Here is a 115,343-nt window from a genome sequence, read left to right as displayed (position 1 = left end):
CGCTCAAACGCCTGGCAGTGAAAATGTCGAAGATCTGTAACGACCTTCGCCTGCTCTCTTCCGGCCCGCGTTCCGGCCTGAACGAAATCAACCTGCCAGAGCTGCAAGCCGGTTCTTCTATTATGCCAGCCAAAGTGAACCCGGTAATTCCAGAAGTCGTTAACCAGGTTTGCTTCAAAGTGATTGGCAACGATATTACCGTCACCATGGCTTCCGAAGCTGGTCAGTTGCAGTTGAACGTGATGGAGCCAGTGATTGGCCAGGCGATGTTTGAGTCCATCCACATCCTGACCAACGCCTGCTACAACCTGCTGGAAAAATGCATCAACGGCATCACCGCTAATAAAGAAGTGTGTGAGAACTACGTCTACAACTCGATTGGTATCGTCACTTATCTGAACCCGTTTATTGGCCACCACAACGGTGACATCGTCGGCAAGATTTGTGCTGAAACCGGCAAGAGCGTGCGTGAAGTTGTCCTGGAGCGCGGCCTGCTGACTGAAGCTGAGCTGGACGATATCTTCTCCATCAATAACCTGATGCACCCGGTCTACAAAGCGAAACGCTATACCGATGAAAATGAACAGTAATCGACCTCGGTAGTTTATAAAAGGCACGTCCATTGGACGTGCCTTTTTCATTTGCACTCACAACAAAAACACAACAAATAATTTTCAAATAATCAAACACAAGGAAGGAAATCATGTTTGGAGCAGAACTTGTTATCGTGCTACTCGCGATATATTTAGGGGCCAGGCTTGGCGGCATAGGCATTGGCTTTGCTGGCGGCTTTGGTGTGTTGGTTTTAACGCTATTCTTCCAGGTCAAACCCGGCGCAATTCCGTTCGATGTTATTGAAATCATCATGGCTGTTATCGCCGCGATTGCTGCCATGCAGGTGGCAGGCGGAATGGACTACCTGGTGAGCCTCGCCGAAAAGCTGCTGCGTCGCCATCCAAAATACATCACATTCCTGGCGCCGCTGGTGACCTGGTTTATGACCATTCTGGCCGGAACGGGGCACACCGCGTTCTCCACGTTGCCGGTGATTACCGAAGTGGCGAAAGAGCAAGGCATTCGCCCGTCTCGCCCACTTTCCATCGCCGTTGTCGCCTCGCAAATCGCGATTACCGCCTCACCGATTTCTGCGGCGGTGGTGTTCTTCGCCGGTATCCTGGAGCCTTTGGGCGTTAGCTACCTGACGCTGCTTGGCATCTGTATTCCAGTCACGCTGGTTGCAGTAATGCTGACCGCTATCGTCTGTAACTTCCTCGGCTGCGAACTAAAAGACGATCCTGTTTACCAGGAACGCCTCGCCAAAGGTGAAGTGAAACTGCGTGGCAGCAGCGTGTTCGAGCTTAAGCCTCACGCTAAACGCTCCCTGCTGCTGTTCCTGGTAGGTATCGTGGCGGTGATGTTCTACGCCACCGCCATCAGCGACACCGTGGGCCTGATCCAAAACCCAATTCTGCCGCGTAACGAAGCGATTGTGGTCTTCATGCTGACTATCGCCACGTTGATTTGCCTGACTTGTAAAATCGACACCGGTGAAATCCTCAATGCCAGCACCTTCAAATCCGGCATGAGCGCCTGCGTTTGTGTGCTGGGCGTGGCATGGCTGGGCGATACCTTCGTCAAAAACCACATTCAGGATATCCAGGCGGTTGCTGGCGACCTGCTGCAAAGCTATCCGTGGATGTTAGCGGTAGTGCTGTTCTTCGCCGCGACGCTGCTGTACTCCCAGGCGGCAACCACCAAAGCGCTGATGCCAGCGGCTCTGATGCTGGGTGTTAGCCCACTCACCGCTATCGCCTCTTTTGCTGCGGTTTCTGCGTTGTTCGTATTGCCAACCTACCCAACTCTGTTGGCAGCGGTGGAAATGGACGACACCGGTTCAACCCGTATTGGTAAGTACGTGTTTAACCATGCGTTCTTGATTCCTGGCGTGATTGCGATTTCGCTATGCGTGATCCTCGGCTTTGTTGTCGGCGGTCTGGTTCTGTAAATCTTTCAAAACACGGGTCGCCTCGCGGCCCGTTTAACACCTCCCCTCGCTCCTCCATGCTATAGTCAACCGCACTTCCCCAGAGACGAGGTTAGCTATGCCAACTACCCAGGCTGTTGTCATCCTTTGTACTGCCCCGGACGAAGCCACCGCTCAGGAACTTGCCGCCCTTGTATTGGCTGAAAAGCTCGCGGCCTGCGTCACCTTGCTGCCCGGTGCTACTTCGCTCTATTACTGGGAAGGGAAAATGGAACAGGAGTATGAGGTGCAGATGCTGCTCAAAAGCGACATCGAGCACCAGGAAGCCCTGCTGGCTTGCCTGAAATCGCATCACCCATACCAAACCCCTGAACTACTGGTTCTGCCAGTTACCCACGGAGATAGTGAATACCTCTCATGGCTCTACGCATCTTTGCGCTAATCTTTGCGCTCTTCAGTTCACACGCTTTCGCCGGTCTGTTCGACAACCAGAGCAAACCTCAGTTTGTTCCCGTCGACCAGGCTTTTGCCTTTGATTTTCAGCAATCGGAAAACCAGCTCAACCTGAACTGGCAGATAAAACCGGGCTACTACCTTTATCGTCAGCAAATCAAAATTAATCCGTCGCAGACCGAACTGGCACCGCTGGAATTGCCGAAAGGCACCTGGCATGAAGACGAGTTCTACGGCAAAACCGAGATTTACACGGAGCGGCTGAATTTGCCGGTGACGGTGAAATCTGCGGCTAAAGGCGCGACGGTGAGCGTGACGTATCAGGGCTGCGCCGAGGCGGGGTTCTGTTATCCGCCAGAGACGCGCGTGGTGCCGCTGAGTGAATTTGTGGCGGTGGATGAGGGTCGCCCTCACCCTAACCCTCTCCCCCAGGAGAGGGAACAAACATCATCCTCCCCCTCCCCTGAGCTGACCGCGACGCCATCCCTCCCCCTCTCCCCTGGGGAGAGGGGCGCTGACAACACCGAACCCACTCAACTCCCGTTCTCCGCACTTTGGGCATTCTTAATCGGCATCGGCATCGCCTTCACGCCTTGCGTCCTGCCGATGTACCCGCTGATTTCCGGCATCGTGCTCGGCGGCAAACAGCGTTTATCCACCGCCCGCGCCCTGCTTCTGACCTTCGTCTACGTGCAAGGCATGGCATTGACCTACACCGCGCTCGGCCTTGTGGTCGCGGCGGCTGGCCTGCAATTCCAGGCCGCGCTGCAACACCCATACGTGCTGATCGGCCTGTCAGCGCTGTTTGTGCTGCTCGCCGCTTCCATGTTTGGCCTGTTCACCCTGCAATTGCCATCGTCGATACAAACGCGTCTTACGTTGATGAGCAACCGCCAGCAAGGGGGTTCCGCAGGCGGCGTATTTGCCATGGGCGCACTGGCCGGGTTGATTTGCTCGCCGTGCACCACCGCGCCGCTGAGCGCCATCCTGCTGTACATCGCCCAGAGTGGAAACATGTGGCTGGGCGGCGGCACCTTGTATTTGTACGCACTGGGTATGGGCCTGCCGCTGATGCTGATCACCGTATTCGGCAACCGCTTGCTGCCAAAAAGTGGCCCGTGGATGGAAACCGTCAAAATCGCCTTCGGTTTTGTGATCCTCGCCCTGCCGGTTTTCCTGCTGGAACGCATACTTGGAGACTCGTGGGGCATTCGGTTGTGGGGATTGCTTGGCGTGGCGTTCTTCGGCTGGGCATTTATTACCAGCCTCGGGGCGACAAAATCGTGGATGCGCGTGGTGCAAATAATCCTGCTGGGTGCGGCGTTAGTATCAGCAAAACCGCTGCAAGACTGGGCGTTTGGTGCGCCCGTCGCCACCAGCCAGGCGCATCTTAACTTCACCAGAATTGCCAACGTTGAGCAGCTCGACAAAGCGCTTGCTGATGCCAAAGGCAAACCGGTGATGCTCGATTTGTACGCCGACTGGTGCGTGGCCTGTAAAGAGTTCGAGAAATACACGTTTAGCGACCCGCAGGTGCAGCAGCAACTGGCCAATACAGTGCTATTGCAGGCCGATGTCACCGCCAACAATGCGCAAGATGTCGCATTGTTAAAGCATTTACAGGTTTTAGGGCTGCCAACGATTCTGTTCTTTGATACAACTGGGCAGGAACATTCTCAAGCTCGCGTTACCGGTTTTATGAATGCCGAAGCTTTCCGTACGCATTTGCAGAAACACGCGCAGTAAACAACACTAATGTGGGACAAACCGTTGAACGACGGAGGAGAATACCGTGCAACGCGAAGACGTACTTGAGCACGCCCTACACGTCCTTGAACGTGAAGGCATTGCCAGCACCACCCTTGAGATGGTCGCAACTGAAGCAGACTATCCCGTTAATGAGATCAGGAATTTCTGGCCCAACAGCGAAGCGTTGCTTTATGACGCCCTGCGCTATCTGAGTCAGCAAGTGGATATCTGGCGTCGTCAGCTGGTGCTTAACGATGAGCTGTCCAACGAGCAAAAGATTCTCAAGCGTTACGAAGCATTGACCGAATGTGTCAGCAACCATCGCTATCCTGGCTGCCTGTTTATCGCCGCCTGCACGTTCTACCCCGATGCATCGCACCCGATTCATCAGTTGGCGGATCAGCAGAAAAAGGCTGCCTGGGAATTCACCCATGAAATGCTGATGCAAATGGAAGTGGACGACCCAACGATGGTGGCGCATCAAATGGAACTGGTGCTGGAAGGTTGCCTGAGCCGTTTGCTGGTGAAACGCAGCCAGGCAGATATCGACACCGCTCGTCATCTGGCCGAAGACATTCTGCGCTTTGCACAGTGCCGACAAGGTGGTGCATTAACCTGATGAATGCTTTTCTCACCAATCTGAATGAAAAGCAGGCAGTTAAACGCATTTAACACCTTTTTTATGACAAAGCCGTTGACGCCAAACGGCCTTTACGGTTTAATGCGCCCCGTTGCCCGGATAGCTCAGTCGGTAGAGCAGGGGATTGAAAATCCCCGTGTCCTTGGTTCGATTCCGAGTCCGGGCACCACTATTTAAAGAAACCAGCCTAAGGGCTGGTTTTTTGCTTTCTGGGATTCGGACTCTCCACCGAACTTGCCAAGAAAACGTCGGGTGACGCTACGCTTACCCGACCTACGAAATACTCACAAAACCAGCGTCATAAATCGGCTGTTCGGGTCGAGTTGATAATCCGCGAACGGTTCGCAATCGACAAAGCCATGCTTGAGATACAGATGATGGCAGGCCGCAAACCCTGGCTGAGTACCTGTTTCTAAGCTGATGCGCTGGAAACCCCGTTCACGCGCCACGTCCAGAATATGCAGCAAAAACTGATTCGCCACGCCACGGCGTAAAAACTCCGTCGCGGTGCGCATGGATTTCAGCTCGCAATGCCCATCGTCCAGCATTTTCAACGCACCAATTCCAGCTAATTGCTCCCCTTCCCATGCCGACCAAAATGTCACGGTCGGGTCACGGAGTTTTTGTACATCCAAAGCGTGGCTGCTTTCTGGCGGAGATTGTTCCAGCATGCCTGAAATGTGATAGGCCACTAATGCCTGCACCGCCGGGTGCGAAAGGTCGTCGGTTTTGATGGTGAACATGCTCGGCTTCCTGGTTGTGAGTTACATATTTGTAACATCAAATCGAACAACCGCATGCCAGTCCAATAACGATTACTTATGACGCAGATTTTTAAATACGATCAAAAACTCATTTTTTGAAATGAGCATAAGCAGGAAAATGACAACGCCCTTTTCCTGCTTAATTGAAGTTCAGTTTGGTTATTACTTCACGATCAGATCGTTCTCAACGGCCTTCACGCCTTTAACCGATTTGGTGACTGAAACGGTTTTATTGGCTTCTGCCGCAGAAGAGACGAAACCGCTAAGCTGTACGCGGCCTTTAAAGGTTTCAACGCCAATAGCTGTGGATTTAATGGATTTTTCAGCAAGTAATGCAGATTTCACTTTTGTGGTGATCACGCTGTCGTCAATGTAACCGCCGGTGCTTTCTTGTTTTGATGAACCCGCGCAAGCTGTTAATAGAGTCGCCGCCACGGCTAACGCACAAATATTAAAAAACGTGTTTTTATTTTTCACAATTAATACCTCACATTGAGTCCAACGAATATATTACCCTACAGATGCCCGGTAGGCATTAGCCCTACCCGGCAGTCATTTCTTATTTTGCACAAATAGACTTATTTCTTCATCCGCTCAAGCTGTATCTGGTCGGCATATTTTGCTTGTTCCGCCAACGCCGGGAATTGTGCCGGAAGGTAAAAACTTTCTGGAGCTTTCAGGCCACGCATATCGCTGCCAGTGTGGATTTGCAGTTCGCCAAGCTGGCTGAGCGTAAACCCGGCAACCGCCTCAGGCATCCTTAAAAAGTAGCGCTGCGCTTTTTCAAACGGGACTTCGGTTGGATAACGGTTTTCGCTTAAATCGTAGTTACGATTGAGCACCAAAAACTTATCCGGCACCCGGCGTTTGCTGTTCCACCAGTCACCGTCAACTTCACGGAATTTTCTTTCCGTTTCCGTTTGAGTCACCGCCCCCAGTTGCACCAGCGCTTTGTGCAATGCTTTATCCATGGCGGCGTTGTAGGCATCAACCGAACGGCCATGACCCTGCAAAATCACATTGATCGCCAGTCGTGCGCCCAATAAGTTGGAGTAGAGATCTTCTGGCGAGAACGCGGATATTTCCTCAGAAAACCCAGGCACGGACTGGAACCCATACCATTGAGCAATTTCATGCCATTGCGCCAGTTGAAACGCGAGATGCCCCGCAAGCCAGGCCGCAATCGTGTAGCGTTCCGGCATTGATGCAGGCGGCGTGAAAGCGTGAAGCTGAATACGCCGCACGCCCAACTCTTCGCTGTAAAACAGACGCCAGTCCTGGCCGAGGCGGGAATAAATCTGCGTAAAAAGATAGAAGGTGTTATCGGCGGTATCACGGACGTGGGCGATATCAATAAAGCCCCCGCGATGGGTATAAATCAGGCCGCTTTTCTCTTCGCTCAGGCCGACGATATTTTTTACCGCACCCAGCGCGCTGTCGTTATAACGATGCTTGCCGAGCGTCGAGAGCGTCAGGATATTACCAATCTGATACACCGGAATCGGCACGCCGACTGCGCGAACTTGTAAGTCATAACCAAAGGCACAGCACGGGCGCAGCGACTCAGGAGCGGTGAGTTCTTGCGCCACAGGCCACACGCGTCTTGCCTGTTCGAAAGGCAAGATATCCGCTGACTTCGGCGGTGCGCCAATACTTTGAAATGCCACGCCCAACAGCGCTGCCAAAAGCCAAACCCGCATTAAAATGCCTCCGCAACTTGAAAGTAGAACCCGGCGCTTTCTTTTCCAAATCCCAGGTCGAGGCGAATATTCATGTCTGGTTTCACCTCAAAACGATAGCCTGCGCCCACAGTGGGCAGCAGCGGGTTATCTGACAAATGTTGCGGGCTGTCTCCCAACGCGCCAGCACCAATCCACAAAACGTAACCATGTCGCCAGTTGAGCTTTTTGCGGTATTCCAGTTGCGTGCTCACCACGTCTTTATCGCGATAGCGCCCCTGATAATAACCGCGCATCCGGTTGTCATCACCGGCTTGCGATAAACGATCCCAGGGCACATCGCCGCGTGCAAAACGCCCCCAAAGATCAAACGCTAAAACATCCTGATCGTTGAGCGGATAGTAATAATTATATTGCAGCTGCAAAACGGTGAAGTGGCTGTCCGAGCCAACGGAGGGATCAAACAGGCTGTATTCGGCACTGAAAAACTGGCCATGCAACGGCCGGGTGATCACATCCCGCGTATCGTAGTTAATCGCGGCGGTCACGCCCGAACTGGTCGAGTTACCGCCCGCGTCATAGCGCGAAAACACATCGCCAGGATGCGGATCATCAATATTTTCCGCGTCATAAGTTGAGAAATCCCAACCTACGCCCGCATAAAGATGATCAACCACCTGGCGCATAATCTGCGGATGAAAACTCAACGACTGCTGAGTGTATTTTTGTTCGTTACCTTGCGCGGCATCGTAGCCAATCCCCCAGAATCCGGTGGGGATTTTCGCCAGCGACCCATCCACAAAAAACCGCCATTCGTCGCCACTAAAGAACGTGTAGTTTTTCATCCCCATTCCCAGCGCGCCGCTGGTGCTGACAAAACCGGTAAACGATATCGACGAGTTTTGAGTGGTGTGATCGTTGGGATCAAGGCGATAAATCCCGGCGATCGCCGTTCCTAATCCCAGTTTCAGTTCTGGGGTATAAAATGGCCCAGGCAGCACGCTCCAGTTGATGCCTTTGCTGGCGTCATACTGGTTATCGGCACCCAACTTTCCCAGAAAACCGTCTATTTCTTCGCGCGTCATAGCGTCCGCGGTGGCCGGTAGCATCATGAGGCTTAACAAACTCAAAAATAGCGCGCCACTTGTGTTCATCAGAATCGATATTCGCCTGCAATAAAGAAGCTATTACGCTCGTTAAAACCAATCTCAGTCAGCACATTAAAGTTTTGCGTGAGTTCATATTGCGCGCCAATCAGCGTGTTCCACGGCGAACTCAAGTGCTGCTTAACGTCAAAGCGCCCTTCGTTATCCTGATTCACTGCCGCAATCAACGGCTGAAGTTCGGCGGGCATTTTTAAGTCAGACAGGCTGCCCTTAAACTCTTGCTGCACGTCCTGATACATCGCCCCCACCCACACGCTCAAATGCGACGGGCCAGAAATAGACGGCATATCAAAGCGATAACCCACGCGCGGTGAAATAGTTACCGCAGAGATTTTGCCATCCAGAATATCGAAATCGGTGCGCGTGTAGTTGGTATCCACCAGCGTAAACCAGTTTTTGTAGCCGCCCGCCAGCGTAAAACCGGTGCCGTAAGTGCGCCCTTCAAAATCGAGCGTGAAATCAATGTCCTGTAAATCGCCACTTTGATTCAGGTGATGCACCGACGAGGCAATAATGCGGTCGATGCCGGTATACAGCGACGGATCGGTATCCACCGAAACGTTCGAAACCGACGATCCTTTGGTGTAGCCCACAATCCCATAAATATTCAAAAACGGGAAAACCCACATATCGAGACGCAAGTTTTCAGATTTACTGCGCTCGCGCGTATGAGCAACATCGATATTAAACATATCGCTGGGAATGGGATGCGCGCCGAGTTTCAGGCCGGAAAACGTAATGCTGTCGACGTCGACATTCTGGCGCATGTTCATATAGCTAAGATTCACGCCAAAAGGCAGCGGAATGGAATACCCGCGCGCGCGCGCTTCATCTCCCCAGATAGGAAACGTGCTGCTTTGCGTCGAATTATCTGTCGCTGTCTCCGTTGCCGCACCAAACGCCGCCCCCGACAAAAAAAGTAACGGCAGAGCAATCACTCGACACTGTTGCACACCCCTTAGCATTGTTTTCATGACGTTCTCTTTTAATCTCTGCGTTGTCAGTCAGGCGGCAAATTCCCTCTACAGCCCCGCCCCTACGTTGAAATAGACCGCTTGTTCATTGTCGCTAAACGCAACATCAATCCCGGTATGCAAACCAAACTCGCGGGCAATCAGGTAACGGAACCCGCCGCCATACGCCACTTCAGTTTGCTCATACAGATCATCAGCCTCTTTACTGGCGCTTCCCGCGCCGACAAATCCCTGCAAGACCCAGCGCGGCGTCATCTGCCATTCGAGCTGCGCTTGCATGGTGCCGACATAATCCCCTTGATAACGATAGCGCGAGATCCCGCGCAAATTAATGTAAGGCCGCGCCATCGGGGGCAAATGTTTATCGTGACGTGAAAGCGACTGGTAATTTGCCGCCAGCGCCAGGGTGAAATCGGTACTCAGCGGCTGGAAGTATTTCCCGTCGAGCGTCAGCGTGTCGTAGCGATAATCGCCGCCGAGGAAACTGGTGTAAAACTGGTATTCCGCAGTCACGGATAGCCCGTTACGCGGGTAGAAAAAGTTGTCTGTGGTGTCGTATTCCGCCAATAAACCCACACCGGATGTGGAGCTTTCGTCGCCCAACACACGTTGTAACCCACGGTTAATAAAGGCGTTATCGGCAGAGATTTCCATGTTCGCATAAAACTGCGACGCGCCGACAAAAAATGGCGTATCGGCGACGCGAAACAGCAATTTTTGTATTCCGCCGTAACCTTTCGTTTGGGTGCTAACGCCTTTACCCCGGTCAAACCCGGCGATATCGCCGGAATAGATATCGAGATTAATATCCGCATAACCGAGTGCGACCAGATAGCGAATGCCGTCATTGTTCCACGTATGGCGATGCCCGCCGCCAACAAACCAGGTGCCATTTTGTGTCGCCCCGCCGCCAAATGCCGACATCGCAGGCGGGATTTTTCGCCCGTCGGTGCGGTGTTTTCCCGCTTCGCTATCGGCGGTGTCGTGCAGGAACAGGCCAAATACCCCGCCGCCGTAGCCAATTGCCGGTTCGGTGATCACCACCGGAATAGGCAAGAAGCCGTAGCGGTTTTCACTCAGATACTGGCTCATGTCCAGCATGCCGTCGGAGTCGTCAATAAACCCGCTGGCGCTGGCAATCATCGGCTGCCATAGCCCCGCGCAAAGGGCAATTGAAAAGCCACGAGTGAGATTATTCATGGTGCTTTATCTGGCTGGATCGCCGGTGCCGTAAACCAGTTATCCCGCGTCACCATCACCGCGTTTTCCGGCTGATTCACAAAGTTTGGCGACATAATCTGCACGTTGAATTCGTTAAACACATCCTGAATATGGCTGTGCAATTCACTTTTCACCCCCGCCAAAGACTCGCCAGGACGCAGTTTGACCTGCAATTCATAGGCGATATACCAGTCCATCAAGTTAAGTTGGCGCACCAGCGGCGGCGTATTTTGTTCAATGCCTTTGGTGCGTTTCGCCGCCAGCTCCAGCATCGCGTGAACTTGCCGCCACGGCGTGTCGTAGCCGATGGTGACGCTGGTCGTCAGGTTCACACCGCCACCGGGATTTTGCGAGCTGAGGTTAGTAATTTTGCCGCTGACCACCACGGCATTGGGCACCGTCACAATGTAGTTTTCGCGGGTCACGATTTTGGTCGCCAACATGCCGACTTCATTCACCAGCCCTTCGTTATCACCAATGCGAATCACGTCACCTTTGCGCAGCGCGCGGGAATAAGTCAGCACCAGGCCGCTCATCGCGTGGTTCATCACCCCCGCCGAGCCGAGCGTCAACATCAAACCGAAGAACACGCTGATGCCTTTAAACGCCACAGAATCAGCACCGGGCAGGAACGGATAAGCGGCAGAAAGTGCAAACAGCCACACCATCACGGAGATCAGCTTGCGTGTCGCACCCACCGTTTCCGGGTGCAGGCCTGGCAGCGTCAACTTGCCGCTCTCAACGCGCTTGAGCAGAATTTTCAGGAGCTTGAGGATAAATGCCGTGATTAAAAAGATAATCAAAACAATCATTAAACCGGGGAATGCGGAAACAATCGACAAGGCGATTTTCTGGATAACATTAATCGACCAGTCACCTAAAGATTCCCCCCAGACGCGCGTCCATGGGAAAAGACGGAAGACCCAGCTTAGCCAGACATAAAATGCAGCAATCCCTAGCAAAATCATCAACAAACCGTAAAGATATCCTTCTACCGCGCCAACCAACTCCCGCCATTTAGCCGGAATAATTCCCTTTTTATGACTGACTCGCGCTTCAAAGTAACGCTTCACTCTTCTCCAGGATCGGAACGCAGCGTAAAACAGCAGCCCTAAAGCGAGGGTGCCGATCGCCGTTTTTACCGTCGCGAGGGCCAGATAAGACGAAGAATACTGATCCCGTAGCGAGGTGCGCTGTTCATCCATGCGTGTTAAAACACGCTGCGCGGCCTGGTCGAGCGTTAAATCATCACCTTCATCCAGATCGCCCTCGGCCAGCAACATCAACGGCTTACCGTTAATCGTAAACAGTCTCGCCTGCTGGTTGTAACGCTTAACCGTGAGAATTTGCACCGGCTGGCGAATATCTTCTTCGCTGAGTGAGCGCAGCGTCTGACGAATACGCAACACGCGTTCTTCCGGCGTCGTCAGGCCGAATTTGGCCTGCAACATAACAATCGGATGATGAAAAATATAAACCGTGCGTGCTTTATCTTGCTCGGAGGGAAGTTGGCGTGGTTCAGCCGCTTGTAGCGCACAAGAAGTATACAGAGTGGTCCATGCCAAAAAAATCAGCAGCGCCCTAATCATATTCATCACCCGGAAAGGAAAGAATTTTGTTTTATTATTCAATCACACGAGATCATTCACACTCGTCTAATATCTGCTTTGAGCATAGACCAGCATTAAGCATATTCAAGAAAATGGAGAGATGTTAAAGGGTTACCTGACACGGACTTCACCAGGTGGCATCTGCCGGTGACGCAGGGTATCATTTATTAAATTGATTAAAGGAGCGTTATGAGTGGACATTAATCACAGCACGGGCGAAAACGTGATTACCAGCACCAAAGGTTACATGTGGTTTTTGTCGGTTAATATTATATTTTGCGGCTGGTTATTATTGCGTGGAACGCATCGTAGCGATGTCGAATCACTTCCCCCGGCATTACAAATTCTTTGCGGCTGTATCATTGCACTGTCATTAATCAACCTCGTTATTACGCTAAAAATAAAGAAGAACATTAACGATGGTTTCTACCACCAACTGCTGCCCTTCGTGGTTCTGGCGTTTGGGCTATTGTGGTCAGTGTTATTTTTGAACTTCACTCTTTATTATCAAAATCCGCTGATCACGCTGATGTTAACCATCTCAGTATTATTACCGGCCACCATTACCTTTTACATCTCTGGCCGCTTGCTGCTGCTGTTCTCTGCGCCATTGGTTATCTGCTTACTGTATGTCGAATTCTTTTTGCAGGATAAATTCAGCGTCGCACAGGTTGGCGGAGCCATTATCTTGCTGCTGGTTATCTACTCCGCGCGCTACATTTTGCTCGAGTGGTATCAGCGTGTGCAGCGCAGTGAATATGAAAAGAACATACTCATCAAAAAACTGGTGCAGCAGGCGCACTATGACGCTTTAACCGGTTTATATAACCGCCTGAGCCTGGCACGTTTCTTTGAAGAGTGCGTTAGCGCACTTTCAGGGAACAAAAAGAAGCTGTTTATGATTGTGTTGGATATTGATTTCTTCAAACAATACAACGATATGTACGGCCATGTTGCCGGTGATAAATGCCTGATTAAAGTCTCGCAATGTATTGAGCAATCACTGCGTAAAGACAGCGACAGTGCATTCCGTTTTGGTGGTGAAGAGTTCGTGGTATTAACCGTTTGCGATGATATCTCCCAGGCCAAAGCGATCAGCCAGAGAATACAGCACAATATCGCTCATGCGCATATCCCACACAAAGGATCGGGTATTTCTTCGGTACTGACTATCAGCCAGGGAATTGCGCAGTGGCAAGAAGGAATGACGCTCGAAGCGCTGGTTGAAAAGGCTGATAAGCAACTTTACAAAGCCAAAGAAAACGGTAGAAACCGCGTAAATTATTAATCATCCATCCCTCAAAATCATGACAGCCGGGCAAAACCTTTTTTGCTCGGTTATTCCTTCCTGTTTCCCTTGTTCTGCTGAAAAACTTTTCTTTATATCGTTTAAATTTAAATGACTTACTTAAGCGTTCCTTGAGTTCAAATGCTACCGTATATACAGTCATTTATTTAAATTCAAGCAGTTAGCTATTAAACCTCGATTTTTTTGTTTAAGAACAATCACATCCCCTTTATTCAGCAACTTTTCATATGAATTCAAAATGTAATGGCGAGTTTCAGCCCTTGACTATACTCACTAAGTCCCTTAAACGACCGGAGTTCCACAGATGCTTAACAACGTCCCTTTCAAAAGGACAATGATAGCCAGTATGTTGACATTAATGTCTGGCGCCGTGTCCGTTGCTAATGCAGCACCCGCTACTGCCTCACCTGAAAATGCACCGAAACAAGACGCTTCAAAACCTAATATCGTGGTTATTTTCGGTGATGATATTGGCTACTGGAATATCAGCTCCTATAACCAAGGAACCATGGGTTATAAAACGCCGAACATTGACAGCATTGCCAATGAAGGTGCCAAGTTTACTTCCTATTACGCAGAACAAAGCTCGACGGCTGGGCGTTCTTCTTTCATTACCGGGCAAATGCCATTCCGTACCGGGATGAGTAAAGTCGGTATGCCAGGTGCTCCGCAAGGCCTGAGTAAAGAAGACCCGACCATCGCCAACGTCCTTAAACAACTCGGTTACGCCACCGGCCAGTTTGGTAAAAACCACCTCGGCGACCGCGATGAATTCCTGCCTACCGCACACGGTTTCGATGAATTCCTCGGCAACCTTTACCACCTGAATGCTGAAGAAGAACCCGAAAACCCGGACTACCCGAAAGATCCTGAATTCCGTAAAGAATTTGGCCCACGCGGCGTCATCAAGAGCACCGCCGACGGCAAAATTGAAGATACCGGCCCGCTTACGGTTAAACGTATGGGTACCGTTGACGAAGAAACCATGGCCGCCAACAACGACTTCATGGAGCGCCAGACCAAAGCCGGTAAGCCATTCTTTACCTGGTTTAACACCACGCGGATGCACAACAAAACCCACCTCAAGGACGGCAGCATTGGCGCAACCGGGCTTGGGACGTATGCCGACGGCATGGTAGAGCACGACAAAATGATCGGCGAAGTGCTGCAGAAGATTAAAGATCTGGGCATTGAAGATAACACCATCGTGGTTTACACCACCGACAACGGCCCGATGACGGCGACCTGGCCTGATGCGGGTGAAACCCCGTTCCGTGGTGAGAAAAACACCGGCTGGGAAGGCGGTTTCCGCGTACCAGCGATGATCAAATGGCCGGGCCACATCAAACCGGGCACCTTGATTAATGACATCTTCGGCAGTAACGACTGGTTCCCAACCCTGGTTGCAGCAGCGGGCGTTCCGGACATCAAAGAACAGCTGCTGAAAGGCTACAAAACCACGTCAATGACCTACAAAGTCCATCTTGACGGTTACAACCAGCTCGATTTCCTGCAAGGCAAAGGTGAAGACCCGCGTAAAGAGTTCTTCTACTGGAGCGATGACGGCGACTTGCTGGCCATCCGCTACGGCCGCTGGAAAGCGCACTTCATGATCCAGGAACACACCGGCATTGATGTCTGGAAATATCCATTCACCAAACTACGTGCACCGATGATCTTCGACCTGGAGATCGACCCGCTGGAGAAAGGCTCAGACGGTATGGGTTACAACACCTGGTTCTACGACCGTATGTTCCTAATGGGCGGCGCGCAGAAATACGTGAAAGAAATGCTGGCGACCTTTAAAGATTTCCCACCACGCCAGAAACCAGGCTCATTCACCATCACCGATGCTGCGGCGATGATCGAACAGGGTTCTAGTATCAATAAATAATGACCATCAACCGGGTGGGAAACTGCCCGGTTTTTTAGGGGATAGCCATGAAATACAGCACCACATTGCCGGTTAAAGCGTTACCGTCAGCTGAAAAATACGATGGCAAAGGCCCTGAATATAAGCGTCGTTTTCACGTTATGGCGAAGCCGAGCGGCTCCACCTGTAACCTCGATTGCACCTACTGTTTTTACCTGAGCAAAGAAGATCTGCTGCATCAAGACCGCCACACCGGCATGAGCGACGAAGTGCTGGAAAACTTTATTCGCCAGTACATCGACGGGCAAGATGGCGAGCAAGTAGTTTTCTCCTGGCAAGGCGGCGAGCCGACCTTGATGGGACTGGAGTTTTTCGAAAAAGTCGTCAAATTCCAGAAGCAGTACCAAAAGCCCGGTCAACGCGTCGAAAACGACCTCCAAACCAATGGCGTGCTGATTAACGATAAATGGGCTGAATTTCTCAAAGAACACCGTTTTCTGGTTGGCCTGTCGATTGACGGCCCACGAGAATTGCACGACCGCTATCGCGTGACGCGCAGCGGCAAACCGACTTTCGACAAAGTAATGAAAGGCGTCGAAGCGCTCAAAAAATATCAAGTTCCTTTCAATGCGCTCGTCACTGTCAACCGCACCAATGCTCGATTCCCGCTGGAAGTTTACCGTTTCGTCACTAAAGAACTGGGCGCAACCTACGTGCAATTTAACCCGTGCGTAGAAGCGGTAGATTTCAAAGTCACCGCCCCGCAATTCTGGCGCGATGAAACCATCCCGATTACTGGAACACGCCGCGCAAAACCGGGCGACCTGGATTCCATCGTCACCGACTGGTCCGTTGACCCGGACGACTGGGGCACCTTCCTGAAAACTGTGTTTGAAGAGTGGGTGAATAACGATTTAGGCCGCGTGCAGGTTAACCTGTTCGAAACCGCCGTGGCGCAAACCATGGGCATGCCCGCGCAGATTTGTACCGCGTCTGAGTTTTGCGGCAAAGGTCTGGCAATCGAAAAAAATGGCGATATCTATTCCTGCGACCACTACGTTTATCCCGAATACCAGATAGGCAATATCGAAAACACCAAGCTCGCCCATCTGGCCTTTTCCGAACGCCAGAAAGCCTTTGGCATGGGGAAAAAAGACACCCTGCCGGAATACTGCAAGCAGTGCCCGTACCTGAAATTATGCTGGGGTGAATGCCCGAAAAACCGCCTTGTGCGCACACCAGACGGCGAACCAGGCCTGAACTATCTGTGCCCCGGCATCAAAGCTTTCTTCAATTACGCCGAGCCGATTCTTGTCGGTCTCGCTACGCTTTTGAAACGTGACTTTGCAGGATTGCGCAAATGACAAACAGAGAGAAACTGCTCGAACTTGAGCAGCGTATGAACCAACAAGTTTTGGGTCAGGAATCGCTGGTACGCATGTTGATTGTCGCCTTACTGTGCGACGGGCACGTGCTACTCGAAGGCTTGCCAGGTCTGGCTAAAACCCGTGCGGTGCGTGAACTCGCTAAACACGTCGAAGGTGAATTCCGCCGCATTCAGTTCACGCCGGATCTACTGCCGTCTGACATTACCGGCAGCGAGATTTACCAGCAAAACGCCACGCGGGAAGAAGACCAGTTCCGCTTCCGCCCAGGCCCGGTGTTCGGCAATATTATTCTGGCCGATGAAATCAACCGCGCCTCGGCTCGCGTGCAGTCGGCTTTGCTCGAAGCGATGGAAGAACGCCACGTCACTGTCGCCGGGAAAACCTGGCCGCTGCCGGGCATTTTCATGGTGCTGGCGACGCAAAACCCGGTGGATCAAGAAGGCACCTGGCCTTTGCCAGAAGCCCAGCTTGACCGCTTCCTGATGAAAGTTCTGGTGGATTACCCGTCCAAAGAGAACGAGCAAAAAGTAATGCAACTGGTGCGCTCCGAGCAGCAGCAAAAATACCTTGCAAGCTCCAAGGAACAGCCAGAAAAATTGCCTGAAACCCTGATGCTCTCGCAACAAGATATCGCGACCTGCTGGCAGGAAATCTCGGCGGTTTACGTCGCACCAACCATTGAAAACTACATCGTGAACCTGGTGGAGATGACCCGCCATCCGCAGGGCGCTAGCGACACGCTCGCCAGTTATATTACCTTTGGCGTCAGCCCGCGTGGCACCTTAGCGCTCGACCGTTGTGGACGCGCACTGGCGTGGCTCGAAGGCCGCGATGCCGTGTTGCCAGAAGATATTAAGCTCGTCGCCCCAGCTGTGCTGCGCCACCGCCTGATGCTCAGTTACCAGGCCAACGCCGATAACGTTTCCGCAGACGACGTGATTCGGATGTTGCTCGACGCAGTGGTGGCGTAATGAATAGCGCCGCACTGGAGGTGGATCGCCAGACTCTGATGGCGCTGGCAGGTGAAGCGCGGCTGCTGTCGAACCCGCCGGGGCAAATTCCACCGGGTGCGCTGGCGGGTGAACGCGTGTCGCGCCAGCAAGGGCGTGGACTTAATTTTGATAGCCTGCGCCGCTACCAACCCGGCGATGACGTGCGGTTGATCGACTGGCAAGCTACTGCGCGCCTGCGATCGCCGTGGATCCGCCTGTACAACGAAGAGCGCGAGCGCCCGGTGTTTTTGATTGTCGATCAACGGCTTGACATGTTTTTTGCCACCCGTGGGCAAACTAAGTCCGTCGCCGCCGCCAAAATTGCGGCCTTGCTCGCATGGCGCAGTTGGCACGATGGCGACCGTATCGGCAGCGCGGTGTTCAGCGACTCGAATTACAGCCTGCAAAAATGCCGCGCCCCCAGAACCAACTTGCCCGCCGTGCTCGACGACGTGCTGCAATACAACCAACAACTACCCCAACGTTATCCTGACGAAACGCCCGCCACAGTTTCGCTTTCTGGCGTGTTGCAACACGCTATCCATCTGATCCCCAGCGGATCGTGGGTGGCGGTGATCAGCGATTTCCACGATCTTGATGCGCCAACTGAAGCCTTGCTCGCCGCAATCCGGCGGCGCTGCGAAATCAGCGCGTTTGTCACCCTCGACGATCTCCATTTGACGCTTCCTACGCAGGGCAATCTGGCCGCCAGTTATCAGGGCCACGAAGCGGCATTTTCGCTTTCGCCACGGCTAAAAGATGAGATTCAACAAAGCGTCACGGCGCGGTTATCGGGCTTACAAAATCGACTGACACGGCTTGGCATTCGCGTGAATCAAATAGTGGTCGCGCAGGATCTTCTCAAACAGCTACAAAAGGGAGTCTGAATGCTGGAGAAAGGATTTAGCGTGCCGGAGCTGTTAAGCCCGGCACTTCCACAAAGTCTCTCCTGGTTCCCGCTGCCGCCAGGCTGGTTTGTACTGGGCGGCGTGTTGCTTATCGCGCTGATTATTTTCGGGTTATTTCGCCTGGCACGCTGGCGGCGCAATGTGTGGCGTCGTGAAGCACTGGCTTCTTTGCAACAACCCCACAGCGCCGATAGCTGGCTGGAACTGATAAAACGCATTCTGCTGATACACCAGCCGCGCAGCCTTATAAGCCACACGCTTTCTCCCGAACAACTCCTTCAGCAGGTGGAAATCGACACCGATTTGCGCCAGCAACTGAGCGCCAAATATTGCCAGCCGGATAACCAACTCGACGCAAACCAAAACGCCCGCCTGCAAACCCAACTGAAAAACTGGCTGGAGAAACTGCCTTATGTCTGAGTTTCTGAGCCGCCTGGATTTCGCCTGGCCGTGGGCGTGGCTACTCATTTTCCTGCCGCTGATTGGCCGTTACTTTTTACCGCAGGATCGCGAACTCAAAGAGCACGTGCGCGTGCCGTTTTTGCCGGAATTAATCGATGAACTGAAGCTCAACAGCCAGCCGGTACGCAGCAGCAAACTCGCCAGCATCATGTTCTGGCTGGTGTGGATTTTGTTGGTCGCCGCCCTTTCGCGCCCGGAATACCTGACGCCGCCGCAGCATATTCAAAAACCGATGCGCGATGTGGTGCTGATTCTTGATGTCTCGGGTTCGATGGGCAAAAACGATGTGCAGGGCGGGATCACCCGTTTGCAGGCGGTTCAGGATTCGGTGCGCAAATTCGTCGCGGCGCGTAAAACTGACCGCATCGGGCTGGTGATTTTTGCCAGTTCCGCCTGGCCGTTTGCGCCAGTCAGCGAAGATAAACAGGCGCTGCAAACGCGCATCAACCAACTCGCACCCGGCATGATTGGCGAGCAAACCGCCATCGGTGACGCATTAGGCGTGGGCGTGAAACTGCTCGACAGCACCACCAATAAAGACGCCAGCAAACTGGCGATTTTACTCACCGACGGCAACGACACCGCGTCGCAGTTAGCGCCCGCACTCGCCGCGCAACTGGCGGCATCGCACCACGTTCAGGTGCATACCATCGCTTTTGGCGACCTGAACAGCACGGGTGATGACAAAGTCGATTTGCCGCTGATGCAGGATATTGCGCGCATTACCGGGGGCAAATCCTGGACGGCGGCAGGCTCTGGCGCGGCACTCGATAGCGTCTGGAAAGAGATCGACGCCATCACGCCGGTACAGGTGAAATCTATCGGCTGGTCGTGGCACATTCCGCTGTTCCAGTGGCCGCTGCTTCTGGCGCTGGTGCTGCTGATTTTACTCGCGGTCACACGCTTTGTGCGGGAGAAAACAGCATGAGCGACTTCCATTTTGTTTACCCGTGGCGACTGCTCGGCCTGCTGATTTGCGCCCTGCTGTGGTTTGTTGCAAGCAGCCAACGCAGCGCCTGGCACCAGATTATGGATAAACCGTTCGCCAAAGCGCTGATTATCGGGCGGCAAAAAAAGCTGACTCAGGTTTTACCGTGGCTTTGTGCGCTGGGCGTGTTCGCGCTGGCTGGCCCCACCTGGCAACGTGAATTGCCCGCAGCCCTGACGCAGCAAAGCAATATGATGGTGGTCTTACAGCAAGATCCGGCGATGTACGCCCAGGATCTTGCGCCGAGTCGCCATCAGCGGATGCAAAGCAAAATCATGGACTTGATGAATCGCTCAACCGGCACGCATTTTGGCCTGGTGGTGTACAACAGCCATGCGTATCTGACGACGCCATTAACCTCCGACCCGACGTTTTACTCGCTGTTTTTACACGCGCAAAGCCCGAATTTACTGCCGGAAGGTGAAGGTTCGGGTCTGAAACAGGCCATCGACCTGGCGCTGAAAAACATGCCAGAAACGCCGAATATGCCGCGCAATATTATATTGATTGCCGATACCGTTTCCGCACAAGACGCCACCTGGCTTACGCAACTTAAAGCGCCGATTCAAATCTGGGTTCCGGGGACGGCGCGCGGTGGCGAATTGCCAGAAAGCTACGCCCAGCGCGGCATTGATACCCGCCTCAACGTCGAACGCTTTAGCCAGATTCGTGACGGCGGCATTCCGGTGACGCTGGTCACCAGCGATGACAGCGATTTGTCGGTGCTCGCCAGCCATATCCAACAATCGGTAAGTGCGCAAAACAATGCGCGTGGCGATCTGCACTGGAAAAACAGCGGCTATCTGCTGGTGATCCCGATGCTTTTATTGTTGCTGCTCGGACGGCGTCAGTTGATTTGCTGGCTGGTTGTTTTGGTGCCGCTGCTCTACATGCCGCAAAGCCAGGCCGCCTGGCAGGATGCGTGGGTTAGCCCGGATATGCAGGGGCAAATCGCGTTCAATAAAGGCGACTATAAAAAGGCGGCGGAACGTTTCCAGGACCCGCTGTGGCAAGGCATCGCGTATTACCGGGCGGGAGATTTTGTCGCCGCCACTTCGGCATTTCGCCAGGCTCCGCAAACCGCGGAATCGCTGTTATGGACGGGCAACAGCTACGCCCAACAAAAACAGTGGCAGCAGGCGATCAACAGCTACGACCGCGCTTTAAGCCTGCGCCCGGATTGGGAGATGGCGCAGAAAAACCGCGCCGCCATCGCCAAAATCATCATGGAGTTGCGCCAAAAAGAGCGTGACCGCCAGGCCGCCCAGGGCAAAGAACAAGACTATAAACCGGACGAAATTAAGCACGATCTCAAGAAAGATCAGGGCGTGAATCAGAAGGATATTGAACAGACCGCCAGCAGCAGCCCGCAGGTAAATCAGTGGTTTGAAAATCTGGAAGTTTCCCCCTCCGGCCTGCTGGAAAACCTCTATCGCGCCAACACGGAGGAGACGCCATGAAAGCCTGGCTGATTTTGCTTTTGCTGGCGGTGCTGCCTGCCCAGGCGGCGATGGACATCACGCGTGAGCTGGAAGCGCCAGAGCATGTCGCGCCCGGCCAGCCGGTGAAAGTTGCGATCACTTTCTGGACAGATAGCTGGTTCAACCCGCCGCCAGAATGGCCGGATTTTAAAATTGAGAATGGCTCGTTGCTCACCACGCCGTTGCCAAACCAACTGCTGAGTCGCCAGAAAAATGGCATTAGCTGGAGCGGCGTGCGTCTTGAACGGCAAATCACCGCGTGGGATCAGGGCGAGCTGCGCATGCCAGCGGTGGAAATCACACTCACATCACCCAATCAGCCGCCAGTCACCGTGCCATTGCCGGAGCTGAAAAAAGAAGTCATCTGGCCGAAAGGCGTGGAACAGCCCGATCGCTTCCTGCCCGCCAGCAACTTAACGCTGAGCCAGAAAATCACCCAGTATCACGCCAGCAAAGACGACAAGCTTCATGCGGGTGATGTGGTGGAACGCACCGTGACCGTCAAAGCCAACGGCATTGTTGCGACGCAAATTCCACAATTGCTGTATGCGATTCCAGGCACCGACACCCAGCGGCTGACGCCCGTGAACACGATGCTGAAAACGGGACGGGGAGAAATCGAAGGGGCGCAGCGCGTAGAAACCCTGCGTTATCTGCCATCCCAGGCAGGCACCATCACCATTCCGCCGGTTAAATTACGTTGGTGGGACACGGCGACTCAGCAGTGGCAATTAGCTGAACTGCCTGGCTCAACCCTGCAAGTGCTGGATGCTCGCGCCGCAGGCGGTGAATCCGCACTGCGCGGCACCACTGATGACGGCCAATGGCGCACCGTTTTAATTATCGGCTCCATCGTACTGATGGCGCTACTCATCTGGTTTACACGACGCCTGCTGTGGCGCAGCGTGCTATATCTGCACCACGTCTGGCAGCGCTTCTGGAATCCTGTCCCATTGCCCGAACTAACTCCCACCAAAAGGGGTGAACGATGAAACAAAAACTCTTACTCACGGCTCTGTTACTCGGCGCTGTGGGCGCAGCGCACGCCGCTGACCCGCTTTCGACGTGGAAAGATACTGCCGCAAAGCAGTCCATTGAGCAGTGGGTGCAAAACGCCACAAACCAGGACCGCTCGACCTATATTCCGCCTGCAAAACGCTACGTGGTGTTTGATAACGACGGCACGTTGTGGCCGGAAGCGCCGCTGACTTTCCAGCTCCAGTTTGCGGTGGATGAAGTGAAACGCCTGGCACCGGAACACCCGGAATGGAAGAACGACCCGATTGTTAGCGCAGTGCTCAACAATGATTTAAAAACCGTGGCTGCCGCTGGTGAAAAAGGGCTGATGCAGCTTTTAGAACTGACGCACAGCAACATCACCACCGACGAATTCGACCAGCGCGTCGCCAACTGGGTTGATAGCCATCGCGATAACCGTTTTGGCTGCCGTTATAACCAAATGGGCTACCAGCCGATGCGCCAGTTGCTCGATTACCTGCGTGAGAATGGCTTTAAAACGTGGATTGTTTCCGGCGGCGGCATTGATTTTATGCGCGTGATTGCAGAGAAAATGTACGGTATCCCCCCTGAGCAAGTGATCGGCTCCTTCTCGCTCAGCGAGTTTTCCCTGACCGACAACGGCACGCAGTTGCGTAAAACCATGAAAGGCGCGTTTAACGACGACGCAGCCGCCAAGCCCGTCGCCATCCACCTGTTTATGGGCCAGCGCCCGGTTGCGGCGTTTGGTAACAGTGACGGCGATTTAGCGATGATGCAGTACACCGCTTCTAATCCGGACTATAAAACCTTCGGTTTACTGGTTCACCACACCGATGCCGAGCGTGAATATGCCTACGACAGCCATCCACCCGCGAGCGGTAAACTGGTTGAAGGATTGACGATGGCGAAGGAAAAAGGCTGGACGGTGGTGGATATGAAGCAGGACTGGAGAACGGTGTTTGACCCGAAATCGTGCGTTCCAGAAACCGCGAAACCGTAGAATCCAAAGCTTCGTAGGTCGGATACCAATCACAAGCCCCTTCGTAGGTCGGATAAGCGGTAGCGTCATCCGACAACAACCTGTTTCAACAACAGATCTCGATACCAAGCGATGCCGGACAAAAACGAAAAAACCCGCCGAAGCGGGTTTTTAAATTCTTTAGAGCTTAGTTAACGCTAACCTTACAGGCTAGTTACGTTACCAGCTGCTGGGCCTTTAGCGCCGTTCTCGATGGTGAAGGAAACTTTCTGGCCTTCATCAAGAGATTTGTAACCGTCGTTCTGGATTGCAGAGAAGTGAACGAACAGGTCTTTTGAACCGTCGTCTGGAGTGATGAAGCCGAAACCTTTATCAGCGTTGAACCATTTTACCAGACCAGTCATTTTGTTAGACATGTGTATTACCTTTTGATTTAAGTGTGCCTTACGGCGATTTGGTATGCTTTACAGATTTTATGAAGCGGTAGAGGAGCACACGACAAAGGGTATCCAGGGATGACTCTTGAAGGACTGCTTTACTAAGTTGCTTTAAAGGTCTGTACGTCAAACCGATGGGGCGTATTAACTCATGCTTAGGCGATGAATGACAAGGATTATTTTAGCCGTCCACAGCTCCGAACCTAAATTACGTCTCATTTCGCGCTTCGCTTAGCGGGTATAAACCGACCTAAACCCCACCCGCCTCGCTTTACCCTAATGTATTGTTAATAATCTATTTTTGCCACTTTTCGCAGCGTTTCTGGCGTCACTTCTGGCAGGCCAAAAAACTCCATGTAAGCAGGAATCATCTCAAATAACATATCTGTTCCAGGTTGTATCTGGCAGTCTCTTTTCATTGCAGCGCGCAAAAATGGCGTGATTTCGCTCTTCATTACCACTTCTCCGACGAAACTTCCTGGCGTCAGCGCGTCAACATCCACAGGAAGTTCGTCGCCCGCGTTCATCCCCAGCGGCGTTGCGTTCACGACGATGGAAAAACCCTGCGGGTTGCGCAAACCGGTTTGCACCGTCAGCGCCGGGTAATGCTTGCGCAGGCGAGTTGCCAGCTCTTCGCTGCTCGCCGCACGATTATCATAGAGCGCGAGCGTTTCAACGCCCGCCGCAGCCAGCGAGGCGGCAATCGCCGATCCCACCCCGCCGCTGCCGACCACTAACGCACGCGCGCCCTGCACCGGAATCCCTTTGCGCAACACGCCGCGCACAAACCCGTCACCGTCAAACATATCGCCACGCAACGTGCCGTCCGGTTCCAGACGAATGGCGTTACAGGCTCCAGCAATTTGCGCCGTCGGGCTGAGGCTATGCACTAAATCGCAGGTCGAGACTTTGTGCGGCATCGTCACCAACGCGCCAATAATGTTGGTCATACGGAATAAAGAAGGAATCAGTTGCGCGTAATCCTCGGCCCTGACCCCCATCGGCACCACTTTGATGTCGATTCCCTGCGCTTCAAACCACGGGTTGTAAATCATCGGCGCTTTAAACGTGGTGGTCGGGTAGCCCAGATGCGCGATTAAACGGGTGTTGCCACTGATTTCCATGATTAATCTTCCATCTCGATACGTTTGATGTCGCCAAGAATAAAGACGTAAGCGAATACGCCCAGCAGCGCCGCGCCGCCGATGTACACCAGCGCGTAGAAGAAGTTGCCAGTTGCCGCGACGATAAAGCCGACGATTAATGGCGTGATAATCGAAGCCAGGTTGGAGCAGAAGTTAAACAGGCCGCCGGTTAAGCCCGCCAGATTCTTCGGTGCCATATCAGAAATCAGCGTCCAGCCCAGCCCGACCATGCCCTGGCCGAAGAACGCCACCGACATCACCGTAATCACCAGCGCATCGGTTGGCATCCAGTTCGCCGAGATAATCAGGCTCGCCATCAGCAGGCCAGAAATAATCGGCAGCTTACGGGCGATGTTCACCGAACCGGTGCGTTTCAGGATTTGGTCGGATACCCAGCCGCCAAACATCACGCCCACGGCGGCGGCAAGGAACGGCAGAATGGCGAAGAAACCCACTTTCAGCCACGGCATGTGGCGCTCAGTGGCGAGATACGTCGGGAACCAGGTGAGGAAGAACACCAGCGTGGTGTTCCCGGCAAATTGCCCAATCCCCGCGCCGAGGATTTGGCGGCATTTCACCAGTTTTGCGACGTTCGCCCAGCTAAAGTTCATTTTCGGTTCTGGCTCAGCCGCTTTCTGATCGTGGCCGATGTATTCCAGTTCAAGCTGGTTAGCGGTTTTCGACTCATGCGGCTCGTGATAATAACGCCACCACACCAGCACGAATAAAATGCCCACGACGCCCACGGTGATAAACAGCGCGCGCCAGCCGAAGGTTTCCATAATAAAGAATAAAAGTGGCGCAAACGCCGCCAGCCCGACGTATTCCCCAACGGTATACACCGCCGTGGCGCGGGCGCGTTCATGTTGCGGGAACCATTTACCCACCACTCGACTGTTCACCGGGAAACACGGCGCTTCACTAATACCCAATCCTAAGCGGCACAGCAGCAGCGTTTTCAGCCCCATCGTTAAACCGTGGAATAAAGTGAATGCCGACCAGAAAAACAGTGCCAGCGCGTAGGTCACTTTGTTGCCGAAGCGGTCGAGGAAAATGCCGCCGGGAATTTGCATTGCTGCGTATGTCCACGCAAATGCCGAGAAAACAATGCCCATTGTTGCGGCACCGATTCCAAGATCGGCGCTCAATTGCGGCGCGGCAATCCCTAACACCGTACGGTCGAGATAGTTGATCATGGTTCCGATAGCCAGAAGCGTCAGGATAACCATGCGCGTGCGGGATCGTTTTTCAACAGCCGTTTTCGGGGCGGCGATATCGCCCTGTTCGTAGCTTGCCATCAATTATTCCTTCTTGTGTCGTAGGTTACAGGTGTCTTTTTTGAACCTTAAGGTTCATTTATTGTTTTAAACCTCATTAACGCATTTGCATGGCAGCCAGGCGAACCGCGGCATTGGTTGCCCCATACTGTTGATAATCCCCCCGCCGCTCGACCAGTTCAAAGAAGAAACGATCCGGGCGGAATGGCGGCGTGTAGGCATGTAAAAATTCATGCTGCTGGGCGTCACGTTCATAAAGAATATCCAGACGCTCAAGCCCTTGTAATAACGCGTTGTTGACCCCGTAACGCGCCAATAAGTCGCCGTAATAATTCGACGGAATGGGGAGTAATTTCAACCCTTTAGATTGCAGGCTTTCTACCGTTGACGGTAAATCATCACAGGCAAAGGCCGCATGTTGCAGGCCGGTTCCCTGGTAACTCGCCACCGACCGGGCGATTTGCGTGTCCAGACTGTGCGACATATTCAGCGGCAGGCGAATGGAATGACACGGGCTGTGCATCACCTGGCTTCGGACCAGGCCGTACGGGTCAGGCACGCTGAGTTCGGTATCCAACTCGAAACCAAACACCGCGCGGAAGAACATAATCCAGTTGTCGCGACTGCCTTCCACCAGGCCGAGCGCAAGGTGATCAATGCCGCGCAAAGTGCCTGCGGCGGCGGTTTGCGAGAGTGTGAAATCGGTCTGATAAATGTCGTTTTCGCCTTGCTCCGGCGCTTCAATTAAATAAATTAAACTGCCATCTGGCGCGCAAACTGCCGCCAGCGCACGTTCATCCGGGCCATGTTTTTCATGCCAGACCGGATAACCATAATCCTGCGCGCGCTGCAAAACATTCGCCGCGCCTTTCACTCGCCACGCCATCGCACAAAGCGAAACCCCATGGCGGCGATGGAATTCATCCGCCCAACTGTGCGATTGATGATTGATAATCACGTTCACGCCGCCGTTGCGCCACAGCGAAACGTCTTTGGAACGGTGCTCTCCGGCATGGTCAAAACCAAGCGGTTGCAGGGCTTCACCCAATGCGACGGCATCTTTAGCGTCGGTGGCAAACTCTAAAAACTCAATGCCCTGATAACTGGCCTGCGGAGCACTGTGAAACAGCGGCGCGTCAATTTGCGGATTTGTTTGCCAGACCTGTTCTTCCAGCCACAGCAACGAGCGATAGCCATCTTTAGCGGTTGGCGCGTTCGGCGTGGCGCGGAAACTGTCGTTGAAGATCTCCAGCGACCACGGGCCGCGAAAGCCTTTTTCGGTAAGCAAACGGGTGAATTCCACCACCGGCAACTCGCCCTGGCCTGGGAAGCAACGGAAATGGCGGCTCCATTCGAGCACATCCATTTTCATCAGCGGCGCATCGGCCAGTTGCAGGAAGGTGATTTTATCGACCGGGATATCGTCGAGATTAATCAATTGGTCGCCAAGGGAAAGCACATGGAAGCTGTCGAGCACCAGCCCCAGCGCCGGGCTGTTGACCTGTTTTACCCGCTCCCACGCCTGGCGATAACGGTTCACATGCGTGCCCCACGCCAGCGCTTCATAGCCGACGGTGATTTCATTTTGCTTTGCTAATTCAGCCAGATGCGCGAGGTCACTGACCTGCAAATCAATATTAGAAGAGCAATCTGGCGCGACATTACTGCACAGCAGCATGGTGTCGCAGCCCAGTTCGTGCATCAGGTCAAACTTGCGACGCGCACGCTCCAGGTTGCTGGCAAACTGCGGGCGCGATGCCCCTTCAAAATCGCGGAACGGCTGGAAAAGCGTGATGGTCAGCCCCAAATCCGCCGCCATTTTTCGCACATCGGCGGGTTTGCCTGGGTAATAAAGCAGGTCATTTTCGAAGATTTCAACACCGTCAAAACCAGCAGCCGAGATTGCGGCCAGTTTTTCAGGCAACGTGCCAGAGATAGATACGGTTGCAATAGAACGCTGCATGATAGCTCCTGGTCTGTCGGGATAAGTCGGTTAATGTTGTATCATTTGGTTCATATTGCAAATTTATAGTTAATTAATTGTTACCCCAGATCACACCCCCGGAAGTTAAAAAAAATAGCGGGCGATTACCGAACAAAACAAAGTCGCGTTACACTTTCCAGTCACTCCCTGGCAACTCAAAGGCAAACACAACATGTCGGATAACAACTATCAGCCACCAAAAGTCTGGACGTGGATTAAAGGCGAAGGCGGCACTTTCTCTAATATCAACCGCCCCATTGCAGGCCCGACTCACGAACGCACGCTGCCGATTGGCAAGCACCCGTTGCAGCTTTATTCGCTAGGCACACCGAACGGGCAGAAGGTCACTATTCTGCTTGAGGAGTTGCTGGCGCTGGGCGTGAGCGAGGCAGAGTACGACGCGCATTTGATTCGTATCGGCGAAGGAGATCAGTTCTCAAGCGGCTTTGTGGACGTGAACCCGAACTCGAAAATTCCGGCGTTGATGGACCATTCGGTGACACCGCCGGTTCGCGTGTTTGAGTCTGGCGCTATCCTGCTTTACCTGGCGGAGAAGTTTGGTCATTTCCTGCCAAAAGAGCTTGCGGCACGTACCGAAACATTGAACTGGCTGTTCTGGCTGCAAGGCTCCGCACCGTATCTGGGCGGCGGTTTCGGCCATTTCTATAATTACGCGCCGATGAAAATCGAGTACGCGATCAACCGCTTTGCCATGGAAGCCAAGCGCCAGTTAGATGTGCTCGACAGACAACTGGCGAATCATCGCTTTATTGCCGGGGATGAATATACGATTGCGGATATCGCGATTTGGCCGTGGTACGGCAGCCTCGCAAAAGGCGGGTTGTATGATGCGGCGGAATTCCTCGATGTGGCTTCGTATAAAAACTTTGTGCGTTGGGCTGATGAAGTCGCCAACCGCCCGGCGGTAAAACGTGGGCGTATTGTGAATCGCACCTTTGGTGAGCCATCACAACAGTTGCATGAACGCCATGATGCATCGGACTTTGAGTTACGCACGCAAGATAAGCTGGCGTAATAGATTTTCCGGCGGGCTGGATCATTAGCCCGCCACTCAAAATTTAAAATTAAACAAACTATTGATGTTACCCGCTAATCCTTGCAGGTAATTTGCCGTCTGAATTTTCAGCCAGCAAACTGCAAGGTAATATCGTGTTCAAAAAGTGCATATTAATACTCACCGTCGTTCTCGTTGGATGTGCAAATCCGGAGGATGAAACGATTAAAGCTTTAAATACTATTAATTTCCAGCCAGTTACCACTTCCCCTGCTGAAAGTCAGAACCCGGTAGAATTAAAAAGCCTTCACAATAAAAACAAGCAGACCATTGCTAACCTGACGGCCAACATCAAATCAGCACGCGTCGATAACCTGAGAAGTGTTGATGTTTTTGATAATCGTTATGGGATTAATACTGTTTTCCAGGCATTAACCAAGCTTGAGGAAATAAATGAGCTGAATGATATTTATCTTCATGACGAAAATAAGAATGGTTTGATGCAGATTAGCAGCCTATTAAAACCGATATCTGATACAACATCGTAGGTCGGATAAGCGGCAGCGTCGTCCGACACTGTCAAGAATGGTGGATGACGCTATCGCTTATCCACCCTACAAAACCCGTTTATCCATCTTTGTCTGCAATGGCAAATACCACACTATGTTGCCATAGTGTGGTATTTGCGACGTACTATTTGCGACTTACTATTTGATGATTGCTTACATATCCCACTTCCGTATGGGATAAATGAATAATATGGCTAACGAGCCTCGCATTCAAATCCCCTTTTGTTTAAAAATAAACTTCCATTTTTATACCCAAAATAATTCGAGTTGCATCGCGGCGGCAAGAGAACGCAGCCAACAAAGAGGCAACTTGAAGTATGAAGGGGATATAAAAAAAACCCGCCGGACAGGCGGGCATACTGCATAGGCAAATTATTCTGCGCTAACAATATTAAAGGATCGATTGCTCGAGGTTGATATTAGCAATGAGACTCAGTGCATCAACATAATAATTTTAACCGGATGCTTATTAGCCAGCAATTCTATAAATGTACAAAAATAAATAGATCAGAAATTGAAATTAACCCCGGCGTATCCACCGTCTGCCAGAGTGTGATCCTCGCGCCCATCTTTCCCTTCCATGCCCAAATAGCGATATCCGGCATCAACCGAGAACACCGGGTTCACATTCCAGCGCAAACCTGCGTTTGCTTCGCCATATTGTTTTACGCCGCTTGAGAGGGAATCAGGTGAAAAATAGGCTTCACCAAACAAGGTAAAATGCTCGCCAAGAGGGAGTTGCGCCCCGCCACCCACGGCAACGGCGTACCCTTCATCGTTATCATCAGGGTTGAGATAAAGCGTCTTGCCGCCCAACGTCACGAGCACCGAACCCAGCGGGATGTTCCAACCCATTCCCAGGCTGGCAACATCTCCATCATTATCGTTGTGCGCCCAATTTCCGTTGAAAGTTAAACCCGGTTCATTAGCGCCAAAGCTCATGCCGAGATTGGTCCATTTGTCCCCCGCTTCACCATGAAAAGAGACTGCATTCGCTGAATTTGCGGCACATACCGCACTCAACAGAAAAACCATTTTTGATAATTTCATCGCGTTCCTTATTTTATTTGTGGGTTTGCAGATAAAAAAATGCCCGACAGGCACAAATGCATCGGGCAAAACGGACATCACTGCTTTTTTTAATAACTACCTGAGAGATGACTCACTAGCATGAGTATTTCAGCAACGAATGGTATGCAGAGTCTTAAGCGGGGGGAATTTCAATGTTGTTTATTTTTGTACTAAAAAAGCCTGATTGAAATATATCTACGGCCTCCAGGACTCAGAACCTTTCGGGTAAATTAATGACTTCAATTAAATATCCACCGCGTTTAATTTCTATGTAGCCACCGCTCTTTAAGGCAAACATCACGTTCAAGATACTGCTACGGGATAAATGTGTTCTTTCCTGAATATAATCAAGAATAGAAACTCTGGAACGTAACTCCGCTGACAAACGATTCATTTCAAGCAGATGCCCACGAATAATAGAGTATGTCCGCTGCTGTACTATCACTGAATCACGGTAAAAGAGATAGGTGGTGTAATAAGCCAGAATGATGGCAATATCTTTCCATAATCCTTTCTCGGTGATTAATTCATGCCCCAGACTGGCATCCAGACGCAGCATTGTGCATTCCGTTTCGGCACGCAGAATATGGCTGCGCAGCGGCTGAATGCTCTCGGCAATCCCGAACAAATTCTGATCGTAAACGGTGGTGATCACCAGGCCATCAGCGGCGCGAAGGACAGAAAGTTCTCCACTTTTAAACAGATAGAACTGGGGAATTTCTTTATGCTCCCAATTTATCCTTTTGCGTGGAATCACCTCCATAGGCGTGCCATAAGGTTCAAGAGCGGTAATAATATTTTGAATAGCAGCTTCCGGCCGCGATGGAGGGGGTATGATCATTTTTAATCCTAAGATGACTCATCTCTACCTAAAGACTACTAGAAGTATAAACCATGCCAACGATCTGGCTGGGAGCCATACCTTGCGGTGTTTAGCTAATATATTCAACTGTCCATAATAAAACTTAAACAATATGTAGCAATTTTCCCATAACTGTTTCAACGATGAAAAGAAGTGTAATTTTCTGATTTTTCTATTGCACATTATTAACGCTTTGTGCAATTAAAAACTGGCTGATTATTTATTTTTAAACAAAATAAAAGTGGTGCCATTCACCCCTTCTCATTAATGTCTCCTGAAATTTCTTCATCAGGTTTCAAGTATGTTTCTCGATTACGTCGCTCTGGCGGCACTTATCTTTGTTGGGCTGACGCTATTTTATGGCGTAATTGTGGTACACGATATTCCCTATGAAATCGCCGTACATCGTAATCATCCTCACCAGGATGCGATTCACGCTGCGGGTTGGGTCAGTTTATTCACCTTACATGTTTTATGGCCATTCCTGTGGATCTGGGCGATGTTATATCGTGAAGACCGAGGCTGGGGCTTTGCGGTTAAAAATAATGAAATGGATGCCTTACGCGAAAGAATAGCGATGCTCGAAGCTCAGCATGAGAAAACGCCAACAAAGTCATCAGCGACCGACTAATTGATCAGGATTTATTGTGGACTTATTACTTATTCTCACTTATACCGCGATCTGCTTCGGTATATTTAAATTCTTCAAAATCCCGTTAAATAAATGGACGGTTCCCACCGCCGTTTTGGGCGGTGTTATTCTGATTGGCTCACTGCTGTTATTAATGAATTACAACCATCCTTATTCTGAACGCGCTCAGATGGTGACCGTCACGCTACCTATTATTCCTGAAGTGGAAGGCGTGGTGGTTGAAGTCACGCCTCATGCCAATCAGAAACTGAAAAAAGGTGATTTCCTGTTCCGTATCGACCCGACGGCATACGAGTCAAAAGTCGAAGCGCTGAAAGGTGAGATTGAAACCGCCCAGCAAAACGTGGAAATGCTCAAAGCGCGGCTCGCCTCCGAAAATGCCGATATCGCCCAGGCAAAAGCCGTCCGCGATTTAGCGTTGAAAGATGCCAATCGTTACCAGAACGGCAGCAAAGACAAAATGAAAAGCCCGTTTACCGACCAGGAAGTGGTTCGCGCACAGCAAAACTACCTGGCAGCGCATGCTCAGTGGCGCTCGGTTCTCTCTAAACGCGATGCCACGGCTGCCCAGTTGAGCGCCATGATCAACGGCGAAAACGCCGCTGTGTACCAATTGAAATCAAAACTTAAAGAAGCGGAATACTTCCTCGCAAGAACGGTTATTTACGCGCCGAGCGATGGCTACGCCACGCAACTTCTGCTCAAACCCGGCATGTTCGTGCGCCCGCTGCCGCTGCGCCCGGTGATGGTTTTTGTTCCCGAGCAGAAAAACAGCGTGTATGCCGTATTCCGCCAGAACTCGGCCCTGCGTTTAACGGCGGGCGATGAAGCCGAAGTGGTATTTAACGGCCTGCCAGGCAGCGTGGTGAAAGGGAAAGTGAAACAAATCCTGCCTGTGGTCGCGAGCAGCAGCTACCAGGCGCAAGGCCATCTACAAGGCTTAAGTCTCGACCCGAAACTCGACGGCATTTATGCGGAAATCGAGCTGAACAATATGGCCGACATGAAGAACCTCCCCGCCGGAACGATGGGCCAGGTGGCGATTTACTCAGATTATTTCAAGCACGTTTCGTTTATCCGCAAAATCCTGCTGCGCATGACCAGCTGGATGCACTATCTGTATATCGACCACTAACGAGTTCCTGATCCCAACTTAACTCAAATTAAAACGATTTTTTCACGACCATATTTACAACCAATTAATAGCTGTTAAGAATGGATATTATTTGAACATAACTATGGTCAATGTCAGAAGAGATCCTCAGGCAACAGATCCAGAACCTCAAGAAGCACAATGCCCGTCTGAAAAGAATCGCACACGACTCGCGTAACAAGCTGAGTGCGGCTCTGGACGGGACGGGTTTGTGCTTATGGCAGCTCGATGTGCCAAGCGGGAAGTTGATTATTTTTAACCGCCGTTGGGGTTCCATGCTGGGTTTTCAGCCCAAAGAACTTAGCGCTCATTTTGATGTGTGGCGTGAGCATTTGCATCCTGAAGACAAGGAAATGGTGCTGTCGGCGTTTTATAACCATCTAGAGGGAAATACCCCGTTTTATGAGGCGCTGCACCGCATGCAGGCCAAAAATGGCACTATCACCTGGGTGCTCGACCGGGGGCGCGTTTCGGAATGGAGCGATGACGGAAAGCCGCTGAAAGTCACCGGCACGCACATCGACATGACTAAAGAAAAACAGTATGAACAGCAGCTTGCGAAACTGGCTAATCACGACCCGCTGACCGGGCTTGCCAACCGCCACGCGCTACACGCGCAGTTCGATTTGCTGAAAAACCTCGGCTCGCTGTCGGTGGCGTTTATCGATCTGGATGATTTCAAAAACGTGAATGATACCCTGGGGCATCGCAGCGGCGACGAAGTGCTGTTGCAACTCAGCCAGCGCCTGCGTGATGCCTGCCCGCCGGAAGTGACAATTGGCCGTATCGGCGGCGATGAATTTATTCTACTGCTGCCGTGGACGCTGGATAATCCGGAAATCCACAACATCGCGATGCGCTGCCTGGATGCGGCGATCACACCGTTTGAATTGAGCAACGGCGCGGCAAAAGTCGGCGCTTCGATTGGCGTGAACGAATCCTGGGCCAGCGATAATTTTAACGATGCGGTGATTCGTGCCGATGAGTCGATGTATATGATTAAACGCACCGGCAAAAATGGGGTGGCGCTGGGGGCCAGGATCCTGATTCAAAGCTAAACCAGATATTTATTAAACCAGTCGATCGTCCGCTTCCACGCCAGCTCCGCCGCCGCTTTGTCATAACGCGGCGTCGAATCGTTATGGAACCCGTGGTTCACACCGGGATAAATATAACCTTCGTAAACCTTATTATTCGCCTTCAAAGCCGCTTCATACGCGGGCCAGCCTTCGTTGATACGCGAGTCCAGCTCGCCAAAATGCAGCAATAATGGCGCTTTGATACGCGGCACATCTTCCACTTTTGCCTGGCGACCATAAAACGGCACGGCTGCGGCGAGTTCCGGATAAGCGACCGCCGCCGCATTCGCCACGCCTCCGCCATAGCAAAAACCGGTGATGCCGACCTTGCCCGTCACCGCCTCGTGGTGCATCAAAAACTCAATCGCGGCGAAGAAATCATTCATCAGTTTGGTGGGATCGACCTGCGATTGCAGCTCGCGGCCTTTTTCGTCATTGCCCGGATAACCGCCCACCGAGCTTAAACCGTCCGGTGCAAGGGCAATAAATCCGGCTTTGGCAACGCGGCGCGCCACATCTTCAATGTACGGATTCAGACCACGGTTTTCATGCACCACCACCACGCCCGGCACTTTGCCCGTCGCTTTCGCCGGGCGCACCATGTAGGCCCGCACTTTGCCGTGGCCTTGCGGGCTTGGGTATTCGATATATTCCGCCACGATATCCGGGTCGGTAAATTCCACCTGCGTGGCGAAGGCGTAATTCGGCGTTAACAAGGTGCCGAGCGCCACCGCCGACAGCCCGCCGACGACAAACTTGCCTGCGATATCGAGAAATTCACGTTTGCTGATTTTGCCGTGGACGTAGAAATCGAAGTATTCGAGTAATTCAGGAGGGAAATCTTTCGCGGTCAGTCTGGTCATTTGCAGGCCCTTTATCGATAAAAGATCGGATAGCCGACAAGGTTTTGTAGGGTGGATAAGCGCTTACCCGACCTACAAATCCCCTGCCGCCAACCTTCTAAATAATGGCCTGTATTTGATGATTTTGTAAACTATCTGCGTACCACGTTCACCCGCCAGATACCAAAGCACACCAGCACCAGGGCTAACGCATAACGCCATTCGAGAATGCTTTCTTGCAGGAAAATCGCCGAAAGCACCGCGCCAGATACCGGGATCAGGAAGTTAAACGGCGCAATCATACCCACTCGGTTGTGCTTTAACAGCAGGCTCCAGAGGGCAAACGCCACCGATGAAAGCAGTGCCAAATACCCGAGGATCGCCACCGATTCCCAGCCATGAAACGCCAGTGTGCCGCCGCTGGCATAGCCGCCAATCGTCAGCACCAGGCCGCCGATAGCCAGTTGCCAGCCGGTCATAATGGTCGCGTCCATGGTTTGCGAAATACGCTTACCATACAGCGACGCGGCGGAAAGAATAAACGCCGCCAACACCACGAACCCGTCGCCCATCAGGCTAAAGCTGAAGTCCATCAACTGGCTGTTGAAGTTCACCACCATCACCCCGGCGAAACCGAGCACACAGCCCACCACTTTATTAATGCTGAGCTTGTCGTTCTGGTAGATAAAGTGCGCCAGCAACACGCTAAAGAAGGTGCCGGTGGCGTTCATAATTGAGCCTTTCACACCTGTGGTATAGGCCAGCCCAATATAAAAGAAGATGTATTGAATCGCGGTTTGCGTCACGCCAAGTAGCGCGAGTTGTGAGAATTGCTGCCGTGATAAACGAACAACCGACTTGCCTTGCAAAGAAGCAAACACCAGCAACAGCAGGCCCGCTATCACAAAACGGTAACCGGCAAAGACAATTTTCCCAGCCAGATCGTCCGTCGCTATCTGAAATATTTCATAGCCGTTTTTTATTGCCGGGTAAGCGCTACCCCATAACAGGCAACAAAAAGCGGCCCCCATCCATGCGATTTTCTTATTAGTAAACAGCGAAACGTTGTTGTTCACGCCTCTTCCCTTAACCAAAATTAAACTGTCGTTTCAGAATCGACCATTATCCTTCAATGTAGAAAAATAGCGATAGCGCCATCCACACTTTGCGCGGTGGATGGCACGACGGTATTTTGGAGGAAGTGCGGGAACAATCTTAAGCGTCAGCCAGTTGCTTAGCCTTCTCTTCTTCTTGTTGCTGCTGCTGAGTTTCCAGCATCTTTTTCTCGTAGACCTTGAAGAACGGGTAATAAATTGCCAGAGAGATAAAGAAGCAAATAAACACCAGCCCGCAGGCAATCAAGTTCCAGTTGGTGGTAATTAACGCGCCGAGCGGAGCCGGAATAGTGAACGGCGGCTTCACCATCATGCGGGGAATAAGTCCGGTTATGGTAAACAGATAAACCACCACGGTGTTCACCATCGGAGCCAGAATAAACGGCACCGCCAGAATCGGGTTCATGACTATCGGCGCACCAAATATCATTGGCTCGTTGATATTAAATAACCCAGGAATAAACGACAATTTCCCCAACTGCTTCAGATAAATCGCTTTCGAACGTATAAACAACACCACTAACGCCAGTGTCGAACCCGTGCCGCCCATCTGCGCATACCACTGGAAGAATTGCTCGGTGAAGATATTCGGTAATTCATAGGCGCTGGTTCCCGCCTGGAACATCTCCATATTTTGCACAATCGCCTGATCCCACAGCGGGCGAATCAGCGGCCCCATCACGGCATGGCCGTGAATACCAAACACCCAGAACAGGTCGATAAAGAACTGAGTCACAATGCCGCCAAACAGATTCGTGCCGGTCATAAATCCTTTGAGCGGCATAATAATAAAGCTGATGATGGCGTTGATATCGATATTAAAGAAGTGGCGCGGGATCCAGAAAACCAGCACTACGGCGAGCGTCGGGAACAGCGCTGAAAACGAACTGGCGACCACTGGCGGCACGCCTTCAGGCATCTTAATTTCGATATTTCGGACTTTAATAAAACGGTAAATTTCGATGGCGATCAGTGAGGAAATAATCGCGCCAAATAGCCCCTGCGAACTTAGCGAGGTGATGGGAATATAACGCCCTGATACCGCTTCTCCGGCAACCGTAATCCCTTGTTTAATGTTGACGGGCACAATCATCAACAAGGTCGCCAGCATCGCTAATAGCCCGCTAGTAATATCATTGAGCTTGTAACTTTTCCCGAGGAAAGAGCCGATAGTAAAGGCGGCATACAGCGACATCAGCCCGACGGTGAAGCGGAACGGCACATCCAGCATATCGCGCCACGGCGCGATAAAATCCATATAACCTTTGATGGGAATATTGAGCAAAATAACGAAAAACGATCCGACAATCGTCAGCGGCAAAATAGAAATTAACCCGTTGCGAATTGCCTGCATATGACGCTGATTGCCGATAGCATTCGCCACCGGCAGCATCTTTTCAGCCAGTCTTTCAAAGTAAGACATGTTATGCCCTCTCGAATCCGTTATTTTCAATGACCGAACGGAACCACTGTCCCGACTTTTTCAATGAGCGTTGCTGCGTTTCTAAATCCAGGCGGTAAAAACCGTAGCGGTTTTTATAAGCATTTTGCCAGGACCAACAGTCGATGAACGTCCACATTTGATAGCCCAGACAGTTGCTGCCATCGGCCATCGCTTTATGCAAATAGCTCAGATGTTCCTGAAGAAATTCAATTCGATAATCATCCTGAACCTGGCCGTTAACCACGAACTGTTCTTCGTCAGAAATACCGATGCCGTTTTCAGAAACAAACCACGGTAAATTGCCGTAGCGTTCTTTCACTACCATTGCAATGTCGTAAAGCGCGGCGGGATAAATCTCAATGCCACGGGAAGTATTCATCCTGCGCCCCGGCATAATGTATTCCTCGAAGAAACGTTCCGGCACAAAACCGTGCGGTTCTTCGAGCAAGGTTTCACGTGCTTTTACGCGGCGCGGACGGTAGTAATTGATTCCCAGTAAATCAATTTTGGTTTTAGCAATCAGCTCGCAATCACTTGGTAAACTTTGCGGCAACTGTTCGTGTTCTTTCAGCAGAGCAATTAATTCGTCCGGGTAACGCCCTAATAAAATGGGTTCGTTAATACTGCGGGTATAAAACAGATCCGCCATTTCTGCGGCCAGTAAATCCTCCGGGGAATCACTGCGCGGATAAACCGGGATCACATCCATGATGATGCCAATCTTCCCCGGCAACTTCATGCGTCGCCAGGCCGCAACGGCTTTACAGTGTGCCAGCACAATATGGTGAAGCACCTGGGCTGCTCGACGGAAATTAGTCACATACGGGTAATGGCGAGGATGCAAATATCCCGCTTCAGCCGGAATCAACGGTTCGTTAAACGTGAACCAATAACGCACGCGGTCGCCAAACAGGTCGAAACAAATCTCCGCATAACGGGCGAATGCATCCACCACTTCACGATTTTCAAAGCCGCCTTTTTCCTGAAGCGCCATCGGCATATCAAAGTGGTAAAGATTAATAAACGGTTCAATACCCTGGGCATGCAGTTCGTTAATCACGGAATTGTAAAAATCGACCGCCTGCGGGTTAATTTCCCCATCACCGTCAGGGATTAATCGTGACCAGGAAATAGAAGTGCGAAACGAGTTCAGACCGATATTTTTAGCAAGCTGAATATCTTCCCGATAATTCTGGTAAAACGTCGAGGTCTGGTCTGCGGTAACACCATTAAAAAAGCGCTGATTATAATGATGCGAGGCATAGTCCCAGATATTTTCCCCTTTGCCATCACCGGGTTGATGCCCTTCAGATTGTGTTGCGCTGGTAGCGGTTCCCCACCAGAAATTATCAGGAAAACGGGTATTCATCGCCTGCCCTTATTGTGGGTTGTTAAGTAATGACAGGGCGTGATCCAGCACTTTATCGCCTTGCATCGAGCCATACTGCATCATATCAATGGCATCGACAGGCACGCCGTGAGCCGCGGCGGCGCTGGATAAACTCTTCAGTTGGAATTTCACTTGCGGGCCGAGCAGAATAACATCGGCTTCGGTAATAATTTGGTCAAAATCAGAGACTGGCACTGCCGTAATTTCAACGGCAATATCGCGATGAGTGGCGGACTGCTTCATTTTTTCCACTAACATGCTGGTAGACATTCCGGCTGCACAGCATAAAAAGATCTTCTTCATCACATCCCCTTTTTATATGTTCTATTCTCCGCGATATGCGGTAAATAGATTCTGCGGTGCGGTGTAAAAAGCAGCAAGTGAGGGACAACACAGAATGAATTTTAACAATTGGTACTTTTGACAGAGATGATGGTACTTATGATTTTTTACTTATAATAAACAGCGAGATAGTGCTGTTACTTAGGCTGAAATTATTATTCATTTTTGCGAGGTTATAGGATGATTCGCTGAGAATAATTATTTCTGGAATATAAATATATCCCAGAAATAATTAAGGTTAATTGCGACTTTTAATTAAAAATCTCATCCACCATCGCACTACCCAAACGCATGGCCGAGCAAATACGCGGCATACCCAGCGAAACGCCCTGATGGGTTTGCGTGGTGGCAAAACTAACCGGGTGTTTATCACCGTCGCAATCGTCTCCAAGCCAGGCCAGCGCTTCTTTGCTTTCCATCATTTCAGGCGTTGAGGGGAACATAAGCCATTCATAATAGTAATGACGAGTGCGAACGGACGCATTCACATCGTCGGCCAATTGGCTGATGGCGCGGCCTCTGGCTTGTTCAATTAATTCAGTAACCTGCAATGAATTACCGAAGCGCAACGCATCGCCAAACGTGCCCCAATAAAGCTCCTGCAACGCAATATAACAACGCCCGGCGGGGGAAAAACTAACGTAATTCCCGGCCTGCCAGCGGGCAAAAACCTGCTCGCAATGCACGATTCCCAGATGGGTTAAATCGTTGCCTTGTAGTTGGGTTTCCAGCTTGCCGACTCGCTGCGCCAATTGCTGCTGCACCTGCGAGAGCTGCTGGCGAATATCCGTGGAATCGTGCGTTATGCGGGCCGAAGCGGCAGCCAGCGCGGTGACGCTTTCATAAACTTTCACCATCGCCCGGTGCTTTTTGGCGACACGCTGGCAAAGCTGCCCAAGCATCGCCAGCATGACTTCTGGCGTGTCCACTAACACCTCGTTCAGCGCCCATTTTTGTAGCTGGCTCTGGCCGATAAATTCCCCGGTCAGGCGTTGATAAAAGGCTTTGCTTTGCGGGCTACGCCACGGTTCACGCGTGACGGCACTGTTCCTGGCAAAGTCGACGACAAATTTCTCGGCAACACATTCCAGAGCGCGGGTTTGAATACCAGGTAATAAACTACTCATTGCTGTTCTACCGTAAAAAGCGTCTGAATATCATCCCGTAACAGGCGGGTGTCCTCGTGAATATAGCGCGTGGTTCTGACACATTGCTGTAGCTGCTGATGCAAAGCAGCCACCGCGTCTTCATTTTGCTGACGCGCCAACAGGCTCTGTTGCAGGTTCAGGCGTATCGCTTCCAGCGCCTGGGAAAAATCAGCAAAGAAGGCCATCATTCCCTCCGTCACCGCAATTTCAATTTGCGCCGCCATGGTTTGATTGAGCTGCAACAGGAAATCGGCGACGTGCTGGCACAATTTGCTTTGCACGTCGGCCAGGGAAATCACGTAGCGACTTTGCATCACGGTGTAACCTTCCCAACCCCAGTCGTCGCTGTTAAGCCAGCGAGCCACCGTGCCACGCATTCCCGCCGGACGGCGTAATTGCGCGACCGGAATATCCTGCTCTTCAATTAATTCGTTAAACGCCTGATTCGCATTGAAGTTTAATAAACCAACGTGAAATACCGGCAGGCTAATATTGGTGCGAAATCCCGATTGCGTAAGCCCTTGCGCGACGCGAGCCTCAATGGGTTTTAGGGTATTTCGCAGCGTATCCGCCAGTTCGACCTCCAGATAGCTGAAAAGGTGAGTTAACTCCTCAGTCATCTTTTCCTGCGCGGCGGTCAGAATGATTTCGCAGGAAGCGCGGATGCGGTGCAAAGCGATTTGTGCCGAAGGTTCATCGTCAAAACTGAGCGTCGCCTGGCGGGCGTCAAAGTCGCTGCCCCGTTGGGTTCCAAACGACATCGCCTGGCGCGTGAGTTTTTCAGGTATGGTGCCGTTCAGGAAATAATCCTGAATATGCGCCTGAATTTGCTGCTCGTAGCGACGAAGAAAATCCCCCATCGCTTCAACCGCTTGCTTCACATTATTCTGCGCCACGATGTTTGCCGACTGCTGGCTGGATGCCGCCAGATGCATGTCATCTTCCAGTGCGGCGATATTATGCTGCAACTGTTCGCTGGCAATTTGCAGGCCCTGGCAGCGGAAACTCAGATAATCTTCCGCGCCCTGAGTGTAGTTGAGCAATTTCTGGCAGGCCGAGCGCAGCGCGTACATCGACGCGTTGGCATGTGCGGCATGCAGCACCGTTTTGACCGGCGCTTCAAACATCGAATCTTCCCACAGCAATTCAGCCGCCTGGCGTAATGCATCACCATCGGCCAGATCTTCGTAACGCCAGCGGCGGCCCAGCGCGGCATCAGCAAAATCCTGCACCCAGCGTTGCTGCTCTGGGTTTGGCAATTTTCCATGGAGATTCAGCTCATGTCGCGCTCGATTGGCAAGGTATCCCCACATTGACGACACCGGGAAGACATGGCTCGGATCAAGCGTGCCTTTCATTAATGTGCCGGAAATTAAGGCTTTAACCTGTTCTTCATCGTCGCTATTACGGTCTTTCTGGTCGAACTTATTCACCAGCGCGTACAGCGGAACGGAGGTTCCCGTGCCCAAAATTGCTTTACGCACATCTTCGTCAGAAACCGATTTTAATTGGGTGTAATCCAGCACCGCCAGCACGGCGGAGGCCTGCGACAGTTGTTCCTGAAGCATTTTTTGCAGATGCGGTTGCCCGGCTTCATTCGGCCCTGGGGTATCTAATAACGTCAGTTGGCCGTGGCTTTCATCCATTCCCGCAAGGTGGACAAACTCCACTTCAATCACCGGCACATGTTCAATCGCGGCATACGCTTTAAAGGGAAAAGGCACATCCAGCGCTTTGGATAAACGCACCAGGTCATTCAAGCTTTTCAGGCAATGAAATATCGGCTGCGCACCAAGATAATGCTTAGCGAATGAATTTCCCTCGGCAATGCGGGTTAATAACCCCGCCATATCCCTGTCCATATCCAGATGTTTGGTCAGCGTTTCACGGTCGGTTTGTTGCAAACGAGTTTGCAAGGTTTCCATCAATTTTTCGATGGGCTGAACATAGGGAAAATGCAGCACCGGTTCACGCTGGCCGGGCGTATGGCGAATTAACGTCGGTAATGCCGTCATCGGGCGATTGCGATTCGGCAAAACCTCAGTGCCGATAATGGCATTAATGGTGGTGGATTTTCCCGCTTTTACCGTGCCGACAATCGCCAGCACCATTTCATGCTGGGTTATCTTACGCAGCTCGTTTTGCAGCAGCGCTTGCTGCGCCTGAATACTGGCAGGGGAAAACTTCGCAGTCGTTGCCGTTCGCGCCTGGTCGAAATAATGATTGTTATGCTGTGACGTAAAAGAGGTCGTTTTTAATATATTCAGGTTTTGCAACGCGAGCTGTAACAACCGTTCAGCTTCCTGACTTAACTCAAATATTGCTTGTGTGTGCATAAAAAATCCTTACTTAAATCAAATTACGCGGATTTTTAAAAGTCTTTATATTTTTGTGGTCATTCTGTACCGGTAATTATAATTACGTGCGGAAATCATTTATTCGTTAATATTATAATTAAGGTTTTATTTTCATATGAAAGGTGCCCAGACAAATAGCCGGGAGGAAATACAATAACGCATTTCAATAATCCAATTCTGTATTTTCGTCGCGAATTTAGCAATTAAATAAGATTTTAAAATAGCACTTTCTTATTGCTGCTTTCCTTACGCCAATAAGTGCCACGCCATTTCTCCCCACAAAAGTAAGGTTTTAATGTATAATCGCGCCACTTTTGGCGGTAACCCGCTATTTTTAAATTTTAATGTTCGAGACGACTAACATGACCCTTCCTCATTGCCCTAAATGCAGTTCCGAGTACACCTACGAAGACAACGGTATGTTTATTTGCCCGGAATGTGCGCATGAATGGAATGATGCCGAACCGGCGCAAGATAGCGACCAACTGATTGTTAAAGATGCCAATGGCAACCTGCTGGCGGACGGCGATAACGTCACCGTGGTGAAAGATTTGAAGGTAAAAGGCAGCTCTTCAATGCTGAAGATTGGGACTAAAGTGAAAGGTATCCGTCTGGTTGAAGGCGACCATAACATTGATTGCAAGATTGATGGTTTTGGCCCGATGAAGTTGAAGTCTGAGTTTGTGAAGAAGAACTGAGTCAGCGTCGGATGACGCTTCGCTTATCCGACCGACAAAAGCTCACGCCAGGCGAGGGTGAAAAGCACTTCCCCCGCCTGGCTTGCCCCTCCCCCCACGACTACACTTCTTGTGCATCCGCATTTAAGAGGATTAAGTCATGTCTATTGGCCCCTACATCTTTTTCGACGGCACCTGCGAAGAAGCCATCGCGTTCTATAAGCAGGCCGTTGGTGCTGAGTTACTGTTTAAAATGACTTTTGGCGAAATGCCGAAAGATGAAGCGAGCGACACCGCCGAAGGTTGCGGCAGCGGATTTAACTGGCCCGACGATAAAATCATGCACGCCAATGTGCGTATCGGCGGCGGCGAAGTGATGATGAGCGACGGCAATATGTGCGCCGATAAAGTGAAACACACGGGCTACGCGCTGAGTCTGACCAGTAAAGATGTCGACGAAGGCAAACGCTGGTTTGATAATCTCGCCGCCGGTGGCGATATCACCATGCCGTACGGTGAAACTTTCTGGGCGAAAGGTTTCGGAATGTTGACCGATAAATTCGGTATTCCGTGGATGGTGAATGTCGAAAAGCCGATGTAACAGATTCCCCTTTGTGTAGGTCGGATAAATGCAGCGTCATCCGACAAAACGGGGTTATAGGGTTCCACCCTCTAGCCCCGCTCGCCACCGTTTTAGCGCGCAATCGCCCAGTTAATGGGAATCACATTTCCCCCAGGCAGATAATCCAACAACGGCTGCGGAACATACGGCCCGGCCTGCCATTCCCCGCTTATCGCCGACTGCTGTAGCAACGATTTCCCGCCATTTAACCGCTCAATCACCGACTGATGCACCATCATCGACGAACTCACGGGCGCGGGAAGTTGGCGCGGCATAATGCGCAAATAGCGCGTGGGCGGATACCATTCGCAGTGCATCGGCCCCAGCGCGTCAGACACCACTTCGCCACGCGCCAGATGAATTCCCAAATCGTCGAGCGCATCGTGCATCCACAAATACGCGCCATTCGACAAACAACGATCTTCGTCAGTGCCCTTGTAATAACCGCCCACATCGTGATGAATCCCCGGAAACATCACCTGCAAAATACGGTCACGGTTGTCCCACAAAACGGGGGATAAATCGACGCGCTGCTCGTCAATCGCAATCGCCTGTAAGCCATATTTCACCCGCGAATGCAGCTCCGTGCTGTTAAAACGGAAAATACCGTAGCGCTTGTCATTGAAATATTTAGGAATACCCATTTGCCCGACGGTTTCCCATACGGCAACGGCTTCAATCGACGCCGGGCGCGTAATACAGGTAGGATCGACGCTGTCGCAGAAAAAACCCGGCAGTTCGCGTAATACGCTCCCCAAAATACTCGGGCTCATATCGGGCGCGTGGGCCAGATATTGCGCCCAAATCGACGAGGCAAAACGCCAGGCTTCCTCTTTATCGCGCACGCTTAAATGCAGCCGTTCGCGGTTGAGCAGGCCACGGTCGATGATCATTTCCGCCAGCATCCGCACGGTGTATGCACCGTGGCTAAATCCCACCAGATAAATTCGGTCACCCGGTTGCCAGTGGCGGCTAATAAAGGTGTAACCGCGAATAATCGGGATAATTAAACTCGCGCCAAATGCACCGCCGAGGCGTTTCACCAGCCCGTTATGCGGGTCGCCCATGCCATGAATATATTTCGCCACTTGCAGCACATTGCCGCTGTTATCGGTAAGCGTCTTTTCTTGTTCATTCGCCAGCAATAAACTTTGCTGGTCGACAACGCCTTTTAAATCAATGAATAACTGATAAACATTACTGGCGACGGCTTCATCATCCGCTTGTTCTTCAACACCAGGAGCTGTCCATGTGCCATCGGCACAAAAAATAATATTCTTGCTCATTGCTGCGATCCCAGAGACCGAGGGGTATCTGTAAGCAAAGACAAAAACGAAACGCGAAACAATACGACAAATAGTTGATTTGCCTGATGACTTCCAGGCACCCGCTCACTCTTCATCATAACGAAACTTATCCTTAACAAAATCGTCACAATTCATCGTCACCATGAGGCAACTTTTTAAGGAGCCCGTGTGATGCAAACAATTATTCGCGTCAACAAACTGAGCAAAACCTTCAACAACCATCAGGCGTTGAATGCGGTTGATTTGGAAGTGAATAAAGGTGAGATGGTCGCTCTGCTGGGGCCGTCAGGCTCAGGCAAATCCACCCTCTTACGCCACCTGAGCGGGCTGATCACGTCTGATAAATCCGCCGATTGCCACGTTGAATTACTGGGCCGCACCGTACAAAAAGCTGGCCGCCTGGCGAGCGACATTCGCAAGAGCCGTGCTCACACCGGTTACATCTTCCAGCAGTTCAACCTGGTCAACCGCCTGACGGTGCTCGAAAACGTGCTGATTGGCGCGCTCGGTGCCACGCCGTTCTGGCGCACCTGTTTTAACTGGTTTACCCGCGAACAAAAGCAACGTGCATTGCAGGCGCTGATCCGCGTCGGCATGGCGCAATTTGCTTATCAACGCGTCTCCACCCTGTCCGGTGGGCAACAGCAGCGCGTGGCGATTGCCCGGGCGCTGATGCAGCAGGCGAAAGTGATTCTGGCCGATGAGCCGATTGCCTCACTCGACCCGGAATCCGCACGCATCGTGATGGAAACGCTGCACGACATTAACCGTCTGGACGGCATCACCGTGGTGGTGACGCTGCATCAGGTGGATTACGCCCTGCGCTACTGCGAACGCATTGTCGCATTGCGCCAGGGCCATGTGTTTTACGACGGAAGCAGCTCGGCGTTCGACAACGAACGGCTGGGAAATCTCTACCGCAGCATTAATCGCGTTGATGCGGTTGCTGCCTAACCACTTTGCTATCTACTTCAAGGAACAGTCATGAGCTACAAAGCCGTAAAAGCACTCGCCTTTACCAGCCTGCTAAGCGTTAGCGCCCTGTTCAACGCAGCCCATGCGGATGAGCAAGAAAAATCCCTGAACTTCGGCATTATCTCCACCGAATCCCAGCAAAACCTGAAACCCCAGTGGGACCCGTTCCTGAAGGATATGGAGAAGAAACTGGGCGTGAAAGTGAATGCGTTCTTCGCGCCGGATTACGCCGGGATCATTCAGGGCATGCGCTTTAACAAAGTGGATATCGCCTGGTACGGCAACCTTTCGGCGATGGAAGCGGTGGATCGCGCCAACGGCCAGGTGTTTGCTCAAACGGTGGCGGCAGATGGTTCTCCGGGTTACTGGAGCGTGCTGATCGTGAACAAAGACAGCTCAATCAATAACCTGCAAGACATGCTGGCAAAACGCAAAGAGCTGACGTTTGGCAATGGCGATCCTAACTCGACTTCCGGTTATCTCGTCCCTGGATATTACGTTTTCGCCAAGAACAACGCGGCACCGAACGAATTTAAGCGTTCAGTGAACGCCAACCACGAAACCAACGCGCTGGCGGTGGCGAACAAACAAGTGGACGTGGCGACCAACAACACTGAAAACCTCGATCGTTTGAAGCAAACCGCCCCTGAAAAATTCAAAGATCTGAAAGTCATCTGGAAATCCCCGTTGATCCCAGGCGATCCGATCGTGTGGCGTAAAAACCTTTCTGAAAACACCAAAGACAAAATCTACGACTTCTTTATGACTTACGGCAAAACGCCGGAAGAAGCCGCTGTATTGAAGGGCCTGACCTGGGCGCCGTTCCGCCCGTCCAGCGACCTGCAACTGGTGCCGATTCGCCAGCTCGCCCTGTTCAAACAGATGCAAGGCGTGAAGGACAACAAAGGGTTAGCCGAACCTGAGAAAGCCACCAAAGTCACGGCGCTGCAAAACCAGTTGAGTGATTTGGATCGCCTCACCGCCGCGCTGTCGGCGATGAGCAACGTGAATAAAGCGGTTCAGTAATCCACATCCCCTCACCCCGGCCCTCTCCCCCAGGAGAGGGGGAAAATCGGTCAATCCCCTCTCCCTCAGGAAAGGTGGAAATCCGGTCAATACCCTCTCCCTCAGGAAAGGTGGAAATCCGGTCAATCCCCTCTCCCTCGGGAAAGGTGGAAATCCGGTCAATCCCCTCTCCCTCAGGGAGAGGGTTAGGGTGAGGGTGAAAACCCAAACACGGAGCACTCCATGCAACAAACCATTCAAGTCGCCGCCCCCAAACGTAGCTGGTTCTCGCTACTGGCCTGGGCGATTTTGCTGGCGGTCCTCGTTGCCTCCTGGCAAGGCGCGGAAATGGCTCCGCTAACGCTGTTCCGCGATGCGGGCAACATGGCGACTTTCGCCGCCGACTTCTTCCCGCCGGACTTCAGCCAGTGGCAGCAATACCTCGGTGAAATGGGCGTCACGCTGCAAATCGCCGTCTGGGGAACCGCACTTTCCATCGTTCTTTCAATCCCTTGCGGCCTGATGTGCGCCGACAATTTAGTGCCGTGGTGGGTTTACCAACCGATGCGCCGCCTGATGGATGCCTGCCGCGCCATCAACGAAATGGTGTTCGCCATGCTGTTCGTGGTCGCCGTCGGCCTCGGCCCTTTTGCTGGCGTATTAGCACTGTTTATTCACACCACCGGCGTGCTCTCCAAACTGCTTTCCGAAGCGGTGGAAGCCATCGAACCCGGCCCGGTAGAAGGCATTCGCGCCACCGGTGCCAACAAACTTGAAGAAATTATCTACGGCGTGCTGCCACAAGTGATGCCCCTGCTGATTTCCTACTCGCTGTACCGTTTTGAGTCGAACGTCCGTTCGGCAACGGTGGTCGGCATGGTGGGCGCAGGCGGGATTGGCGTAACGCTTTGGGAAGCGATTCGTGGATTCCAGTTCCAGCAAACCTGCGCGCTGATGATTGTCATCATCATCACCGTCAGCCTGCTGGATTTCATGTCGCAACGGTTACGTAAGCATTTCATTTAACGAGGCTTTGTTGAAAATGCACTTATCCAGACATCCGACCAGTTACCCGACGCGTTACCAGGAAATCGCCGCCCTGCTCGAAGTGGAGCTACGTAAAAACTACCGCTGTGGCGACTACTTGCCCGCCGAAAGCCAACTGGCAGCGCGTTATGAGGTGAACCGCCACACGCTGCGCCGCGCCATCGACCAGCTCGTCGAAAAAGGCTGGGTGCAGCGCCGCCAGGGCGTCGGTGTGTTAGTGCTGATGCGCCCCTTCGATTATCCGTTAAATTCGCAGGCCCGTTTTAGCCAGAACCTGCTCGACCAGGGAAGCCACCCCACCAGCGAGCGTTTACTCGCGGTATTGCGCCCGGCCTCAAATAGTGTGGCGGAAGCGCTCGGCGTCACTGAAGGCGAGAACATTATTCACCTGCGCACGCTGCGCCGCGTTAACGGCATCGCGGTGTGCCTGATTGACCATTATTTTGCCGAACTGGCCTGGTGGCCGACGCTGCAACAATTCAACAGCGGTTCGCTGCACGAGGTGATTCAAAACCAGCTCGGAATCCGCCTCAAACGCACCCAAACACGCATCAGCGCCCGCCGCGCTCAGGCCAAAGAAAGCCGCCTGCTGGAGATCCCAAATATGGCTCCGCTGCTGTGCGTGCGCACTCTTAACCACGATGAAGGTGACGCAGCGCCAGCGGAATACTCCGTCAGCCTGACCCGCGCCGACATGATTGAATTCACCATGGAGCACTAAATGGACGCACCGCATTTTGACACCGCACAGCGCCAGAAGTGGATGGCGGTTCTCGCTCACAGCCAGCCAGCAGAACTGGCGGCCATTTGGGCAGAACAAAAGCTGAATCCTGATTATCAAGTGATTCGCAAGGCCGAAACCGGACTTGCACAAATCCAGGCGCGTATGGGCGCAACCGGGCAGCGCTTTTTTGCCGGTGACACCACGCTGACCCGCGCCGTCATCCAGCTCGCCAACGGCACTTACGGCTACAGCTACATCGCCGGGCGCGACAAAGCCCACGCCGAACTGTGCGCCGTGATCGACGCGCTGATGCAAGAGAGTGTCCGGTTTCAGACTTTACAAGAAACAGTAATAGCCCCACTGGCCGCCAACCGGGAACAGCGCCTTGCTGCCCGCCGCGCACAAATTAATAGCAGCCGGGTGGACTTCTTCACGCTGGTTCGCGGAGATAACGCATGACCTTAATGACCGCTTTTAACCTGCCCGTGCAGGATGCCCAACAGAGCTTCCGTCGCCTGCTAAAAGCGATGAGCGAGCCGGGCGTCATCGTCGCGCTGCATTCCCTGCAACATGGCTGGAAGCCGCTAAATGTCGCGTCCACCAGCGTGTTATTAACCCTGGCTGATAACGACACGCCGGTGTGGGTCAGCGAATCGCTGAGCAATGACGTCACGCTGCAAAATGTCCGATTCCATACAAATGCACCCGTTTCCTTGACGCCTGAACACGCGCAATTTGCGGTGGCCGACAGCCACATTTCAGCCGAGCAGCTCAACGCGCTGGCACAAGGAACCGACGTGGCCCCCGACACCAGCGCCACGCTGATTTTGCAGGTGCCGAGCCTGAGCGGCGGGCGCATGTTGCGCTTAACCGGCGCGGGCATCCGCGAAGAACGTATGATCGCCCCGCAACTTCCTGACTGCGTTATTCACGAACTTACCGAGCGCCCGCATCCGTTCCCGCTGGGCATCGACCTGATTCTGACCTGCGGCGATCGCCTGCTGGCCATCCCGCGCACCACTCACGTGGAGGTGTGCTGATGTACGTCGCCGTCAAAGGGGGCGAGAAGGCGATTGCCGCCGCCCATGAATTGCAGGAACACAACCGCCGTGGCAGCCAGAATCTGGCGGAATTGAGCGTCGCGCAAATCGAGCAGCAGCTTGGCCTGGCGGTGGATCGCGTGATGACCGAAGGCGGCATTGCCGACCGTGAACTTGCCGCACTCGCCATCAAGCAGGCCAGCGGCGACATGGTGGAAGCCATCTTTCTGCTGCGCGCTTATCGCACCACGCTGCCGCGCCTGGCGGTGAGCGAACCGCTGAACACCGCCGAGATGCGCATCGAGCGCCGTATTTCCGCCGTTTATAAAGACGTACCCGGCGGGCAACTGCTCGGCCCGACTTACGATTACACCCACCGCCTGCTGGATTTCACCCTGCTGGCAAACGGTGAAGCGCCGCAGTTGAAAACCGCTGACGACCACGCCGAACCCGCGCCGCACGTTTTCAGCCTGCTGGCAAAACAAGGGCTGGCGAAAGCCGAAGAAGACAACGGCGAAAAACCTGACGACATCACCCGCCAGCCGCCGGTTTACCCGTGTTCGCGCTCCTCGCGCCTGCAACAACTGGTGCGCGGCGACGAGGGCTATTTACTGGCTCTCGCCTACTCCACCCAGCGCGGTTACGGGCGCAACCACCCGTTCGCTGGCGAGATTCGCAGCGGCTACGTGGATATCGAAATCGTGCCGGAAGAGCTGGGTTTTGCGGTGAACATCGGCGAACTGCTGCTAACCGAGTGCGAAATGGTGAATGGCTTTGTGGCCCCGGAAAATGAAGATCCGCACTTCACACGCGGCTACGGGCTGGTGTTCGGCATGAGCGAACGCAAAGCCATGGCAATGGCGCTGGTTGACCGCGCATTGCAAGCGCCGGACTACGACGAAACGGTGGCAGGCCCGGCGCAGGACGAAGAGTTCGTGCTGGCACACGCCGATAACGTCGAAGCCGCCGGGTTTGTATCGCACCTGAAACTGCCGCACTACGTCGATTTCCAGGCCGAACTGGAACTGCTCAAACGCCTGCAAAAGGAGCGTAATCGTGACTAAGGCACTGACCGGCTACAACTTTGCGTATCTTGATGAGCAAACCAAGCGCACCCTGCGCCGCGCGATTCTCAAAGCGGTGGCGATCCCTGGTTACCAGGTGCCGTTTGGCGGGCGTGAAATGCCGATGCCGTACGGCTGGGGAACGGGCGGCATTCAAATTACCGCCAGCGTGATTGGCGAAAACGACGTGCTGAAAGTGATCGACCAGGGCGCGGATGACACCACCAACGCCGTGTCGATTCGTAACTTCTTCAAGCGCGTGACGGACGTGGCGACCACCGAATCCACCGCCGATGCCACGCTGATTCAAACCCGCCACCGCATCCCGGAAACGCCGCTGACGGAAGATCAAATCCTGATTTATCAGGTGCCGATCCCCGAGCCGCTGCGTTTTATCGAACCGCGTGAAACCGAAACCCGCACCATGCACGCGCTGGAAGAATACGGCGTGATGCAGGTGAAATTGTACGAAGACATCGCCCGTTTCGGCCATATCGCCACCACTTACGCCTACCCGGTGAAAGTGAACGAGCGCTACGTGATGGACCCGTCGCCGATCCCGAAATTCGACAACCCGAAAATGGACATGATGCCCGCGCTGCAACTGTTCGGTGCCGGGCGTGAAAAGCGCATTTACGCGGTGCCGCCGTATACCCGCGTCGAAAGCCTCGATTTTGACGACTATCCGTTCACCGTCCAGGCGTGGGAAGAACCGTGCGCGATTTGCGGCTCGCACCACAGCTACCTCGACGAAGTGGTGCTCGACGATGCGGGCAGCCGCATGTTCGTCTGCTCCGATACCGATTTCTGCCGCCAGAACAGCGAGGCCGCAAGCAAATGACTCAACCGTTACTTTCCGTCAATAACCTGACGCACCTTTATGCCCCCGGTAAAGGCTTCAGCGACGTGTCATTCGAGCTTTATCCTGGCGAAGTGTTGGGAATTGTCGGCGAATCTGGCTCCGGTAAAACCACGTTGCTGAAATCTATTTCTGCCCGCCTCGCGCCGCAAAACGGCGAAGTGGTGTACCTCGATTCCTCGCTCTACGACATGAGCGAAGGCGAGCGCCGCCGCCTGCTGCGCACCGAATGGGGCGTGGTTCACCAACATGCAATGGATGGCCTGCGCCGCCACGTTTCAGCGGGCGGCAACATCGGCGAGCGTTTGATGGCAACGGGTGCGCGCCATTACGGCGACATTCGCGCCACCGCTGAACGCTGGTTAGAAGAGGTGGAAATCCCGGCCTCGCGCATCGACGACCTGCCAACCACCTTTTCCGGCGGCATGCAGCAACGCCTGCAAATCGCCCGCAACCTGGTGACGCATCCGAAACTGGTGTTTATGGATGAACCGACCGGCGGGCTGGATGTTTCGGTACAGGCGCGTTTGCTCGACCTGTTGCGCGGCCTGGTACGCGAGCTGAACCTGGCGGTGATTATCGTCACCCACGATTTGGGCGTGGCGCGTTTGCTGGCCGACCGCCTGCTGGTGATGAAACAGGGTCAAGTGGTGGAAAGCGGCCTGACCGACCGTGTGCTGGACGACCCGCACCACCCGTATACGCAGTTGTTGGTTTCTTCCGTTTTGCAGAACTGACTTTTGTCGGATGACGACGCTGACGCGTCTTATCCGACCTACAAAAACACGGTAGGTCGGATAAGGCGCAGCCGTCATCCGACAATTTGGCATCCGTTTTAAGGAAATTTCATGACCAGATTACGGGTTGAAAACCTGAGCAAAACCTTTGTGTTACACCACCAGCATGGCATCCGTTTGCCGGTACTGGCAAATGCCACGCTGGAAGTAAAATCCGGCGAATGTGTGGTGCTGCACGGCCATTCCGGCAGCGGGAAATCCACGCTTTTGCGCTCGCTGTACGCCAACTATTTGCCGGACGAAGGGCATATTTGGGTGAAGCATAACGACGAATGGCTCGACATTGTGCAGGCTCCAGCGCGTGACGTATTAGCGGTGCGCCGCCAGACCATCGGTTGGGTGAGCCAGTTTTTGCGCGTCATCCCGCGGATTTCTGCACTCGAAGTGGTGATGCAGCCGCTGCTGGATTTGGGTGTGTCGCGTGACGTTTGTGAAGACAAAGCGTCGATGCTGCTGACCCGCCTGAATGTGCCGGAACGCCTGTGGAATCTCGCACCATCAACCTTTTCCGGCGGTGAACAGCAGCGCGTGAACATCGCCCGTGGCTTTATCGTCGATTACCCAATTTTGCTACTCGATGAACCAACCGCCTCGCTGGATGCAAAAAACAGCGCCGCCGTAGTCGCGCTGATTATGGAAGCAAAACAACGTGGTGCGGCGGTGGTCGGGATTTTCCACGATGAAAGCGTGCGCAACCAGGTGGCAGATCGTTTACACAATATGGCAACCGTTGAGGCTAAAAATGATCATTAATAACGTCAAACTGGTGCTGGAAAACGAAGTGATCAACGGCTCGCTGGAAGTGGCCGATGGCGTGATTCGTAACTTTGCCGACAGCCAAAGCCAGTTGCCGCAGGCGCTGGACGGCGAAGGCGGCTGGCTGCTGCCGGGGCTTATCGAATTGCATACCGATAACCTCGATAAATTCTTCACCCCGCGCCCAAAAGTCGACTGGCCCGCACATTCGGCAATGAGCAGCCACGACGCCTTAATGGTGGCGAGCGGCATCACCACGGTGCTGGACGCCGTCGCGCTGGGGGATGTACGCGACGGTGGCGACCGACTGGAAAATCTCGAGAAGATGATCAACGCGGTGATGGACAGCCAGGCGCGTGGGGTGAACCGTGCCGAGCACCGTTTGCATCTGCGCTGCGAACTGCCGCACCACACCACGCTGCCGCTGTTCCAGCAGCTGATTGACCGTGGCGGTGTGTCGCTGGTGTCGTTGATGGACCATTCACCGGGCCAGCGCCAGTTTTCTAATCTTTTGAAATATCGCGAATATTACCAGGGAAAATATCAGCTTAACGACGCCGATATGGACAGCTATGAAGCGGAGCAACTGGCGCTGGCTGAACGCTGGTCGCAACCCAACCGCCTGGCGATTGCCGCCGAGTGCCGCGCGCGCAATATTTCCCTCGCCAGCCACGACGACGCAACATCCGCGCACGTCGCAGAATCTTATGAACTTGGAAGCGTGATCGCAGAATTCCCGACCACGCTGGAAGCCGCGCAGGCCTCGCGCCAGCATGGTTTGAGCGTGTTAATGGGCGCGCCAAACATTGTGCGAGGCGGCTCGCATTCCGGCAACGTCGCCGCGCATCAGCTCGCGCAAGTTGGCCTGCTGGATATTCTTTCATCCGATTATTACCCGGCGAGCCTGCTGGATGCGGCGTTCCGCGTGGCAAACGATGATTCCAACCGTTTCACCTTGCCACAAGCCGTGGCGCTGGTGACGCGCAACCCGGCGAAAGCGCTGAATCTGGACGATCGCGGAGTGCTCGCAGAAGGCAAACGTGCCGATTTGGTGCTGGCGCATCAGCATGGCGACCACGTTCACGTCGGACACGTCTGGCGTCAGGGAATACGGGTGTTCTGATGAGCAAAATAGTCTGGTTGATGGGGCCGTCCGGCTCCGGGAAAGACAGCCTGCTCGGCGCGCTGCGCCAGCAGGAGAATAATCAACTATTGGTGGCGCATCGCTACATTACCCGCGCCGCCGATGCGGGCTGCGAAAACCATGTCGCCCTGAGCGAAACGGAGTTCACTCAGCGCCAGAAACAGGGGCTGTTTGCCCTGTGTTGGCAGGCGCATCACCAACGTTACGGCGTGGGTATCGAGCTGGATATCTGGCTCGATTCCGGGCTGGATGTGGTGGTCAACGGTTCGCGCCAGCATTTAGCCCAGGCGCGGGCGCGTTACGGCAAAGCGCTGGTGCCGATTTGCCTGCACGTTTCGACGGACGTTTTGCGCCAGCGCCTTGAAACGCGCGGACGGGAAACACCGCTGCAAATCGAGCAGCGCCTGCAACGCGCAGCGTTTTACGCCCCTGATTCCAGCGAGTGTTTCATACTTAACAACGATGGCAGTCTGGCGGAGTCTGTCTTATCGTTTATGCGTTTGGTCTATTGAATTGCTTTAATGTCGGATGACGCTAACGCTTATCCGACCTACAAGTGCATGATTTTGTAGGGTGGAGAAGCGTTAGCGTCATCTACCAAATTCACAAGGAACCGCGCCATGCCTGACACCCTTGAATTTCGCCGCGCCACAATAGCTGATAGCGATGCCGTTTATGCTTTGATTTGCGAGCTAAAACAGGCGGAATTTAACCGCCAGGCCTTTAACGTTGGCTTTGCCGCGAACCTCGACGATCACAACTTATGCTACCAACTTGCGCTACTTAACGGCGAAGTTGTTGGCATGATCAGTCTGCACATGCAATTTCACCTGCACCATGTGAATTGGGTCGGTGAAATCCAGGAATTAGTGGTGATGCCCGCCGCACGCGGCCACGGCGTGGGCAGCAAATTATTAGCCTGGGCCGAAGAGCAGGCGCGTATTGCGGGAGCGGAACTCACCGAGCTTTCCACCAGCGCCAAACGCCTCGACGCCCACCGTTTCTATCAGCGCGAAGGGTATCAAAATACCCATTTCCGCTTTACCAAACCGGTGGAGATAAACCGTGTCTCTGACGCTAACCCTTAGCGGAACGGGCGGCGCACAGCTCGTCCCCGCCTTTGGTTGTTTTTGTGCAGCCTGCGAGCGTGCTCGCAACAATCCGCAATACCGCCGCAAACCGTGTAGCGCGGTGGTGAAGTTCAACGATGCGGTGACGCTGCTCGATGCGGGTATTCCCGATTTAATGGAACACTGGCAGCCGGGGGATTTTCAGCAGTTTTTGCTCACGCATTACCATATGGACCACGTTCAGGGCTTGTTCCCGCTGCGCTGGGGCGTGGGCGAAAAAATCCCGGTGTACGGCCCGCCAGATGAACTGGGCTGCGATGACCTGTTTAAGCACCCTGGGATTCTGGATTTCAGCCACACGCTTGAGCCGTTTGTGGGTTTTACGCTGCAAGCATTACGCATCACACCATTGCCGCTTAACCATTCCAAACTCACGTTCGGTTATCTGTTTGAAACCCCGCACAGCCGCGTAGCGTGGCTGTGTGACACCGCCGGTTTGCCAGAAAAAACGCTGAAGTTTTTAGCCAACAACAAGCCGCAGGTGATAGTGATTGATTGCAGCCATGAACCGCGCCCGCAAACGCCGAAAAACCATTGCGATTTGAATACCGTTATCGAATTGAACCAACACCTCGGCTGCCCGCGCGTGATCCTCACGCACATCAGCCACCAGTTCGATTGCTGGCTAATGGAAAATGAGCTGCCGCAAGGGTTTGAGGCGGGGTTTGATGGGATGGTTATTCCGGTGGATTAGCCGCTTTAACCTTGCTGATCACCAACAGCCGCTGCGGGTGAATTTCGGGATTGATTCCCCATGCGTAAGGCGACCATTTGCTGACAAACTCCTCGGAGCTTTGGATAAGCGACAGTTCGCCCTTTTCTTTTGTGCCATCCCAAATCATGACTTCGTACTGCGGATCGGCAATCGCATCGTTAATACGGTATTCCCAGAAACGGCGACCGTCACCCGTCTGTTCCTGATCCGTCACGATGATTTCGTAAGTTTCCAATAACCACGCAAAAAACAACTTCGCCAGCCCATGCAATGCAGCCTGGTACTCCGGCAAGAATGTTCTCCAGACCATCACCTGCGTACAGTGCGTTTTCTCCGGCACGATATATTTTCCGGTGATGATTTTTACCGCATACGCCGTGATGCCATCTTTAATCAGGCGGCATTGTTTGCCATCAAGCGCCATCATTAAACAATAGCCAGGCGGTGGAACATATCCAGGTAAGCTAAAGAGTGATGCGCCCTTTGACAGAAAGGCTTCCGTGCGTTCATGGTTACGTTCAGAGATGTTGAGTAACCGGTTAAATTCCGTATCGCTGATCAATTTTGGCGTCATCTGTGGTGAAATCCTTATCCCAAGTATGCTTATTTTCCCTTTTTAAGCCAGCGTATTTTTTCGCCACCCTCCCGATATTAGCGGTACTTGTAATGGCTTAAATATCTGCGCGAGAAGAACCATAGCACAGAGAAAAACGAGGATTTCATCGATTTTTAAAGTTGTTTACAGCTTCAGAACCCGACTCGCAAAATGAAAATGTAACGCTGCAAATTCGCATTTTTAAAGCGCCAAAAGTTTCCAGTTAATCAATTTGTCGTGAGAAGTTTTGGGTGGCACTTGCCACCCGATTTTGCTTTAGCGGAAATTAATATCCCGGTCGCTGGTCATGCCGTATAGCTCAAACTTGCGTCCCAGCATTTGTCCACCGTCACGCGTTAGTGGCGTCCAGCTTACTTGCGCACGGCTGCGGGTTGGTGAGGACGAGAAGATATCCAGCGGCACATTGACGTAGAAACCTTTGGTGAAATCCCCTTCCCCGTACTCTTCTTTCGAGACGTTGGTGATGGTCGCGTAGGTACCGACGACCACGCCGCTGTCGAAGCGTTTGGAGATTTCCAGCGTGCCGCCTTTATCTTTCGCCAGATATTGGCCGACGCTCATTTTCACCAGCACATCTTCGGCAAACGGCGGCGTCCAGTAAGCGGTGAGATGCCCGGTTGGCGCGTTGTAATCGGTGAATTTCATCATGTCCAGCGAGCTGGTCCAGTCACGCTGTTTGACGTAGTTAGCGTTGGCACCAATCGCCCAGTTGCTGTCGACCGGGCGGTACAACACTTCCGCGCCCACGCCGCCGTACATGGTTTCGAGATAGCCGCCGTAAACCTGGCCGTACCAACTGTTGCCCAGATACTGGAAGTAGTTGGCTTGCAGGTTGTTGACGTAGACATCGTTCTCGACGTAGTCGCGCACGTGGGTACGCACACGCGGCAGCGTCGAGTCGTTCGGCGGGTTGGTGTAGTTAAATTTGTCGTAGTTATTGGCGATGTTGGCAAACACGCTGCCGGTGGTCAGCAGGTGATCCGTGACCCACCAGTCGGCATTGCCCATCACGCCAACCTGATACATATAGAAGCTTTCAGGGCCGCCAACCGACTGATTCAGCACCGGATTAATCGAGAAATTCACTTTCGATTTATCGATGAAATACCCTTGCTCGGTTTTCTCAGGGATCACCGGTTCGACGCGTTTTTGCACCAGTTGCGTTTCATGCCCCAACGGCTCGCCTTCCAGATGATTTTTGAGGCTGGAGACATCGGTTTCGGTCGTTACCTGCGGCAGGTTGAGGCGCGTTTCGGTGATGCGAATGGTGCGGATATTCTCCGGCAGGTCATTCATGATGATGCGGTTCGCGCGCTCAATGCCTTCGCGAGAGTCGCGATATTTCACCTGCTCGCCCGTCACATACAGCGCGTCACCTTTCACCTGAATATTCGGGTTCGCCAGCCCGGCGTTGTATTTAAGCAGTGTCAGTTGGTTGGCGACCACCGTCGGCTGCAAGATTTCATCCTGCGGTTGCGGCTGGTATTGCGGGCGACGGTTGTCGTTATAACCTGGACGCAGGTCGTTGAAGTTAGTGCGCAATGTCACGCCAAACATCAAGGTATTGCCGCGCTCATAGCTGACGTTAACGTCGGCCCAATCGGCGACACGATAGATAGCGCCGACGTTAAAGTTGCTACGCTGCTCGAGTTTCCCGGCAAAATCCTGAGTGTAGTTATTGCCTTCGTATTCCAGTTTCAGGCGCAGCGGCTGCCACGGCGTCTGGTATTCAACGCCGCCAAACAGCGACGCCGGGCCATGGAACATGCCGCTAAAGTTGAACGATCCCGCCTGGTTGTAACTGTTATCGCGCACGCAGAAGCCGTCGCTCACTTCGCAGAATGGGTTTTTCACGTTGCCGCTGGTGCCCATGTAGCCCCAGCCCATGCCGAGGGTGAAATCGAACGGCCCCCAGGCTTTGCTCGCCACCACATATTCACTGTCGAACAGCCCGGTGCCGCCCAAGTCACGCACGCCCACCGCCACTTGCGGCAGGTAATAGCTCTCTTCCCAGAGGCGCAGTTTCATGTCGAACGCTTTGTCTTTGTAGGTCTGATCGCCCGAGAACGCGTCGACGCTGCTGTATTGTCTGGTGCGCACATCGGTGTAGCGCAAAGTCGTTTCCAGCCAAGGGAAAAGCTGCACTGACGCCGAGTAGAAACGGTACTGATCGTTGTCGCGATAGTTGAGGCTGAACTCGCCTTCAGGTGCCATGCGGGCGGTCGGGGTTTGCAGTAAACCGACGCCGCCGAAGTCTGATTGCGATGGGCCAACGGGAGCCGGGAAAGTTTCTGCCTGGCAGGCGGAAGAAACCGCCAGCGCCAGCAAGCTATAAAGATATTTGTTCTTCATCAATCCGGTCTCCGATGGGTCAGAGAGTTGAGGATTTGCTGATTCAGGTCGTTGAAATCAGAGTTAAAAAGTCGGTCGCTAAAGCCGACAAAAAGGATGCTGCCCGGAGTGAGTTCGACGTGGCGCTTGTTCCAGTAGGCGACGGGCGCTTTTTGCGTTTTGCCGTCGGGGTAAATCACCCAGGCAAAGCTGCGATCCGCACCGCTGAGTTTGTCGATGCCGTCGAGATATTCATCGGCGCTGCGCCCCGCCACAAACGGCTTTTCCCCCGGCGAGCTGACTAATCCCATCAGTGTGATGGTGGTCGGTTGCGGGCCAGCCCACAGGCTGTAATCGCCCTGCAACGGGACGTTGGCACGCGGTCGGACGCGCACCCAATCCGGGTCGAGGTCGACAAACTGCCGCCCGGTGACATGAATAGCCTGCATTTGCTGACGCACGCCGTTGATGGCCGCCGCATCGTCGCCGCTTTCTTCGGCGGCAAATTGGCTGAGTTGAGCGAGTAACTTCTGGTGATTTTGTTCAGCCACTGCCGAGGCCTGGCGTTCGCTGATGACGGCACCCGGCCACCAGGCGTTTGTCAGTGAAGGTTGAGTGACTAAGTCAGCCAGCCGTTCGACGTTGGTGAGTTGTTGATTTTGCGGGTAAATGGTCACGTTCCCGGCGGCGTAAGCGCCGAATGGTAGGGTGGATAAGGTGAGCGCCGCAAAAACGTGTCGGATGACGCTGCGCTTATCCGACCTACTCGGTTTCATAACGCTTTGTTTTTGTAGGGTGGTTAAGCGCAGCGTCATCCACCATGTGTTTGAAGAACGAATCGAGGCTTTAATTTTCATTCTTTCGCCGCCTTCAACAAAATGGTGTTAACCGGCCAATAATCTGGGCCAAGGTATTGTTTCGACTGGCGGATATGGCCTTCGCTGTCAATCCAAAAGCGGTTGTGCCAGCTTTTGCCATCGGCGGTGATTTCTTCATCCAGCACGCGAACCGGCGTGGTGCTTTCAGCGATTTTTAGCGTGTCGGTGCCGTCCCAGGTGAAGGTCGAACGAGCCGTCGCCATACGCACTTGTTTGTGCTCGGTCCAGGCCATTTGCCGCGTCCAGCTTGCGCCATCAATAATTTGATTGGCATTGATCAGCGGGTCGCTTGCCAGGTTGGTGACTTGCTGGAGATTGTCGCCAAGCCCGGTGGTTTTCACGATGCGCCCGTGTTCGGTGACGATCATCGAGCGGTCTTGCGTCACCCATTTTTGTTGGCCGTTTTCGTCATAGGCCAGCACCACAAAGATTTGCGGGCCGTTATTAATGCGCATGTACTGGCTGGCGTAGCGCATATTTTGAATTTCGTCGTGTGTCAGCTGTATGCCGTCGTCACCCATAACGCTGCGCCAGAGCGAGGAGCCCAGGCCTTTGGTGGTGTCGGAACAGGCCTGAAGTAACAGGCAGGAAAGAAGTATTACGAGTCGCTGCACGAGGTTTCCCCGGAGTCGAAATAACCACACCGAAGTGTGGTTAGAGTTAAATCACCCGTGAATTACTGGGTGCTGGTCGTCGTGGTGGTTGTGGTCCCGGTATTGGAACCGTCGCCACCACCGGTTGCAGCCAGTGCTACACCCACTGCCGACCCGACAGTGCTGGCGCTGGTCGCAGTAGAACTACCTGCGGACACAGAAGTAGCTTGTGCGCCAGCTGCTTCACCCACAGAAATCGGGTCAGCATTTGCCGCGCCAGCCGCTGCCAGCGTGAATATGGCGAAAGCGCCATAAAGAACTTTTTTCATAACAATTTCCCTTCATTGAATGAATGGAGGTTGCCCAAAAGAATTTCAGGCGCTTTCGAGTATACACAACAAGTAATAGCGACAGACCGCAACGTGGAATAAGGAGGGAGCTTTAAGATAAATGGAAGTATAACAATATTGGCAATATCGTCATTTCATTTAGATGATAAAAAACAGACAGTTAAAATATAATCAAGCGGAAATATAATCTAATTAATCCGAAAGTAAACCCGCTGAATTATCAGGTTATAGGTGTTTTTAGGATTAACCTCACGCCGGGAAATTAGGCTATTTACGGGGCAAGGGGAATTATCTTATTTAAATAAATAAGCCGACCATAAGGTCGGCTTATATTTAATTCCAGACGTTAATTATGCGCGCCAGGATTTATAACGATTAATCAAACCATTCGTTGAAGAATCGTGAGTGCTGATTTCTGCATTGTCGCCCAGCTCCGGCAGAATGCGGTTAGCCAGTTGCTTACCTAATTCCACGCCCCACTGGTCGAAAGTGAAGATATTCAGAATCGCGCCCTGGGTGAAGATCTTGTGCTCATACAGCGCAATCAGCGCGCCGAGGCTGAACGGAGTGATTTCACGCAGCAGGATGGAGTTGGTTGGGCGGTTGCCTTCAAACACTTTGAACGGCACAACGTGTTCCAGAGTTTTTGGATCTTTACCCTGGTCAGCATATTCCTGCTCAACCACATCGCGGGCTTTACCAAATGCCAGCGCTTCTGTCTGTGCGAAGAAGTTAGACAGCAGTTTTGGATGGTGGTCAGACAGCGGGTTGTGAGTGGTCGCTGGTGCGATGAAGTCACAAGGAACCATTTTGGTGCCCTGGTGAATCAGCTGGTAGAACGCGTGCTGGCCGTTGGTGCCCGGCTCGCCCCAGATGATTGGGCCAGTCTGGTAATCCACCGCGTTGCCGTTACGGTCAACGTATTTGCCGTTGGATTCCATGTTGCCTTGCTGGAAGTAAGCCGCAAAACGGTGCATGTACTGGTCGTATGGCAGAATCGCTTCGGTTTCTGCGCCGAAGAAGTTGTTGTACCAGATGCCAATCAGCGCCAGCAGCACAGGCAGGTTTTGCTCTGCCGGGGTGTTAGCGAAGTGTTTATCCATGGCGTGTGCGCCGGACAGCAGCTCAACGAAGTTGTCATAGCCCACGGACAGAATGATCGACAGGCCAATCGCCGACCACAGGGAATAACGGCCACCGACCCAATCCCAGAATTCAAACATGTTGGCGGTGTCGATACCGAACTCACCGACCGCTTTGGCGTTGGTAGACAGCGCAGCAAAGTGTTTCGCTACGTGCTTGTTGTCGCCAGCGGTTGCCAGGAACCAGTCGCGCGCGCTGTGGGCGTTGGTCATGGTTTCTTGGGTGGTGAAGGTTTTAGAGGCGACGAGGAACAGCGTGGTTTCCGGGTCAACATTCTTCAGCACTTCAGCGATGTGAGTGCCATCAACGTTGGAAACAAAGTGCATGTTGAGGTGGTTTTTGTATGGACGCAGCGCTTCGGTCACCATGAATGGGCCGAGGTCTGAACCGCCGATACCGATGTTCACCACGTCGGTAATCGCTTTACCGGTGTAGCCTTTCCAGTTGCCGCTGATAATGCTTTCAGAGAAGGTTTTCATCTTCTCAAGCACCGCGTTCACTTCTGGCATCACATCTTTGCCATCAACAATGATTGGCGTGTTGCTGCGGTTACGCAGGGCAACGTGCAGCACGGCGCGGTCTTCAGTACGGTTAATCTTCTCGCCAGAGAACATGGATTTGATTGCGCCCTGCAAATCCGTCTCTTTTGCCAACGCCTGCAGCCTGGTCAGGGTTTCTTCAGTGATGCGGTTTTTGGAGTAATCCACCAGCATTGAATCGTCGAACGTCGCGGAAAACTTGCCAAAACGGTCGGCATCCTGAGCGAACAGCTCAGCGATGGTGACGTCTTTCATTTCGTCAAAATGCGCCTGTAAAGCCTGCCATGCAGCGGTCTGCGTTGGGTTGATATTTTTCATAGCGATACCCTTTTGATTTGAGAACTGTGACTGCGGTCAATTGTATATCCACAAAACGGGATTTGTGATGATTTTTCTCCCGTTGCATCGGGAAAACCGTTTCAGATTATGCGTAAGTGAAAAAATGATCGTGTCCATCCGCGCCAGCCGAAGCGGCGTCTACACTGAGAAAAACAGTATGGCGCTGTAAACCAGGTAAGGTAAAAATTTTATGGAACTGTCCGTCCCCCTTTTGTTAGTCATTATTACGATTAGCTCGCTGGCGGCGCAGTGGCTGGCGTGGGCAATCCGGCTTCCGGCGATTCTGCCTTTACTGTTATTCGGCTTGATTCTCGGCCCGTTCACCCATGTGCTTAACCCCGATCAGCTTTTTGGCGAGCTGCTGTTTCCTATTGTTTCCCTCGCGGTGGCGATTATTTTGTTCGAAGGTGCGCTAACGCTGCGTTTTGATGAAATTCGCGGTTTAGGCGGCGTGGTGCGCAACCTGGTGAGCATCGGCATGCTGGCGACTTTCGGCGTGATTAGCCTCGCCTGCTGGTGGCTGCTGGGTTTACAACCGGAACTTGCCGCGCTGGTGGGTGCGGTGACGGTGGTGACTGGCCCAACGGTAATCGCCCCGCTGATGCGCGTGGTGCGCCCGAACGCGGCGATAAACCAGGTGCTGCGCTGGGAAGGGATTGTTATCGACCCGGTTGGGGCGATCTTCACGTTATTGGTTTTCGAATTTATAACGCTGCAACAGGAAGCGGGTTCCAATCTGCATTTGCTGATTATCTTCGCCCAGACGGTGGTGGTCGGTTTAGCCTGCGGCGGGCTTTTTGGCTGGCTGCTTGGCACGGCGTTAAAGCGCGTGTGGTTCCCGGCTTATCTACAAAACTTTGCCGTGCTGGCGGTGGTGTTGCTGACGTTCGGCCTGTCAAACTCGCTGGCGGATGAATCAGGTTTACTGGCGGTGACGGTGCTCGGCATCTGGCTGGCGAATATGCGCGATGTGGATGTCAGCGATATCGTCGCCTTCAAAGAAGAGCTGTCGGCGATCCTGATTTCGGCGCTGTTTATTATTCTGGCGGCACGTCTGGATATTTACGGCGTGCTGGCGATGGGCTGGCCGCTGGTAGTTTTGCTGCTGGTGATTCAGTTTGTCGCCCGCCCGTTGTGTATCGCAATTTCTACTCTCGGATCGTCGTTAACCCTGCGCGAAAAGTTGCTGCTGAGCTGGATTTCCCCGCGCGGGATTGTGGCGGCGGCGGTGAGTTCGTTATTCGCCCTGACGCTGCAAAAAAGCGGTTTTGAAGGCGCCGATAAATTAGTAAGCGTGGTGTTCGCCATTATTATTGGCACCGTGGTGCTGCAAAGTCTGACCAGCGGCCCGCTGGCAAGATGGCTCGGCGTGCAGCAACGCAAACCGGAAGGCGTGCTGATTATTGGCGCAAACACGGTGGCGCGCACCCTGGCTCACGCACTGGTGAAACAAAATATTCCGGTGATCCTCACCGATAATAGCTGGGAATATTACCGCCTGGCGCGCATGGAAGGGCTACCGGCTTATTATGGCAATGCGTGGTCAGAACATGCGGAAAACGTGATCGATTTGAGCAACATCGCACAGGTGCTCGCACTCTCGCCAAACCGCCATCAAAACGCGTTGGCGGTTTATCACTTCAGCCATATTTTTGGCAACGATAAGGTTTTCGCCATCCGTTCCGGTTCCGCTTTAAAGGGGCGCAGCAGCAATGAAAGTGCGCGTTTTCGTCGCCATGAGAAACTTTTTCCAGAAGAAGTCACCTGGAGTAGTTTGAGCAGTCTGTTAGCCAAAGGCGCGACCATTAAAGCGACTCGTCTGAATGAAAATTTTGGCTGGCTGGAATATCTGGAGAAAAATCGCGGCGTAGTGCCACTTTTTGCCCGTCTGGAAGAAGGAAAAACTGTGGCGATAAACGGTAAAACGACACCAACATTGCCTTGTACCTTGATTGCACTGGTGCAGACAGACAAATCCCCGGCTTCCAGGCGTTGACATCTGACGCATAAAATTTTATTTCTATACGGCTACTTGCTCACTTGTGAGTAAGCCAGAAGAGGCGCGCCGCCCAGGTATCGTGTTTGAGGAGCCAATCCGCAGACGACACAGGAGGGGGAGCGGCGCCGAGGTAATATGCGTATGGCAGCGTGTGTTATCGGCCACGGGGGCTGAATCCCTTGGGCTGTCACCAGGAGCATATTGATGCTCCAAAATCCCCAATTTCGCAAAGAAAGCGGGGAGACAAGGTGGGGCGCTTCTGGGTGTATCGTAGTTCAGAGTTTCTATTCTACGTCTGCCCCGTATCCCGCTCTTCCCTTGTGCCAAGGCTGATTAATTTTTTGCCATAACTATGGCTCCCTGACACGAGGCTGTACCGTAATGTCCTATCCACAAACCGTTATTGCCAAATTTGGCGGCACAAGCGTAGCTGACTACGACGCAATGAACCGCAGCGCCGACGTGGTGCTGTCTGATGAAAACGTTCGCGTTGTCGTTCTTTCCGCCTCTGCCGGTATCACCAATTTGCTGGTTGCACTGGCAGGCGGACTGGAAGCTACAGAGCGTTTTGTTAAGCTCGATGCGATTCGCAAAATTCAATACGACATTGTCGAACGTTTGGCTAACCCGCAAATCATCCGCGAAGAAGTCGAGCGTCTACTCGAAAACATCACCACTCTGGCAGAAGCGGCTTCGCTGGCGACCTCAACCGCATTAACTGACGAACTGGTCAGCCACGGCGAATTGATGTCCACGCTGCTGTTTGTGGAAATCCTGCGCGAGCGCAATGTCGACGCACAGTGGTTCGATATCCGCAAAATTATGCGCACCAACGACCGTTTTGGCCGCGCAGAACCGGACGTCGCTACGCTTACGGAACTGGCAAGCCAACAGCTCGCCCCGCGTCTGGAGCAATCGCTGGTGATTACCCAGGGCTTTATCGGTAGCGAATCGAAAGGCCGCACCACCACGCTGGGCCGTGGCGGCAGCGACTATACCGCTGCGTTGTTGGGCGAAGCGTTACATGCCAGCCGTGTCGATATCTGGACGGACGTGCCGGGCATTTACACCACCGACCCACGCATGGTGCCAGCGGCAAAACGCATCGACAAAATTGCCTTTGAAGAAGCGGCAGAAATGGCGACATTCGGCGCAAAAGTGCTGCATCCGGCGACATTATTGCCTGCGGTGCGCTGCGGTATTCCGGTGTTTGTGGGTTCCAGTAAAGATCCGAAAGCCGGTGGCACATTGGTTTGTAACCATACAGATAACCCGCCGCTGTTCCGTGCGCTGGCTGTTCGTCGCAAGCAAACGCTGGTGACGCTTCACAGCATGAGCATGCTGCACTCCCACGGTTTCCTGGCGGAAGTGTTCAACATTCTGGCGCAGCATAATGTGTCTGTTGATTTGGTGACGACATCTGAAGTCAGCGTCGCGCTGACGCTCGACACCACCGGTTCGACATCTACATCCGACAGCCTGTTGACGACGTCATTGCTGACCGAACTTTCGTCATTGTGCCGCGTGGAAGTGGAAGAAAATCTCGCGCTGGTGGCCATCATCGGTAATCAACTGTCGAAAGCCTGCGGCGTGGGCAAAGAGGTGTTTGGCGTGCTCGAACCGTTCAATATCCGCATGATTTGCTACGGCGCATCGAGCTATAACCTGTGCTTCCTGGTGCCGGGCGACGACGCAGAAAAAGTCGTGCAGAAGCTGCATCATAATTTGTTCGAGTAAATGGTGGATGACGCCGACCAGGTCAGTTTGTAGGTCGGATAAGCGCAGCGTCATCCGACAAAACAGTGCACCACACTTTTTAGTCGTTACCGGTAATCATCATCCAGGCGTCGCTCATCTTCCTCAAGCTGGCGGCGCTGATCGTCTAACTGGCGCTGCTGGTCATCGAGCTGGTGGCGTCGGTCTTCAAGCTGGCGATGGCGGTCTTCATACTGACGGCGGCTATCGTCGTTGCGGTTCCTGTCCTGTTCATCCCAACGGTTATCATCGCGGTCATCGTCACGGCTGTCGGCTGGCTTATAGGCGTCGTTTATCGCCTGCGAAATCGACCCCACAATCGAGTTGTCAAACAGGCCATCGAGCGCGTCGGCGTGGGCGATGGTGGACAGCGTCAGGGTGCCGAGCAGCAGTACTGTGGAGTATCGATTCATAAAGCCATCTCATGATAATGATTCGCTAAACGATAAGAAAAAGCCCTGATCCTCAACAGCGGAGAAATCCCAATTTTCCGCCAACATTTACGCAACATAACTTCTTCACCACCCCGGATTAATCCTAAAACATGATCTCCCTCCGTTATTTCAAATAAAGATTGAAACGTTATTTCAAGTTATATGAGTGCCGTGTTTTAATCTTTCCAATTGATTCTAACCATACGGACATGGGGCACTCATATGTCTTACGACTACATAGTAATAGCGGGCTATTTTTTATTAATGGTCGCCATAAGCCTGATATTTAAAAAAATGGCGAACAACAGTACCAGCGATTATTTCCGCGGCGGCGGCAAGATGCTGTGGTGGATGGTTGGCGCAACCGCATTTATGACGCAATTCTCCGCCTGGACCTTTACCGGCGCGGCGGGCAAAGCCTTTACCGATGGCTTCGCAGTGCTGGCGGTGTTTATCGGCAACATGGTGGCTTATCTTTTTGCGTGGGCATACTTCGCTCGCCGCTTCCGTCAAATGCGCGTGGATACCCCAACTGAAGCGGTTCGTCGCCGTTTTGGCCCAGTCAACGAGCAGTTCTTTACCTGGGTGATTATCCCGCTGAGCGTGATTAACGCAGGCGTGTGGTTAAACGGCCTGGGCGTGTTTGCTTCCGCCGTGTTTAACGCCGATATCATCACCACTATCTGGATTACCGGCCTCGCGGTGCTGGCGATTTCAATGCTCAGTGGCGCCTGGGGCGTGGTGGCATCTGACTTTATTCAGACGCTGGTGATCGCCGTGATTTCCGTGGCTTGCGCCGTTGTCGCTCTTTGGGCAGTCGGCGGCCCGGCAAACATCGTGACGGAATTCCCATCCGGCTTCTTCACTGGCCCGGACATGAATTACCCGTTATTGATGGTCGGCACCTTCCTGTTCTTCGTTGTTAAACAGCTGCAAAGTATTAACAACATGCAGGAATCTTATCGTTTCCTGAATGCTAAAGACTCCAAAAACGCCAGCAAAGCGGCGCTGATGGCGCTGCTAATGATGTTGGTTGGCGCGGTGATTTGGTTTATTCCACCGTGGGCGACGGCGATTTTGTACCCGAATGCGGGCGCACAATATCCAGAGCTGGGTGCGAAAGCCCGTGATGCGGTTTACCTGGTGTTTGCCCGTGAAGCCATGCCGCTGGGCACTGTGGGACTGCTGATGGCGGGCCTGTTCGCCGCCACCATGTCTTCAATGGATTCCGCACTTAACCGTAACTCCGGCATCTTCGTGCGCAGCTTCTACGCCACGATTGTGCGTAAAGGCAAAGCAACCGACAAAGAGCAACTGCGTGCAGGCCAAATCGCCTGCCTGGTCAACGGCTTGCTGGTTATCTTTATGGCGCAGTTCTTTAACTCGCTCAAACACCTCAGCCTGTTCGACCTGATGATGCAAGTCGCGACCCTGCTGCAATCGCCGATTCTGGTGCCATTGTTCTTCGGTATGCTGATTCGCAGAACGCCTTCCTGGGCTCCGTGGGCAACCGTGGTATTCGGTCTGGGCGTCTCGTGGATGGTGGTTGATGTGTTCACACCGCAGTACGTCATGTCCTGGTTCGGCGTTGAAACACTGACTGGCCGTGAAGTGAGCGAGCTGAAAACCATCATTCCAATCGTGGCACATCTGGTGCTGACCGGCGGCTTCTTCTGCCTGAGCGCGCTGTTCTATAAGCCGCAGGCTGACAAAAACGTCGCCGCAACCGATGCGTTCTTTAAAGATATCGAAACCGAGTGTGTCGAAGACAGCGAGCAAGACATCGTTGACCGCATGCAGCGTAACAAGCTGGGCGACCTGACCATCTACATGGCAGCGGGTTTGTCTCTGATGATGCTGATTCCCAACCCAATGTGGGGCCGCCTGCTGTTCCTGGCCTGCGCCGCAGTGGTGTTTATCGTCGGATACGCCCTCAAACGCAGTGCGCGAATTGATGAAGTGAAGGCGATACTCAAACCTGCGACGCAAACGCCACGCTGACAGTTCGCCAACTCTCTCAAAGCCACCGCCTGCCGGTGGCTTTTTTTATCCTTTCATTCACATGTTTTTAACACTATTTAGTAACGCATTATGTCTCAAATAATCGCTTTTATTAGCAATACAAATGTATTGTGCGTTATTCGCACTAAATCACTGCGAATGGCTATTTCCAATAGAAGCGAAATAATGCGTTAAATCATCGAATGAGAATGATCCTTACCCTCTCGCAATTTAAAATAAATTAATCACAACACGGTTGTTTATTATTAGCCTGGGCAATAATAACGTTATTTCCTCTTTATACGTTCTCACCCTTCCGCTCTAAATCCTTACAAAAATCACCAGAATACCCTCCGGCGATATCAGCCAATACATTCGTAAATATTATGTAATAAGACTGACTAATACATTCATATTATGTAAACACAATGTATCATTACCTTAATGCTACCGGTGCTGCTAACAGAGTGATGTGCTATGTCGATACAAAGAAGAGCTAATACTACCCGCCCTCGCAGTCACCGCTTTGCTCTGGAGCCGCGCCAGTTGTTCGATGGTGCCGCCGTTGCTGAAGCCGCGAGCCATGCAGATAATCCGCTAGACGCGCAGCATCACGATAATGCCCCGGACGCCTCCAAAGCGGTGTTTGTCCCACCGGCCCCGGCTCCTGCGCCCGCGTCCATTACCGCGCCAGCCCCTGCCGACGCCTCTGCGCCGCACGAGGTGTATGTCGTCGACAGCCATGTGCAGAACTGGCAATCGCTGGTCAGCCAGTTGCCAGAAGGCAGCCGCGTGCTGGTGCTGGACTCAAATCAGTCCGGGCTTGAGCAGATTAATGACGCGCTAAAAAACGATAAAAATATCACCGCGCTTCATATCATCAGCCACGGTGCGAATGACGAAATCACTCTCGGTAGCGACAAACTTAACGAAAAAACCATTGCGCAGTATCAGCAGCAATTAGAAACGCTGGGCGAAAAGCTCACGAATGACGGCGATATTCTGCTGTACGGCTGTAACGTCACCGAAAAAGACACCACGCTTATCACCCGCATGGCGGATTACACCCATGCGGATGTTGCGGCGTCGAATGATGAAACCGGCAGCGCGGCAAAAGGCGCTGACTGGGCGCTGGAATCCCATGTCGGGGAGATTGAAACGCGGTCATTGTCCCTGGCTTATGACGGCGTACTGCAAGCGCCAGAACTGACGATCGCTAAACCCGACATTGTGGTTTCTGAACCTACAACGCTTCATCCGGGCGCGGAAACCGGGGCTTTTATCGGCCTGACACTCACGCCAAGTGACGATGCCAACATCGTCATCACCGTGAAATTAAGCAACACCGCAGCGGGGGATTTGGTCAACGGCAGCGAACGAGGGAAATCCCTCGAATACCTCGGGCCGATGGAAAATGCCCAGGCCTGGCTCGATGCGCTGAGATTTACCGCGAGCGACACAGAGCTTGGCAATCAGTCCGCCTCCACCGATGTGGTGTTTGAGATGTTGACGTTATCGGGCGGCGCAACGCTGATGACGCATGTCACCATTACGCCCGCCAACGACCCGGTAACCGTTCCCGATAGCACGTTAACCGTGCCGGAAAGAAGCGGCACAGGCACCGTCATCACGCAAACCACGCTGGCCGCTTTCGACCCGGATGTGAACGCGGGCGCGCAAAGCAATTCGCAGATTGTCTACAGCCTGACGGCGATTCCGCAATATGGTTATCTGACGCTTAACGGCACGCGCCTCGGCATCGGTTCGGTGTTTACTCAGGCCGATGTCAACTCGGGCGCGCTGAGATATTTCCACACCGCGACGGGCACTGCGCAAAACACCGCCGACGGTTTTTCCGCCAAAGTGAACGATGGCGCCACGCCGATCGGTGATTCCGATACTGTTAACGTCACGCTGGAAATTGCGCCAGAAAACCAGCCGCCAACCATTAGCGGCGGCGGCATTGTCTATGAAGGCCAGCCTGCGAATGCCGTTGGCACCGGTAATGTCGGGCAATATATTGTGGCCGATGGCGGCGGCGATACTCAGGACACCAGCCTTACCTTAACCATTACCTCGCTGCCCTCCCACGGCACGCTCTATTTCAAGGGCGTTCCGGTGTTTCTCAATCAGCAAATTGATTACGGCGAGCGCAACCTTCTGACTTACGCCAATGACGGCGAAGACAATCAAACACAAGATACCTTTGGCGTGCGCGTCACCGATTTGGGCGGCGGCACAGCCACGCCTGCCAGCAGCGATACGGTGATTAGACTCGATATTCAGGCGGTGGATGATGACCCGGTTCTGGATGCCGATTCCACCCTGCATGCCGATGTGGTGCCAGGCCCGGCGGATGTCACGCTCACGCCCGAAATGCTCACCAGCGTGGATATCGACTCCTCGGCAGAACGCGTCAGTTTTATTGTTGATACCGCGGGCCTGACGCACGGCTATCTGACGCTCAACGGCCTGCGTTTACAGACCGGCGATACGTTCAGCATGGAAGACGTGCTTGAAGGCAAAGTCGTCTATTCGCAATATCTGAATGCGCAACCCGGCGGCATCGACGTGTTTAATTTCCGCGTGATCGACCACTCGACCGCGCTGCGCTGGAATGCCGATGGCACCACGTTCACTCGCCAGGGCGGGATTTGGGATGGCAATTCCCCAACCGACCAGCTCACTCACTTCCAGTTCACCATTGGCCTGGTGCGCCTCGCGACCAACCCGACGCCGGATAACGTGCCGCCGTGGAGCGTTCCCGATAGCTCAACAAGTTCCGGTTATATCGGCTCCGACCCCGGCAACCCAACGCTGCCGCCGCACGGTTCCATTAACGAAGGCGGCTCGTTGACGCTTACTGGCACCGGAAACATCTCCGCTTCCACGCCGGGCATGAGCTACATCGTGCAAGGCGTCAGCCCCGATCAAATTGTTTATACCTATCTGGGGACGGATGCGGGGCAAAGCGGCCTGACCATCATGAAAAGTGATGGCAATGGCGGCATGGTGGTGGTGAATGCGTTTGGCTCTTTCACTCAGGCTCAGCTCGATGCGGGGCAAGTGCGTATCGTTCATAACGGCGGGGAAAATTTCGAATTTACCGCACACTTCTCGGTTTCCGCCGGGCAAGTGACGCTGGATGCGCGTGGCAACCCGATTCCTGTCACCTGGAATCCAGACCTTAAAATCTTCGTCACTCCGGTTAACGATGCCCCGGTGATCACCGGCTCTGCCAACACCGTTATCGCCGAAGGTGATACGGTTTATATCACCACTTCGCAGATTAATTTAAGCGACCCGGACGACGCCAACAGCGGCTCGTCATGGGAAACCGTTTCAAGCATTAACGGCAGTAATAACTACGCGCTTAATAACGAAGTGGCCGGCGATAACGCGCTGAAAATCGTCTTTCAGTCGCTGCCCACCGGCGGCGTGCTGCAATATTTGAAAGGCACCGAATGGGTGACGATCACCAGCGCCGACATCGGCACGCTGAAACTGGATGCCAGCCTGCTGAAAAGCGATAACACCAGCGGGCTGCGGTTTGTCAGCAACGGCTCAGAAGTGCGTAACACTAGCTTTATCGTGACGGCAGTTGACCGTTGGGGCGAGTCGTCTGCGACCAACGCCACTGTCGGCATTACCATCACCAACGTCAACGACGGCCCGCAGATCCCGACAACGCCTGACAGCCCGGATATCGTGGTGCCGCCAGATTCGCCAAACAACATCGGCGGCCAGCCTGCCAACAACCCGGCAACGGTGGTGGAAGGCGGCTACGTTCAGCTCAATAATTCACAGCTTCAGGCCTACGATCCGGACAGCTCGCCGGAGCAGGTGCAATTTACGATTTCCACCGTCCCGGCTCACGGACGCCTCGCCTACTCCACCGATGGCGTCAATTTTAGTTTCCTCGGCAGCGGTTCCACGTTCACCCAGGCGGACATCAACAACGGCCATATTTATTACCTGAATAATGGCGATGAGACGACGGGCACCGGCCAAAACGCCGATGGTTTTAACTTCACGCTGTCGGATGGTGACAAAGAACAGGCCGGTAATCACTTCGCGATTAACGTCACGCCAACTAACGATAAACCCACCGTCACCGCGCCTTCCGGGCCAATTGATGTCGGCGGCGGCACACATGCGGTCAACGGTTTTAAGGTGGCTGACCCGGATATCGCCAGCGGCTCCAGCGCCAGCGACCACATCGAAACCACCGTGCGTCTGTTGCACAGCAATGGCAGCGCCTTTAGCCAGGCCGAATACAACGGCATCGTGCTGGCGGCGGCGACAGGCACCGGGGCAACCGTCACTGGCGGCGTGAATGGCTATTTAGTGATCACCGGCACCGTCGCGCAGGTTAATGCCGCGCTGGCGGGTTTGACCGTCACCTTCCCTGACGATCGCAACGCACAATATCAAGTGCAGGTGATCACCGACGATCGCCTGCGCGACAACAACGGCAATTTAACTGGCACCGCCAACGGCGGCCCGGTCAACCAGCCTGCCACGCCATCGTTTGGCACCCCGCCCGGCACCGTCGATGGCAATACTTACAACTGGTATGCGGACGGCGTTCCGGCCAGCAACGGCAATATCAGCGCCAATAAAGTGGTGATCAACGCCTCGGAAACCAACGATTCCGGCTCGCTGGTGGTGAATGTCCCCGACAAAACCACTTTTGAAGATCAGCCTGGGTTTATCGGTGGCGGCATTGTGATTACAGACGATGAGTCCACTGCGTTCGGTAAACCGGTCACCGTCACGCTCACCGTTCCACAAGGAACGCTGGGGATTGGCGGTGCGAATGATGACAGCCTGACGACGATCGACGGCGTGACGATTCAGGGCGATAACAGCGGAACCTTGATTCTGACCGGCACCGCCGATGCCATCCAGGCTTTGCTTAACAACTCGACCAATGGCCTGACTTACCTGAGCGCGAAAGACGCCAACCATGACCAGAACGGTACGGCAGCGGGCGATGTCACACTTAACATTCACCTCGACACGTCAACCGCAAGCGTCGGGAATACCACCAGCGTAGTGCCCGCCGATGTGCAAATCGCGATAACCATTACGCCAGTGAACGACGCGCCCACCGTCACCGCGCCAACGGACACCATCCTGCTCGATAACAACGACCCTGGCGGCAATAACGTCGGCGGGTTTGTGATTAGCGATCCGGATGTTTCAGATGCGGGCGGCATTGCGACGGGCGAGCAGAATATTGTGCAAGTCACGGTGCGGATTACCGATCAAAACGGCAATCCGTTCCAGGTTTTGCAGTATCGCGACCAGCAAAACTCGGCGGTGAATATCTCCTCGCTGAACACCACTTCGGGCGTGACGGTGCAAACCACCAGCCCGGACGGCACCAACCCGCCATCAAATGGCGTGAATGCCCCACTGGTGATTACCGGCACCCTCGCTCAAATCAACGCTTATCTTGCACAATTGCAGGTACGAATGAGCGGCATCCAGGTTGATGATGCCGACCAATATTTCCGCGTCGAAGTGATTGTCGATGATCGCGTGCGTGATGCCAGCGGCAACCTGACAGGCACCGCCAACGGCGGCGATAACATAGGGCCAGGCGGCGTCGGCACAGTTCCGGTGCCAACTACGGCAATCAGCCCGTATGGCGCGATTCCTGCGGGGCTGACGGAAAACGTCACCTCCGTTTACCGCACCGTTTTCCAGAGCAGCATCAACGACCCGACGCATATAGATTTAGGTGGCTCCCCGGTGCTCGCCACCGATGAACGCAGCGCGACCGTGACGCTGCCGAAAATTACCCTCAGCGATGTGGATGCGGGCAGCCAGAGCATGACTGTCACCGTGAAACTCCCGGCTGGGTTTACCTTTGTCGCTCCAACCGGCAGCGGCGGCACCGTCACTGGTGCAGGCACCGACACGCTGACGTTTACCGGTTCATTCGCGCAAATTAATACTTACCTGGCAGCGCTGAAAGTCTCGCTGCCGGACGCGCCAGGCACGGCCAACCGTTCTGACTGGAACGGCAATTTTGGCGTGACGGTGACGGTGAACGACGGCGGGAACTCAGGTTCACGCCCGGTGACGTTGCCAAACCTGACCGATCCCAATGCCGACCCAGGACAGGTCGAGTATGAAGATGGTCCTGGCGGCACCTCTTCGGCGCTGGTCACCACGCGCATCTTTACCTTCACGGTCAATCCGGTAAACGACGCACCGCTGGTCGTCGGCACGCCGACCGTGACTATCCCAACGCTTGAAGAAGACACGCTCGGCAATACGCTCAGCGGCCAGACCGTGAATAACCTGTTTAGCGGCTTGTTTAACGACCAGCACGATACCATCGATAACTCGGCAAACGGCGGCGCTGGCGGTTCGAGTGCGGATAACTTCTACGGCGTGGCGATTACGCAACTGACCACCAACGCCGCGCAGGGTGAATGGCAATATTCCCTTGACGGAATCAACTGGATTGCGGTCGGCAACCGCAGCGACAGCAACGCGTTAATTCTCACGGCGACTTCGTCACTGCGCTTTGTTCCGGCGGCCAACTACTTCGGCAACCCGGCAACATTAGGCGTGCGGCTGGTGGAAACCAACCTCAACGGCGATAAATCCACCACGCCGACGGTGCCGACGAACGGCAGCGTGACCAATATCAGCGGCGCAGGCGGCCACGGCGGTAGTTCGATTTACAGCGAAACCGTGGTTACGCTCAGTACCGTCGTCACCAACATTAATGACCGCCCGACGCTGGGTGATAAAACGCTGATCATCGCCGAAGATACCAACGGCACGCAGACGGTCGGCCAATTGTTCCAGTCGGTTTACGGCGATGCGACGGATAACCAGAGTGCGATTGCCGGAGGCGGGAACGCCAGCGGCGCGTTGAGTCATATCGCGATTTACGGCAATACCACCGACGCCAGCAAAGGCCAGTGGCAGTATTTCGATGGCACAACCTGGCAGGCGATTCCGTCCGATGTTGAGCCGAGTAACGCCTTCGTGCTGGCAAGTAACACGCAGATGCGCTTTGTGCCAACCGCCGATTACAACGGTTCGGTGAGCGGCGGCCTGCAACTGCGCGCCTCGGATACCACCGACACCAGCGGCAGCGGCAGCGGCATCTTTGGCGGGCGAGTGAATTTCTTCGACTTCGCCAGAGATAACGACCCGACTTCGCACTGGTCAAACACCGCGACACTGACGGTCAGCATCACGCCCGTGGTGGATGCGTTTAACGACACCTTCACCACGCACGCCAATGTTCCGCTGGTTAAAAACGCCAGCGATCTGTTAGCGAACGACACCTTTAGCAGCGGGGATGTGACCCTTACCGGAATTGCGCAGCAGCCGACTAACGGTACGCTGACTTACGTCAACGGCGTGCTGACCTATACGCCGAACCCTGGCTTCGTCGGCACCGACAGTTACACCTACACCGCCGTCAGCGGTGGTGTTTCCGAAACCGCCACGGTGACGATAACTGTCACTAACCTCGCGCCAATTCCGACGAACGACAGCAAGACGCTCAACGAAGATACCTCCGCCACTGGCAACGTGCTCACCAACGACCGCGACCCGGATGGGGCCGTCGACACGCTAAGTGTCAAAACCTTCACCGTCGAGGGGCAAACTTACGCGGTGGGCACCACGGTCACGCTGGCTGACAGCCACGGAACACTGATCGTCAATGCTGATGGAACTTACGCCTACACACCAGGCGGCGACTGGCATGGCGATATTCTGGTGAACTATGTCGTGACCGACGGCAACATGAATGGCGACAGAACCGCAACGCTGAACCTGCATGTTAACGCGGTAGACGATGCGGTGGATAACATCGAAAAAGAGCACACCGGAACGGTGATCACCACCGATGTGCTGGCAAACGATAAATTCTCGAATGCCGATAAAACCATCACCGGCTTCACCCAGGGCGAATACGGCACGGTGACGCGCGGCCCCGGAAACTCGCTGATTTACACCCCGACGCCGGGCTATGTCGGCCAGGATAAATATACCTATACCATCACCAGCGGCGGCATTCAGGAAACCGCCACCGTGTTTATCCTGCTGACTAACACGCCGCCAACGCCGACCGCCCAGGTGGCGTCAACGCCGGAAGATACGGCGCTGAAGGGCGACGTGCTGCATAGCATTATCGACCCGGACGGTGATCCGTTACACGTCACCGACTTCCAGATTGCGGGCATCGCAGGAACCCATCTGGCCGGTGAAAGTGTGGTTATCGCCGATAAAGGCACCTTTATCCTGCGGGCCGACGGCACCTATAGCTTTGTGCCCATCGCCGACTGGAACGGCATCGTGCCCACCATCACCTTTAACGTGTCGGATAACACTTTTGATCCGCCAACCCAAAGCACTTTGGATATTACCGTCACGCCGGTTCAGGACTTCGTCAACGATTCAGTGACGACGCATGCCGGAACGCCCGTCAATATTGACGCGCTGCATAACGACCGCTTCAGTAATGCCAACGCCACCATCACGGATACCAGCACGCCGCAGCATGGCACGGTGAGCATCGTGGGGAATAAGTTGGTTTATACGCCGAATGCTGGATATGTCGGCGAAGACTCGTTCACCTACACCGTCACCAGTGGCGGCGTGCAGGAAGTCGCCACGGTCACCGTCACGATGACCAACACCCTGCCGTCGGTGCCGGACGTGTATGTCTCCACCCTCGAAGATCGTCTGATCTTCGACACCCTGCTGGGCAATGCGACGGATATCGACAACGACACTTTGCGCATTACGACATTCACCATTAACGGCGTCGATCACCCCGCTGGGTTGGGCGTGGTGGACATTCCCGGCATGGGAAAAATCACCATCACCGCTGAGGGTTTGTATATCTTTAGCCCATTGGCGGACTGGAATGGCGTGGTGCCGCCGATTACCTTTACCGTCAGCGATGGCAATCAGGGTAGCGAAGTGAACGGCACGCTGGTCATTACCGTCAGGTCGGTGGTGGATATCGCGCCGGATCAGGCCACCACCCACTCTGACGACGCCGTCATTATCGACGTGCTGGATAACGACACCTTCGTCAACCCAGACCAAACCATCACGGTTTCAGGCACCAGTGCGCAAGGCGGCAGGGTGGAAGTGCTGTCGGATAACACCGTGCGTTACTCGCCACCGGCAGGCTATGCGGGGCGCGACAGCTTTAGCTATTCCGTCACCAGCGGCGGCATTACCGAAACCACCATCGTGACGATTGTCGTCACCAACGAATCGCCATTAACCGGCAATATGCAGTTGACGATGAACGAAGACGGTACGCCACTCAGCGGCACGCTGGATGTGACCGACCCGGACAACGACGTGCTGCGCGTGACCTCGTTCCAGATCGACGGCATTACAGGCAGTTTCCCGGTGCTGAATTTAAGCGGCCCAACCGTGGTGGACATTCCAGGCGTCGGGACATTTACGCTCGGTTATAACCGCCAATACACCTTCACGCCGCTGGCTGACTGGAACGGCATCGTGCCGCAAATCAGCTATACCGTCACCGATGACAACGGCGGCGCGCCGGTCATCGGCAAAATTGACATTGCGGTGAACGCGGTGAAAGACACCGTCGATGACAATGTGACGATGCACGCCGGAACCAGCAATACCACCAACGTGCTTGGGAATGACCTGTTTAAGAACCCGGATCGCGTCGTCACTGGCATCGTCACCAAAGCGCAACACGGCACCGTCACTTTTAGCCCGGATGGCAATATTATCTACACGCCTTCAGCGGCATTTGTCGGCACCGACAGTTACACCTACTCCGTCTCCAGCAACGGCACGGTCGAAACCGCCACGGTATTGATCACCGTGACCAACGAAGTTCCGGTTGCTCAGCCTGATGCGAAATCAGGTGACGAAGACACGACGATTATCGGCAACGTGTTAGATAACGATAGTGATGCCGACAACGACACGCTACGCGTCACCAGCTTTACGCTGCTCGGCGACTCGGTTTCTCGCCAGGTGGGCAATCCGGTATTTATCTCCGGGCAAGGGCAATTCACCCTGAATGCCGATGGCAGCTACTCGTTTGAACCGATCAAAGACTGGAACGGAACGCTGCCGGTCATTACTTATCAAATTAGCGATGGGCGCAACGGCGGCACCGCCAGCAGCACGTTGACACTCTCCGTCACACGCGTGGCGGACATCGCTCCTGATGACGCGACGACACACGCCGGGAAGCCCGTCATTATTGACGTGCTGGCTAATGACACCTTTGAAAATAGCGATCACCAAATAACCGCCACCACCAACGGACTGCACGGCACCACCACCATCGTGAATGGCAAAGTGATTTACACCCCGGTGGCCGGTTTTGTCGGTACGGATATTTTCGGCTATACCGTCACCAGCGGCGGCGTGCGCGAAGTGACATTCGTCAACGTCACCATCACCAACACGCCGTCCGTGGCGGTTGATGACCCTGCTTCATCGCCGGAAGATGCGGTTGCCAGCGACAATGTACTGACCAACGACAGCGACGTTGACGGCGACAAACTCACCCTCACCGGCTTTACCGTGGATGGCACCACAATTTATGCGGCGGGTGGCTCACTGACTATTCCGGATAAAGGCGTGTTAGTGATGAACGCCAACGGCGACTGGACGTTCACGCCGGTCGCCGACTGGAATGGCACGTTGCCAGAAATCACCTATTTCGTCAGCGACGGCAATAACGGCGGCGAATCTAACGCCAAACTGCGCATTGTCATCACCGAAGTCCAGGACGCTTTTGACGATAGCGTGACGGTACACGGCAACAGCTCCGTCACCAGCGACGTGTTCGCCAACGACACTTTTGCAAACGGCGATAAAATCATCCAGAGCGTGACGCAAGGCAGCAACGGCACGGTCACTATCGTCAACGGCAAAATCACCTATACGCCAAACGCCGGTTATGTCGGCACAGATAGCTATTCCTACACGGTTTTGAGCGGCGGTATTCAGGAAACGGCGACGGTTAACGTGACGGTGGAAAACACCCTTCCGATAACGCGCCCGGATCTCAACATCACGCCGGAAGACACCATCGTGACGGGCAATGTGCTGCAAAACGACACGGATGCCGACAGCGATCCGCTCACCGTGACGCAATTTAGCGTTGCCGGGCAAACGGTCGCCGCCGGGAGCAGCGTCACTCTGGCGGGCGTCGGGGCATTTACTTTACGCAGCGACGGTAGCTACACGTTAACGCCCGTTGCCGACTGGAATGGCGTTGTCCCAATCATCACTTACAGCATTAACGATGCGCTCAATGGCGGCAACGCCACCAACACGCTGACCATCATCATCGCGCCAGTGGCTGACATTAATGCCGATAACGCCACCAGCCATTCGGGCAACCCGGTGACTACCGACGTACTCGCCAACGACAACTTCGAGAATGCGGATGCCACGATTTCCGCCGTCACCAACGGCGCAAATGGCACTGCCGTCTTGCAGCCAGACGGGCAGATTATTTACACCCCGCGCAGCGGTTTTGTCGGCACCGACACTTACACCTACACCGTCACCAGCGGCGGCGTCACCGAAACCACCACCGTCACCGTGCTCGTCACCAACAGCGTGCCGATCGTCAATCCGGAAGGAGTTATCACGCCGCAAGGTGACGCGGTTTCCGGCAACCTGTTGACCAATGATTCCGACCCGGACGGCGACCCGATTCATCTGTCCAGTTTCCGAATTGCTGGCCAAACCTACAGCGCGGGCGAAACCGCCGTACTGGCGGGAATTGGCAGCCTGACGGTGCTGCGCGATGGCAGTTACCGGTTTGTGCCGCAAGGCAGCTTTAATGGCTTCGTGCCGCCGGTGACTTACACCGTTAGTGACAGCAACGAAGGCGGCGAATCCCGCAGCATATTGCGCATTCTGGTGGCTCCATCGGTAGAAATTCAGGTGCATGAAGATGGCCTGACGCCGCTGGATCCGGGCGCTCAGGAAGTGAGTGGCACGCTCAATGTGCTGTCGCTGGATAAACTGCAAACCTTCACTTTCCAGGGGCGCGTGATCACCGCCGAGCAGCTGCTACGCCTCAATCCGCTGTCGCCAATCACTATCGAAACCGTGACCGGCACCATCACGCTGCTGGCGTATTACAGCCCGACGGACGGCGAAGCGCACATTGATTACCGCTTCACCCTGCGCGGCGCAGTGTCGCAGCCTGGGTTTGTCAGCACGTTTAACGATTATGCCGTCGAGGTGAACGGAATCACGGTCGGCCAGTTGCGCATTACGGTGTTTAACGACAACCCTACCGCCACCGACGACGGCGCGGAAATCGTGCAGGATCAAGGCCAAACCTCCGCCAGCGGCAACCTGTTTACCGATGACCGCATTGGCGCGGATGGCCCGGCGAGCAACGGGCCAGTCACGGGTGTGAGTTCAGAAAACACCGGCAACGCGGGAACCATTGACGGCAATACCAACGGGCAATACGGCACGTTGTTCCTCGATAGCCAGGGCAACTGGCAATACCAGGTCAACAGCAGCGACCCGCGTGTGGCCTCGCTTGAAGCCAACTCCACACTAAGCGAAGTGTTCGTTTACACCATCACCGACAGCGACGGGAACACCAGCGAAGCGCGGTTAACCATTTTGATTCATGGCGTCACCGCGATGCCGAACACCGACGACCGCAATGGCGACCAGATCTTTGGCCTTGAAGACGAAGAAGAGCTCTCGACATACCGCCAAAGCTACGAGCCGGGCTTGTTTATTCTGCCGCTGGTCTATGATTTACAAAGTGACTCGGTTCGCTTGCAAACCCGGCTTAACAGCCAGTTTGCGGCCTACGGTTACGGCATCGAACACGCTAACGCCCCGGTGATGCAACAGGCCGTGTTATTTAGCCGTTGGTACAACGACACCCGCGAGCAGCGCACGCTGCCAGGCCTTGCCAGCAACGGGCTGGGGCAAAACTCGCTGGGGAATTCCTTCGGCCCGTTTGCCGTAGGGCAGCCTGAAGAACGTGCCGTCGAAGCGCCTGTGGCAGTGGCGCAGCAAGGGGCACAACCGATTGAGATTCCGACGGTTATCGCGCTGGGAGCGCAGCCGTTAACCGCACAACTGGCGGCGTTGGAAAAACAAACTTTGGCGTCCGGGAAACCTATTGCAGTCCCGACAATCACTCGCCGCTAAAGGCTTAGAGCAACTGTTTAAGATGGAAATAACAATGATGAACGCAACCATGTTGGCTAAAGCGACAGAAAAAAAGCGTGGCGTGCCGTTAATCAAACCGGTTGCCGGGTTGATGGCGGTGCTGATTTTGGCGGGCTGCGGCACCATTAAACCGGAACCGATGACGCAGGATGAAATCACCGCGCGAGTGAATCGTGACCGGGCAGAAATGTACCGTGGGCAAGAGGCGCTACACGGCCCGATGACGTTGTCCGACGCCATGGCGCGCGCGTTAAAATATAACCTCGATTATCGCTTAAAGATGATGGAAACCGCGCTGTCACGCAGTTTGCTCGATGTCTCGCAGCAAGACATGCTGCCAAAACTGATGGCGGATGCGGGCTATCGCTGGCGTAACAATGATTCGGGCGGCACCAGCATTGGTATTGATGACGGGCTGGTCAGCTTGCGTCCGTCGACTTCGGAAGAGCGCGAACACTATCTTTCCAGCGCCACGTTTTCCTGGGATCTGCTCGATTTCGGCATGAGCTATTTCCGCGCCAAACAGCAGGCCGATGAAGTCAACATCGCCGAAGAACGCCGCCGTAAAGTGCTGCAAAACATCGTGCAGGAAGTGCGTGATGCCTACTGGCGTGCGCTGGGCGCACAGCGCCTGCTCGACGAAACTCAACCGCTGGCGGAACAAATCGCCCAGGCGCTGGATAAAACCCGTGAAGCGGAACAAGCCGGAATCCTGCCGCCAATCGAAGGGCTGGAATACCAACGCGCCCTGCTTGATGCCATGACGCTGCTGAACCAAAAACGTCAGCAAATGGAGCTGGCGAAAAGTGAACTGACGGCGCTGATCAACTTGCCGCCGGGCACGCCGCTGGTGTTGCAGGACACGCCAACGCCGCTCGCGCCTGCGCCAACTAACATCGACAAGCTCGAACAAATGGCGCTGGAACGCCGCCCGGAACTGCGCGAAGAAGACTACAAAACGCGTATCGACAGCTATGAAACCAAGCGCCAGATTGCGTCGCTGTTCCCGAACCTGAACCTGTTCGCCGGGCTGAATTACGACTCCAACGACTATCTTTACAACAACAACTGGATTGAAGGCGGCGTGGGTGTCTCGATGAACCTGTTCAAACTGCTGAGCATTCCGGCGATCAGCACCGCCAACGATGCCCGCGCACAAACCGACGATGCCCGCCGCATGGCGCTGAGCATGGCGGTTCTGACGCAGGTGCGCGTGGCGACCGAGCGCTACAAACTGGCCTCGTATGACTTCCAGATTGCCGAGCAGTCAGCGCAGGTGGATCAACGGCTGGCGAGTATTTCCCGCGCTGGTTCTGACAACTCGCTAACCAGTGATTTGGAAACATTGAGAACCCAGGCGCGTTCAATCGTGTCGCGCTTCCAGGAAGCCTCGTCTTACGCCGAAGCGCAGGCGGCTTACGGGCGCGTGCTGAACTCCGTCGGTATTGATTTATTGCCGGATCAAGTCACAAAGACCGACGTTGCCAGCTTATCGCGCCAAATCTCTACCAGTTTGCGCCAGCAAGAAAGCAGCGTCTTTGCCCGTAGCGCAGGCGTTACCGTGGAGAAACATCCGATTGCCATCCAGATTGGGCGCGTGCCGTCTGGCGTGTCGCGCGGGGCCGTCGAGCAATCGGTGGGTCGCGTCATCGAAGCCAATCACCTGTCACTTGAGCCATCGCCAAAAAGCCTGAATCTGCAAATGAGCTTTAACACCGGAGCCAGCAACGGCACGCGTAAAGGCGTGTGGACGATGCGCGTCATTGATGCCGACGGTGCCGAAGTGCTGACCCGCCAGTACACCAGTTATCTGCCAAACGAAACCAGCACGCGTTCGATTACCGCGCTGGCCGAAGCGGCAACGTTATCGATTACCAGTGATTTGCAAAGGCTTGCAGGAGCACCACCTGTTTTAACCGCAACGCCATGAGGTTGATTATGAATAACAATAAAACCACGATGAATGGTTTTCGTAGGTCGGATAAGCGCAGCGTCATCCGACAAAAATTTATCGCCGGGTTAATCTGCTTACTGTCCGGTTTATCCGCACCCGTTTTTGCTGCGGACGGCAACACCACCGTGCGCTTCCTGGTGCTCGCCAACCGCGAAAGCCCGCTTTCGAGCGTGGTGCCGGGGCGCATGGCGAAAATCAACGTACAACTTGGCGATGCGATCACCAGCGGAAAAGTGCTGGCGACCATGGACTGTAGTGATTTAGTGGCACGTAAAAATGCCGCCGAAGCGGAATATCATGCCGCCCAACTGCGCTACGAAGCCAAAGCAAAACTGCAAGGATTACAATCCGCTGCCGCGCTGGAAGTGGGTTTAGCCGCTTCCGAAGTTAACCGCACCAAAGGCCAGATGGGGATTTTTGACGCTCAACTGGCGCAGTGCAAATTTGTCGCGCCGTTCAACGGACGCGTGGCGAAAATCTACGTGAAAGAAGGCCAGGGCATTGGCGCAGGCGCTCCGGTTATCGATCTGGTCGGCAGCGGCACTTTGCGCGCACGCTTAAACGTGCCGTCAAATTGGGTGGCGTGGCTGAAAATTGGCTCGCAATTAAATGCGTCCGTCGGTGAAACCGGCAAACAATATCCCCTCACCGTGACCAACATCAGCGGCAAAGTGGACGCCGTCAGCCAGACCATCGAAATCGAAACGCGCTTCCCGGAAAAAACCGACGACGTGCTGCCCGGCATGAGCGGGCAAGCGGTGGCAATTTGCCCGCCGGATGAAAACCGTTGCCTGAAAAGCGGAGCTGCCAATTCGTGACCGCTCCAACAGCCTTCTACCAGCTTGCTGCACGGGTAGAAGCGATAAACAACTCCGCCGAGTTGGGCTTCGCTATATGCAATGAAACACGCCAACTGGTGGATTATCGCCAGGCGGCGCTGCTGTCTCTCGCCCCCTCAAACCGCGCAAAACTGGTCGCTCATTCCGGCTTAAGCGATACCGACAACAACACGCCGTATGCCTTGTGGCTGGCGGATGTGGCGAAAGAAATCGCGCCGCATTGCCGGGCGCTGCCGCCGGAGGCCCGCGTGCTGGCGCTTTCACCAGCGCAACTTAGCGAACCACTCGCCGCCCAATGGAACGAATGGCTGCCACCGCACGTTTGGGTGCTGCCGTTAACCGGTGCCGACGGGCAAATTCACGCGCTGTGGTTTTTAGGGCGTGACGAACCGTGGCCGACGTCACTCACTGCCGAATCCCCGGAATTTGCCCTGCTGCAACTAAGCGGTTTGTACGGTTACGGCTGGTGGGCGCTGACCGCCAAACCTTCGCGTTTCCGCCAGTTCTGGCAGCGCAACACCGGGCGGCGTCTGGCTTATATCCTGCTCGCCGTTTTACTGGTGATGTGTATTCCGGTGCGTGAATACACGCTGGTGCCGGCGGAAATTATCTCGCTGCAAAGTGAAGTGATCGCCGCCCCGGATTCCGGCGTGATTAAGCGCATGGTGGTGTTACCCAACAGCGACGTGAAAAAGGGCCAGGTGCTGGCAACGCTCGATGACACCACGTTGCATAACCGTCTTGCAGTAGCGCAGGCGGAGCTGGAAACCGCAGAAACCACGCTGCATCAGGCGTCGCAACAGGCGATTGAAGATCAACAAGCCAAGTCAGAACTGGCGATGGCGGAAGGCAAATATCGCGAGAAAAAGGTCGAAACCGAGTCGATCAAACGCGACCTCGAAAAGCTGACCATTCGCGCCCCCGGCAACGGCGTGTTTGTCTATTCCGACCCGGACGACTGGGCAGGCCGCCCGGTGCAAACCGGCGAGCGCATTGGTTTACTGGCCGACCCGAACAATCTCGGCGTGCGCGCCTGGGCTCCGGTCAGCGAATCCACCAACCTTAGCCACGGTGCGCCCATGAAGGTGTTTTTGAAAGTTGCCCCGCTGGACTCGTTTAACGCCAAGCTGGATTACGCGGGCTACCAAACCGTGGAAGCACCAAACGGCGTCGCCAGTTATTTGCTGCGCGGCGAACTGGATGGCAAACCGGAAGTGGCGCGTATTGGCTTGCAGGGCACAGCTCGCGTAACAGGCGACTGGGCGCTGCTCGGTTACTTATTGCTGCGCCGCCCAATCGCCACATTACGCGCCGGGAGCGGCTGGTGATCGACGCGATTGCCACCGCGCCACCGTGGCCTGCGCTACGTGATGAACTGCGCCTTAACAGCGCGGGCAGCAACCGCGACGGTTCTCCGGCGTGGCATTTAGCCGACCCGGTACGCAATCTGTTTTTCCGCCTCGGCTGGCTGGAAATCGAAATCCTCAAACGCTGGCAGTTGGGCGACGCCGGGAAAATCGCCGAGGCGATTAACCAGCAAACCACGCTGAATGTCGAAGAAGAGGACATCAAAGAGTTCGTGCTGTTTTTGCAGCAACAGCAACTGCTGCGCAGCGCGCGTTATCGCCCGGCGAAGTCGGCCTGGAAATGGCTGCTGCACAGTTATCTGTTTATCCGCATTCCGCTGGTTCACCCGGAAAAAGCCCTGCGCAAAGCGCTGCCGTGGCTGCAACCGCTGTTCAGCAAAACCTTTCTCTGGCTGACGTTTTTTGTGGCGGTGACGGGCATCGTACTCGCCGCTCGCCAGTGGGACACCGTGGTCGCCACGCTGCATAACGTGGTGAACTGGCACGGCGCGGTGGCGTTTGCCATCGCACTGGTGTTCTCAAAATGCTGGCACGAAATGGGCCACGCATTAACCGCCACGCGCCACGGCGTGCGGGTCGGGCATATGGGCGTCGCGCTGCTGGTGATGCTGCCGATGGCCTACACCGACACCGGGGAAAGCTGGAAACTCAATCACTCCCGCGACCGCCTGAAAATCGCCTGCGCCGGAATTGTTTCCGAGCTGGTGCTGGCGGCGTGGGCGACTTTGCTGTGGTCATTCGCGCCGGAAGGCAGCGTCAAGAACGCGCTGTTTTTCCTCGCCACTACCGCGTGGGTGATGACGGTCGTCGTCAACGCCAGCCCGTTTATGCGCTTTGATGGCTACTACATTCTAAGCGATATGCTCGACTTCCCAGGGCTGCACGAACGCGCCGGAAACTGGGCAAAACGAGCGATGCGCTGGCATCTTTTTGGCATCAACGATCCGAAGCCCGATAACGTCACGCCTGCCTTTGCGCGCTTTCTGACGATCTTCGCCTTCGCCACCTGGATTTACCGCCTGCTGCTGTTTATCGGCATCGCGGTGCTGGTTTATCACGCCTTCTTTAAGGCGCTGGGTGTGATTCTGTTTTTAGTAGAAATTGTGACTTTTGTGGTGCAGCCGATGATCAGAGAAATCCAAACTATTTGGGCGCGCAGGCAGGAAAGCCAGCCGTTTTATCGCCGAAGATTGCTGCTGATTGTGATTGCCGCGCTGCTGGTTATTTTTGTGCCGTGGTCGAACAAAGTCAGCCTGCCGGGGGTGATTGAAGCCGGTTTTGTGCAGCCGATTTACACGCCGTATAGCGCAAAGCTTGAGAAAGTTTTCGTCACCGACGGGCAAGAAGTGAAAGCCGGGCAACCGCTGTTTGAGCTGATTGCGCCGTTGCCGGAAACCTCCCAGCGTAAAGCCGAGGAGATGCGCCGCGCCTGGGAATATAGCGCCCGCGGGGCGTTGGGCCTTGATAAAGACGGCCCGGCGAAACAGGTTTTAGCGGAACAAATGGCGCGCCAGTATTCGCTCCAGCAAAGTGCGGGCAATAGTGAATTGCTGCGTTTGCGGCTGGTGGCGGCATCGGCGGGAAGGATTGAAGACCGGGATTTATCGTTGCAACCAGGAAGCTGGGTTTCGCCGACATCGCACATCGCCACGCTGGTGAATGCCGACCGCTGGCGGGTGAAAGCGTTGGTGGGTGAAGAAGATTTGGCGCGGCTGCGTGTGGGTTCACCCGCCAAAATTTACCAGAACGGAGAGTGGCAACCGCTTATCGGACGCGTGGTTTCCATCGACCATAACGTGGTGACGCGCCTGCCCTCTTTGTTGCTGGCAAAAGATCATGGCGGCCCGGTGCAGCTTAACCCAACGGCTCAGGCCAAAGATCTGCGCCCGCAAGGTGTGTGGTATCGCGTGTCGATTGAAGGTGAAGGTAATGCGGCGTTGGTCAACCGGGAAAATCTGGCGGATATCTCGGTTGAGAGTAAGCGGCAGAGTCTCGCGCATCGTTGGTTTAATAGCGTGTCATTGATGTTGATTCAGCAAACCGGGATGGGGAAAGAGGGTTAGTTTTGCGCCGCAGGTGTCGAATTTGTCGGATGACTCCTGGGGCTTATCGCGGCTCAGGTCGGGATTTTTGTTCTAAGCTTGATGTTCTGCTAATGAAAATCACAGGAGCTGAATATGCAAAGCAAGAATGGGATCCCCGATTCACGTAACAAAACCCACTCCGATGCTTATCCATCGCCACCTTTTGAACATCAGAAGCAGCCATTTCCGGGGCTTGCCAAAAACATGATCCCGGTGCCCGATCATGGTGAAACATCCTATAAAGGCAGCGACAGGCTCGTCGGGCGTAAAGCTTTGATAACTGGCGGTGATTCTGGGATAGGGCGCGCGGTGGCTATCGCCTTTGCGCGTGAAGGCGCTGATGTCGCCATCAATTATCTGCCTGAAGAAGAGGAAGATGCGGTCGAGGTGATCGCGCTGATTCGTGCCGAAGGGTGTAAAGCCGTTGCCATTCCGGGTGATATCCGCGATGAAGCGTTTTGCCAGCAACTGGTGACGCAGGCGGCACAGGAGCTGGGCGGGCTGGATTTGCTGATCAACAACGCCGGGCGTCAGCAGTTTTGTGAGTCGATAAAAGATCTTACCACCGAGGCGTTTGACGCCACCTTCAAAACCAACGTGTATGCGATGTTCTGGATTACTAAAGCCGCGCTGAGCTACCTGCCACGCGGTGCGGCAATCATCAATACCGCCTCCGTTCAAGCCTACTTGCCGAGCGACAACCTGCTTGATTATTCACAGACCAAGGCCGCCATTGTCGCGTTCACCAAGTCCCTCGCCAAACAATTGGCACCGGAGGGGATCAGAGTGAATGCAGTGGCACCCGGCCCGTACTGGACAGTATTGCAGTGCAGCGGCGGGCAGCCGCAAGAGAAAATTGAGAAGTTTGGCGCATCAGCACCGCTCGGACGCCCAGGCCAACCGGCAGAAATTGCCTCGTTGTATGTGACATTCGCCTCGCCGGAGTCCAGCTTTACCTCAGGCCAGGTGTGGTGTTCAGATGGCGGAACCGGCACGCTGTAATTCGTGCTGATTCATACAAAAATTGTCTGAGGATTCAGGCAATTCATTTGGCCGACAAAGTCAGCCCCTCTTTACAGAGGGGCTAAGTCCTTGCTACAGGATGATCAGTGAGGTGCATATCAATACATGAGGCCGCTAAGTTGAATTCCTGAACCCACCCGCTTCCTCCTGAAATACTGGAAGGGGTAGCTCTATTTATGTGCGTTTCCGCAATTATAGTCAATTGTTTGCCGCTGACCTTTTCATTGATTTGCATAACCGCTTCAAAATATTACGAGCGATGTGCGAGCCGCAGCGCCTGCGCCAGTTTTTGCTGGTTAAAAGGCTTACGCAAAAGCTCCACTTGCGGCAATTGTTGCCCGCTGCGACGCAGATCCTGACCGCTAATTAACAAGCACGTCAGATGCGGATAATGCTCCCGCGCATGGCCAATCACATCCGCGCCGCTCATCGGCCCCGGCAGCATTAAATCGCTGATTAAAATCTGAATATCCGGCACTTCTTTAAGCAGTTGCAGCGCCTGCTGGCTGTCGCTGGTTTCGAGCGTCAAATAGCCAAGCTGATGCAACTGTTCGCATAGCGTCTGGCGCACGTCGTGTTCATCTTCCAGCACCAGAACGAGCTGATCTTGCTCGGGATTCACCGCCAGCGGTTCCGGCAAGGTTTCGCTCGCCGCTTGTGCAGGCGCGCGGGGTAATTGCAGACGCACCAGCGTTCCCTGGCCCGGCGCACTTTCGATTTGCACCCGTCCGCCGGACTGACGCACAAATCCATACACCATCGACAAGCCCAAACCGCTGCCGCTGCCCGTCTGCTTGGTGGTGAAGAATGGCTCGAACACTTGCGCTTTCACCTCCGCCGACATTCCGTGCCCGCTATCGACAACCTCCAGCGCCACCATGTCTTGCTTGCGCCCGCTCGAACGCACCACGCGCTGGTTCCAGGTACGAATTTTGATGGTGCCGCTTTGCCCGTCCATCGCATCGCGGGCGTTCATTACCAGATTGATAATCGCATTCTCAAGTTGATTCACATCGATCCACGCGGGCCACGCCGGATGCTGTGCTTCAATCTCGAGCGTGAGAGCGGCGGGAAGCGAATGGCGAATCAGCGGATCGAGGTTTTCCAGCAGGTTTTTCATCGACACCGCGTGCGGATGCAGCGACTGTTTGCGAGAGAACGCCAGCAGACGTTGAGTCAGTTGCGCGCCGCGCTCGGCGGCTTTCAGAGCGCGTTGAATGCGTATGGCATCAGGAGAATCGACGGACGTCAGCTCCAGACTGCCAATAATCACCGCCAGCAAGTTATTGAAATCATGCGCCAGGCCGCCAGTTAACTGCCCCACCGCTTTCATTTTCTGGCTGTGAACCAGCGCCTCTTCCAGCGCTTTGCGCTCGCTGCGCTCCAGCACCACATTCACCATGCCGCGCCCCGGCACTGGGCTGAAACGCAGCTCGATAGTGCGATTGTCGGCAAGCCGTAATTCCTGCGGTTTGGGGAGCGGGCGCGAGAGGTTCTCAACGATATGTTCCTGAAGCGGCGACACCTGTTTGAGCAAACTCATATAGTGCTGCCCGCGCTGGAGATGCTCCGGCGCAAGCCCCAGCAGCAGCGGATATTGCGGGTTCCAGACCACTAAAATTCCGTCATTATCGAACAGCGCAAAACCATCGCGTATGGCGTGGAAGGTGGTTTCCAGTTGGTTACTTTTTTCTTTGAGTAATTTCGAGGTATGTTCCAGCGATGCGGTGTTTCTCGCAAAAACGTTAAATGCCCGCGCCAGTTCGCCCAGTTCATCACTGCGCTGCAACGCAGGCACGCTAACATCACGCTCGCCTCGCGCCAGCCGCGTCATGGCGTGGGAAATCGCCGTCAGGTTCGAGCCGAGATTGCGGTAAATATACCAACCGGCAAAACCGGTAATCACCAGCGCCAACAGGGCAAACAGGCCGATAAACGCAATCATCGATTGCAGCTCTTTGTGGCTTTGCTCGGTGCGGTTGAGCGACTCCTGCGCCACTTTTTGCACGTACTGATTGATGTCCTCATTCAAAAACGCCACCAGCGCCTTGATGTGATACATGTACCAGGCGATGCCTAAATCGCTGTTATCCAGTGCCTGCGAAAGCGGCAGCAATTGCTGCAAATGAGTGGCGAACTCCTGCAAAATTTCATCGACCAACGGCGAATCAGCATGCTTCGGGAGTTGCGCCATCACGTCGGTAAGCTGCACAACGGTGGCTTTAGGCGACGGAGTTTGAATGGCGATCAGAATCAGTCGGTCCATTTCAGTGAGCAGCCGCGCCTCCGGCTGTGTTAATCCGTCACGAGCATTGATGTCCTGAATATGATGCAGATAACTTTGGTTTTGATACAACGCGCTGAGCAGCGCGTTACGCTCCAGATGGCGGCGGTGGCCGAGTTCCAACATACGCGTGACGCTGCTTTCCAGCTCGTTACTGCGCTCGGTGATGCGCTTAACTAATTCCGGTTCGTGGCTGGCGAGGGGCGCATTCGCCAGGTGATTGAGCGAGTTTTGCAGCGCCTGCTGGGTTTGCTGCAAACGCTGCGCTTCACTTTGATATTCCAGTGCGCCGACCACTTGCGTCAGCCGCACCGCCGCCGTCGCCACATTCGCCGTATCCCGCGCCAGCTCCATGCTGCCGGACATATCGCTCAGCGTTTGCCCCTGAACCTGCTCCTGCAATCGGCTGGCGTGATCAAAACCTAAAATCGCCACGCCGCACACCAGTAACGTCACCGCTACCACCAGCAAATTAAAAGAGAGCAAACGCCCACGAGCGCTGGTGAGAAAGGGTGTGCGGGGTGTTGGCATGTTGGCTCCATGATGCCGCCGAAAGTATGAAAACAGAATTGCCACATTCTCCAGACGGTGTCTAGTATTCCGCACTCAAAGGTCGCGGTAGTAATAAAGCATGGAAACCTTAATAGCTCCCTCGACAAGCCGGTAAACTTATTTAGTCGATATGGAATATCGGCATGATAAATAAGCCTCCCTTAAGTTATTAATTATTTATATTAAAGTAAGGTGCATCATGGCAAATTCAATTTATATGACACTCAATGGAAAAAATCAGGGGCTAATATCTTCTGGTTGTATGTCACTGGATTCAATCGGCAATAAGGCTCAGATCACACATCTTGATCAAATTATGGTGTATGAGCTAAACCACCGTTTAACTCGCATTGATAACATAAATCATCAATGTCTGTCGATCAGAAAACCAATTGATAAATCATCACCATTATTAAGCAAAGCTATTAATGACAATGAAATATTAAGTTGCGAATTCCCTGTATACCGCACAAATCGCTTTGGACTTAATGAGCTGTACTACATGATTAAGCTCACGGAAGCTCGTATTTGTGATTTACAACTTTCTGTGCCTCATGTTGTCGATGATAGTCAAGGTCTCGCAGAAGAAACAGTCTCATTTGTTTATGAAGCCATTAGTTGGGAGCATTGTTCTGCTGGGACAAGTTCTTATAGCTTGTGGATGGACCGTGTTTTTTAACGAATTCAAGATTATCTCTCTATTAATGGACTATAGGTATGAATAATTCTGATTATTTAAAAATGAATATGGAGTCAGAAAGAAAAATAGCATTATCTTTGGAGGAAGGGTTAACATCGTTTCGGAAAAATGGGCATGAAGTGCTCAATAGCATCTATTCAGGTGCAGAGAGGGTGAGCTGGTACACATCCTGCTTTTTTGATAATTACCAGGATGTATGTCAGGAGTTAAAAGAAGAAGACAAAAGGATGATTGCCGCAATCAATGAAGTCTTTACAAGGAAAGATGTCATATTTGATATGGTAGAATTATATACTGGACATGTTTTAGATAACTTCAGTGATTCTGCGAAGGAAAGAATAGTTATTCAGGTAACGGGCTTTTTAGCAAAAAACAGAACTAAATTTTCAACAAAATCGGCGTTATCATATCTGATAGCAAAGTCTATTTCAGAATCAATGAACTTTACCACGAAAATTCGCACAGCAATTGGTAAGGTAAGTAATGTTATTCTCACATTACTTGATTTTTATAGTAATATACAAAAAGCCGCTCTTTCAGCGAGACGATTAAAAACGATTAACCCGGTATTTTATTACATTCTATACCGAAATAATCTGGAAATGCTGTATTTCATCATTGAACCTGCACTGCAAAGAAATATTGGAATTATGAATACCACACTTAGTGAACGAGATGCGATCGCTATATTGAGAGACATGACAAAATGAAAAGTTTCATGAAACAGTTCTTTTTTGACTGGATAAAAACCGAAACATTGTATTCATATTTACCGTTGGCCATCATTATTATTTTGTCCTGCACTTTTTACAGATATTTTCCTGAGCACTGGGGGAAATTAACGTTGCTTTCAATTTCTATTGTCATCGTCGCGGTCTGGAAAATAGCGAAACGTATAGAAAAATAACCTCCCATCGAAAAACTCTTCACTCATATTTCCCACATTCTCCGAGGCGCAAGCAATGCACCTGCAACTCGAAGAATGATGGATATATGACAAATATGAACGACTTCTGACATTTTGCATTTACCTGCGTGTGATTCACTGGCAGCAATTGAACCTTCACCCGCAGGAGTCGCGCCATGAGTAGCGTTCCCATTCTGGAGATGCGCAATATTGCCAAGTCATTCGGCAAGTTTTATGCGTTGAAAGGTGTCGACTTAACGGTGTTCCCCGGCGAAATTCACGCATTAATGGGGGAAAACGGTGCCGGGAAAAGTACGCTGATGAAGATCCTCGCCGGGGCGTATACCGCCACCAGCGGCGAGATTTTAATTAACGGCCAGCCGTACAGTATTAAGGGGCCGAAAGACGCATTAAACGCAGGCATCACGCTGATTTATCAGGAGATGCAGCTCGCCCCCAATCTCACCGTGGCGGAGAATATTTTCCTCGGCAGCGAGTTGTCTCGCGGTGGCCTGGTCAAGCGCAAAGAGATGGTGATGCAGGCGCAGACGGTGATTGACCGCCTCGGTGCGCAGTTCAAGGCAAGCGATCTCGTCTCACGCCTGACGATTGCCGAGCAGCAGCAAGTCGAAATTGCCCGAGCGCTGCACCGTAACAGCCGTATTTTGGTTATGGATGAACCCACCGCCGCCCTTTCTTCCCGTGAAACTCACCGCCTGTTCGAGCTGATTATGCGGCTGCGCGACGAAGGCATGGCGATTATCTATATCAGCCATCGCATGGCAGAAGTGTATGAATTATCTGACCGCGTGAGCGTGCTGCGCGACGGGCAATACGTCGGCAGCCTGACGCGTGAAAACCTCAATGCGACTGAGCTGGTGCGCATGATGGTCGGCCGCCCGTTGAGCGATTTGTTTAATAAAGAGCGCGATATTCCGCTCGGCAGCGTGCGCCTGAATGTTCATCACCTGACGGATGGCGCAAAAGTGCAGCCGGTCAGCTTACAGGTGAAATCCGGCGAGATTGTCGGACTGGCGGGATTAGTCGGCGCCGGGCGTTCCGAGCTGGCGCAGCTGATTTTTGGCGTGCGCAAATCCACGGGTGGGACTATCGAAATCGACGGCAAGCCCGTCAAAATCCATTCACCGCGTGAAGCTATTCAGCACGGTATCGGCTTTTTGACCGAGAACCGCAAAGAGCAGGGCTTGTTCCTTGAACTCGCCGCACAAGACAACATCACCATGGCGACGCTTGAACGCGACGCGCATTACGGCTGGCTGGATCGCAAGAAAGCCCAGACCATTTCTGACGATGCCATCAGCCTGCTGAATATCCGCGTGCCACACGCGCAAGTGCGGGCTGGCGGGTTGTCTGGCGGCAATCAGCAAAAGCTGTTGATCTCGCGCTGGGTGGCGATCGGGCCGCGTATTTTGATCCTTGATGAACCCACGCGCGGCGTGGATGTCGGGGCGAAAAGTGAGATCTACCGCATCATGAGCCAGATGGCGAAACAGGGCGTGGCGATCCTGATGATCTCCAGCGAGTTGCCGGAAGTGGTCGGCATGAGTGACCGGGTTTACGTGATGCGCGAAGGTAGTATTGCTGGTGAGTTGCACCCCGCTGAAATCACACAAGAAAACATTATGACGCTGGCAACCGGCGTTGAAGATGCCCATAAAAAAGGGGTTCACCATGGCTAACCCAACCACCACGCCACAACAAGTCGCAAAATCCGCCTCGCTGAAAAAAGCGCTGTTTGGCGATTTGATGCAAACCGTGGGTATTTTGCCGATATTGATCCTGATCGTCGCCGTTTTTGGTTTTATCACGCCAAACTTTTTCACTGAATCGAACCTGTTGAATATTGCCCGCCAGTCTTCGATCAACATCGTGCTCGCGGCGGGTATGACATTCATTATTTTGACCGGTGGGATCGACCTTTCCGTGGGTTCGATTCTGGGCTCCACGGCGGTGACGGCGATGGTGGTTTCATTGATGCCGGGCTGGGAATCTCTGTCGATACCCGCTGCATTGATGATGGGCACAGGGCTGGGGCTGTTTAACGGCATGTTGGTCGCCTGGGCGGGATTACCACCGTTTATCGTCACGCTCGGCACTTATACCGCCCTGCGCGGCGCGGCGTATTTGCTGGCCGACGGCACCACGGTGATTAATTCCAATATCAATTTTGAATGGATTGGCAATTCGTATCTCGGCCCGATTCCGTGGCTGGTTGTCATTGCGCTGGCGGTGATTGTGGTGTGCTGGTTCATCCTGCGGCGCACTACGCTCGGCGTCCATATTTACGCGGTCGGCGGCAATATGCAGGCCGCACGCCTGACCGGTATCAAAGTGTGGCTGGTGTTGCTGTTCGTTTACGGCATGAGCGGGCTGCTCTCCGGGCTTGGCGGCGTGATGAGTGCTTCGCGGTTATACAGCGCGAACGGCAATCTCGGCATGGGTTATGAGCTGGACGCCATCGCGGCGGTGATTCTTGGCGGCACCAGCTTCGTCGGCGGGATCGGCACGATCACCGGCACGCTGGTTGGCGCGCTGATTATCGCCACGCTCAACAATGGCATGACGCTGATGGGCGTCTCGTATTTCTGGCAACTGGTGATCAAGGGTGCGGTGATCATCATTGCGGTGCTGATCGACAAATACCGTACCCGTCATCATCAATCTTCATAACAGGCTCTTTATTAGCTCGGATAAGCGTGAGCGTCATCCGACAAAACCAAACAGGAGATTCACCATGCGTTTAAAACTTATCACTGCTGCGCTGATGATTGCCGCCGCGCCATTTGTTCAGGCAAAAGAGCTGAAGTCCATCGGGGTAACGGTGGGCGATCTCGCCAACCCGTTCTTCGTGCAGATAACCAAAGGGGCGGAGCTTGAAGCTCGCAAACTGGCGGGTGACAACGTGAAAGTGACGCTGGTGTCCAGCGGTTACGATCTAGGCCAGCAGGTGTCGCAAATCGATAACTTTATTGCTGCCAAAGTCGATATGATCATCCTCAACGCCGCGGATTCTAAAGGGATCGGGCCGGCGGTGAAACGCGCGAAAGACGCCGGGATCGTGGTGGTTGCGGTAGACGTGGCGGCGGAAGGTGCGGATGCGACGATCACTTCGAACAACACCCAGGCGGGGGAAATGGCCTGTAAGTACATTGCGGACCGCCTGAAAGAGAAAGGCAACGTAGTGATCATCAACGGGCCGCCGGTTTCTGCGGTGCAAAACCGTGTCGAAGGCTGCGAAACCGAGTTCAAGAAACACCCTGGCATTAAGGTGCTTTCTTCCAATCAGAACGCCAAAGGCAGCCGTGAAGGTGGGCTGGAAGTCATGACTTCTTTACTGGCGGCGAATCCGAAGATCGACGGCGTGTTTGCGATCAACGATCCGACGGCGATCGGTGCCGATCTGGCGGCGAAACAAGCCCAACGTAACGAATTCTTCATCGTTGGCGTGGATGGCAGCCCGGATGCGGAAGAAGCCCTGAAACGCGGCGGGAATACGCTATTCGTGGCAACGCCTGCGCAAGATCCGCAAGTGATGGCGGCGAAAGCGGTGGAGATTGGCTACGACATTCTGCAAGGCAAACCCGCGCCGAAAGAGCCGGTGCTGATTCCGGTGACGATGATCGATAAAGACAATATCGGCACGTATAAGGGCTGGACGGTGAAATAACCTTTTCCCCTCACCCCAACCCTCTCCCAAAGGAGAGGGAGAAAAACTGTCGATCCCCTCTCCCTCAGGGAGAGGGCCAGGGTGAGGGTTGTTTTAAGGAGGCAAAATGAAACGCTCTGAAGTGAACCAAATCCTCTCCCAGACACGTCATTTCTTTATGCAGCACGACGTCCATTTGCCCCCTTTCGCCTCTTTTGACCTGGCGAAATGGCAGCAGGTCGACAAACAAATCTGGCAGGAAGTCTTCGATCTCAAACTCGGCTGGGATGTGACTGCTTTCGGCGGCAACGATTTTCTCGCACAGGGGCTGACGCTGTTCACGCTGCGTAACGGCTCACCCGATGGCGCACCGTACGCCAAATGTTATGCCGAAAAAATCATGCACGTTCGCGAAGGGCAGCTCACTCCGATGCATTTTCACTGGCGCAAACGCGAGGACATTATCAATCGCGGTGGCGGGAATTTGATTGTCGAACTGTGGAATTCTGACCAGTTTGAGCAGACCGAAGACAGCGACGTCACCGTCGTTATTGACGGCTGTCGACAGACTCACGCCGCGGGCAGTCAGTTGCGCCTGTCGCCAGGGGAAAGCATTTGCCTGGTGCCGGGGATTTACCACAGTTTCTGGGGCGAACGCGGCTATGGCGACGTGCTGGTTGGCGAAGTGTCGATGGTTAATGACGACGACCGCGACAACCGTTTCCTCAAGCCGCTAGAGCGCTTTAATTCCATCGAAGAAGACGAACCCGCGCGGCAATTGCTGTGCAACGAATATCGCCAGAACCTTTAATTTCCAACCATTATTTCCAACACCAGGGGAAACATTATGGCTTTGATATCGCTCGCCGACGGACTGAAACACGCACGTGCCAACGGTTATGCGTTAGGGGCTTTTAACGTGCTCGACAGCCATTTTCTGCGCGCCCTTTTCGCTGCCGCAAAGCAGGAAAACTCACCGTTTATCATTAACATCGCCGAAGTACATTTTAAGTATGTCTCGCTGGATTCACTGGTCGAAGCCGTCAAATTCGAAGCGGCGCGCCACGATATTCCGGTGGTGCTCAATCTCGATCACGGCCTGCATTTTGAAGCGGTGGTTCGCGCTTTACGCCTCGGTTTTAGCTCAGTGATGTTCGATGGTTCTACACTTGAATATGAGGAGAACGTTCGCCAGACACGTGAAGTGGTGAAGATGTGCCATGCGGTAGGCGTTTCGGTTGAAGCGGAATTGGGTGCCGTCGGCGGTGACGAAGGTGGCGCACTATATGGCGAAGCCGACAGCAACAAGTTTACCGACCCTAATGTTGCGCGGGATTTTGTCGACAGAACCGGCATCGACACTTTGGCCGTCGCCATCGGCAACGCACATGGCAAATATAAAGGCGAGCCAAAACTCGATTTCGACAGACTCGCGGCGATTCGCCAGCAAACCGGTTTGCCGTTAGTGCTACACGGCGGTTCCGGCATCAGTGACGAGGATTTCCGTAAGGCGATAACTCTCGGAATTCATAAGATTAATTTCTACACCGGCATGTCGCAGGCAGCTCTCGGTGCCATCGAACAACGGATGAATCAACGTCATGCCATTTATGACGAATTTGCCGAACTGCTGCTAGGCATTGAAGAAGCGATTACCGATGTGGTCGCCCAGCAGATGCGGATTTTTGGTAGTTCAGGCCAGGCTTAAGGAGAGGTTATGACAGAGCGCAGCGGGATTATTGCCGCCGGAAATATGTTGGTCGACCATGTGCATCAAATCGTGCAATGGCCGCAGCGCGGTTGGCTGGCCGAAATTGTCCACAGCGAACGCTCGACAGGCGGCGCGCCACTTAATGTGCTGCTGACGCTGGCAAAAATGCACGTCGGCCTGCCGCTCCAGGCGGTGGGTTTAGTGGGTGACGACCACGATGGCGACTACATTATGGCGATGTTGGATCAGTACCATGTCAATCGCCAGCATGTGCATCGCACCACTTTTGCGCCGACGTCGATGTCGCAAGTGATGACCGACCCGAGCGGGCAGCGCACCTTTTTCCATTCGCCGGGTGCGAATCGACTGCTCGATTTACCCGCCTTTGACCGCCTGGAATCGTCATTCAAAATCTTCCATCTGGGATATTTGCTGCTGCTCGACAGCCTGGATATGGAAGACGCGGAATACGGCACGCGCAGCGCCAGATTGCTGGCGTTGATGGCACAACAAGGCTATGAAACGTCGCTGGATTTAGTCTCGCGCCAGGGCGACCCGCGCTACCGCCCGATGGTGCTCCCTGCCCTGCGCTGGCTCGATTATCTGGTGATCAATGAACTGGAAGCGGGTGAATTTAGCGGGCTGGAAATCCGCCGGAGTGACGGTTCGCCACATGTAGAAAATATCGCGCAAGCAGCGGCATTACTGCTGGATTCCGGCGTGCGGCAACGCGTGGTCATTCATTGCCCGGAAGGCGCGTGGGGTGTGGAACCTGGAAAAGAAGGTATCTGGGTGCCGTCGTTTATGTTAACGCCAGAAGAAATTATCGGCAGCGTCGGCGCGGGTGACGCATTCTGTGCGGGAATATTATATGGCTGCCATGAAAAATGGTCGCTGGCCGACAGCCTGAAATTAGCCCACGCCTGCGCACGCGCTAATCTTTTATGCGCCAATGCGATCGATGGCGCAAAAACATTAACTGAATTACAGAGTTTTATTAGTGAGCAGTCGGAAGTTATTAGTGGTTAATGTAATAGATTTATCTTAAAAATACTTTTTCCATAAAAGTATTTTGCGAGATACCTTCCAGAACAATGTAATTATGGAAATTAAATTACATCGGCAATTTAATATCAAATAAATAAAAATTGAGTAAACTATGTGGCGGGTGCTTAGGGCTTTCAGTCCTGAGCATAAATCAGTGAGGGATATTCTTAGATTATAAGAATAAGAAAGCCCCGGGCAACTTTACGTTAACCCGAGGCTAATCCCCAACTCCACACAAGTTGAGGTTAGCCTCTTACTCGCCACAAGGCAAGGAGTAAAAGGCATGAAGCCTACAAAGACTGTTGTTCTTTGCTTATTAATAGTTTGCGTAACATTAATAGCGATTACGCTATTAACACGACGTAATCTATGTGAAGTAAAAATAAGGAATGATAAACAGGAGGTAGCGGCCAGGCTGGCCTGCTCCGCATAGTAAAGCTATCCGGGCGGGGTTCGCCCCGCCCAACTTGTCGGGAATAAAGGGAAAAGTCTTAAGCACCCAATCTATATTTTATATTATTTATGCCGCATTATTTTCCGCCTGAATAACATCCGCCGAAAATACATATCCCACACCGCGTATGGTTCTTATTAATGCGGGCTGATGCGGGTTCGGTTCTATTTTTTTACGCAACCGCATAATCAGCACATCAATAGTTCGGTCGAAGACTTCGAGGCTTTCACTGTGGGTCAATTCAAGTAACCTTTCGCGTGATAACACTTTGCGGGCGTTTTGTACCAAAGCCAGCAGCAGACCGTATTCGCCCTGAGTAAGATCGACTTGTTCAAGTTGTGCGTTAAACAAATGGCAACGTCCGGTATCCAGCCGCCAGCCGTTGAAATGCAGGCCGCTGGTTTTTGCCGCTGAAGCTTCAATCGCTAAAGCGCCGGTTCGCCGCAGCACCGCTTTTACCCGCGCCACCACTACGCGTGAGTTAAACGGCTTGGCGATGTAATCGTCAGCGCCCATTTCCAGACCAACTACCACGTCAGATTCCCGGCCCAGCCCGGTCAGCATCACTACGGGTAAATCTGGCCGCTGGCGCTGAATTTGTTGCAGCACCATCAGCCCGTTGGTATCCGGCAAAATCATATCCAGCAATACCAGCGCAATTTCTGGAAACTGAGCAACGGCTTTCAGCGCATCATTTCCGGTATGGCAAACCCTCACGTCAAAAACATGCTCATTGAGCACGTCTCGCAGCACGTCACAGATGGCCGGGTCGTCATCCACCAGCAAAATTGCAGGTTTCATGGTTGTACTCCGCGATGGATGCATCAGGAAATTATAAGTGTGAGTGATTGTTGATGGAGTGCCGCATAAATCCCAACAGACCGTGCCGAATTTTCAACCAGTGTCACAAACCGCGCGTGGGTCGACACGTCACTTTTGACGATGTCCTGTTTTTCGTCAGGGTTTTGCTGCTTTTATCACCGTAAAATGCCCGCAATACCCCCTATTTCTATATGGCATAGATAATGCATATAGACCTCCAAGGTAAGTAATATTGACTGGAGCAACACTGATGAAAAAAGTCGTCACGGTTTGCCCCTATTGTGCCTCGGGTTGCAAAATCAACCTCGTGGTCGATAACGGCAAAGTCGTCAAGGCGGAAGCGGCTCAAGGTAAAACCAACCAGGGCGAACTTTGCCTGAAGGGTTACTACGGCTGGGATTTTATTAACGATACTAAAATCCTCACTCCGCGCCTCAAATCACCGATGATTCGTCGCCAGAAAGGCGGCAAACTCGAAAACGTTTCCTGGGATGAAGCGCTGAACTACGTCAGCACCCGTCTGAGCGAAATCAAAGCCAAACACGGCAACGATGCCATCATGACCACCGGTTCATCCCGTGGGACTGGCAACGAAACTAACTACATAATGCAGAAATTTGCGCGCGCCGTTATTGGTACTAATAACGTCGATTGCTGCGCACGCGTTTGACACGGCCCATCGGTTGCAGGTCTGCACCAATCGGTCGGTAACGGCGCTATGAGCAACTCAATCGTCGAGATTGAGGATACCGATTTAGTGTTTGTGTTCGGGTACAACCCGGCAGATTCACACCCTATCGTGGCTAATCGCGTGATCCGCGCGAAGCAGAAAGGGGCGCAAATCATTGTTGTCGATCCGCGTAAAATTGAAACCGCGCGCATCGCCGATATGCATTTGCAGTTAAAAAATGGTTCGAACATCGCCCTGCTTAACGCAATCGGGCATGTGATTATCGAAGAAAATCTGTATGACCAGTCATTCGTGGCTGAACGTACCGAAGGTTTCGACGAGTATCGCAAAATTGTTGCGGGCTACACGCCTGAATCTGTTGAAGAAATTACTGGCGTTACGGCGGCAGAAATTCGCAGCGCAGCACGTATGTATGCGAAGGCGAAAACCGCCACGATTCTGTGGGGCATGGGCGTGACCCAGTTCTATCAGGGCGTGGAAACCGTTCGCTCGCTGACCAGCCTTGCGCTGATGACCGGCAACCTGGGTAAACCGAACGTTGGTGTTAACCCGGTTCGCGGTCAGAACAACGTTCAGGGCGCCTGCGATATGGGCGCATTGCCGGATACTTATCCAGGCTACCAGTATGTGAAAGACGAAGTGAGTCGCGAGAAGTTCGCCAAAGCGTGGGGCGTGCCTTCCCTGCCAGCTCACACCGGCTATCGCATCAGCGAGCTGCCGCACCGTGTGGCGCATGGCGAAGTGCACGCGGCGTACATCATGGGTGAAGATCCTCTTCAAACTGACGCGGAGCTTTCAGCCGTGCGTAAGGCGTTTGAAGAGCTTGAGCTGGTGATTGTGCAAGACATCTTCATGACCAAAACCGCGGCTGCCGCCGATGTGATTTTGCCGTCCACTTCGTGGGGCGAACATGAAGGCGTTTATACCGCCGCTGACCGTGGTTTCCAGCGCTTCTTTAAAGCGGTAGAACCGAAGTGGGATCTGAAAACGGACTGGCAGATTATCAGTGAAATCGCCACCCGCATGGGTTATCCGATGCACTACAACAACACCCAGGAAATTTGGGATGAGTTGCGTGGTCTGTGCCCTGATTTCTACGGTGCCACTTACGAAAAAATGGGCGAACTGGGTTATATCCAGTGGCCTTGCCGCGATGTTGCTGAAAGCGACCAGGGAACCTCGTTCTTGTACGACGGCAAGTTTGACCGTGCCAACGGACTGGGCGAGTTCTTTACTTGCGACTGGGCGCCGCCAATCGACAAAGTCACCGAAGAGTACCCGATGGTGCTTTCAACGGTGCGCGAAGTCGGCCACTACTCTTGCCGTTCGATGACCGGCAACTGTGCGGCACTGGCAGCGCTGGCGGATGAACCTGGCTATGCGCAAATTCACATCGACGATGCCGCGCGTTTGGGTATCGAAGATGAAGCGCTGGTGTGGGTAAATTCACGCAAAGGCCGCGTCATCACACGTGCGAACGTAAGCGAACGCCCGAATAAGGGTGCCGTTTATATGACGTACCAGTGGTGGATTGGCGCGTGTAACGAGCTGGTGACTGAAAACCTCAGCCCGATTACCAAAACGCCGGAGTACAAGTACTGCGCCGTGCGCGTCGAGCCAATCGCCGATCAGAAAGCTGCTGAGCAGTATGTGATTGACGAATACAGCAAGTTAAAAGCCAGTTTGCGCGAGAGCGCAGCGGGTTAATATTCCCCAGGAAACACGCCTGAGAGCTGCCAATCGGCAGCTCTTTTTTTTGCCTTTTGCCCCTCGCCTCACAGGATCTATTGATTAGATTTTCAACAATTTAATTAATGCGTGATCTGTCGCCCAAAAAGTAAACAAAGCTCCCAGCGGCCCCTATCATTAACGTTTGCGTGACATATTATTAACATCCTAAAAGGAGAAAAAAAGCATGAGCCAAATACACAAACACGCCATTCCCGCAAATATTGCGGACAACTGCCTGATAAATCCGGAGCAATATCAATCCATGTACCAACACTCGGTGCATGACCCTGACGCATTTTGGGGTGAGCAAGGTAAGATCCTTGACTGGATCAAGCCTTACCAGAAGGTGAAAAATACCTCTTTCTCCCCTGGAAACGTGTCTATCAAGTGGTATGAAGACGGCACGCTAAACCTCGCCGCCAACTGCCTGGACCGACATCTAAAAGAGCGCGGCGATCAAACCGCGATCATCTGGGAAGGCGACGACGCCACTCAGAGCAAAACCATTACTTACCGTGAACTGCATCGTGAAGTGTGCCGTTTCGCCAACACGCTGGTGGAACTGGGCATCAAGAAAGGCGATGTAGTGGCGATTTATATGCCGATGGTGCCGGAAGCCGCCGTGGCGATGCTGGCCTGCGCGCGCATTGGGGCAGTGCATTCGGTGATTTTCGGTGGCTTCTCACCGGAAGCGGTTGCCGGGCGCATCATCGACTCCAGCTCAAAACTGGTGATCACCGCCGACGAAGGCATTCGTGCCGGGCGCTCGATTCCGCTGAAGAAAAACGTCGATGACGCGCTGAAAAACCCTGGCGTCAAAACTGTCGAACACGTTGTGGTTCTGAAACGTACCGGCGGGAATATCGAATGGCATGAAGGCCGTGACCTGTGGTGGAACGAACTGGTTGAGAAAGCCAGTGCGCACCACCAGCCGGTGGAAGTGAATGCCGAAGATCCGCTGTTTATCCTTTATACCTCCGGTTCAACCGGTAAGCCGAAAGGCGTGCTGCACACCACCGGCGGGTATCTGGTTTACGCCGCAACCACCTTCAAATACGTGTTTGATTACCATCAGGGCGACGTGTACTGGTGCACCGCCGATGTGGGATGGGTCACTGGACACAGCTATTTGCTGTATGGCCCGCTGGCGTGTGGTGCGATCACGCTGATGTTTGAAGGCGTGCCAAACTGGCCGGCACCAAACCGTATGGCGCAGGTGGTTGATAAGCATAAAGTAAATATTCTCTATACCGCGCCAACCGCGATTCGCGCTTTGATGGCGGAAGGCGATAAAGCGATTGAAAACACCGACCGTTCGTCGCTGCGTATTCTGGGTTCAGTCGGCGAGCCGATTAACCCGGAAGCGTGGGAATGGTACTGGAAGAAAATCGGTAACGAAAAATGCCCGGTGGTCGACACCTGGTGGCAGACCGAAACCGGCGGTTTCATGATCACTCCAATCCCAGGTGCGACCGAGCTGAAAGCCGGTTCTGCTACGCGTCCGTTCTTCGGCGTGCAGCCTGCACTGGTGGATAACGAAGGCAATCCGCAACAGGGGGCGACCGAGGGCAACCTGGTGATCACCGATTCCTGGCCGGGCCAGGCGCGCACGCTGTTTGGCGACCACGAACGTTTTGAGCAAACCTATTTCTCAACCTTCAAAAACATGTATTTCAGTGGTGACGGCGCACGCCGTGACGAAGACGGTTACTACTGGATCACCGGGCGTGTCGATGACGTGCTGAACGTTTCCGGCCACCGTCTGGGCACCGCAGAAATCGAGTCGGCGCTGGTGTCGCACCCGAAAGTCGCTGAAGCCGCCGTCGTGGGCATTCCACATAACATTAAAGGCCAGGCGATTTATGCCTACGTGACGTTAAACCACGGCGAAGAACCGACGCCAGAGCTGTATACCGAAGTGCGTAATTGGGTGCGTAAAGAGATTGGCCCGCTTGCCACGCCGGATATTCTGCACTGGACAGATTCGCTGCCGAAAACCCGTTCCGGCAAAATTATGCGCCGCATTTTGCGCAAAATCGCCGCCGGTGACACCAGCAACTTTGGTGATACTTCAACGCTTGCCGATCCGGGCGTTGTCGAGAAGTTACTGGAAGAAAAACAATCAATTACCATGCCTTAATCTTTCCCCCCTCTCCCTTTGGGAGAGGGAGTCAAAACAATAAAAACCTCAACCCCTACTCTGGAGATCTGTGATGAGTGAACAACTTTATCAACGGATAGAAGACAGTGCGCATTTCAGGGAGTTAGTCGCTAAACGGCAACGGTTTGCCACCATTTTGTCGATCATCATGCTGGTGATTTATATCAGCTTTATTTTGCTGATTGCCTTTGCGCCCGGCTGGCTGGGCACGCCTTTACACGCAGGCACCACCGTCACGCGCGGCATTCCGATTGGGGTTGGTGTGATTCTGGTTTCATTCTTCCTGACGGGCGTTTATGTCTGGCGGGCCAACGGTGAGTTTGACCGTCTGAATAACGCCGTGCTGCGCGAGGTGAAGGTATCATGAAACGTCTTCTCGGCCTCGCTGCCGCCCCACTCCTCGGCCTGTCGGCATCCGCGTTTGCCGCAGACGCCATTACCGGAGCCGTTCAGCGCCAGCCAACTAACTGGCAGGCGATTATCATGTTTATCGTCTTCGTCGCCTTCACCCTTGGCATCACGTATTGGGCGTCGAAACGTACCCGCACCCGCAGCGATTACTACACCGCGGGCGGCAATATTACCGGCTTCCAGAACGGCCTGGCGATTGCGGGCGACTATATGTCTGCCGCCTCGTTCCTCGGTATTTCGGCGCTGGTGTTTACTTCCGGCTACGACGGCCTGATTTACTCGCTGGGCTTTTTGGTCGGCTGGCCGATTATCCTGTTCCTGATTGCCGAACGCCTGCGTAACCTCGGCAAATACACCTTTGCAGACGTCGCCTCTTATCGCTTAAAACAGGGGCCAATCCGTATTCTGTCGGCCTGTGGTTCTCTGGTGGTTGTGGCGCTTTACCTGATTGCCCAGATGGTGGGTGCGGGCAAACTTATCGAGCTGCTGTTCGGCCTGAACTACCACGTCGCGGTGGTGCTGGTCGGCGTGTTGATGGTGATGTACGTGCTGTTCGGCGGCATGTTAGCCACCACCTGGGTGCAAATCATCAAGGCCGTATTGCTGCTGTTCGGCGCAAGTTTCATGGCCTTTATGGTGATGAAACACGTCGGCTTTAGCTTCAATAATTTGTTCGCCGAAGCGATTGTGGTGCATCCAAAAGGTGTCGCGATTATGAGCCCTGGCGGATTAGTGAAAGACCCGATATCGGCGCTTTCTCTCGGATTAGGATTGATGTTTGGTACTGCCGGTTTACCACATATTCTGATGCGTTTCTTCACGGTCAGCGATGCCCGCGAAGCGCGTAAAAGCGTGCTGTTTGCCACCGGGTTCATGGGCTATTTCTACATCCTGACCTTTATCATCGGCTTTGGCGCGATCATGTTGGTAGGTGCAAACCCAGCCTTTAAAGATGCGGCGGGCGCGTTGATTGGCGGCAATAACATGGCGGCGGTTCACCTGGCCGATGCGGTTGGCGGCAGCCTGTTCTTAGGCTTTATCTCGGCGGTTGCCTTCGCCACCATTCTTGCGGTGGTTGCCGGTTTGACACTCGCGGGTGCGTCAGCGGTTTCGCATGACCTTTACGCCAACGTGTTCCGTAAAGGCGCGTCTGAGCGTGACGAGTTAAGAGTGTCGAAAATCACCGTTGTGATACTGGGCGTGGTGGCAATCCTGCTGGGGATTTTGTTCGAGAAACAAAACATCGCCTTCATGGTTGGCCTGGCGTTCTCCATCGCGGCGAGCTGTAACTTCCCGATTATTCTGCTCTCGATGTACTGGTCGAAACTGACCACGCGTGGCGCGATGATTGGCGGCTGGCTCGGCCTGCTGACGGCGGTGATTCTGATGATCCTCGGCCCAACGGTTTGGGTGCAGGTTCTGGGTCACGCCACAGCCATCTTCCCGTACGAATATCCGGCGCTGTTCTCGATTCTGGTGGCGTTCGTGGGGATTTGGGTGTTCTCGGCAACCGATAACAGCCCGGAAGGCAATCTCGAACGTGAGAAATTCCGTGCTCAGTTCATCCGTTCCCAGACCGGGATTGGCATTGAACAAGGTCGTGCGCATTAATTAACTACAACACTTCCCGGCTCGCTCTGAGCCGGGAAGTTTATTCTGCTTAAACCTCACACTTTTCCACGCTCATCGTGTCGTTCCTCACGGTTTCCCGACCACAAAATGTGATTCGTTTCACAGTGTTTTTTAGCTTTTTGCGAGCCTGATCGCGAGATTTGCCATTGCCCACTCCCATGCCGTTTTATCCGCAACTTCCAGCCTGACAGCGCCTCCCCGTCTTCTTATGATTATCTCAACAGGCTATCCGCGAATTTGCCTAAACGTTCAGCGTTCAATAACAGCGAGACATAGTTTGGGCAGGCCGACGGCGGTAAATCAGCCCAACGTTCGAGCGTATCGGCAAAACGCAGTAGTTCTTCGCGATGATGTACGGCAGTTTTCGCGACCAGTGCCGTATCGCCATAGTGTTCGCTCATTTGCCTGTCGCTGACGGCAAACGCAACTCGCGAGAAAAGCTGACCGTACATTTCGGCGTTACGCCAGGCGGCTTCAAGGCGCTCGATCGTGTCGTTATGGCAAGTGATGCGCAGCTCCCGCAACTGTCGGAGTGCCGAGGTTGCGAGAAATTGAGCGCTCTCTTTCTCGAGCTGAATAAGCTGGCGCTGTTCAACACCGAGTGCGGGGTCGTCGGTCGGGAAAAGTGGCTGGAATGCCTGCGCCCAGTTGGCACTGCGAATGTCGGTATGCAGCAGTTGCTGCGCCTGCGCATAGCTTTCCGGGATTTGGCTTTGGTAGTGCATTCGCCGCCCTAACAGATTCGGTGTTTTGCACAGCCACTCATAACTCGATGCATATAGCGCACTAAAACGCTGGCGGTCTGATTTGCTGCGAAAGCCGAGATTTTGCTGCTCTATCCAGATATCGAGAGTGTTTGCAGGCTGAATCTGGTTGGCATTGCTCAGGCCAATAAGATTGATGGCGTTGGCAGAATCCATCGTCAGACCGTCGGGCAACCATTGCCATGAAACGCGCGAGGTAATGGTTTCGATATTGTGGTCGGCAAGGCTCGTCGCCCAACTGAGCCGCCCCTGGATTTCATCACCCAGATAACAGGGCAGGATCGTCCAGCCGTAACCGGTGCCCCACAGATCATATTCGATCCACTTTTTTCGCCCGCTGAGCGAAACGATATTAGGGTGATTAGCAAAACCTGGATGGTAGTCGAGTTCGGTGGCTTTAATCGAAGCGCGAACGTCATCCGGCAGGCCCGATAACACGCGAGAAAGCTGTTGGCGCGGCCAACTGGTATCAATGAAATCACGCAGGATGAGTTTTTTACCCTGGGCGCGTAACAGGCTCCAGACGTGATGCAGGCTTTGTTGCCAGCCGTCAGTCTGAAACTGCGGAGTGGTCAGGCTGAATATCAGGCCGCCGAGATGCGGCAATAACGGCAGTAACTGAGCCAATATCGACGAGTAAAACGGCTGCCAGAAATCCGGCGTGCTGCGTTCATCAAAAGAAAATTCAGGGAATTTACGTCTGATGATGTCATCTGTTGGCGCGGCTTCGCCTTGTAACCAGAAACTAAGGTTATTTTCCTGCAAATAAACGCTGACTTTTTTTAAATATTGCAGGGCGTTTTTTTGCTGATGAATAAGGTTTTCAACATCGTGGCGATAACTGAGCGGCGACGGTGTAGCCAGCAGTGAAAGTAATTCCTGCTGATGAAGAATAATGCCCGTGAATCCGTGAATTTTGGCGGTATTCACGCAGGAAACTAACCACGGCCAGTGCCAAATAAACGGGCTGTTTAACTCCATTAATTGATGCGGAACCAGTTTCATCTGTATTACCGAAAATAACGAATTTCTAAAAAATACCATGACTTCATGAATGAGGACATTATGAAAAAATATGCATTAGTGGGTACTGGCGGACGTGCCGGATTATATATTGAAGCCATCAGTGGGAAATGGAAAGATAATGCGCAGTTGGTCGCATTTTGCGACACCAACCAGACGCGCATGAAGGTTGCCAATAAGCTCTTGAGCAAGGCGGGTGCGGCTCCGGCATCAACATGGAAAGCCGCCGAATTTGAAATCATGCTCCACGAAACCCGCCCGGATATTGTCATCGTCACCACCATGGACCGCACGCATGACGATTATATTGTGCGAGCGCTGCACGCCGGTTGCGATGTAATTACCGAAAAGCCGATGACCATTGATGAAAAGCGCGCACTGCGCATTCTCGATGCCATCGAAGAAACTGGCCGTCAGGTGCGTGTCGCGTTTAATTACCGTTACGCGCCGCATCACAGCAAAATCCGCGAACTGCTGATGAACGACACCATCGGCGAAGTATTTTCCGTCCATTTCGAGTGGCTGCTCAATATCGAACATGGCGCGGATTATTTCCGTCGCTGGCACCGCGAAAAACGCAACAGCGGCGGCCTGCTGGTGCATAAATCCACCCACCATTTCGACCTGATGAACTTCTGGCTGGGCAGTTATCCGGAACGTGTTTACGCGGAAGGTGGGCTGCGTTTTTATGGCAAAGAGAATGCCGAAAAGCGAGGCGTCTCGCAGTTTTACCCACGCGCTCACGGTTATGCCGCTGCAAAAGACGACCCGTTCGCGCTGCATATGGAAGACAACGAGCAGCTCAAAGAGCTGTATCTGGATGCGGAACACGAAGATAACTATTACCGCGATCAGAGCGTTTTCAGCGACGGAATCACTATCGAAGATACGCTGTCAGTGCTGGTGAAATACCAAAACCAGGTACAGATGACTTACTCGCTGAATGCGTATTTGCCGTGGGAAGGGCTAAATGTGGTGTTCAACGGCAGTCGTGGGCGGCTCGAGATGAAACTGGTGGAAATGTCGTATGTGAATGCCGGGGGCGATCGCGAAAACGAAGGCAGCCTGGAAAGCTGCGATATCACCGTGTTCCCGATGTTTGCCGCGCCTTATAAAGCCGATTTCAGTATTGGAGCAGGCGGCCACGGCGGCGGCGATAACGCGATGTTGGCTGATTTATTTGGCGAGCCAGGTAACGACCCACTAAAACGCGCAGCCGATCACCGCGCCGGGGCGATGTCGATTTTGACCGGTATCGCCGGGAATATTTCTATGCAGCAGCAGCGCCCGGTGCAGTTTAAGGAGTTTGAGTTGGTGGCACGGTTGAAAGGTAAGTGAGTGCTTACCAGGTTGGGTTGAATTACTGGAAAATGTCGGATGACGCTTCGCTTATCCGACCTACGAATAACGGTTTTGTAGGGTGGTCCACCGTTTCTGTTAAAACATCAACCACTTAACAACCGGTGCCAGCAGCACCATCAAAATACCTGAAAACATCATCACCAGGCTGGCAACCACACCTTCCTGCGGACCAAGTTCGTAGGAACGTGCGGTGCCTGCGCCGTGTGAACCGGCACCAAAACCCGCGCCTTTCGCCATTCCTTCGCGGATCGCGAGGCGCAAAAAAAGCACATCGCCAATCGCCATACCGAATACGCCCGTGACAACAACAAATAACGCCACCAGCTCAGGTTGCCCGCCGAGGGGTTTGGCGGCTGCCAGCGCGAAAGGCGTGGTGATTGAGCGCACCGCCAGGCTGCGCTGAATTTCATCAGACAAAGTAAACAGACGCGCCAGCCAGACGGAACTGGTGACGGCAACCACGGTGGCGGTAATAACGCCCGCGGACAGCGACATCCAGTGGCGCTTAATCACATTGAGATTGTCATAAACCGGCACCGCAAACGCGATGGTCGCCGGGCCAAGCAGCCACAATAACCAGTGCGCTTCGCCCATATAATTTTGATAAGAGATATGGCCGAAAACCAGCATCGCCACCAATAAAATGGGGGTTAGCAGCAGCGGCATTAAAGGCAGTTTACGAAAGCGGCGGTAGAGTTTTTTATTGGCGTAGTACAGCCCGAGTGTGATCAGCAGGCACAGAATACTGAGTTGAAAGTTACTCACCACGCGCCTGCCTGCTTCACGCGCCAGTTCATAGCGATAAACTTTGTCGACAACCAGCGCCGTTGCTCCCAGAACCAGCGAGGTGCTGATAGCAATCACCAGGAAAATACGCCAGCCATCGACCATTAATAATTGGGCGTAATTCACCACCGCGACGACCGCTGGCACAAAGAACAGCAGCATTTCAGCTAACAACCAGCGTGAACCGGCTCGCACCCATTTCAGCGGAATAACGCGGCAGACAATCAATGCCAGCATCATCAGCATTCCGACCAGGTTTGCTGGCAGCGGCAAGTTCCACACTTCAACCAGCCATTGCGCAAAAAGAAACAGCCCGACGTACAGCGCAACTTGTACCGGGACTTGAATACGGCTAATCAAAACTGGCGTAAAACGACGCAACGCCACGGCCATGAGAGCGGCTTCCAAAAAATTATGAGGTTGCGATTATAGTTAGCTCTCCACAATGATTGAAATGAATTAAAATCATCAAAGGTATAGCCAACAGGAATGATTATGGACATCAGGACGCTGCGTTATTTTGTTGAAGTGGTTCGCCAGCAAAGCTTTACCCGCGCTGCCGAGAAGATGTTTGTCACTCAGCCGACTATCAGCAAGATGCTGCGCAACCTCGAGGATGAACTCGGTTGCACGTTGCTGATTCGTAATGGACGCAAGCTCTTGCTGACGGATACCGGTGAAGCGGTTTATCAGCGCGGTTTGGCGATTTTGGCGGAATTTCGCCAGCTTGAAGCCGAACTTGGCGACATTAACCATCTGAACAAAGGCGTGTTACGCCTCGGTATTCCGCCGATGGTAGGCATGCTGATGGCCGGGCCAATCAGCCTGTATCGCCAACGCTACCCCGGCGTTGAGCTGAAGATTTCTGAGTTTGGCGGTTTGACGGTGCAACAAGCGGTGCTGAATGGCGAGCTGGATTTGGCTATGACCGCGCTTCCTGTCGAGGACGAGCACACGTTTTCTTCGCTCCCGCTGCTTCATAATCCGTTGTGTGTTCTGGTGCCGCGCTCCGGGCCGTGGATGAAACGCGAAAGCATCGATCCCATTGAACTCGCCGCCCATCCGCTGCTGATTTATAACGAAGATTTCGCCCTGAGCCGCCAGTTAATTCAGCTTTTCCACGAACACGGTTTTACGCCAAAAATTGCGGTGCGCAGCGGGCAGTGGGATTTCCTCGCAGCAATGGTTCAGGCCGGTGTCGGGATTGCGATTTTGCCCGAAACAATTTGCCAGAAGCTGGATAAAAACACGTTGATGTGGCTGCCGTTAAATAGTGATTTAACGTGGCAACTAGCGATGATTTGGCGTGAAGGGGTTTATATTTCCCAGAGTGCACAGGCGTGGATTGCATGCTGTAAGGAGTTTTGGCCGGTCAGTTCATAGCGTCCTCGCCCCGGAAAATTTGTCAGGGTGAAATCTTTAAGCTTCGCTGATTTTCCGTTCACCCGTGCGTTCAGTTATCTCTTTACTGCCCGCAAACGGTGAACGTGCCAGTGGGATAACGACATCCCCCTGGCGACCCCGTCGCCCGGTGATTAAATTGCCGCTGCGCGGTAAACCCCAGCTTATCCCCAACATCAGGGTCGTTCGCGACTCGTTCCCGACGATCGCTCTCTTTCGCTGCTCCCGGCAGCTCAACCCTGACTTATGGGGAACACTGGGGCAATTTATACCGGGAACAAGGTCAAAACCGGTTTGGTTTTTGACCTTAGCTTTTGACGTTGACCTCTGGTTCCGGCTTCAATCGCCTCCATTTTGACTCCTGGTGGCCGGGGCCAGCCGTCGGGAACGGCTGGAGGGTGCGATCGCCGGGAG

Annotated in this window: 93 protein-coding genes, 1 tRNA gene, 1 pseudogene and 1 riboswitch (1 of these 96 running past the window's edge); of the genes and pseudogenes, 61 read left to right on the top strand and 34 right to left on the bottom strand. The window is 53.5% G+C overall.

Going from position 1 to position 115,343, the window contains the following annotated elements; genetic code table 11:
• From aspA to D6029_RS10585, 6 genes are all read left to right on the top strand, one after another.
• Positions 1 to 590, top strand: partial view of an aspartate ammonia-lyase gene (aspA, locus tag D6029_RS10610; protein ID WP_120064725.1) — the 3' end only. Its footprint begins 847 nt before the window's first position; the window shows 590 of its 1,437 coding nt (coding positions 848–1,437); its start codon lies beyond the left edge, outside the window; its stop codon occupies positions 588 to 590.
• Between the two features lie 113 nt (positions 591 to 703).
• Entirely contained in the window at positions 704 to 2,005 is a 1,302-nt protein-coding gene (locus tag D6029_RS10605) for an anaerobic C4-dicarboxylate transporter (RefSeq protein ID WP_120064724.1), read from the top strand.
• A gap of 97 nt (positions 2,006 to 2,102) precedes the next feature.
• Positions 2,103 to 2,426, top strand: coding sequence for a divalent cation tolerance protein CutA (gene cutA / locus D6029_RS10600; RefSeq protein WP_034461116.1), 324 nt, complete (start codon positions 2,103 to 2,105; stop codon positions 2,424 to 2,426).
• A complete protein-coding gene (locus D6029_RS10595; protein WP_120064723.1) occupies positions 2,402 to 4,183 on the top strand; it encodes a protein-disulfide reductase DsbD in 1,782 nt (593 codons plus the stop codon). The genes cutA and D6029_RS10595 overlap by 25 nt, the downstream gene beginning before the upstream one ends.
• A 46-nt stretch (positions 4,184 to 4,229) precedes the next feature.
• Complete coding sequence (locus D6029_RS10590; RefSeq protein WP_120064722.1) at positions 4,230 to 4,805, top strand: transcriptional regulator; 576 nt, start codon at positions 4,230 to 4,232, stop codon at positions 4,803 to 4,805.
• A gap of 114 nt (positions 4,806 to 4,919) precedes the next feature.
• Positions 4,920 to 4,995 (top strand) — tRNA-Phe (locus tag D6029_RS10585).
• A 115-nt stretch (positions 4,996 to 5,110) separates the two neighbouring features.
• On the opposite strand, the gene D6029_RS10580 is transcribed toward D6029_RS10585, so the two are convergent.
• From D6029_RS10580 to D6029_RS10550, 7 genes are all read right to left on the bottom strand, one after another.
• Entirely contained in the window at positions 5,111 to 5,569 is a 459-nt protein-coding gene (locus D6029_RS10580; protein WP_120064721.1) for a GNAT family N-acetyltransferase, read from the bottom strand.
• Between the two features lie 183 nt (positions 5,570 to 5,752).
• On the bottom strand, positions 5,753 to 6,067 hold the full coding sequence (locus tag D6029_RS10575; protein ID WP_034492695.1) for a BON domain-containing protein: 315 nt from the start codon (positions 6,065 to 6,067) through the stop codon (positions 5,753 to 5,755).
• 101 nt (positions 6,068 to 6,168) lie between these two features.
• Entirely contained in the window at positions 6,169 to 7,290 is a 1,122-nt protein-coding gene (locus D6029_RS10570) for a DUF4056 domain-containing protein (protein WP_120064720.1), read from the bottom strand.
• Positions 7,290 to 8,423, bottom strand: coding sequence for a BamA/TamA family outer membrane protein (locus D6029_RS10565; RefSeq protein ID WP_120064719.1), 1,134 nt, complete (start codon positions 8,421 to 8,423; stop codon positions 7,290 to 7,292). Before D6029_RS10565 ends, D6029_RS10570 begins: the two co-directional genes overlap by 1 nt.
• Positions 8,423 to 9,409 (bottom strand): hypothetical protein, encoded by a 987-nt coding sequence (locus D6029_RS10560; RefSeq protein WP_244212402.1) that lies wholly within the window; start codon positions 9,407 to 9,409, stop codon positions 8,423 to 8,425. Before D6029_RS10560 ends, D6029_RS10565 begins: the two co-directional genes overlap by 1 nt.
• A gap of 48 nt (positions 9,410 to 9,457) precedes the next feature.
• Entirely contained in the window at positions 9,458 to 10,552 is a 1,095-nt protein-coding gene (locus D6029_RS10555; protein WP_244212405.1) for a BamA/TamA family outer membrane protein, read from the bottom strand.
• A gap of 53 nt (positions 10,553 to 10,605) precedes the next feature.
• Positions 10,606 to 12,219, bottom strand: a complete 1,614-nt coding sequence (locus tag D6029_RS10550; protein WP_418230257.1) for a mechanosensitive ion channel family protein — start codon at positions 12,217 to 12,219, stop codon at positions 10,606 to 10,608.
• A 214-nt stretch (positions 12,220 to 12,433) separates the two neighbouring features.
• Between D6029_RS10550 and D6029_RS10545 the strand changes: the two genes are divergently transcribed.
• The 10 genes from D6029_RS10545 to D6029_RS10500 all read left to right on the top strand — a co-directional run bounded on the left by D6029_RS10545 (position 12,434) and on the right by D6029_RS10500 (position 23,640).
• A complete protein-coding gene (locus tag D6029_RS10545; RefSeq protein ID WP_244212401.1) occupies positions 12,434 to 13,528 on the top strand; it encodes a GGDEF domain-containing protein in 1,095 nt (364 codons plus the stop codon).
• Between the two features lie 325 nt (positions 13,529 to 13,853).
• Positions 13,854 to 15,443, top strand: a complete 1,590-nt coding sequence (locus D6029_RS10540) for an arylsulfatase (RefSeq protein WP_120064717.1) — start codon at positions 13,854 to 13,856, stop codon at positions 15,441 to 15,443.
• A 47-nt stretch (positions 15,444 to 15,490) separates the two neighbouring features.
• A complete protein-coding gene (locus tag D6029_RS10535; protein WP_120064716.1) occupies positions 15,491 to 16,786 on the top strand; it encodes an anaerobic sulfatase maturase in 1,296 nt (431 codons plus the stop codon).
• Positions 16,783 to 17,781, top strand: a complete 999-nt coding sequence (locus tag D6029_RS10530; RefSeq protein WP_120064715.1) for an AAA family ATPase — start codon at positions 16,783 to 16,785, stop codon at positions 17,779 to 17,781. Before D6029_RS10535 ends, D6029_RS10530 begins: the two co-directional genes overlap by 4 nt.
• A complete protein-coding gene (locus tag D6029_RS10525) occupies positions 17,781 to 18,689 on the top strand; it encodes a DUF58 domain-containing protein (RefSeq protein ID WP_120064714.1) in 909 nt (302 codons plus the stop codon). Before D6029_RS10530 ends, D6029_RS10525 begins: the two co-directional genes overlap by 1 nt.
• The gene (locus tag D6029_RS10520) at positions 18,690 to 19,130 is read left to right on the top strand and encodes a DUF4381 domain-containing protein (RefSeq protein WP_120064713.1); all 441 of its coding nucleotides are present in this window, start codon (positions 18,690 to 18,692) and stop codon (positions 19,128 to 19,130) included.
• Positions 19,123 to 20,100, top strand: coding sequence for a vWA domain-containing protein (locus D6029_RS10515; protein ID WP_120064712.1), 978 nt, complete (start codon positions 19,123 to 19,125; stop codon positions 20,098 to 20,100). The genes D6029_RS10520 and D6029_RS10515 overlap by 8 nt, the downstream gene beginning before the upstream one ends.
• A complete protein-coding gene (locus tag D6029_RS10510) occupies positions 20,097 to 21,620 on the top strand; it encodes a vWA domain-containing protein (RefSeq protein ID WP_120064711.1) in 1,524 nt (507 codons plus the stop codon). Before D6029_RS10515 ends, D6029_RS10510 begins: the two co-directional genes overlap by 4 nt.
• Positions 21,617 to 22,633: a BatD family protein gene (locus D6029_RS10505; protein WP_120064710.1), complete on the top strand. Its 1,017-nt coding sequence runs from the start codon at positions 21,617 to 21,619 to the stop codon at positions 22,631 to 22,633. The genes D6029_RS10510 and D6029_RS10505 overlap by 4 nt, the downstream gene beginning before the upstream one ends.
• Positions 22,630 to 23,640 carry an HAD family hydrolase gene (locus D6029_RS10500; RefSeq protein WP_120064709.1) on the top strand — a complete coding sequence of 337 codons (1,011 nt, stop codon included), beginning with the start codon at positions 22,630 to 22,632 and terminating at the stop codon, positions 23,638 to 23,640. Before D6029_RS10505 ends, D6029_RS10500 begins: the two co-directional genes overlap by 4 nt.
• A gap of 182 nt (positions 23,641 to 23,822) precedes the next feature.
• Here the strand turns inward: D6029_RS10500 and cspE are convergent, their stop codons facing one another.
• From cspE to D6029_RS10480, 4 genes are all read right to left on the bottom strand, one after another.
• Positions 23,823 to 24,035 carry a transcription antiterminator/RNA stability regulator CspE gene (gene cspE / locus D6029_RS10495; protein WP_034461105.1) on the bottom strand — a complete coding sequence of 71 codons (213 nt, stop codon included), beginning with the start codon at positions 24,033 to 24,035 and terminating at the stop codon, positions 23,823 to 23,825.
• A gap of 308 nt (positions 24,036 to 24,343) precedes the next feature.
• On the bottom strand, positions 24,344 to 25,180 hold the full coding sequence (locus tag D6029_RS10490; protein ID WP_120064708.1) for a shikimate dehydrogenase family protein: 837 nt from the start codon (positions 25,178 to 25,180) through the stop codon (positions 24,344 to 24,346).
• 2 nt (positions 25,181 to 25,182) lie between these two features.
• A complete protein-coding gene (locus D6029_RS10485) occupies positions 25,183 to 26,499 on the bottom strand; it encodes an MFS transporter (RefSeq protein ID WP_120064707.1) in 1,317 nt (438 codons plus the stop codon).
• A gap of 76 nt (positions 26,500 to 26,575) precedes the next feature.
• The gene (locus D6029_RS10480; RefSeq protein WP_120064706.1) at positions 26,576 to 28,441 is read right to left on the bottom strand and encodes a bifunctional sugar phosphate isomerase/epimerase/4-hydroxyphenylpyruvate dioxygenase family protein; all 1,866 of its coding nucleotides are present in this window, start codon (positions 28,439 to 28,441) and stop codon (positions 26,576 to 26,578) included.
• Positions 28,442 to 28,634: 193 nt separating this feature from the next.
• Here D6029_RS10480 and yghU point away from each other — a divergent pair, with 193 nt between their 5' ends.
• Both yghU and D6029_RS10470 read left to right on the top strand, forming a co-directional pair.
• Positions 28,635 to 29,498, top strand: a complete 864-nt coding sequence (yghU, locus tag D6029_RS10475; protein WP_120064705.1) for a glutathione-dependent disulfide-bond oxidoreductase — start codon at positions 28,635 to 28,637, stop codon at positions 29,496 to 29,498.
• Positions 29,499 to 29,632: 134 nt separating this feature from the next.
• Positions 29,633 to 30,025, top strand: a complete 393-nt coding sequence (locus D6029_RS10470; protein ID WP_147365229.1) for a hypothetical protein — start codon at positions 29,633 to 29,635, stop codon at positions 30,023 to 30,025.
• A 528-nt stretch (positions 30,026 to 30,553) separates the two neighbouring features.
• On the opposite strand, the gene D6029_RS10465 is transcribed toward D6029_RS10470, so the two are convergent.
• A complete protein-coding gene (locus D6029_RS10465) occupies positions 30,554 to 31,096 on the bottom strand; it encodes a YfaZ family outer membrane protein (protein ID WP_120064703.1) in 543 nt (180 codons plus the stop codon).
• Between the two features lie 232 nt (positions 31,097 to 31,328).
• A complete protein-coding gene (locus D6029_RS10460; RefSeq protein ID WP_120064702.1) occupies positions 31,329 to 31,958 on the bottom strand; it encodes a helix-turn-helix domain-containing protein in 630 nt (209 codons plus the stop codon).
• A gap of 322 nt (positions 31,959 to 32,280) precedes the next feature.
• Here D6029_RS10460 and D6029_RS10455 point away from each other — a divergent pair, with 322 nt between their 5' ends.
• From D6029_RS10455 to D6029_RS10445, 3 genes are all read left to right on the top strand, one after another.
• Positions 32,281 to 32,610: a DUF3302 domain-containing protein gene (locus D6029_RS10455; RefSeq protein WP_120064701.1), complete on the top strand. Its 330-nt coding sequence runs from the start codon at positions 32,281 to 32,283 to the stop codon at positions 32,608 to 32,610.
• Between the two features lie 16 nt (positions 32,611 to 32,626).
• Positions 32,627 to 33,766 carry an HlyD family secretion protein gene (locus D6029_RS10450; RefSeq protein WP_120064700.1) on the top strand — a complete coding sequence of 380 codons (1,140 nt, stop codon included), beginning with the start codon at positions 32,627 to 32,629 and terminating at the stop codon, positions 33,764 to 33,766.
• 110 nt (positions 33,767 to 33,876) lie between these two features.
• The gene (locus tag D6029_RS10445) at positions 33,877 to 34,842 is read left to right on the top strand and encodes a sensor domain-containing diguanylate cyclase (RefSeq protein ID WP_120064699.1); all 966 of its coding nucleotides are present in this window, start codon (positions 33,877 to 33,879) and stop codon (positions 34,840 to 34,842) included.
• On the opposite strand, the gene yghX is transcribed toward D6029_RS10445, so the two are convergent.
• The 7 genes from yghX to D6029_RS10410 form a co-directional block, all read right to left on the bottom strand.
• The gene (yghX, locus tag D6029_RS10440) at positions 34,839 to 35,726 is read right to left on the bottom strand and encodes a YghX family hydrolase (protein ID WP_120064698.1); all 888 of its coding nucleotides are present in this window, start codon (positions 35,724 to 35,726) and stop codon (positions 34,839 to 34,841) included. The genes D6029_RS10445 and yghX overlap by 4 nt on opposite strands.
• Before the next feature lie 131 nt (positions 35,727 to 35,857).
• Positions 35,858 to 36,736: a DMT family transporter gene (locus D6029_RS10435; RefSeq protein WP_120064731.1), complete on the bottom strand. Its 879-nt coding sequence runs from the start codon at positions 36,734 to 36,736 to the stop codon at positions 35,858 to 35,860.
• 184 nt (positions 36,737 to 36,920) lie between these two features.
• Positions 36,921 to 38,243, bottom strand: coding sequence for a PTS sugar transporter subunit IIC (locus tag D6029_RS10430; protein WP_120064697.1), 1,323 nt, complete (start codon positions 38,241 to 38,243; stop codon positions 36,921 to 36,923).
• 1 nt (position 38,244) lies between these two features.
• Positions 38,245 to 39,633, bottom strand: a complete 1,389-nt coding sequence (locus D6029_RS10425; RefSeq protein ID WP_120064696.1) for a glycoside hydrolase family 1 protein — start codon at positions 39,631 to 39,633, stop codon at positions 38,245 to 38,247.
• Positions 39,634 to 39,642: 9 nt separating this feature from the next.
• Positions 39,643 to 39,957: a PTS sugar transporter subunit IIB gene (locus D6029_RS10420; protein ID WP_120064695.1), complete on the bottom strand. Its 315-nt coding sequence runs from the start codon at positions 39,955 to 39,957 to the stop codon at positions 39,643 to 39,645.
• A 290-nt stretch (positions 39,958 to 40,247) separates the two neighbouring features.
• Positions 40,248 to 41,123, bottom strand: coding sequence for a diguanylate cyclase regulator RdcB family protein (locus tag D6029_RS10415; protein WP_120064694.1), 876 nt, complete (start codon positions 41,121 to 41,123; stop codon positions 40,248 to 40,250).
• Complete coding sequence (locus tag D6029_RS10410) at positions 41,120 to 43,480, bottom strand: dynamin family protein (protein ID WP_120064693.1); 2,361 nt, start codon at positions 43,478 to 43,480, stop codon at positions 41,120 to 41,122. Before D6029_RS10410 ends, D6029_RS10415 begins: the two co-directional genes overlap by 4 nt.
• Before the next feature lie 383 nt (positions 43,481 to 43,863).
• Here D6029_RS10410 and D6029_RS10405 point away from each other — a divergent pair, with 383 nt between their 5' ends.
• Positions 43,864 to 44,199, top strand: coding sequence for a zinc ribbon domain-containing protein YjdM (locus tag D6029_RS10405; protein WP_115631462.1), 336 nt, complete (start codon positions 43,864 to 43,866; stop codon positions 44,197 to 44,199).
• 139 nt (positions 44,200 to 44,338) lie between these two features.
• Positions 44,339 to 44,779, top strand: coding sequence for a VOC family metalloprotein YjdN (gene yjdN, locus D6029_RS10400; protein WP_120064692.1), 441 nt, complete (start codon positions 44,339 to 44,341; stop codon positions 44,777 to 44,779).
• Positions 44,780 to 44,871: 92 nt separating this feature from the next.
• Here yjdN and D6029_RS10395 read toward each other — a convergent pair whose 3' ends face one another.
• Positions 44,872 to 46,086: a phospholipase effector Tle1 domain-containing protein gene (locus tag D6029_RS10395; protein ID WP_120064691.1), complete on the bottom strand. Its 1,215-nt coding sequence runs from the start codon at positions 46,084 to 46,086 to the stop codon at positions 44,872 to 44,874.
• A 192-nt stretch (positions 46,087 to 46,278) separates the two neighbouring features.
• Here D6029_RS10395 and phnC point away from each other — a divergent pair, with 192 nt between their 5' ends.
• The 14 genes from phnC (at position 46,279) to phnP (ending at position 57,342) form a co-directional block, all read left to right on the top strand.
• On the top strand, positions 46,279 to 47,061 hold the full coding sequence (gene phnC, locus D6029_RS10390; RefSeq protein WP_120064690.1) for a phosphonate ABC transporter ATP-binding protein: 783 nt from the start codon (positions 46,279 to 46,281) through the stop codon (positions 47,059 to 47,061).
• A 30-nt stretch (positions 47,062 to 47,091) separates the two neighbouring features.
• A complete protein-coding gene (phnD, locus tag D6029_RS10385; protein WP_120064689.1) occupies positions 47,092 to 48,108 on the top strand; it encodes a phosphonate ABC transporter substrate-binding protein in 1,017 nt (338 codons plus the stop codon).
• 222 nt (positions 48,109 to 48,330) lie between these two features.
• Positions 48,331 to 49,113 (top strand): phosphonate ABC transporter, permease protein PhnE, encoded by a 783-nt coding sequence (gene phnE / locus D6029_RS10380; protein WP_120064688.1) that lies wholly within the window; start codon positions 48,331 to 48,333, stop codon positions 49,111 to 49,113.
• Positions 49,114 to 49,129: 16 nt separating this feature from the next.
• Positions 49,130 to 49,855 (top strand): phosphonate metabolism transcriptional regulator PhnF, encoded by a 726-nt coding sequence (gene phnF, locus D6029_RS10375; protein WP_120064687.1) that lies wholly within the window; start codon positions 49,130 to 49,132, stop codon positions 49,853 to 49,855.
• Positions 49,856 to 50,317 carry a phosphonate C-P lyase system protein PhnG gene (gene phnG, locus D6029_RS10370; protein WP_120064686.1) on the top strand — a complete coding sequence of 154 codons (462 nt, stop codon included), beginning with the start codon at positions 49,856 to 49,858 and terminating at the stop codon, positions 50,315 to 50,317.
• Positions 50,314 to 50,898, top strand: a complete 585-nt coding sequence (phnH, locus tag D6029_RS10365) for a phosphonate C-P lyase system protein PhnH (protein WP_120064685.1) — start codon at positions 50,314 to 50,316, stop codon at positions 50,896 to 50,898. The genes phnG and phnH overlap by 4 nt, the downstream gene beginning before the upstream one ends.
• Entirely contained in the window at positions 50,898 to 51,962 is a 1,065-nt protein-coding gene (locus D6029_RS10360; RefSeq protein ID WP_120064684.1) for a carbon-phosphorus lyase complex subunit, read from the top strand. Before phnH ends, D6029_RS10360 begins: the two co-directional genes overlap by 1 nt.
• Positions 51,955 to 52,803 (top strand): alpha-D-ribose 1-methylphosphonate 5-phosphate C-P-lyase PhnJ, encoded by an 849-nt coding sequence (locus D6029_RS10355; protein WP_120064683.1) that lies wholly within the window; start codon positions 51,955 to 51,957, stop codon positions 52,801 to 52,803. Before D6029_RS10360 ends, D6029_RS10355 begins: the two co-directional genes overlap by 8 nt.
• Positions 52,800 to 53,558, top strand: a complete 759-nt coding sequence (gene phnK, locus D6029_RS10350; RefSeq protein WP_120064682.1) for a phosphonate C-P lyase system protein PhnK — start codon at positions 52,800 to 52,802, stop codon at positions 53,556 to 53,558. Before D6029_RS10355 ends, phnK begins: the two co-directional genes overlap by 4 nt.
• 111 nt (positions 53,559 to 53,669) lie before the next feature.
• The gene (gene phnL, locus D6029_RS10345) at positions 53,670 to 54,371 is read left to right on the top strand and encodes a phosphonate C-P lyase system protein PhnL (protein ID WP_120064681.1); all 702 of its coding nucleotides are present in this window, start codon (positions 53,670 to 53,672) and stop codon (positions 54,369 to 54,371) included.
• Positions 54,361 to 55,497, top strand: coding sequence for an alpha-D-ribose 1-methylphosphonate 5-triphosphate diphosphatase (gene phnM / locus D6029_RS10340; protein WP_120064680.1), 1,137 nt, complete (start codon positions 54,361 to 54,363; stop codon positions 55,495 to 55,497). Before phnL ends, phnM begins: the two co-directional genes overlap by 11 nt.
• On the top strand, positions 55,497 to 56,030 hold the full coding sequence (phnN, locus tag D6029_RS10335; RefSeq protein WP_120064679.1) for a ribose 1,5-bisphosphokinase: 534 nt from the start codon (positions 55,497 to 55,499) through the stop codon (positions 56,028 to 56,030). The genes phnM and phnN overlap by 1 nt, the downstream gene beginning before the upstream one ends.
• A 108-nt stretch (positions 56,031 to 56,138) precedes the next feature.
• Entirely contained in the window at positions 56,139 to 56,606 is a 468-nt protein-coding gene (phnO, locus tag D6029_RS10330; protein ID WP_120064678.1) for an aminoalkylphosphonate N-acetyltransferase, read from the top strand.
• Positions 56,584 to 57,342: a phosphonate metabolism protein PhnP gene (gene phnP, locus D6029_RS10325; protein ID WP_120064677.1), complete on the top strand. Its 759-nt coding sequence runs from the start codon at positions 56,584 to 56,586 to the stop codon at positions 57,340 to 57,342. The genes phnO and phnP overlap by 23 nt, the downstream gene beginning before the upstream one ends.
• Here the strand turns inward: phnP and D6029_RS10320 are convergent.
• From D6029_RS10320 to pgi, 6 genes are all read right to left on the bottom strand, one after another.
• The gene (locus D6029_RS10320; RefSeq protein ID WP_120064676.1) at positions 57,326 to 57,937 is read right to left on the bottom strand and encodes a hypothetical protein; all 612 of its coding nucleotides are present in this window, start codon (positions 57,935 to 57,937) and stop codon (positions 57,326 to 57,328) included. The two genes, phnP and D6029_RS10320, sit on opposite strands and share 17 nt — an antisense overlap.
• 297 nt (positions 57,938 to 58,234) lie before the next feature.
• Positions 58,235 to 60,331 carry a YjbH domain-containing protein gene (locus D6029_RS10315; RefSeq protein WP_120064675.1) on the bottom strand — a complete coding sequence of 699 codons (2,097 nt, stop codon included), beginning with the start codon at positions 60,329 to 60,331 and terminating at the stop codon, positions 58,235 to 58,237.
• Positions 60,331 to 61,086, bottom strand: a complete 756-nt coding sequence (locus D6029_RS10310; RefSeq protein WP_120064730.1) for a capsule biosynthesis GfcC D2 domain-containing protein — start codon at positions 61,084 to 61,086, stop codon at positions 60,331 to 60,333. Before D6029_RS10310 ends, D6029_RS10315 begins: the two co-directional genes overlap by 1 nt.
• 77 nt (positions 61,087 to 61,163) lie before the next feature.
• Positions 61,164 to 61,802 (bottom strand): YjbF family lipoprotein, encoded by a 639-nt coding sequence (locus tag D6029_RS10305; protein ID WP_120064674.1) that lies wholly within the window; start codon positions 61,800 to 61,802, stop codon positions 61,164 to 61,166.
• Positions 61,803 to 61,864: 62 nt separating this feature from the next.
• The gene (yjbE, locus tag D6029_RS10300) at positions 61,865 to 62,110 is read right to left on the bottom strand and encodes an exopolysaccharide production protein YjbE (RefSeq protein ID WP_120064673.1); all 246 of its coding nucleotides are present in this window, start codon (positions 62,108 to 62,110) and stop codon (positions 61,865 to 61,867) included.
• Between the two features lie 371 nt (positions 62,111 to 62,481).
• Positions 62,482 to 64,131, bottom strand: a complete 1,650-nt coding sequence (gene pgi / locus D6029_RS10295; RefSeq protein ID WP_120064672.1) for a glucose-6-phosphate isomerase — start codon at positions 64,129 to 64,131, stop codon at positions 62,482 to 62,484.
• A gap of 211 nt (positions 64,132 to 64,342) precedes the next feature.
• Between pgi and D6029_RS10290 the strand changes: the two genes are divergently transcribed.
• Together D6029_RS10290 and lysC are read left to right on the top strand one after the other, a co-directional pair.
• Positions 64,343 to 66,148, top strand: a complete 1,806-nt coding sequence (locus D6029_RS10290; RefSeq protein WP_120064671.1) for a cation:proton antiporter — start codon at positions 64,343 to 64,345, stop codon at positions 66,146 to 66,148.
• A gap of 51 nt (positions 66,149 to 66,199) precedes the next feature.
• A riboswitch (Lysine riboswitch) is annotated at positions 66,200 to 66,418 on the top strand.
• A 114-nt stretch (positions 66,419 to 66,532) separates the two neighbouring features.
• Positions 66,533 to 67,888 (top strand): lysine-sensitive aspartokinase 3, encoded by a 1,356-nt coding sequence (lysC, locus tag D6029_RS10285; RefSeq protein ID WP_120064670.1) that lies wholly within the window; start codon positions 66,533 to 66,535, stop codon positions 67,886 to 67,888.
• Positions 67,889 to 67,974: 86 nt separating this feature from the next.
• On the opposite strand, the gene yjdP is transcribed toward lysC, so the two are convergent.
• Complete coding sequence (gene yjdP, locus D6029_RS10280) at positions 67,975 to 68,319, bottom strand: DDRRRQL repeat protein YjdP (protein WP_120064669.1); 345 nt, start codon at positions 68,317 to 68,319, stop codon at positions 67,975 to 67,977.
• Positions 68,320 to 68,562: 243 nt separating this feature from the next.
• Here yjdP and D6029_RS10275 point away from each other — a divergent pair, with 243 nt between their 5' ends.
• The 7 genes from D6029_RS10275 to D6029_RS10245 all read left to right on the top strand — a co-directional run bounded on the left by D6029_RS10275 (position 68,563) and on the right by D6029_RS10245 (position 90,802).
• A complete protein-coding gene (locus tag D6029_RS10275) occupies positions 68,563 to 70,341 on the top strand; it encodes a sodium:solute symporter family protein (protein WP_120064668.1) in 1,779 nt (592 codons plus the stop codon).
• Between the two features lie 477 nt (positions 70,342 to 70,818).
• On the top strand, positions 70,819 to 83,535 hold the full coding sequence (locus tag D6029_RS10270; protein WP_120064667.1) for an Ig-like domain-containing protein: 12,717 nt from the start codon (positions 70,819 to 70,821) through the stop codon (positions 83,533 to 83,535).
• Positions 83,536 to 83,569: 34 nt separating this feature from the next.
• A complete protein-coding gene (locus D6029_RS10265; protein WP_244212400.1) occupies positions 83,570 to 85,486 on the top strand; it encodes a TolC family protein in 1,917 nt (638 codons plus the stop codon).
• An 8-nt stretch (positions 85,487 to 85,494) separates the two neighbouring features.
• Positions 85,495 to 86,328 carry an efflux RND transporter periplasmic adaptor subunit gene (locus D6029_RS10260; RefSeq protein ID WP_244212399.1) on the top strand — a complete coding sequence of 278 codons (834 nt, stop codon included), beginning with the start codon at positions 85,495 to 85,497 and terminating at the stop codon, positions 86,326 to 86,328.
• A complete protein-coding gene (locus D6029_RS10255; protein WP_120064665.1) occupies positions 86,325 to 87,677 on the top strand; it encodes an efflux RND transporter periplasmic adaptor subunit in 1,353 nt (450 codons plus the stop codon). Before D6029_RS10260 ends, D6029_RS10255 begins: the two co-directional genes overlap by 4 nt.
• Positions 87,674 to 89,779, top strand: coding sequence for a site-2 protease family protein (locus D6029_RS10250; protein ID WP_244212398.1), 2,106 nt, complete (start codon positions 87,674 to 87,676; stop codon positions 89,777 to 89,779). The genes D6029_RS10255 and D6029_RS10250 overlap by 4 nt, the downstream gene beginning before the upstream one ends.
• Before the next feature lie 114 nt (positions 89,780 to 89,893).
• Positions 89,894 to 90,802: an SDR family oxidoreductase gene (locus tag D6029_RS10245; protein WP_120064663.1), complete on the top strand. Its 909-nt coding sequence runs from the start codon at positions 89,894 to 89,896 to the stop codon at positions 90,800 to 90,802.
• Positions 90,803 to 91,073: 271 nt separating this feature from the next.
• On the opposite strand, the gene D6029_RS10240 is transcribed toward D6029_RS10245, so the two are convergent.
• The gene (locus D6029_RS10240) at positions 91,074 to 93,638 is read right to left on the bottom strand and encodes an ATP-binding protein (RefSeq protein WP_120064662.1); all 2,565 of its coding nucleotides are present in this window, start codon (positions 93,636 to 93,638) and stop codon (positions 91,074 to 91,076) included.
• A gap of 220 nt (positions 93,639 to 93,858) precedes the next feature.
• Here D6029_RS10240 and D6029_RS10235 point away from each other — a divergent pair, with 220 nt between their 5' ends.
• From D6029_RS10235 to D6029_RS22765, 9 genes are all read left to right on the top strand, one after another.
• The gene (locus D6029_RS10235) at positions 93,859 to 94,338 is read left to right on the top strand and encodes an Hcp family type VI secretion system effector (RefSeq protein ID WP_120064661.1); all 480 of its coding nucleotides are present in this window, start codon (positions 93,859 to 93,861) and stop codon (positions 94,336 to 94,338) included.
• A 38-nt stretch (positions 94,339 to 94,376) separates the two neighbouring features.
• A complete protein-coding gene (locus D6029_RS10230; protein WP_120064660.1) occupies positions 94,377 to 95,069 on the top strand; it encodes a hypothetical protein in 693 nt (230 codons plus the stop codon).
• Positions 95,070 to 95,442: 373 nt separating this feature from the next.
• Positions 95,443 to 96,966, top strand: a complete 1,524-nt coding sequence (locus tag D6029_RS10220) for a sugar ABC transporter ATP-binding protein (RefSeq protein ID WP_120064658.1) — start codon at positions 95,443 to 95,445, stop codon at positions 96,964 to 96,966.
• The gene (locus D6029_RS10215; RefSeq protein ID WP_120064657.1) at positions 96,959 to 97,957 is read left to right on the top strand and encodes an ABC transporter permease subunit; all 999 of its coding nucleotides are present in this window, start codon (positions 96,959 to 96,961) and stop codon (positions 97,955 to 97,957) included. The genes D6029_RS10220 and D6029_RS10215 overlap by 8 nt, the downstream gene beginning before the upstream one ends.
• Before the next feature lie 64 nt (positions 97,958 to 98,021).
• The gene (locus D6029_RS10210) at positions 98,022 to 98,954 is read left to right on the top strand and encodes an ABC transporter substrate-binding protein (RefSeq protein ID WP_120064656.1); all 933 of its coding nucleotides are present in this window, start codon (positions 98,022 to 98,024) and stop codon (positions 98,952 to 98,954) included.
• 106 nt (positions 98,955 to 99,060) lie between these two features.
• Positions 99,061 to 99,744, top strand: coding sequence for a D-lyxose/D-mannose isomerase (locus D6029_RS10205; RefSeq protein ID WP_120064655.1), 684 nt, complete (start codon positions 99,061 to 99,063; stop codon positions 99,742 to 99,744).
• A gap of 36 nt (positions 99,745 to 99,780) precedes the next feature.
• Positions 99,781 to 100,641 (top strand): ketose 1,6-bisphosphate aldolase, encoded by an 861-nt coding sequence (locus tag D6029_RS10200; protein ID WP_120064654.1) that lies wholly within the window; start codon positions 99,781 to 99,783, stop codon positions 100,639 to 100,641.
• Positions 100,642 to 100,650: 9 nt separating this feature from the next.
• The gene (locus tag D6029_RS10195) at positions 100,651 to 101,673 is read left to right on the top strand and encodes a carbohydrate kinase family protein (protein ID WP_120064653.1); all 1,023 of its coding nucleotides are present in this window, start codon (positions 100,651 to 100,653) and stop codon (positions 101,671 to 101,673) included.
• Between the two features lie 301 nt (positions 101,674 to 101,974).
• On the top strand, positions 101,975 to 102,124 hold the full coding sequence (locus tag D6029_RS22765) for a Hok/Gef family protein (protein ID WP_120064652.1): 150 nt from the start codon (positions 101,975 to 101,977) through the stop codon (positions 102,122 to 102,124).
• Positions 102,125 to 102,211: 87 nt separating this feature from the next.
• Here the strand turns inward: D6029_RS22765 and D6029_RS10185 are convergent, their stop codons facing one another.
• Positions 102,212 to 102,946 (bottom strand): response regulator, encoded by a 735-nt coding sequence (locus tag D6029_RS10185; protein ID WP_120064651.1) that lies wholly within the window; start codon positions 102,944 to 102,946, stop codon positions 102,212 to 102,214.
• 271 nt (positions 102,947 to 103,217) lie between these two features.
• On the opposite strand from D6029_RS10185, the gene fdhF reads away from it, so the two are divergent.
• From fdhF to actP, 4 genes are all read left to right on the top strand, one after another.
• Complete coding sequence (gene fdhF / locus D6029_RS10180) at positions 103,218 to 105,365, top strand: formate dehydrogenase subunit alpha (protein ID WP_120064650.1); 2,148 nt, start codon at positions 103,218 to 103,220, stop codon at positions 105,363 to 105,365.
• A gap of 208 nt (positions 105,366 to 105,573) precedes the next feature.
• Positions 105,574 to 107,529 (top strand): acetate--CoA ligase, encoded by a 1,956-nt coding sequence (gene acs, locus D6029_RS10175; RefSeq protein ID WP_120064649.1) that lies wholly within the window; start codon positions 105,574 to 105,576, stop codon positions 107,527 to 107,529.
• 73 nt (positions 107,530 to 107,602) lie between these two features.
• Positions 107,603 to 107,917, top strand: a complete 315-nt coding sequence (locus D6029_RS10170; RefSeq protein ID WP_120064648.1) for a DUF485 domain-containing protein — start codon at positions 107,603 to 107,605, stop codon at positions 107,915 to 107,917.
• On the top strand, positions 107,914 to 109,572 hold the full coding sequence (gene actP, locus D6029_RS10165) for a cation/acetate symporter ActP (protein ID WP_120064647.1): 1,659 nt from the start codon (positions 107,914 to 107,916) through the stop codon (positions 109,570 to 109,572). The genes D6029_RS10170 and actP overlap by 4 nt, the downstream gene beginning before the upstream one ends.
• Positions 109,573 to 109,805: 233 nt before the next feature.
• Here the strand turns inward: actP and D6029_RS10160 are convergent, their stop codons facing one another.
• On the bottom strand, positions 109,806 to 111,362 hold the full coding sequence (locus tag D6029_RS10160) for a hypothetical protein (protein ID WP_120064646.1): 1,557 nt from the start codon (positions 111,360 to 111,362) through the stop codon (positions 109,806 to 109,808).
• A 60-nt stretch (positions 111,363 to 111,422) separates the two neighbouring features.
• Between D6029_RS10160 and D6029_RS10155 the strand changes: the two genes are divergently transcribed.
• Complete coding sequence (locus tag D6029_RS10155) at positions 111,423 to 112,718, top strand: Gfo/Idh/MocA family protein (protein ID WP_120064645.1); 1,296 nt, start codon at positions 111,423 to 111,425, stop codon at positions 112,716 to 112,718.
• Positions 112,719 to 112,817: 99 nt separating this feature from the next.
• Here the strand turns inward: D6029_RS10155 and D6029_RS22670 are convergent, their stop codons facing one another.
• Entirely contained in the window at positions 112,818 to 113,507 is a 690-nt protein-coding gene (locus D6029_RS22670) for an LrgB family protein (RefSeq protein ID WP_244212403.1), read from the bottom strand.
• 60 nt (positions 113,508 to 113,567) lie between these two features.
• Positions 113,568 to 113,921 (bottom strand): annotated as a pseudogene (locus tag D6029_RS22760) (CidA/LrgA family protein); the annotation flags it as partial.
• A gap of 102 nt (positions 113,922 to 114,023) precedes the next feature.
• Here D6029_RS22760 and D6029_RS10145 point away from each other — a divergent pair.
• On the top strand, positions 114,024 to 114,911 hold the full coding sequence (locus tag D6029_RS10145) for a LysR family transcriptional regulator (RefSeq protein WP_120064643.1): 888 nt from the start codon (positions 114,024 to 114,026) through the stop codon (positions 114,909 to 114,911).
• Between the two features lie 36 nt (positions 114,912 to 114,947).
• Here D6029_RS10145 and D6029_RS22510 read toward each other — a convergent pair whose 3' ends face one another.
• Positions 114,948 to 115,106: a hypothetical protein gene (locus tag D6029_RS22510; protein WP_167455991.1), complete on the bottom strand. Its 159-nt coding sequence runs from the start codon at positions 115,104 to 115,106 to the stop codon at positions 114,948 to 114,950.
• Positions 115,107 to 115,343 lie beyond the last annotated feature (237 nt).

This window comes from Buttiauxella izardii, from assembly GCF_003601925.1.
GTDB lineage: Bacteria > Pseudomonadota > Gammaproteobacteria > Enterobacterales > Enterobacteriaceae > Buttiauxella > Buttiauxella izardii.
This window is presented reverse-complemented; position numbering and strand designations above follow the sequence as displayed.

Coding starts and splice junctions, on each gene's coding strand:
- yghX (WP_120064698.1), bottom strand. CDS start 35,726: ATGACCAGACTGACCGCGAAAGATTTCCCTCCTGAATTACTCGAATAC.
- actP (WP_120064647.1), top strand. CDS start 107,914: ATGAAACGTCTTCTCGGCCTCGCTGCCGCCCCACTCCTCGGCCTGTCG.
- D6029_RS10505 (WP_120064710.1), top strand. CDS start 21,617: ATGAAAGCCTGGCTGATTTTGCTTTTGCTGGCGGTGCTGCCTGCCCAG.
- yghU (WP_120064705.1), top strand. CDS start 28,635: ATGTCGGATAACAACTATCAGCCACCAAAAGTCTGGACGTGGATTAAA.
- pgi (WP_120064672.1), bottom strand. CDS start 64,131: ATGAAAAATATCAACCCAACGCAGACCGCTGCATGGCAGGCTTTACAG.
- D6029_RS10570 (WP_120064720.1), bottom strand. CDS start 7,290: ATGCGGGTTTGGCTTTTGGCAGCGCTGTTGGGCGTGGCATTTCAAAGT.
- D6029_RS10320 (WP_120064676.1), bottom strand. CDS start 57,937: ATGACGCCAAAATTGATCAGCGATACGGAATTTAACCGGTTACTCAAC.
- D6029_RS10500 (WP_120064709.1), top strand. CDS start 22,630: ATGAAACAAAAACTCTTACTCACGGCTCTGTTACTCGGCGCTGTGGGC.
- D6029_RS10275 (WP_120064668.1), top strand. CDS start 68,563: ATGTCTTACGACTACATAGTAATAGCGGGCTATTTTTTATTAATGGTC.
- D6029_RS10220 (WP_120064658.1), top strand. CDS start 95,443: ATGAGTAGCGTTCCCATTCTGGAGATGCGCAATATTGCCAAGTCATTC.
- phnG (WP_120064686.1), top strand. CDS start 49,856: ATGGACGCACCGCATTTTGACACCGCACAGCGCCAGAAGTGGATGGCG.
- D6029_RS10395 (WP_120064691.1), bottom strand. CDS start 46,086: ATGAGCAAGAATATTATTTTTTGTGCCGATGGCACATGGACAGCTCCT.
- D6029_RS10520 (WP_120064713.1), top strand. CDS start 18,690: ATGCTGGAGAAAGGATTTAGCGTGCCGGAGCTGTTAAGCCCGGCACTT.
- D6029_RS10230 (WP_120064660.1), top strand. CDS start 94,377: ATGAATAATTCTGATTATTTAAAAATGAATATGGAGTCAGAAAGAAAA.
- D6029_RS10265 (WP_244212400.1), top strand. CDS start 83,570: ATGATGAACGCAACCATGTTGGCTAAAGCGACAGAAAAAAAGCGTGGC.
- D6029_RS10435 (WP_120064731.1), bottom strand. CDS start 36,736: ATGGGGGCCGCTTTTTGTTGCCTGTTATGGGGTAGCGCTTACCCGGCA.
- D6029_RS10240 (WP_120064662.1), bottom strand. CDS start 93,638: ATGCCAACACCCCGCACACCCTTTCTCACCAGCGCTCGTGGGCGTTTG.
- D6029_RS10145 (WP_120064643.1), top strand. CDS start 114,024: ATGGACATCAGGACGCTGCGTTATTTTGTTGAAGTGGTTCGCCAGCAA.
- D6029_RS10270 (WP_120064667.1), top strand. CDS start 70,819: ATGTCGATACAAAGAAGAGCTAATACTACCCGCCCTCGCAGTCACCGC.
- D6029_RS10580 (WP_120064721.1), bottom strand. CDS start 5,569: ATGTTCACCATCAAAACCGACGACCTTTCGCACCCGGCGGTGCAGGCA.
- lysC (WP_120064670.1), top strand. CDS start 66,533: ATGTCCTATCCACAAACCGTTATTGCCAAATTTGGCGGCACAAGCGTA.
- D6029_RS10480 (WP_120064706.1), bottom strand. CDS start 28,441: ATGCAGCGTTCTATTGCAACCGTATCTATCTCTGGCACGTTGCCTGAA.
- D6029_RS10155 (WP_120064645.1), top strand. CDS start 111,423: ATGAAAAAATATGCATTAGTGGGTACTGGCGGACGTGCCGGATTATAT.
- yjbE (WP_120064673.1), bottom strand. CDS start 62,110: ATGAAAAAAGTTCTTTATGGCGCTTTCGCCATATTCACGCTGGCAGCG.
- D6029_RS10565 (WP_120064719.1), bottom strand. CDS start 8,423: ATGAACACAAGTGGCGCGCTATTTTTGAGTTTGTTAAGCCTCATGATG.
- D6029_RS10260 (WP_244212399.1), top strand. CDS start 85,495: ATGAATAACAATAAAACCACGATGAATGGTTTTCGTAGGTCGGATAAG.
- yjdN (WP_120064692.1), top strand. CDS start 44,339: ATGTCTATTGGCCCCTACATCTTTTTCGACGGCACCTGCGAAGAAGCC.
- D6029_RS10195 (WP_120064653.1), top strand. CDS start 100,651: ATGACAGAGCGCAGCGGGATTATTGCCGCCGGAAATATGTTGGTCGAC.
- D6029_RS10445 (WP_120064699.1), top strand. CDS start 33,877: ATGTCAGAAGAGATCCTCAGGCAACAGATCCAGAACCTCAAGAAGCAC.
- D6029_RS10430 (WP_120064697.1), bottom strand. CDS start 38,243: ATGTCTTACTTTGAAAGACTGGCTGAAAAGATGCTGCCGGTGGCGAAT.
- D6029_RS10160 (WP_120064646.1), bottom strand. CDS start 111,362: ATGAAACTGGTTCCGCATCAATTAATGGAGTTAAACAGCCCGTTTATT.
- D6029_RS10405 (WP_115631462.1), top strand. CDS start 43,864: ATGACCCTTCCTCATTGCCCTAAATGCAGTTCCGAGTACACCTACGAA.
- yjdP (WP_120064669.1), bottom strand. CDS start 68,319: ATGAATCGATACTCCACAGTACTGCTGCTCGGCACCCTGACGCTGTCC.
- D6029_RS10525 (WP_120064714.1), top strand. CDS start 17,781: ATGAATAGCGCCGCACTGGAGGTGGATCGCCAGACTCTGATGGCGCTG.
- D6029_RS10555 (WP_244212405.1), bottom strand. CDS start 10,552: ATGATTGCCAGCGCCAGCGGGTTTATTGACGACTCCGACGGCATGCTG.
- D6029_RS10560 (WP_244212402.1), bottom strand. CDS start 9,409: ATGAAAACAATGCTAAGGGGTGTGCAACAGTGTCGAGTGATTGCTCTG.
- D6029_RS10460 (WP_120064702.1), bottom strand. CDS start 31,958: ATGATCATACCCCCTCCATCGCGGCCGGAAGCTGCTATTCAAAATATT.
- phnL (WP_120064681.1), top strand. CDS start 53,670: ATGACCAGATTACGGGTTGAAAACCTGAGCAAAACCTTTGTGTTACAC.
- D6029_RS10290 (WP_120064671.1), top strand. CDS start 64,343: ATGGAACTGTCCGTCCCCCTTTTGTTAGTCATTATTACGATTAGCTCG.
- D6029_RS10235 (WP_120064661.1), top strand. CDS start 93,859: ATGGCAAATTCAATTTATATGACACTCAATGGAAAAAATCAGGGGCTA.
- D6029_RS10215 (WP_120064657.1), top strand. CDS start 96,959: ATGGCTAACCCAACCACCACGCCACAACAAGTCGCAAAATCCGCCTCG.
- D6029_RS10410 (WP_120064693.1), bottom strand. CDS start 43,480: ATGCACACACAAGCAATATTTGAGTTAAGTCAGGAAGCTGAACGGTTG.
- D6029_RS10595 (WP_120064723.1), top strand. CDS start 2,402: ATGGCTCTACGCATCTTTGCGCTAATCTTTGCGCTCTTCAGTTCACAC.
- phnN (WP_120064679.1), top strand. CDS start 55,497: ATGAGCAAAATAGTCTGGTTGATGGGGCCGTCCGGCTCCGGGAAAGAC.
- phnC (WP_120064690.1), top strand. CDS start 46,279: ATGCAAACAATTATTCGCGTCAACAAACTGAGCAAAACCTTCAACAAC.
- phnK (WP_120064682.1), top strand. CDS start 52,800: ATGACTCAACCGTTACTTTCCGTCAATAACCTGACGCACCTTTATGCC.
- D6029_RS22510 (WP_167455991.1), bottom strand. CDS start 115,106: ATGTTGGGGATAAGCTGGGGTTTACCGCGCAGCGGCAATTTAATCACC.
- phnM (WP_120064680.1), top strand. CDS start 54,361: ATGATCATTAATAACGTCAAACTGGTGCTGGAAAACGAAGTGATCAAC.
- cutA (WP_034461116.1), top strand. CDS start 2,103: ATGCCAACTACCCAGGCTGTTGTCATCCTTTGTACTGCCCCGGACGAA.
- D6029_RS10415 (WP_120064694.1), bottom strand. CDS start 41,123: ATGAGTAGTTTATTACCTGGTATTCAAACCCGCGCTCTGGAATGTGTT.
- D6029_RS10515 (WP_120064712.1), top strand. CDS start 19,123: ATGTCTGAGTTTCTGAGCCGCCTGGATTTCGCCTGGCCGTGGGCGTGG.
- D6029_RS10455 (WP_120064701.1), top strand. CDS start 32,281: ATGTTTCTCGATTACGTCGCTCTGGCGGCACTTATCTTTGTTGGGCTG.
- D6029_RS10315 (WP_120064675.1), bottom strand. CDS start 60,331: ATGAAGAACAAATATCTTTATAGCTTGCTGGCGCTGGCGGTTTCTTCC.
- D6029_RS10245 (WP_120064663.1), top strand. CDS start 89,894: ATGCAAAGCAAGAATGGGATCCCCGATTCACGTAACAAAACCCACTCC.
- D6029_RS10465 (WP_120064703.1), bottom strand. CDS start 31,096: ATGAAATTATCAAAAATGGTTTTTCTGTTGAGTGCGGTATGTGCCGCA.
- D6029_RS10425 (WP_120064696.1), bottom strand. CDS start 39,633: ATGAATACCCGTTTTCCTGATAATTTCTGGTGGGGAACCGCTACCAGC.
- phnF (WP_120064687.1), top strand. CDS start 49,130: ATGCACTTATCCAGACATCCGACCAGTTACCCGACGCGTTACCAGGAA.
- phnE (WP_120064688.1), top strand. CDS start 48,331: ATGCAACAAACCATTCAAGTCGCCGCCCCCAAACGTAGCTGGTTCTCG.
- D6029_RS10210 (WP_120064656.1), top strand. CDS start 98,022: ATGCGTTTAAAACTTATCACTGCTGCGCTGATGATTGCCGCCGCGCCA.
- D6029_RS10205 (WP_120064655.1), top strand. CDS start 99,061: ATGAAACGCTCTGAAGTGAACCAAATCCTCTCCCAGACACGTCATTTC.
- phnO (WP_120064678.1), top strand. CDS start 56,139: ATGCCTGACACCCTTGAATTTCGCCGCGCCACAATAGCTGATAGCGAT.
- D6029_RS10550 (WP_418230257.1), bottom strand. CDS start 12,219: ATGATTAGGGCGCTGCTGATTTTTTTGGCATGGACCACTCTGTATACT.
- D6029_RS10360 (WP_120064684.1), top strand. CDS start 50,898: ATGTACGTCGCCGTCAAAGGGGGCGAGAAGGCGATTGCCGCCGCCCAT.
- cspE (WP_034461105.1), bottom strand. CDS start 24,035: ATGTCTAACAAAATGACTGGTCTGGTAAAATGGTTCAACGCTGATAAA.
- D6029_RS10200 (WP_120064654.1), top strand. CDS start 99,781: ATGGCTTTGATATCGCTCGCCGACGGACTGAAACACGCACGTGCCAAC.
- phnD (WP_120064689.1), top strand. CDS start 47,092: ATGAGCTACAAAGCCGTAAAAGCACTCGCCTTTACCAGCCTGCTAAGC.
- D6029_RS10605 (WP_120064724.1), top strand. CDS start 704: ATGTTTGGAGCAGAACTTGTTATCGTGCTACTCGCGATATATTTAGGG.
- D6029_RS10310 (WP_120064730.1), bottom strand. CDS start 61,086: ATGAAACCGAGTAGGTCGGATAAGCGCAGCGTCATCCGACACGTTTTT.
- D6029_RS10540 (WP_120064717.1), top strand. CDS start 13,854: ATGCTTAACAACGTCCCTTTCAAAAGGACAATGATAGCCAGTATGTTG.
- D6029_RS10185 (WP_120064651.1), bottom strand. CDS start 102,946: ATGAAACCTGCAATTTTGCTGGTGGATGACGACCCGGCCATCTGTGAC.
- phnH (WP_120064685.1), top strand. CDS start 50,314: ATGACCTTAATGACCGCTTTTAACCTGCCCGTGCAGGATGCCCAACAG.
- D6029_RS10420 (WP_120064695.1), bottom strand. CDS start 39,957: ATGAAGAAGATCTTTTTATGCTGTGCAGCCGGAATGTCTACCAGCATG.
- acs (WP_120064649.1), top strand. CDS start 105,574: ATGAGCCAAATACACAAACACGCCATTCCCGCAAATATTGCGGACAAC.
- D6029_RS10510 (WP_120064711.1), top strand. CDS start 20,097: ATGAGCGACTTCCATTTTGTTTACCCGTGGCGACTGCTCGGCCTGCTG.
- D6029_RS10535 (WP_120064716.1), top strand. CDS start 15,491: ATGAAATACAGCACCACATTGCCGGTTAAAGCGTTACCGTCAGCTGAA.
- D6029_RS22765 (WP_120064652.1), top strand. CDS start 101,975: ATGAAGCCTACAAAGACTGTTGTTCTTTGCTTATTAATAGTTTGCGTA.
- D6029_RS10485 (WP_120064707.1), bottom strand. CDS start 26,499: ATGGCAAGCTACGAACAGGGCGATATCGCCGCCCCGAAAACGGCTGTT.
- D6029_RS10490 (WP_120064708.1), bottom strand. CDS start 25,180: ATGGAAATCAGTGGCAACACCCGTTTAATCGCGCATCTGGGCTACCCG.
- D6029_RS10170 (WP_120064648.1), top strand. CDS start 107,603: ATGAGTGAACAACTTTATCAACGGATAGAAGACAGTGCGCATTTCAGG.
- D6029_RS10530 (WP_120064715.1), top strand. CDS start 16,783: ATGACAAACAGAGAGAAACTGCTCGAACTTGAGCAGCGTATGAACCAA.